Source organism: Neisseria macacae ATCC 33926 (assembly GCF_022749495.1).
GTDB lineage: Bacteria > Pseudomonadota > Gammaproteobacteria > Burkholderiales > Neisseriaceae > Neisseria > Neisseria macacae.
Genome location: NZ_CP094241.1, coordinates 748676 through 864018 on the forward strand (window position 1 = coordinate 748676; position 115343 = coordinate 864018).

General features: G+C 51.4%; 106 protein-coding genes, 1 tRNA gene and 5 pseudogenes (2 of these 112 running past the window's edge). 67 read left to right on the plus strand and 45 right to left on the minus strand.

Annotated features, from left to right (window positions below; all coding sequences use genetic code 11):
• The 3 genes and pseudogenes from recO to MON40_RS03585 all read right to left on the minus strand — a co-directional run.
• A protein-coding gene (recO, locus tag MON40_RS03580; RefSeq protein ID WP_039862848.1) for a DNA repair protein RecO crosses the window boundary here: on the minus strand, nt 1-301 show its beginning. 440 nt of this gene lie to the left of the window's left edge; only the first 301 of its 741 coding nucleotides appear in the window; it begins with the start codon at nt 299-301; its stop codon lies beyond the left edge, outside the window.
• A gap of 253 nt (nt 302-554) precedes the next feature.
• Nucleotides 555-620: pseudogene (locus MON40_RS13505) on the minus strand (transposase); the annotation flags it as partial.
• Between the two features lie 83 nt (nt 621-703).
• On the minus strand, nt 704-1561 hold the full coding sequence (locus MON40_RS03585; protein ID WP_003777169.1) for a c-type cytochrome: 858 nt from the start codon (nt 1559-1561) through the stop codon (nt 704-706).
• Nucleotides 1562-1847: 286 nt separating this feature from the next.
• On the opposite strand from MON40_RS03585, the gene MON40_RS03590 reads away from it, so the two are divergent.
• Nucleotides 1848-1923, plus strand: a tRNA-Arg gene (locus MON40_RS03590).
• Nucleotides 1924-2027: 104 nt separating this feature from the next.
• On the opposite strand, the gene MON40_RS03595 is transcribed toward MON40_RS03590, so the two are convergent.
• On the minus strand, nt 2028-3221 hold the full coding sequence (locus MON40_RS03595; protein WP_039862809.1) for an amino acid aminotransferase: 1194 nt from the start codon (nt 3219-3221) through the stop codon (nt 2028-2030).
• A gap of 146 nt (nt 3222-3367) precedes the next feature.
• On the opposite strand from MON40_RS03595, the gene folP reads away from it, so the two are divergent.
• From folP to MON40_RS03610, 4 genes and pseudogenes are all read left to right on the plus strand, one after another.
• On the plus strand, nt 3368-4225 hold the full coding sequence (gene folP / locus MON40_RS03600) for a dihydropteroate synthase (protein WP_003777173.1): 858 nt from the start codon (nt 3368-3370) through the stop codon (nt 4223-4225).
• A 31-nt stretch (nt 4226-4256) separates the two neighbouring features.
• A pseudogene (locus tag MON40_RS13510) lies at nt 4257-4322 on the plus strand (transposase); the annotation flags it as partial.
• Between the two features lie 342 nt (nt 4323-4664).
• Nucleotides 4665-6002 carry a phosphoglucosamine mutase gene (gene glmM, locus MON40_RS03605; protein WP_003743468.1) on the plus strand — a complete coding sequence of 446 codons (1338 nt, stop codon included), beginning with the start codon at nt 4665-4667 and terminating at the stop codon, nt 6000-6002.
• Nucleotides 6003-6307: 305 nt separating this feature from the next.
• Nucleotides 6308-6991: a DedA family protein gene (locus MON40_RS03610; RefSeq protein ID WP_003777175.1), complete on the plus strand. Its 684-nt coding sequence runs from the start codon at nt 6308-6310 to the stop codon at nt 6989-6991.
• Between the two features lie 33 nt (nt 6992-7024).
• On the opposite strand, the pseudogene MON40_RS03615 reads toward MON40_RS03610, so the two are convergent.
• Nucleotides 7025-7135, minus strand: a pseudogene (locus MON40_RS03615) (IS5/IS1182 family transposase); the annotation flags it as partial.
• Nucleotides 7136-7390: 255 nt separating this feature from the next.
• On the opposite strand from MON40_RS03615, the gene MON40_RS03620 reads away from it, so the two are divergent.
• Entirely contained in the window at nt 7391-8383 is a 993-nt protein-coding gene (locus MON40_RS03620; protein ID WP_039862849.1) for an asparaginase, read from the plus strand.
• Between the two features lie 5 nt (nt 8384-8388).
• A complete protein-coding gene (locus MON40_RS03625; protein ID WP_003777179.1) occupies nt 8389-9180 on the plus strand; it encodes a TatD family hydrolase in 792 nt (263 codons plus the stop codon).
• Between the two features lie 133 nt (nt 9181-9313).
• On the opposite strand, the gene MON40_RS03630 is transcribed toward MON40_RS03625, so the two are convergent.
• Together MON40_RS03630 and queC are read right to left on the minus strand one after the other, a co-directional pair.
• The gene (locus MON40_RS03630; protein WP_003777183.1) at nt 9314-10066 is read right to left on the minus strand and encodes a DUF4336 domain-containing protein; all 753 of its coding nucleotides are present in this window, start codon (nt 10064-10066) and stop codon (nt 9314-9316) included.
• 81 nt (nt 10067-10147) lie between these two features.
• Nucleotides 10148-10807, minus strand: coding sequence for a 7-cyano-7-deazaguanine synthase QueC (queC, locus tag MON40_RS03635; RefSeq protein ID WP_003763041.1), 660 nt, complete (start codon nt 10805-10807; stop codon nt 10148-10150).
• A gap of 119 nt (nt 10808-10926) precedes the next feature.
• On the opposite strand from queC, the gene MON40_RS03640 reads away from it, so the two are divergent.
• On the plus strand, nt 10927-11526 hold the full coding sequence (locus MON40_RS03640; RefSeq protein ID WP_003777184.1) for a CDP-alcohol phosphatidyltransferase family protein: 600 nt from the start codon (nt 10927-10929) through the stop codon (nt 11524-11526).
• A 44-nt stretch (nt 11527-11570) separates the two neighbouring features.
• On the plus strand, nt 11571-12194 hold the full coding sequence (locus tag MON40_RS03645; protein ID WP_003777186.1) for a DUF2238 domain-containing protein: 624 nt from the start codon (nt 11571-11573) through the stop codon (nt 12192-12194).
• A 228-nt stretch (nt 12195-12422) separates the two neighbouring features.
• On the opposite strand, the gene MON40_RS03650 is transcribed toward MON40_RS03645, so the two are convergent.
• Both MON40_RS03650 and MON40_RS03655 read right to left on the minus strand, forming a co-directional pair.
• Nucleotides 12423-14378, minus strand: coding sequence for a Pycsar system effector family protein (locus MON40_RS03650; RefSeq protein ID WP_003777190.1), 1956 nt, complete (start codon nt 14376-14378; stop codon nt 12423-12425).
• 220 nt (nt 14379-14598) lie between these two features.
• Entirely contained in the window at nt 14599-14883 is a 285-nt protein-coding gene (locus tag MON40_RS03655; protein WP_003777194.1) for a PepSY domain-containing protein, read from the minus strand.
• Between the two features lie 231 nt (nt 14884-15114).
• Here MON40_RS03655 and MON40_RS03660 point away from each other — a divergent pair, with 231 nt between their 5' ends.
• The gene (locus MON40_RS03660; protein WP_003777195.1) at nt 15115-16857 is read left to right on the plus strand and encodes a bifunctional alpha/beta hydrolase/class I SAM-dependent methyltransferase; all 1743 of its coding nucleotides are present in this window, start codon (nt 15115-15117) and stop codon (nt 16855-16857) included.
• Nucleotides 16858-17208: 351 nt separating this feature from the next.
• Here the strand turns inward: MON40_RS03660 and MON40_RS03665 are convergent, their stop codons facing one another.
• On the minus strand, nt 17209-17580 hold the full coding sequence (locus MON40_RS03665; protein ID WP_003755076.1) for an ACP-like domain-containing protein: 372 nt from the start codon (nt 17578-17580) through the stop codon (nt 17209-17211).
• Nucleotides 17581-17778: 198 nt separating this feature from the next.
• Between MON40_RS03665 and MON40_RS03670 the strand changes: the two genes are divergently transcribed.
• The 6 genes from MON40_RS03670 (at nt 17779) to MON40_RS03695 (ending at nt 22962) form a co-directional block, all read left to right on the plus strand.
• The gene (locus MON40_RS03670) at nt 17779-18366 is read left to right on the plus strand and encodes a hypothetical protein (RefSeq protein ID WP_003777196.1); all 588 of its coding nucleotides are present in this window, start codon (nt 17779-17781) and stop codon (nt 18364-18366) included.
• 3 nt (nt 18367-18369) lie between these two features.
• The gene (locus MON40_RS03675; protein WP_003777198.1) at nt 18370-19836 is read left to right on the plus strand and encodes a phosphatase PAP2/dual specificity phosphatase family protein; all 1467 of its coding nucleotides are present in this window, start codon (nt 18370-18372) and stop codon (nt 19834-19836) included.
• A gap of 137 nt (nt 19837-19973) precedes the next feature.
• The gene (locus MON40_RS03680; protein WP_003777200.1) at nt 19974-20795 is read left to right on the plus strand and encodes a CPBP family intramembrane glutamic endopeptidase; all 822 of its coding nucleotides are present in this window, start codon (nt 19974-19976) and stop codon (nt 20793-20795) included.
• 67 nt (nt 20796-20862) lie between these two features.
• Nucleotides 20863-21237 (plus strand): hypothetical protein, encoded by a 375-nt coding sequence (locus tag MON40_RS03685; protein ID WP_003777203.1) that lies wholly within the window; start codon nt 20863-20865, stop codon nt 21235-21237.
• Between the two features lie 4 nt (nt 21238-21241).
• Entirely contained in the window at nt 21242-21976 is a 735-nt protein-coding gene (locus MON40_RS03690; protein ID WP_003777205.1) for a lysophospholipid acyltransferase family protein, read from the plus strand.
• Complete coding sequence (locus tag MON40_RS03695) at nt 21973-22962, plus strand: phosphatidate cytidylyltransferase (RefSeq protein ID WP_003777209.1); 990 nt, start codon at nt 21973-21975, stop codon at nt 22960-22962. Before MON40_RS03690 ends, MON40_RS03695 begins: the two co-directional genes overlap by 4 nt.
• Nucleotides 22963-23055: 93 nt before the next feature.
• Here the strand turns inward: MON40_RS03695 and tsaD are convergent, their stop codons facing one another.
• The 5 genes from tsaD to rng all read right to left on the minus strand — a co-directional run bounded on the left by tsaD (nt 23056) and on the right by rng (nt 30694).
• Nucleotides 23056-24117, minus strand: a complete 1062-nt coding sequence (tsaD, locus tag MON40_RS03700) for a tRNA (adenosine(37)-N6)-threonylcarbamoyltransferase complex transferase subunit TsaD (protein WP_039862814.1) — start codon at nt 24115-24117, stop codon at nt 23056-23058.
• Between the two features lie 143 nt (nt 24118-24260).
• Nucleotides 24261-26357: a TonB-dependent receptor plug domain-containing protein gene (locus MON40_RS03705; protein ID WP_003777213.1), complete on the minus strand. Its 2097-nt coding sequence runs from the start codon at nt 26355-26357 to the stop codon at nt 24261-24263.
• A 355-nt stretch (nt 26358-26712) separates the two neighbouring features.
• Complete coding sequence (locus MON40_RS03710; RefSeq protein ID WP_003777215.1) at nt 26713-28041, minus strand: ATP-binding protein; 1329 nt, start codon at nt 28039-28041, stop codon at nt 26713-26715.
• Between the two features lie 231 nt (nt 28042-28272).
• A complete protein-coding gene (locus MON40_RS03715; RefSeq protein WP_003763089.1) occupies nt 28273-28944 on the minus strand; it encodes a response regulator in 672 nt (223 codons plus the stop codon).
• Between the two features lie 256 nt (nt 28945-29200).
• Nucleotides 29201-30694 carry a ribonuclease G gene (gene rng, locus MON40_RS03720; RefSeq protein WP_003777217.1) on the minus strand — a complete coding sequence of 498 codons (1494 nt, stop codon included), beginning with the start codon at nt 30692-30694 and terminating at the stop codon, nt 29201-29203.
• Nucleotides 30695-31180: 486 nt separating this feature from the next.
• Between rng and grxC the strand changes: the two genes are divergently transcribed.
• Nucleotides 31181-31438: a glutaredoxin 3 gene (gene grxC / locus MON40_RS03725; RefSeq protein WP_003741129.1), complete on the plus strand. Its 258-nt coding sequence runs from the start codon at nt 31181-31183 to the stop codon at nt 31436-31438.
• 25 nt (nt 31439-31463) lie between these two features.
• A complete protein-coding gene (gene secB, locus MON40_RS03730) occupies nt 31464-31898 on the plus strand; it encodes a protein-export chaperone SecB (protein ID WP_003755109.1) in 435 nt (144 codons plus the stop codon).
• A gap of 1043 nt (nt 31899-32941) precedes the next feature.
• Here the strand turns inward: secB and MON40_RS03735 are convergent.
• From MON40_RS03735 to MON40_RS03750, 4 genes are all read right to left on the minus strand, one after another.
• A complete protein-coding gene (locus MON40_RS03735) occupies nt 32942-33811 on the minus strand; it encodes a lipid A biosynthesis lauroyl acyltransferase (protein ID WP_070513329.1) in 870 nt (289 codons plus the stop codon).
• 179 nt (nt 33812-33990) lie between these two features.
• The gene (locus tag MON40_RS03740) at nt 33991-34461 is read right to left on the minus strand and encodes a YchJ family protein (RefSeq protein ID WP_003777224.1); all 471 of its coding nucleotides are present in this window, start codon (nt 34459-34461) and stop codon (nt 33991-33993) included.
• 54 nt (nt 34462-34515) lie between these two features.
• The gene (locus MON40_RS03745; protein ID WP_003777226.1) at nt 34516-35016 is read right to left on the minus strand and encodes a GNAT family N-acetyltransferase; all 501 of its coding nucleotides are present in this window, start codon (nt 35014-35016) and stop codon (nt 34516-34518) included.
• 18 nt (nt 35017-35034) lie between these two features.
• Entirely contained in the window at nt 35035-35571 is a 537-nt protein-coding gene (locus MON40_RS03750; RefSeq protein WP_003777228.1) for an isochorismatase family protein, read from the minus strand.
• Nucleotides 35572-35907: 336 nt separating this feature from the next.
• On the opposite strand from MON40_RS03750, the gene MON40_RS03755 reads away from it, so the two are divergent.
• On the plus strand, nt 35908-36222 hold the full coding sequence (locus MON40_RS03755; RefSeq protein WP_039862817.1) for a porin: 315 nt from the start codon (nt 35908-35910) through the stop codon (nt 36220-36222).
• 225 nt (nt 36223-36447) lie between these two features.
• Here the strand turns inward: MON40_RS03755 and MON40_RS03760 are convergent, their stop codons facing one another.
• Nucleotides 36448-36930 (minus strand): hypothetical protein, encoded by a 483-nt coding sequence (locus MON40_RS03760; RefSeq protein ID WP_003777232.1) that lies wholly within the window; start codon nt 36928-36930, stop codon nt 36448-36450.
• 315 nt (nt 36931-37245) lie between these two features.
• On the opposite strand from MON40_RS03760, the gene trmA reads away from it, so the two are divergent.
• Nucleotides 37246-38328 (plus strand): tRNA (uridine(54)-C5)-methyltransferase TrmA, encoded by a 1083-nt coding sequence (gene trmA, locus MON40_RS03765; protein WP_003777235.1) that lies wholly within the window; start codon nt 37246-37248, stop codon nt 38326-38328.
• Between the two features lie 156 nt (nt 38329-38484).
• Here the strand turns inward: trmA and MON40_RS03770 are convergent, their stop codons facing one another.
• Genes MON40_RS03770 through MON40_RS03780 form a run of 3 tightly spaced genes read right to left on the minus strand, consistent with a single transcriptional unit; the run spans nt 38485 to nt 41025 of the window.
• On the minus strand, nt 38485-39132 hold the full coding sequence (locus tag MON40_RS03770) for an HAD family hydrolase (RefSeq protein ID WP_003777237.1): 648 nt from the start codon (nt 39130-39132) through the stop codon (nt 38485-38487).
• A 60-nt stretch (nt 39133-39192) separates the two neighbouring features.
• A complete protein-coding gene (locus MON40_RS03775) occupies nt 39193-40152 on the minus strand; it encodes a cation diffusion facilitator family transporter (protein ID WP_003777239.1) in 960 nt (319 codons plus the stop codon).
• 45 nt (nt 40153-40197) lie between these two features.
• Nucleotides 40198-41025 (minus strand): ferritin-like domain-containing protein, encoded by an 828-nt coding sequence (locus MON40_RS03780; RefSeq protein ID WP_003777240.1) that lies wholly within the window; start codon nt 41023-41025, stop codon nt 40198-40200.
• A 304-nt stretch (nt 41026-41329) separates the two neighbouring features.
• On the opposite strand from MON40_RS03780, the gene lolA reads away from it, so the two are divergent.
• Nucleotides 41330-41953 carry an outer membrane lipoprotein periplasmic chaperone LolA gene (lolA, locus tag MON40_RS03785; protein ID WP_003768722.1) on the plus strand — a complete coding sequence of 208 codons (624 nt, stop codon included), beginning with the start codon at nt 41330-41332 and terminating at the stop codon, nt 41951-41953.
• 222 nt (nt 41954-42175) lie between these two features.
• Here lolA and tehB read toward each other — a convergent pair whose 3' ends face one another.
• Together tehB and MON40_RS03795 are read right to left on the minus strand one after the other, a co-directional pair.
• Nucleotides 42176-43033 (minus strand): SAM-dependent methyltransferase TehB, encoded by an 858-nt coding sequence (tehB, locus tag MON40_RS03790; protein WP_003777244.1) that lies wholly within the window; start codon nt 43031-43033, stop codon nt 42176-42178.
• A 254-nt stretch (nt 43034-43287) separates the two neighbouring features.
• On the minus strand, nt 43288-44295 hold the full coding sequence (locus tag MON40_RS03795) for an IS5 family transposase (RefSeq protein WP_242925836.1): 1008 nt from the start codon (nt 44293-44295) through the stop codon (nt 43288-43290).
• 317 nt (nt 44296-44612) lie between these two features.
• Between MON40_RS03795 and MON40_RS03800 the strand changes: the two genes are divergently transcribed.
• From MON40_RS03800 to MON40_RS03815, 4 genes are all read left to right on the plus strand, one after another.
• Nucleotides 44613-47441: an autotransporter outer membrane beta-barrel domain-containing protein gene (locus tag MON40_RS03800; RefSeq protein ID WP_003777246.1), complete on the plus strand. Its 2829-nt coding sequence runs from the start codon at nt 44613-44615 to the stop codon at nt 47439-47441.
• A 364-nt stretch (nt 47442-47805) separates the two neighbouring features.
• Entirely contained in the window at nt 47806-51288 is a 3483-nt protein-coding gene (gene smc / locus MON40_RS03805) for a chromosome segregation protein SMC (RefSeq protein WP_003777248.1), read from the plus strand.
• 376 nt (nt 51289-51664) lie between these two features.
• Entirely contained in the window at nt 51665-52333 is a 669-nt protein-coding gene (locus tag MON40_RS03810) for a PoNe immunity protein domain-containing protein (RefSeq protein ID WP_242925995.1), read from the plus strand.
• Nucleotides 52334-52423: 90 nt separating this feature from the next.
• Complete coding sequence (locus MON40_RS03815; protein WP_003777251.1) at nt 52424-53269, plus strand: PoNe immunity protein domain-containing protein; 846 nt, start codon at nt 52424-52426, stop codon at nt 53267-53269.
• 188 nt (nt 53270-53457) lie between these two features.
• Here the strand turns inward: MON40_RS03815 and MON40_RS03825 are convergent, their stop codons facing one another.
• Nucleotides 53458-54354, minus strand: a complete 897-nt coding sequence (locus tag MON40_RS03825) for an IS3 family transposase (protein ID WP_242925997.1) — start codon at nt 54352-54354, stop codon at nt 53458-53460.
• On the minus strand, nt 54258-54608 hold the full coding sequence (locus MON40_RS03830) for a helix-turn-helix domain-containing protein (protein ID WP_242925880.1): 351 nt from the start codon (nt 54606-54608) through the stop codon (nt 54258-54260). Before MON40_RS03830 ends, MON40_RS03825 begins: the two co-directional genes overlap by 97 nt.
• 329 nt (nt 54609-54937) lie before the next feature.
• Here MON40_RS03830 and MON40_RS03835 point away from each other — a divergent pair, with 329 nt between their 5' ends.
• The 3 genes from MON40_RS03835 to ruvX are packed head-to-tail and all read left to right on the plus strand — an operon-like array spanning nt 54938 to nt 56510.
• Nucleotides 54938-55489 carry a CreA family protein gene (locus MON40_RS03835; RefSeq protein ID WP_003763874.1) on the plus strand — a complete coding sequence of 184 codons (552 nt, stop codon included), beginning with the start codon at nt 54938-54940 and terminating at the stop codon, nt 55487-55489.
• A 12-nt stretch (nt 55490-55501) separates the two neighbouring features.
• Nucleotides 55502-56050, plus strand: coding sequence for a YqgE/AlgH family protein (locus MON40_RS03840; RefSeq protein WP_019271440.1), 549 nt, complete (start codon nt 55502-55504; stop codon nt 56048-56050).
• Nucleotides 56043-56510: a Holliday junction resolvase RuvX gene (gene ruvX, locus MON40_RS03845; RefSeq protein WP_003777257.1), complete on the plus strand. Its 468-nt coding sequence runs from the start codon at nt 56043-56045 to the stop codon at nt 56508-56510. The genes MON40_RS03840 and ruvX overlap by 8 nt, the downstream gene beginning before the upstream one ends.
• Before the next feature lie 90 nt (nt 56511-56600).
• On the opposite strand, the gene MON40_RS03850 is transcribed toward ruvX, so the two are convergent.
• Nucleotides 56601-57569, minus strand: a complete 969-nt coding sequence (locus MON40_RS03850) for a hypothetical protein (RefSeq protein WP_003777258.1) — start codon at nt 57567-57569, stop codon at nt 56601-56603.
• Nucleotides 57570-57735: 166 nt separating this feature from the next.
• On the opposite strand from MON40_RS03850, the gene MON40_RS03855 reads away from it, so the two are divergent.
• From MON40_RS03855 to MON40_RS03900, 10 genes are all read left to right on the plus strand, one after another.
• Nucleotides 57736-58719: a hypothetical protein gene (locus tag MON40_RS03855; protein ID WP_050797961.1), complete on the plus strand. Its 984-nt coding sequence runs from the start codon at nt 57736-57738 to the stop codon at nt 58717-58719.
• 130 nt (nt 58720-58849) lie between these two features.
• A complete protein-coding gene (locus MON40_RS03860) occupies nt 58850-60190 on the plus strand; it encodes a DUF2868 domain-containing protein (protein ID WP_039862819.1) in 1341 nt (446 codons plus the stop codon).
• Nucleotides 60191-60261: 71 nt separating this feature from the next.
• On the plus strand, nt 60262-61599 hold the full coding sequence (locus MON40_RS03865; protein ID WP_147611954.1) for a DUF3482 domain-containing protein: 1338 nt from the start codon (nt 60262-60264) through the stop codon (nt 61597-61599).
• A gap of 51 nt (nt 61600-61650) precedes the next feature.
• The gene (locus MON40_RS03870) at nt 61651-62166 is read left to right on the plus strand and encodes a DUF1543 domain-containing protein (protein ID WP_003777267.1); all 516 of its coding nucleotides are present in this window, start codon (nt 61651-61653) and stop codon (nt 62164-62166) included.
• A 10-nt stretch (nt 62167-62176) separates the two neighbouring features.
• On the plus strand, nt 62177-62599 hold the full coding sequence (gene queD, locus MON40_RS03875) for a 6-carboxytetrahydropterin synthase QueD (RefSeq protein ID WP_003777269.1): 423 nt from the start codon (nt 62177-62179) through the stop codon (nt 62597-62599).
• Between the two features lie 122 nt (nt 62600-62721).
• A complete protein-coding gene (locus MON40_RS03880; RefSeq protein ID WP_003777271.1) occupies nt 62722-63093 on the plus strand; it encodes a DUF1304 domain-containing protein in 372 nt (123 codons plus the stop codon).
• Entirely contained in the window at nt 63090-63728 is a 639-nt protein-coding gene (locus MON40_RS03885) for a 7-carboxy-7-deazaguanine synthase QueE (protein WP_003777273.1), read from the plus strand. The genes MON40_RS03880 and MON40_RS03885 overlap by 4 nt, the downstream gene beginning before the upstream one ends.
• Nucleotides 63729-63879: 151 nt before the next feature.
• Entirely contained in the window at nt 63880-65319 is a 1440-nt protein-coding gene (locus tag MON40_RS03890) for a hypothetical protein (RefSeq protein ID WP_003777275.1), read from the plus strand.
• Nucleotides 65320-65334: 15 nt separating this feature from the next.
• The gene (locus MON40_RS03895) at nt 65335-66735 is read left to right on the plus strand and encodes a hypothetical protein (RefSeq protein ID WP_003777277.1); all 1401 of its coding nucleotides are present in this window, start codon (nt 65335-65337) and stop codon (nt 66733-66735) included.
• Nucleotides 66736-67156: 421 nt separating this feature from the next.
• Nucleotides 67157-69331: a TonB-dependent siderophore receptor gene (locus tag MON40_RS03900; RefSeq protein ID WP_003777280.1), complete on the plus strand. Its 2175-nt coding sequence runs from the start codon at nt 67157-67159 to the stop codon at nt 69329-69331.
• Between the two features lie 119 nt (nt 69332-69450).
• Here MON40_RS03900 and MON40_RS03905 read toward each other — a convergent pair whose 3' ends face one another.
• Nucleotides 69451-69975 carry a hypothetical protein gene (locus MON40_RS03905; RefSeq protein ID WP_003777281.1) on the minus strand — a complete coding sequence of 175 codons (525 nt, stop codon included), beginning with the start codon at nt 69973-69975 and terminating at the stop codon, nt 69451-69453.
• A gap of 418 nt (nt 69976-70393) precedes the next feature.
• Between MON40_RS03905 and pepN the strand changes: the two genes are divergently transcribed.
• The 7 genes and pseudogenes from pepN (at nt 70394) to MON40_RS03935 (ending at nt 79578) form a co-directional block, all read left to right on the plus strand.
• Nucleotides 70394-72997 carry an aminopeptidase N gene (gene pepN / locus MON40_RS03910; protein WP_003777284.1) on the plus strand — a complete coding sequence of 868 codons (2604 nt, stop codon included), beginning with the start codon at nt 70394-70396 and terminating at the stop codon, nt 72995-72997.
• Between the two features lie 149 nt (nt 72998-73146).
• Nucleotides 73147-73575, plus strand: a complete 429-nt coding sequence (locus MON40_RS03915; RefSeq protein ID WP_003764307.1) for a hypothetical protein — start codon at nt 73147-73149, stop codon at nt 73573-73575.
• Nucleotides 73576-73653: 78 nt separating this feature from the next.
• Nucleotides 73654-73761: pseudogene (locus tag MON40_RS13515) on the plus strand (IS5/IS1182 family transposase); the annotation flags it as partial.
• Nucleotides 73762-73875: 114 nt separating this feature from the next.
• Nucleotides 73876-74979 (plus strand): tRNA 2-thiouridine(34) synthase MnmA, encoded by a 1104-nt coding sequence (gene mnmA, locus MON40_RS03920; RefSeq protein ID WP_003777286.1) that lies wholly within the window; start codon nt 73876-73878, stop codon nt 74977-74979.
• Between the two features lie 105 nt (nt 74980-75084).
• Nucleotides 75085-76758 carry an AMP-binding protein gene (locus tag MON40_RS03925; RefSeq protein WP_003777288.1) on the plus strand — a complete coding sequence of 558 codons (1674 nt, stop codon included), beginning with the start codon at nt 75085-75087 and terminating at the stop codon, nt 76756-76758.
• A gap of 69 nt (nt 76759-76827) precedes the next feature.
• Nucleotides 76828-77808, plus strand: coding sequence for a PhoH family protein (locus MON40_RS03930; protein ID WP_003777291.1), 981 nt, complete (start codon nt 76828-76830; stop codon nt 77806-77808).
• A gap of 504 nt (nt 77809-78312) precedes the next feature.
• On the plus strand, nt 78313-79578 hold the full coding sequence (locus MON40_RS03935; RefSeq protein WP_003757349.1) for a Glu/Leu/Phe/Val family dehydrogenase: 1266 nt from the start codon (nt 78313-78315) through the stop codon (nt 79576-79578).
• 516 nt (nt 79579-80094) lie between these two features.
• On the opposite strand, the gene ppsA is transcribed toward MON40_RS03935, so the two are convergent.
• Nucleotides 80095-82479: a phosphoenolpyruvate synthase gene (ppsA, locus tag MON40_RS03940; protein ID WP_003757353.1), complete on the minus strand. Its 2385-nt coding sequence runs from the start codon at nt 82477-82479 to the stop codon at nt 80095-80097.
• A gap of 418 nt (nt 82480-82897) precedes the next feature.
• Here ppsA and ppsR point away from each other — a divergent pair, with 418 nt between their 5' ends.
• Nucleotides 82898-83719 carry a posphoenolpyruvate synthetase regulatory kinase/phosphorylase PpsR gene (gene ppsR, locus MON40_RS03945; RefSeq protein WP_003757356.1) on the plus strand — a complete coding sequence of 274 codons (822 nt, stop codon included), beginning with the start codon at nt 82898-82900 and terminating at the stop codon, nt 83717-83719.
• 357 nt (nt 83720-84076) lie between these two features.
• Nucleotides 84077-86197: a polyribonucleotide nucleotidyltransferase gene (gene pnp, locus MON40_RS03950; protein ID WP_003777297.1), complete on the plus strand. Its 2121-nt coding sequence runs from the start codon at nt 84077-84079 to the stop codon at nt 86195-86197.
• A 374-nt stretch (nt 86198-86571) separates the two neighbouring features.
• Here pnp and MON40_RS03955 read toward each other — a convergent pair whose 3' ends face one another.
• The 3 genes from MON40_RS03955 to surE all read right to left on the minus strand — a co-directional run bounded on the left by MON40_RS03955 (nt 86572) and on the right by surE (nt 89182).
• Nucleotides 86572-86910: a cupin domain-containing protein gene (locus MON40_RS03955; protein WP_003777299.1), complete on the minus strand. Its 339-nt coding sequence runs from the start codon at nt 86908-86910 to the stop codon at nt 86572-86574.
• A gap of 220 nt (nt 86911-87130) precedes the next feature.
• Nucleotides 87131-88051: a peptidoglycan DD-metalloendopeptidase family protein gene (locus MON40_RS03960; RefSeq protein ID WP_003757365.1), complete on the minus strand. Its 921-nt coding sequence runs from the start codon at nt 88049-88051 to the stop codon at nt 87131-87133.
• Nucleotides 88052-88420: 369 nt separating this feature from the next.
• Nucleotides 88421-89182, minus strand: coding sequence for a 5'/3'-nucleotidase SurE (gene surE / locus MON40_RS03965; protein WP_003777302.1), 762 nt, complete (start codon nt 89180-89182; stop codon nt 88421-88423).
• A 266-nt stretch (nt 89183-89448) separates the two neighbouring features.
• On the opposite strand from surE, the gene MON40_RS03970 reads away from it, so the two are divergent.
• The 7 genes from MON40_RS03970 (at nt 89449) to mltB (ending at nt 93445) form a co-directional block, all read left to right on the plus strand.
• The gene (locus MON40_RS03970) at nt 89449-89976 is read left to right on the plus strand and encodes a hypothetical protein (protein ID WP_231286251.1); all 528 of its coding nucleotides are present in this window, start codon (nt 89449-89451) and stop codon (nt 89974-89976) included.
• Between the two features lie 150 nt (nt 89977-90126).
• Entirely contained in the window at nt 90127-90741 is a 615-nt protein-coding gene (locus MON40_RS03975; protein WP_003777303.1) for a 4'-phosphopantetheinyl transferase family protein, read from the plus strand.
• Between the two features lie 132 nt (nt 90742-90873).
• Nucleotides 90874-91245, plus strand: coding sequence for a 30S ribosomal protein S6 (rpsF, locus tag MON40_RS03980; protein ID WP_003757376.1), 372 nt, complete (start codon nt 90874-90876; stop codon nt 91243-91245).
• A 2-nt stretch (nt 91246-91247) separates the two neighbouring features.
• Nucleotides 91248-91544, plus strand: a complete 297-nt coding sequence (gene priB, locus MON40_RS03985; protein WP_003777307.1) for a primosomal replication protein N — start codon at nt 91248-91250, stop codon at nt 91542-91544.
• A 6-nt stretch (nt 91545-91550) separates the two neighbouring features.
• Nucleotides 91551-91781 carry a 30S ribosomal protein S18 gene (rpsR, locus tag MON40_RS03990; protein ID WP_003678863.1) on the plus strand — a complete coding sequence of 77 codons (231 nt, stop codon included), beginning with the start codon at nt 91551-91553 and terminating at the stop codon, nt 91779-91781.
• 16 nt (nt 91782-91797) lie between these two features.
• Nucleotides 91798-92250: a 50S ribosomal protein L9 gene (rplI, locus tag MON40_RS03995; protein ID WP_003743490.1), complete on the plus strand. Its 453-nt coding sequence runs from the start codon at nt 91798-91800 to the stop codon at nt 92248-92250.
• Between the two features lie 112 nt (nt 92251-92362).
• Nucleotides 92363-93445: a lytic murein transglycosylase B gene (gene mltB, locus MON40_RS04000; protein ID WP_003757382.1), complete on the plus strand. Its 1083-nt coding sequence runs from the start codon at nt 92363-92365 to the stop codon at nt 93443-93445.
• 66 nt (nt 93446-93511) lie between these two features.
• On the opposite strand, the gene MON40_RS04005 is transcribed toward mltB, so the two are convergent.
• Nucleotides 93512-94225 carry an aldose epimerase family protein gene (locus tag MON40_RS04005; RefSeq protein WP_039862822.1) on the minus strand — a complete coding sequence of 238 codons (714 nt, stop codon included), beginning with the start codon at nt 94223-94225 and terminating at the stop codon, nt 93512-93514.
• A 198-nt stretch (nt 94226-94423) separates the two neighbouring features.
• On the opposite strand from MON40_RS04005, the gene dnaX reads away from it, so the two are divergent.
• From dnaX to MON40_RS04020, 3 genes are all read left to right on the plus strand, one after another.
• Nucleotides 94424-96601: a DNA polymerase III subunit gamma/tau gene (dnaX, locus tag MON40_RS04010; protein WP_003777314.1), complete on the plus strand. Its 2178-nt coding sequence runs from the start codon at nt 94424-94426 to the stop codon at nt 96599-96601.
• 141 nt (nt 96602-96742) lie between these two features.
• Nucleotides 96743-97078 carry a YbaB/EbfC family nucleoid-associated protein gene (locus MON40_RS04015; protein ID WP_003744574.1) on the plus strand — a complete coding sequence of 112 codons (336 nt, stop codon included), beginning with the start codon at nt 96743-96745 and terminating at the stop codon, nt 97076-97078.
• A 190-nt stretch (nt 97079-97268) separates the two neighbouring features.
• Nucleotides 97269-97835 carry a hypothetical protein gene (locus MON40_RS04020; RefSeq protein ID WP_003757391.1) on the plus strand — a complete coding sequence of 189 codons (567 nt, stop codon included), beginning with the start codon at nt 97269-97271 and terminating at the stop codon, nt 97833-97835.
• A 161-nt stretch (nt 97836-97996) separates the two neighbouring features.
• Here MON40_RS04020 and MON40_RS04025 read toward each other — a convergent pair whose 3' ends face one another.
• The 3 genes from MON40_RS04025 to MON40_RS04035 form a co-directional block, all read right to left on the minus strand.
• Nucleotides 97997-99040, minus strand: a complete 1044-nt coding sequence (locus MON40_RS04025) for a sulfate ABC transporter substrate-binding protein (protein WP_003777317.1) — start codon at nt 99038-99040, stop codon at nt 97997-97999.
• Nucleotides 99041-99425: 385 nt separating this feature from the next.
• Nucleotides 99426-99635, minus strand: a complete 210-nt coding sequence (locus MON40_RS04030; RefSeq protein ID WP_003757400.1) for a heavy-metal-associated domain-containing protein — start codon at nt 99633-99635, stop codon at nt 99426-99428.
• An 816-nt stretch (nt 99636-100451) separates the two neighbouring features.
• Nucleotides 100452-101021 carry an RBBP9/YdeN family alpha/beta hydrolase gene (locus MON40_RS04035; RefSeq protein WP_003765204.1) on the minus strand — a complete coding sequence of 190 codons (570 nt, stop codon included), beginning with the start codon at nt 101019-101021 and terminating at the stop codon, nt 100452-100454.
• 103 nt (nt 101022-101124) lie between these two features.
• Here MON40_RS04035 and MON40_RS04040 point away from each other — a divergent pair, with 103 nt between their 5' ends.
• Nucleotides 101125-101442 carry a hypothetical protein gene (locus tag MON40_RS04040; RefSeq protein WP_003777322.1) on the plus strand — a complete coding sequence of 106 codons (318 nt, stop codon included), beginning with the start codon at nt 101125-101127 and terminating at the stop codon, nt 101440-101442.
• A gap of 38 nt (nt 101443-101480) precedes the next feature.
• Here MON40_RS04040 and cysD read toward each other — a convergent pair whose 3' ends face one another.
• A complete protein-coding gene (gene cysD, locus MON40_RS04045; RefSeq protein WP_003777324.1) occupies nt 101481-102395 on the minus strand; it encodes a sulfate adenylyltransferase subunit CysD in 915 nt (304 codons plus the stop codon).
• A gap of 85 nt (nt 102396-102480) precedes the next feature.
• Between cysD and MON40_RS04050 the strand changes: the two genes are divergently transcribed.
• The 3 genes from MON40_RS04050 to hflX all read left to right on the plus strand — a co-directional run bounded on the left by MON40_RS04050 (nt 102481) and on the right by hflX (nt 105625).
• Entirely contained in the window at nt 102481-102654 is a 174-nt protein-coding gene (locus MON40_RS04050; RefSeq protein ID WP_242925998.1) for a hypothetical protein, read from the plus strand.
• 117 nt (nt 102655-102771) lie between these two features.
• Nucleotides 102772-104187: a siroheme synthase CysG gene (cysG, locus tag MON40_RS04055; RefSeq protein WP_003777329.1), complete on the plus strand. Its 1416-nt coding sequence runs from the start codon at nt 102772-102774 to the stop codon at nt 104185-104187.
• 247 nt (nt 104188-104434) lie between these two features.
• Complete coding sequence (gene hflX, locus MON40_RS04060) at nt 104435-105625, plus strand: GTPase HflX (protein ID WP_003777332.1); 1191 nt, start codon at nt 104435-104437, stop codon at nt 105623-105625.
• 191 nt (nt 105626-105816) lie between these two features.
• Here the strand turns inward: hflX and MON40_RS13350 are convergent, their stop codons facing one another.
• Nucleotides 105817-105942, minus strand: a complete 126-nt coding sequence (locus MON40_RS13350; protein ID WP_003757417.1) for a hypothetical protein — start codon at nt 105940-105942, stop codon at nt 105817-105819.
• Between the two features lie 419 nt (nt 105943-106361).
• Between MON40_RS13350 and MON40_RS04065 the strand changes: the two genes are divergently transcribed.
• The 4 genes and pseudogenes from MON40_RS04065 to MON40_RS04075 all read left to right on the plus strand — a co-directional run bounded on the left by MON40_RS04065 (nt 106362) and on the right by MON40_RS04075 (nt 110067).
• Complete coding sequence (locus MON40_RS04065) at nt 106362-108833, plus strand: heavy metal translocating P-type ATPase (RefSeq protein WP_003777340.1); 2472 nt, start codon at nt 106362-106364, stop codon at nt 108831-108833.
• 61 nt (nt 108834-108894) lie between these two features.
• A pseudogene (locus MON40_RS13520) lies at nt 108895-109008 on the plus strand (IS5/IS1182 family transposase); the annotation flags it as partial.
• Between the two features lie 267 nt (nt 109009-109275).
• Nucleotides 109276-109674 carry an interleukin gene (locus tag MON40_RS04070; protein WP_242925999.1) on the plus strand — a complete coding sequence of 133 codons (399 nt, stop codon included), beginning with the start codon at nt 109276-109278 and terminating at the stop codon, nt 109672-109674.
• Between the two features lie 87 nt (nt 109675-109761).
• A complete protein-coding gene (locus MON40_RS04075; RefSeq protein WP_003780659.1) occupies nt 109762-110067 on the plus strand; it encodes a barstar family protein in 306 nt (101 codons plus the stop codon).
• Between the two features lie 52 nt (nt 110068-110119).
• Here the strand turns inward: MON40_RS04075 and MON40_RS04080 are convergent, their stop codons facing one another.
• Together MON40_RS04080 and MON40_RS04085 are read right to left on the minus strand one after the other, a co-directional pair.
• On the minus strand, nt 110120-110455 hold the full coding sequence (locus MON40_RS04080; RefSeq protein ID WP_242926000.1) for a hypothetical protein: 336 nt from the start codon (nt 110453-110455) through the stop codon (nt 110120-110122).
• A gap of 285 nt (nt 110456-110740) precedes the next feature.
• The gene (locus tag MON40_RS04085) at nt 110741-111748 is read right to left on the minus strand and encodes an IS5 family transposase (RefSeq protein ID WP_242926001.1); all 1008 of its coding nucleotides are present in this window, start codon (nt 111746-111748) and stop codon (nt 110741-110743) included.
• Between the two features lie 164 nt (nt 111749-111912).
• Here MON40_RS04085 and MON40_RS04090 point away from each other — a divergent pair, with 164 nt between their 5' ends.
• Nucleotides 111913-112131 (plus strand): hypothetical protein, encoded by a 219-nt coding sequence (locus tag MON40_RS04090; RefSeq protein WP_242926002.1) that lies wholly within the window; start codon nt 111913-111915, stop codon nt 112129-112131.
• Nucleotides 112128-112349, plus strand: coding sequence for a hypothetical protein (locus MON40_RS04095; RefSeq protein WP_242926003.1), 222 nt, complete (start codon nt 112128-112130; stop codon nt 112347-112349). Before MON40_RS04090 ends, MON40_RS04095 begins: the two co-directional genes overlap by 4 nt.
• A gap of 116 nt (nt 112350-112465) precedes the next feature.
• Here the strand turns inward: MON40_RS04095 and MON40_RS04100 are convergent, their stop codons facing one another.
• The 4 genes from MON40_RS04100 to MON40_RS04115 form a co-directional block, all read right to left on the minus strand.
• Entirely contained in the window at nt 112466-113416 is a 951-nt protein-coding gene (locus MON40_RS04100; RefSeq protein ID WP_039863345.1) for an IS110 family RNA-guided transposase, read from the minus strand.
• 375 nt (nt 113417-113791) lie between these two features.
• Entirely contained in the window at nt 113792-114967 is a 1176-nt protein-coding gene (locus MON40_RS04105) for a zonular occludens toxin domain-containing protein (protein ID WP_003780460.1), read from the minus strand.
• A 3-nt stretch (nt 114968-114970) separates the two neighbouring features.
• Nucleotides 114971-115264 carry a DUF2523 domain-containing protein gene (locus tag MON40_RS04110; RefSeq protein ID WP_003780462.1) on the minus strand — a complete coding sequence of 98 codons (294 nt, stop codon included), beginning with the start codon at nt 115262-115264 and terminating at the stop codon, nt 114971-114973.
• 1 nt (nt 115265) lies between these two features.
• Nucleotides 115266-115343: the 3' end of an IgG-binding virulence factor TspB family protein gene (locus MON40_RS04115; protein ID WP_242926004.1), read on the minus strand. 1524 nt of this gene lie beyond the right edge of the window; the window shows 78 of its 1602 coding nt (coding positions 1525-1602); the start codon falls outside the window, past its right edge — the gene reads right to left on this strand; its stop codon occupies nt 115266-115268.

Genomic DNA, 115343 nt, shown 5'->3' on the forward strand with positions numbered 1-115343 from the left:
GCATCAGTTCGTTGATATATAAGCCGCTGAACAAAGCCCTGCCTTGCGGCTGCGGCCAGCCGCCTATCCACTCTGCGCGGTGTAGCGTTTTCAATTCTTGCGAACCGTACCACGATGCGCTGACAGGTACAAACGGAACCAACACGCCGCGCAACTCGCTTTGCCGCTTGCGCGCACTTCTCGCCAGTAAAGCCACGCGCCCGTAACGGCGGCTGAACACTTCCACCCACAAACTGCTCTCGCGCCAAGGGGCGGAAGCAAGCAGGAAGACGGGTTCGTGGTTGATGCGCTGGTTGGCCATGGGCAGTTGGTCGGGAGTGTGGACGGGGTGGGTTATGGTGTGGTGCATTTTACCAAAGCGGGTAGGAGGTCGTCTGAAAATATTTTTGTTGTTTAGAATGCTTTGAGTATCAAGAGGGAAAGGAGAAGGCAAAATCAATCGATGGGTCTGGTCGATTTGTATAGTGGATTAACTTTAAACCGGTACGGCGTTGCCTAGCCTTAGCTCAAAGAGAACGATTCTCTAAGGTGCTGAAGCACCAAGTGAATCGGTTCTGTACTATCTGTACTGTCTGCGGCTTCGTAGCCTTGTCCTGATTTAAATTTAATCCACTATATCTTTTAGGATGGCGAACGGCTGCAAAAAAACGCACCTTGTTTGAAGGTGCGTTTTTGATGGGATATATGGTGTTTTTTGAACAAATCAGAATTTAGCGCCTGATTGGTTTGCCATGTAGTCGACCGCTGCTTTGACTTCATCGTCGCTCAGGCCGGCGTTGCCGCCTTTTGCAGGCATGGCGTTGAAGCCTTCGAGAGCGTGTTTGTGCAGGGTTTCTTTACCTTGTTTGATGCGTGAAGCCCATTCGTCTTTTTTACCTATGCCGGGAATGCCGGGAACTGCGCCGCCGTGACATGCCTGACAGGTTGCTTCGAAAACTTTTTTACCGTCTGCGCCGGAAGCTGCAGGAGCGGCTGCGCCTTTGTCTTCGGCTTTAGGTGCATTGGCTGCGGGGGCAGAGCCGGCAGCGGCCGGTGCTGAGGCGGCTGCATTGCCTGAAGCGGCTTGATCGGCAGGTGCTGCGGCATCCGGATCAGGGAAGGTACCGCCGCTCTTGTTCGCCATGTAAGTGATGACGCGTTTGAGTTCTTGATCGGTCAAATCGGCTGCGCCGCCTTTTGCAGGCATGGCGTTAAAGCCGTTCAGAGCGTGTTGGAAAAGGGTATCGAAGCCTTGTGCGATACGGGGAGCCCATTCGCCGTTGTTTTCGATTTTCGGCGCGTTGGGGACGGATTTGTCTGCGCCGTGACACTGGATACAGATTTTGTTGAAAATCTGATCGCCTTTGCGTTCGCCTACCGGAATGCCGTCTCCCAAGGTAAGCTGTCCTACGGGCTGGATGCGGGTTTGGGTAGCAGTTTCGGAAGATTGGGCAACGTCTGCATACGAGCCGCTGCCCGCCAATTTGATGAGGAAGTAAATGACTGCAATGGCAATAACGATACCGCTCACAAGGGTAAACAATGCAGAGCCTTGGGCTTTGGAGTCGCGGAGTTGTTTCATTTGGTAGGCCTCGCCGTTAGGTTAGGTTGTGCTTTGAGTTATAGTTTGGTGTGTTAAACGCAGTTAACAATATTTTGCTGGATTATACTGAATTCACAAGGGCTTTCCAATCGCTCTTGTGGAAAATATACGCAAAGGCGGCGGTTTTTTGCCGTCTGTTAAGGGGTGGGTTGTGTATGTTGTTGATTATTTTATGGGATTTTTCTTCAAATTTGTCTTGTTTGCGCCATCCTGCATAATAGGCTTTGCCAACAGGCGGGATTTGCGTTAATCTTACGCCTTCTTCGCACCCATAGCTCAGTTGGAAGAGTGTCAGTTTCCGAAGCTGGAGGTCACAGGTTCGATCCCTGTTGGGTGCGCCAATTATAGAGAGGCCGTCTGAAAGATGAAAATTTTTCGGGCGGCCTTTTGACTTACTTCAAATAAAACTACATCGGGTTTCAGACGACCTTTTACTTTTTGCGCTTTATTTCAGCACTTCGGCAAACGCATCGGCAACATAGGCGATATTCGATGCGTTCAGCCCGGCGACGCACATCCTGCCCGAATCCAGCAGGTAAACGGCAAATTCGTCGCGCAGCCTGCGGACTTGTTCCACGCTCAATCCTGTGTAGCTGAACATGCCGCGCTGTTTGATGAAATAAGTGAAATCGCGGTCAGGGATTTGGACGGTCAATACGTCGTAAAGTTTCTGCCGCATGGCGCGGATGCGGTCGCGCATGACATAGACTTCGTTTTGCCACAAGGCGTAAAGTTCGGTGCTGTTCATCACATCGGCGGCGATATAGGCGCCGTGTGCGGGCGGGCTGGAGTAGATGCGGCGGACGGTGAATTTGAGCTGTCCGAACACCAATTCCGCTTCTTCTTTATTCGGGCAAACCACGCTCAAACCGCCGACGCGCTCGCCGTAGAGCGACAGGTTTTTCGAGAATGAATTGCTGACGAACAGCGGCAATTCCATTTCCACCGCTTTGCGAATGGCGTAGGCATCGCTGTCCAAATCGCCGCCGAAGCCTTGGTAGGCGATGTCCATAAACGGAATCAGTTTGCGCGTTTTGATGATTTGCAACACTTCGTCCCATTGCTGTTCCGACATATCCACGCCGGTCGGATTGTGGCAGCAGGGGTGTAGGATTAGGACGCTGTGTTCGGGCAGGGTGTTGAAAAACGCGGTCATTTCGTCGAATTTGACGCCAACGGTGGCGGGGTCGTAATAAGGATAAGTGCCGACCTCGAAACCGGCGCCTTCAAAAATGCCGCGATGGTTGTCCCAAGTCGGGTCGCTGACGTAGGTGCGCGCTGCGGGGAACCAGCGGTGCAGGAAGTCCGCTCCGACTTTGAGCGCGCCCGAGCCGCCCAAAGTTTGTACGGTAACGATGCGTCCTTGCGCAAGCGCGGGGTTGTCTTTGCCGAACAATAAATGCTGCACCGCGCTGCGGTAAGTGTTCAAACCTTCCATCGGCAGGTAGGGCGACGGCGCAGGCGTGGCGGCGCGGGCGGTTTCGGCACGGTTCACGGATTCCAACACGGGCATTTTGCCTTCGTCGTCGAAATAAATGCCTATGCTCAAATTGACTTTTTCAGGACGCGGGTCGTTTTTGAAGGTTTCGACCAAACTCAAAATCGGGTCGCCAGGGTAGTATTCGATGTGGCGGTACATTGATGCTTCCTTTGTCAGACGGATGGTGGCGGAAAACCTGATTTTTGCATTAAACGGCAGGATTTGTAAAATGGGGTCGTCTGAAAGCTGCATGATGTTTTCAGACGACCTATAATTTCGTCTTCATTATTTTACGGAACACCATCATGACCACGCGCATCTGGCAGGCAGGCAGGTTTGAAATCGGTTTGGACAAGCCGAAAATCATGGGTATCGTCAACCTGACGCCCGATTCTTTTTCCGACGGCGGCGTGTATTCGCAAAACGCCCAAACAGCCTTGGCACACGCCGAACAGCTTCTAAAGGAGGGTGCGGATATTCTCGACATCGGTGGCGAATCGACGCGGCCGGGTGCGGATTATGTTTCGCCTGAAGAAGAATGGGCGCGGGTTGCGCCTGTATTGGCGGAAGTGGCAGGGTGGGGTGTCCCTGTCAGTTTGGACACGCGCCGCACGGTGATTATGGAAAAAGCGTTGGTGCTCGGCGGTGTCGACATTATTAATGATATAGCGGCGTTGACCGACGATGGAGCGGTCGAATTGCTGGCGCGTCAGGCGGACACGGGCATTTGCCTGATGCACATGCAGGGTTTGCCCGAAAACATGCAGATTAATCCGAAATATCAAGATGTGGTCGGCGAAGTGGCGCGGTATTTGAAAGAGAGGGCGGCGGAATGTATCGCGGCAGGCATCGCTCCGCAACGCATCACGCTCGATCCGGGGTTCGGTTTCGGTAAAAACCTGCAACACAATATCGCGCTGATGCGGCACTTGCCCGAATTGATGGCGGAAACGGGTTTTCCGCTGCTGATCGGCGTGTCGCGCAAACGCATGATAGGCGAGCTGACCGGCGAGGCGGACGCAGCGGCGCGCGTACACGGCAGCGTGGCGGCAGCGCTGGCTTCCGTGGCGCGCGGCGCACAAATCGTGCGCGTGCATGATGTGAAGGCGACGGCGGATGCGTTGAATGTGTGGGACGCCTTAGGGCCTGCCGGCGTCCGATAGTTTTCGTTTTGGAAGCAAAAAACCACTTGGAAAATATAGTGGATTAACTTTAAATCAGGACAAGGCGACGAAGCCGCAGACAGTACAGATAGTACGGAACCGATTCACTTGGTGCTTCAGCACCTTAGAGAATCGTTCTCTTTGAGCTAAGGCGAGGCAACGCCGTACTGGTTTAAGTTAATCCACTATAAAATGTCGGCAGCCCCTGAAGTGGTGATAAAGAGGTCGTCTGAAAACGAGTTGGACGGTTTCAGACGACCTGTTTGTTTAATCCGGTTAACTTGTTCCGTATTTTGATAAAATAAGAAACTATACCGCTCAGGCGCAATCTAATGACGCTAAACATAAATCCCAACAGTTTTGCATAAAACCCCCTATACTGCCCGTTATGACATTTACGGGTAACCCCATTCTAAAAACATCCTCACGGAGCAAACTCATGGCAAAAAAATATTTCGGCACGGACGGCGTGCGCGGCGAAGTCGGTCAGTTCCCGATTACTCCCGATTTCGTATTGAAACTCGGTTATGCGGCGGGGCAGGTGTTGGTGCAGCATGACGGCGGGCAGAAGCCGACCGTCCTTATCGGTAAAGACACGCGTATTTCCGGCTACATGCTTGAAGCCGCTCTGGTGGCGGGTTTTACCGCCGCGGGTGTCAACGTCATCCAAACCGGCCCGCTGCCTACGCCGGGCGTGGCTTATCTGACCCGTGCGCTGCGTTTGTCCGCCGGTGTGATGATTTCCGCGTCGCACAATGTGTATTCCGACAACGGCATCAAATTCTTTGCCGAAGGCGGCGTGAAACTGAGCGATGAAATCGAGTTGGAAATCGAAGCCAAAATTGATGAGGAAATGAAAACCCAGCCGTCCGCCCGTCTCGGACGCGCCCGCCGCATCAACGGCGCGGACGACCGCTACATCGAATTCTGCAAATCCACCTTCCCCAGCCATTTGGATTTGCGCGGCCTGAAATTGGTGGTCGATACCGCGCATGGCGCAGGCTATGACGTTGCGCCCAAAGTGTTCCACGAACTCGGCGCGCAAGTCGTCAGCATCGGCGACGAACCGAACGGCTACAACATCAACGAAAAATGCGGCGCGACCCATCCTAAAGCCTTGCAGGCCGCCGTATTGCAAAACGAAGCCGACTACGGCATCGCTTTGGACGGCGACGGCGACCGCCTGATGATGGTCGACCGCAACGGCAAAGTGTACGACGGCGACAGCCTGATTTACGTCATCGCCAAAGCCCGTGCGCGCGAAGGCATCAACATCGGCGGCGTGGTCGGTACGGTCATGACCAATATGGCGATGGAAATTGCCCTGAAAGAGCAGGGCGTCGATTTCTGCCGCGCCAAAGTCGGCGACCGCTATGTGTTGGAACAACTGAACCAACGCGGCTGGCTCATCGGCGGCGAAGCCAGCGGCCATATTTTGTGCATGGACAAACACAACACCGGCGACGGCATCATCTCCGCGCTGCAAGTTTTGGCGGCGCTGCAAATCCTGAACCAAGACCTCGCCACCGTTTGCGCCGATTGGCAGCCGTATCCGCAAACCATGATCAACGTGCGCATCCAAAAAGGTCAGAAATGGCAGGAAGCCTCGAAAGACGTATTGGCTGAAGTGGAAAAAGAACTCGAAGGCAAAGGCCGCGTTGTCTTGCGCGCATCGGGTACTGAGCCGGTCGTGCGCGTCATGGTCGAAGCGCGTCAGGCGGACTGGGCGAAAAAAGGTGCGGAACGCATCGCGGCAGCCATCACCGGCAAGCAGTAATGCCGTCAAAAAATCAATCAGGTTTTTAGCAAACCTTTGAACTGCCGTCGTTTCCACGCAAGCGGGAACGGCGGTGCAGTGGATTAATTTTGAATCAGGGCAAGGCGGGTGAACGCCATGCCGGTTTAAGGTTAATCCACTGTGTTTTTTAGGATTCAAGGTCGTCTGAAACACATCAACCAATATTGTTCACGCCTATTTTCATAACCTGCCTTGTTATTTCTTTCAGACGACCCTATCTTTGGTAAAATACAACATTCAGTTCAAATGAATTTCCCCTTCACATTACAACCGACGGATACGCCATGTTTGCCTTTTTAGAAGCCCTTTTTTCCCATTACGGCTATGCAGCTGTGTTTTTCGTTTTGGTCATTTGCGGCTTTGGCGTACCGATTCCCGAAGATTTGACGCTGGTGACAGGCGGCGTGATTTCCGGCTTGGGGTACACCAATTCGCACTGGATGGTTGTCGTCGGTATGCTCGGCGTGTTGGCGGGCGACGGATTTATGTTTGTCGCCGGACGCGTGTGGGGGCAGAAAATTCTCAAGTTCAAACCCATTGCCCGCGTGATGACGCCAAAGCGTTACGCGCAGGTGCAGGAGAAATTCGACAAATACGGCAACTGGGTATTGTTCGTCGCCCGCTTCCTGCCCGGTTTGCGTACCGCCGTTTTCGTGACCGCAGGCATCAGCCGCAAAGTTTCCTATACCCGCTTCATTCTGATGGACGGGCTTGCCGCGTTGATTTCCGTGCCGGTTTGGATTTATTTGGGCGAATACGGCGCGCACAACATCGATTGGCTGATGGCAAAAATGCACAGCCTGCAATCCGGCATCTTTACTGTTTTGGGTATATTGGCAGTGGTGTTGGCTTGGTTTTGGTGGAAAAAACGCCAACGCCTCCAGTTCTACCGTACCAAATTGAGCGAAAAGCGGGCGCAGCGCAAAGCCGCCAAGGCAGCCAAAAAAGCCGCGCAAAGCGAACAATAAAATCAAGCATCCTGACAAGGCTGCCGATATTCAATATAGTGGATTAACTTTAAACCAGTACGGCGTTGCCTCGCCTTGCCGTACTATCTGTACTGTCTGCGGCTTCGTCGCCTTGTCCTGATTTAGATTTAATCCACTATAGTTTCCGTGTTTTTTATCCCCAAAGCGGTATCTTCTGCCTTGGCAATCCTCACCAAGCGTCCAAACTTGTTGAGGCGTCCGCCTTGAATCTCCCGCTTCGTGAATAAAAATCCACTTGGAAAATCAAATATCGGCAGTCTCAGGGTGCTTTTTCATTTCAAGGTTGTCTGAAAACCGTCTGCGTCGCCAAATTGCCAGCCTGTCCGAAATATAGTTAAATAAGCCGCATCATTATTTTCAGACGACCCGATGATGTCCATGAAACAAAAAATCTTCGTCCTCTACACAGGCGGCACCATAGGCATGACCCAAAGCAGCGAAGGCCTGCGCCCCGATACCGCGCTTGTCAGCCAAGCCCTTTCCCCTTTTTCAGACGACCTCGACTTCGAGTGGCACGTCTGCAATCCTTTGATTGATTCCTCCTCCGTTACCCTGCAACACTGGCGCGACTGGCTGGACATCATCGCCGCCAAACTGCCTTTCTGCGACGGCATCCTGATACTGCACGGCACAGACAGCATGGCCTACACCGCCAACCTCCTCGCGCTCGCCCTGCAAGGCTTGGGCAAACCCATCGTCCTGACCGGCTCCCAATGGCCTTACGCCGCCGAAAACAGCGATGCCCCGCGCAACCTCTCCACCGCCGTCGCTGCCTTCAGCCTCAAGCTCAAACAAACCGTCATCGCCTTTGACGGCAAACTTTATCCCGCCGTCGGCAGCAGCAAAGTCAGTACCGAAACCGCCGCAGGCTTCGACAATCCGCATTTCGGCGCTATCGCCGAATGGGACGAAACCCAAGGCTGGCACAATATCTGTGTCCCGTCCCAAGACGCGGCGGATGTTTCAGACGACCTTGAAATCCGCTATCCCGATCCGCAGGCAAAAATCGCCGTCCGCACGCTTATTCCCGGCTTTGCCGTCCAAGAACTTGCGGACGGACTCGCACAGCTTCCCGCCCACGCCCTTATCCTTCAAAGCTACGGACACGGCAACACCCCCGCAGACGAAGGCTTCATCCGCGCCGTCCGAGACTTTACGCAGCAAGGCAAACTGCTGCTCAACATCAGCCAAGTCCGACAAGGCAGAACCGCCGCCGTTTACGCGCAAGGCAACGCGTTCCGCAATTCGGGCATTATTAACGGCGGCAAATGCAACCTCGAAACCGCCACCGCGCTCATGACCCTCGCCGTATCGCAAGGCTGGGGGGTGGAAGATGTTCACAAAGAATTGGTAAGACTAAAATTAGTGTGAAATCGATGAACCTTACCGACACCCATTGCCACCTCGCCGATCCCGCCCTGCGCGAAAACCTGACGCACATCCTGACTGCCGCGCAGGAGGCAGGGGTAGGGCGGTTTATCGTTCCCGCGACCCGGCCGCAGGATTGGCAGGACGTGGCGGATTTGGTGCAAAGGTCGTCTGAAAACCCGCTTTGGGACAACATCCATATCGCGCTCGGTATCCATCCTTGGTTTTCAGACGACGTTTCCGAACCGGATTTCCAGCGTTTGGAACAAGCATTGAAAGCGCGTCTGACGGCATGGGTCGGCGAAATCGGCTTGGATTTTTACGACAAAACCCAAACGCCACCGCAGCGAGAACGGCAAATCCAAGTCTTCAGACACCAGCTTGCCATCGCACAAACCCTGCGCCGCCGCGTGATTATCCATAATCTCAAAGCCACCGCCGACATTGCCGCCGCCGTCAGGAAGACAGGCTTTGCCCAAGGCGGGATTGTCCATGCGTTTTCAGGCAGCGCGGAAGAAGCGCGCGTGTTGACGAAACTGGGCTTCAAAATCGGCATCGGTTCGCTGTTGCTCAACCCGAACGCACGAAAAATACGCGAAACCCTCAAAACCTTGAATGACACCGATTTCGTCTTGGAAACCGACAGCCCGTTTATGCTGAAAAACGAAATCAACACGCCCGCCAACATCCGCCAAATCGCCGCCATCGCCGCTGAAATTCGCGACGTTACCATTGAAGAGATAGCCGAAGCGACCGAGCGGAATGTGGAAATGTTGCTGGCAGCAGAAAAGGTCGTCTGAAAACATTCCGTCTTATCGGAAGCATGTTTTCAGACGACCTTTGGTCGTATGGGAAGCCATAGTGGTTTTGCACGCTGCTGTGGCTTTTTAAAGCTAATCCACTATATTTTTCAACAAAACAGCCGCAGCTTGGTCAATCCAGCCATCTGAACGCGCGGCGCAGTTCGTCCGTGCCGCCGGTTTCGTAGCAGCGGCCGTGCGCCAGTATGATTTTTTCGGGCTGCCAGTCCAGCATCTGCTTCAGGCAGGCGCGGGCGGCGGTTTTGTCTTTGAAGGTGGCGCGCCAGTCGGCAGGGGCTTTGCCGTCGGGGTCGGCGATACCCGTCAGTTTCATCACGCCCGCCCAAAAGCGGCTGGGAAATTTGGCGGTTTCGAAGTTTTCAATCAAATCGGCCAGTATCAGGGTTCGACTCGCGCGGTGGAAAAACACGGTTTCCTCCATCGCTGCGCTGCCCGCAAACGGCATTTGCGCCAAATCGTCCGCCCATTGCGGCGGCGCGGCGGCACCGAGGTCGGCATCGAAACAAACGGCAATATGCTGCGACGCCGCCCGCTCGCGCACGCCCGAACTTGCCCACGCAAGCGCCTGCGGATAATGCCGTTTCCACGCGGCGATGTGGGCGTAGTGGATTTTGTTGGGCGAAACCAGATGGCGGACTTCGCCGAGCGCGTCGATTTGCCGCAGCAGTTCGGGCGCGGGTTCAACCGGCGAATGACACCACAACCCGCCGTCGTTCAGGCGCACGACGGTCATGCGGGTACTGAACGGTACTTTGACGCCCAGCGGAAAATTCACGTGTATGACTTTTCCGTCGGCAATCCAGATGCCGTCTGAAAAAGGTTTCAGGGTATGGAGCGGGTGGTAGAGATGGATTTTGTCGGTCATGACGGCACTTACAGTTGTTCTCGGCTTATTATTCGACCGCCCTCTTGCCGCAGACGTTCCCACTCCAAACGGAATACGTTTTCAGACGGCCTTTTTACTTTCCAAATATTCCGTCAGCCCGCGCTCGCGCAACACGCAGCTTGGGCATTCGTGGCAGCCGCCGACGATGCCGTTGTAGCAGGTATGGGTCTGCTCGCGGATGTAGTCCAGCGCGCCCATTTCGTCTGCCAACGCCCAAGTTTGCGCTTTGGTCAGGTACATCAGCGGGGTGTGGATTTGGAAGGCGTAGTCCATCGCCAGATTGAGGGTAACGTTCATGGATTTGACGAACACGTCGCGGCAGTCGGGGTAGCCGGAGAAGTCGGTTTCGCACACGCCCGCGATGATGTGCCTGATGCCTTGTCCTTTGGCGTAGATGGCGGCGTAGAGCAGGAACAGGGCGTTGCGTCCGTCCACGAAGGTATTGGGCAGGCCGTCTGAAGCGGTTTCGATGGCGGCGGTGTCATCCATCAGGGCATTGTGCGTAATCTGCTGCATCAGGCTCAAGTCGAGTACGGTTTGTTTGACGCCCAAATCCTGCGCGATCCAGCGGGCGCGCTCCAGCTCGACGGCGTGGCGTTGTCCGTATTGGAAGGTGATGGCTTGGACGTTTTCGCGCCCGTAGGTCTGAATCGCCTGAATCAGGCAGGTGGTGGAGTCCTGGCCGCCGGAAAAGATGACCAAGGCTTGTTGGTTTTGCATGGTGAATCCTAGTTTTGGTAACGCGGGAGGTTTGCGAACCGCGTGGTGGGAAAGTTGACGGATTATAACGGATTTCGTCTATAATCGCGGCACTTCGTTTATTTTCAGACGGCATAATCATGAGCATCTACGCCCTTAAACCCAAATTCCAAAACCTGCTGCGCCCGCTGGTGCGCCGGCTTTATCAGAAGGGGGTAACCGCCAATCAGGTTACGCTGGCAGCTTGCGCGGTGTCGGTCGCGGTCGGGCTGTTGCTGTCGCTCGGCGCGCAGGTTCCTGCCTTGTTTTGGCTGTTGCCCGTGTGGCTGTTTGTCCGCATGGCGTTGAACGCGGTGGACGGAATGCTGGCACGCGAGTTCGGTCAGCAGTCGGCATTGGGCGGTTATCTGAACGAAATCACCGATGTCGCCGCCGATGCTGCGCTGTATCTGCCTTTCGCCTTTATCGCCCCGTTTGACGGCGCACAAATCGGCCTGTTTGTATGGCTTGCGGCGATGACCGAATTTTGCGGCGTGTTGGGGCAGGTGCATGGCAACGGTCGGCGTTATGACGGGCCCTTCGGCAAGAGCGACCGCGCGTTCTTTATCGGCGTACTGGCGGTGTGGTATGCGGTGGCGGGCAGCTTCCATGCGGTTTTCTACGTCGTCATGTGGCTGGCTTGCGCGGCATTGGTTTACACCTGCTATAAGCGCGTCGTCAAAGGCTTAAAGGTCGTCTGAAACCTATTTCCCATCTTATACTCACTTTATAAAACGAAAATATCATGCAAAAAACTTCGCACACTATCCCCTTACTGCTCACGGTTTTTATTGCCGCACTTATCGTCTGGTCGGGCATCAACCCGTCCGACCGCGCCGTTTGGTACGCCGAAATCATCCCTGTTTCCATCGTATTTATCGCGCTTGTCGCCACTTACCGCCTGTTCCGCTTTAGCAATCTGGCTTATGTATTCATGAGCTTCTGGCTGATTATGCACACCATCGGCGCACACTATACCTTCGCCGATGTCCCCTTCGATTGGGCAAACCGCCTGCTTGCGCCGTTTTTAGGCGAAGGGCGCAACCATTTCGACCGCGTCGGACACTACATCATCGGTTTCTACGCCTATCCGATGGCGGAATGGCTGTTGCGCCGCAAACTCTGCCGACCCGTGCTTGCCCTGTTTTTCTCCTTGTTCTTCATCATGAGCGTGGCGGCGGCTTACGAAATCATCGAATGGCAGTATGCGGTGATTGACGGCGGCGAAGCGGGGTTGGAAGTGCTCGGTTCGCAAGGCGATATTTGGGACGCGCAAAAAGACATGCTCGCCGACACGCTGGGCGCGCTGACTTCGCTGGTGGTGTTTATGTTTACACGGCCGGACAAACGGTTGAACGCAAGCCGATAGCCCTTGGGCAATAGCAAAAAGGTCGTCTGAAATCATGATTCGGTTTCAGACGACCTTTCTTTTGCAGCTGCTTCCCAGTCCGCGGCTTTCGATTTGTCCTTTCGCGGAAGGATACCAATCAAAACGAGGCAATGCCGTATCGGTTTGGATGGAGCAGTCATTCGTCGGTAAAAAGGTCGTCTGAAACCTTAAACCTCCGTTTCAGACGACCTTTGATCAGCTTTAAAACTACTGTTTACCAAGCTGGCTGTAATCCACCAACATATATTTGGCAGTAATTTTCTGCGAGGCGTTGCCTTCGTCTCCCATCAGAATCATCTGCGGCTTGCCGTTGACCGTAATCGAATCGACGGCTTCGACGTTGGTGATGTGTTGCAGATTGGGCAGGGAGATTTTTTGCGGCTCGTCGGTCGGGTTGCCGCTCCAAGTCCACAGTTGCGAGAATTTCTGCCCGTTTTCATCCTTCACTTCGTTGGCGATGACGTAGTTTTTCAACACAGGGTCGTAGTTGATAGAACGGATACCGCCGCCGTCAATGTCGAGGATGGCGACTTCGTCAAACTCAGGTTTGGCGTTGCGCTCGAATACGTCTTTCGGGTTGCTGATGAATGCCACCAGCGCCATATTGTTGAATTCGGGATCGCGGAAGCCTAAGACGAGGCGTTTCTTCACAGGGTCGAACGCCATGCCTTCGATATTGATTTCTTCAAAGGAAACTTCGGCTTTGGTGCGTTCGCGGATGAGGTCGTGTAATTTGTGATCGGTTTCCAAAACCTGCGTCAGATTGTCGTAGCTGGTCAGCCCCAACACATTGCCGTCTTGGATTTTAAAGCGCATCAGGTGTTCGCGGTCGGGCGAGCGGTTGCCTTTGCGGGTGCGCGAGTGGGAAGTGAGCGCGTAGATAAAGCCTTCATCGTCGCGCGCCAATGCTTCCAAGTCGCTCAGGCGGCGTTTGAAGCCGGTAATCACGCGCGTATCCAAGGCCTCGTCTTCGATAAATCTGCCTGATGGATCGATGCTGACGATGCTGAACGCGTGGTTCGGTTCGTCTTCGGCAATCAGCAGTTTGCCGTCGGGAAGCTGTTGCACGGCAGATGGCTCGTACACGCCGTTGAACATATTAATACCCAAAGAGCGCAGCTCTGCCGCATTGTTGGCAGGTTGGGTCAGCAGCGAAGGCAGCGTCTTCACGCCGATAAACGCCGCCAGCGAAGCCAAAAGCCCCCAACGGAATACGGCATAAGACAAGTTGATGTATTTGAACTGTTTGTCCGCCAGCAGGCCCAGCCAGTAAAGATGATCACTCATCTTTTGATAGACTTGTTTGCGGTCGCCCATAATCTCCTGCATCATTTCCCAATATTGGTCTTTTTGCACCTTCACACGGTCTTCGTAAATCAGGATATTGGGCTGGCTGCCGCTGAAAAAGCGCGTTTGGGTGCTGCTGAGGCGGGTTCTCAAATCACGCAGTTTGGCGCGCCCGCGGAAGAAATCCTTGACCCAAGCGCGCGCCGCCTGCATTTTGCCGATACGTTCGGGCGAAGCGGACAGCAGCGCGAACACGATGGACGCGGCGGCGGTAATCATAAACGTACTCGCCGGAATCAGAAATTCGGGTGACGATGAAAAAATAAATGCGCCCGAAATCATCAGCGCAGACACGATAAAACCGTTGAGCGAAATCATAATGTTCGCCTTGGTCGCCGCCAGCGCGAGCAGCTCCATCTCCGAACGCACGGCGTTGCGGAACATGGTTTCCACGCCTTTGTTCGTACCCAAAAGATCGGAAGGCGGCACATCGGCGGCTTGTTTTTTCTTCTTCGCCTTGTCTTTTTTGTCTTTCTTTTTCTTTTTGGGCTTTTCAGACGACGTCTCAATGCCTTCAAGGATGATGTTATCCGTCACGGCCTCTTCGGCATTGCTGTCTTGTTGATGGTCTGCCGTTTCAGATTCCGCAGCTTCTTCAACTTTTAAAGTTTCTTCAGCTTTCACGGCTTCTTCAATGTTTACAGCTTCTTCAGTTTTTAAGGTTTCTTTAGCTTTATCAAACGCTTCTTCTGAGTCTTCCCAAACTTCGGAAACAGGCTGCGGCGCATCGGGATCGGGTCGTTCGAAAGGTTTCTCCCAGTCAGAAACCGTACTTTGCGGCTCTTGCCCTTTTTTATTTTTATCGTGGAAATCCATGTTTATCCTCCGTTTGAGTGAATCAATTTAAATGGAAAGGAAAAAGCGTTTTTTAGTTCCTCTGATTCGGGGAATTTACACAACGTCATACATTATCGATAAAAACATTACACTTCTTGGGATAATCATGTTTGTAATGATGAAGTCGGCAATCCAAGTTCCCCTTCAACAAAAACTGCCGCCAAACGGGCAGTTTGCGGCAGCTGTAACGCATCGTTTATCAGTAGTCGATACGCTCTTTGATGATTCTCAATTCGGGGTAAGACAATTTGATGTCGTATTCGCGTCCGCCTTTGTAGGCTTCTACGTCCAATACAGGTCTGCCGCGATAGTCGTCGGCGTCGATGTCGTGAACGCGGTAACCGCGTTGCTCAAGCATTCTGATGGCTTTGGTACGGTTTTGTTCAAAATTTTTGTCGCTGTAAATTTGGTGTTCGATGTAATCGTTGGCACCTGCGACAGCAGCGGACAAAGCGACGATGGCGGTCAATAATAATTTTTTCATGTTCGACTTCCTTTCGAAATGTGTCATTGGGGTTTTGATGGGTGTATTTAAACACGGCAAAATTAGCAGTCATTTAGCACTTCGTTAAACGTAGTAAAGGTCGTCTGAAACGTTTCAGACGACCTTTTGTTGCTTCTTTCCGTCATTTCCTTTATCCGTTTATCAGATAACGATTGCATAAATTCAGCGTGTCATGATACCGTTCAAAAATATGACTATCAGGAGTTTTTCATGTCCGAGCAACAAAAATACTTTTCTACCCAAGACGGCACTTCGCTTTTCTACCGCTACCGACCCGCTGCCGACGGTTCGGCCGATAAAGCCATCGTGCTGTTCCACCGCGGCCACGAACATTCCGGCCGGATGATGTTTGTTGCCGACGAACTCGGTTTCGACGATTTTGCCTATTTCGCATGGGACGCGCGCGGCCACGGCCACAGCCCCGGCGAACGCGGCGACAGCCCCAGTATCGGTACTTCCGTTGCCGACGTGGACGACTTCATCCGCCACATCCAAAGCGAATACGGCATCAAGCCTGAAAACATCTGCGTGATCGCGCAAAGCGTCGGCGCGGTATTGGTTTCCACTTGGCTGCACGACTACGCGCCGAAAATCCGCTGCGCCGTATTGGCATCGCCCGCATTCAAAGTCAAACTCTACGTTCCTTTTGCCCGCACCGGCTTGAAAATCATGCAGAAATGGCGCGGCAATTTCTTTGTCAACAGCTACGTCAAAGCCCACTACCTGACCCACAATAAAGAACGCCAAGACAGCTACGACAACGATCCGCTCATCGCCCGCGCCATTTCCGTGCGCATCCTGCTCGGTTTGTACGAAGCTGCCGAGCGCGTCGTCGCCGATGCGCAGGCGATTACCACGCCCGTGCAGCTTTTGATTTCCGGCAGCGACTGGGTTGTTCATCACAAACCGCAACACGATTTCTACAACCGTTTGGGCAGCCGCATCAAAGAACGCCATATCTTGCCCGGTTTCTATCACGACACATTGGGCGAACAAAATCGCGAAATCGCCTTTGTCGAAATGCGCCGCTTTATCCGCGAACGTTTCAATCAGCCTTTATATCAAGTCGATTTGACCCAAGCCCACTTGCACGGCGAAAGCCGTCGTGAAGCTGACGAGCTGGCTACGCCTTTGTCTATTTATTCGCCGCGCGGTGCATTTTGGGCGGTTTACCGCGCTTCCCTCGACCTTGGCGCGCGCTGGAGCGAAGGTTTGAAAATCGGCAAGGAAACCGGCTACGACTCTGGCAGCACGCTGGATTATGTGTACCGCAACCAGCCGCAGGGCAGCAACGCCTTTGGTGTGGCGGTGGACAAACACTATCTCAACGCCATCGGCTGGCGCGGCATCCGCCAACGCAAAATCAATATCGGCAAAGCGATTCAGACGGCCTCTGCCAAGCTGCGCGAAGCGGGCAAACCCGTACACGTTCTCGATATTGCCTCGGGGCACGGCCGCTATGTGCTTGACGCGCTGACTGCCGACACGCTGCCCGATTCCGTGTGCCTGCGCGATTACAGTCCGATTAATGTTGAAGCCGGCCGCAAGCTGATTGCCGAACGCGGCCTGCAAGACACGGTTACCTTCGACGAAGTCAATGCCTACGACCGCGCCAATTATCAGGATTTGCAGCCCCGTCCTACGCTGGGCATCGTTTCCGGACTACACGAATTGTTTGCCGACAATGATTTGATTTTAAAATCGCTCTACGGCTTCGGCGATGCGATTGAAACAGGCGGCTACCTGATTTACACCGGCCAGCCGTGGCATCCGCAGCTCGAAATGATTGCGCGCGCGCTGACCAGCCACAAAGCAGGCAGCCCGAACTGGGTGATGCGCCGCCGCAGCCAGCAGGAAATGGATCAACTTGTAGAAAAAGCCGGTTTTGAAAAAATCCATCAGTGGATAGACGAAGACGGCATCTTTACCGTAAGTCTGGCTGTGAAGAAATAAAAAGAGGAGTCGATGAATTACCGCCGTTTCTCGTGTAGCGAAACATTTTTAGGTTGATATAGTAGTGGATTAAATTTAAATCAGGACAAGGCGACGAAGCCGCAGACAGTACAGATAGTACGGAACCGATTCACTTGGTGCTTCAGCACCTTAGAGAATCGTTCTCTTTGAGCTAAGGCGAGGTGACGCCGTCCTGGTTTAAAGTTAATCCACTATACGTGCGAGGAACGGAAGTTGTGCAGATATGCAACAGTTTCAAAATTTGTCTGGAAACAGATAAAACGAAAGGTCGTCTGAAACCTTGTTTCGGTTTTCAGACGACCTCGAAGAAACTTAAATCGTTGCTTTAAATTAACGATCGATGTTGACAGGTTCGCAGTTTTTCACGATGAAGCGGTTTTGTGCATCGCTGACGCCCACGACTTCGGAAGTGGTGTGGGTGTTGCGGTCGATGTAACCGGCAGACATAGAGAAGCCGCGTTTGTTGGTGAAGGTAGTGCCGGTGCTGTCAGAGCGGCGTTTGTCAACGCGCAGGCTGATTTGTTTGCCGGCTGCATTTGCAGAAGCGCCTACTGCATTGCCTTTACGGTCGAATTCATAAACGACATTCAGTTTTTTACCGTTGTCGCATTTGTAAGGAACATAGCCTGCAGGAGCGGCGGCGGCAGTCATGGAAACACCGGCGGTCAGAACGGCTACAACAGCGGCAGATAAGAGTTTCATCTGGTATTACTCCATAAAGTAAAAAAGAGTGATGTGTGGCGTGGACTATCCGGCGCCATCCTTGCTTTGTTTTGAAAGCAGGACATATTTTATCCGTTCCGAAGAAATATACAATATGCCCATATGCAAAGCTATACAAAGAAATTTTCGGGAAAAGTTATTACGCTTGTACAAATTTTAATAAGGTGAAGTTTCATAATGAAAAAATTACTTACATTACTAATTCTTTCCGCATTTTCATCCGCCTGTTATGCCGCTGCGGCTGACTGGACGCCGTTGTTGCAGTCTATGAAGAAAGGCTGTGCTGTTGATTTCGATGCCTTGCCTTATGGAAAGTCCGATATCGGTAAACTGCCTGCCCAATACCGCGCCTCCGTTGCCCGCAGCCGGAGCAGGCAGACAGAGTCGGATGGTGAAGCATTAACTATTGAATTGAAAAATTCTGTTGCTTTTGGACAGCCCTTGTCCGCCTTAATCATCGAATCCGGTGAAGGATACGGCCATGTCAAAATGAAGTTTGCCCGAAATGCCGATGTGTCTAAACTTATTCCCTTATTTACCACACCAACCGATAAACGGCACGGTATGTTGGCAGCGGGTAGGGCGCAGAATTTTTGTGTCAAAGGTGCAAACGGGACGTTGAAGCAATACCAGTCTTCACAACATCACTGGCGCGCCGTTTCGTCCGATGGCCCGTGGCAGGAATTTCGCTACCATCCAAAAGAAAACGTTTTATCCTGCCTGAATTCCGACCATTATGGCGATGAAGTGGAATGCACTAGATAAAACATGAAACCTACGCTGAAAACTTCTCTACTCAAACTTGCTTTGGTCGGCATACTTTTTTATGCCAGCTACAGTTTGTCCAACCATTACGCGGCATCGCTGGCCTATGTGCCGGAAGTCGCTTTTGCGTGGGAGCGCAACATTCCGTTTTGGGAATGGACGATTTTGCCTTATTGGTCGCTGAATCTGATGTATGCAGCGGCGTTTTTCCTTTGCCGAAATGCGCGTGAACAAAACCGCTATGTCGCACGGCTGGTATCAGCGCAAATCGTCGCCACTACTTGCTTTATGTTGTTCCCGCTGCATTTCGGCTGGCCGAAGCCGCCTACCGACGGGCTGTGGGGCGTGATGTTTGATTCATTGGTCGCATTTGATTTGCCGTACAACCAATCGCCGTCGCTGCATATCGCGCTGTCTATCATTGTCGGCGCGTTTTATTGGACGCGGTTTCCCAAAATCCGTTTGCCGATTTTTCTGTGGCAAAGCCTGATTGCTTTGTCGGTACTGACGACTTACCAACACCATTTTATCGACGTGCCGACCGGCGCGCTGCTGGGCTGGCTGGTGTTGTGGGCAATACCCCAACACGGCGTATCGCCTTTCAGACGGCCTTTTGATACTCAAGGCCGCCTGAAAACGAGCGAAGCGAGTTTCTGCGAAGCTAAAACGAGCGAAGCAAGTTTCTGTGAAGCCAAAACTCCCCCCGAAACACGTTCCCGCGAAATCAAAATCGCCATGCTGTATCAGGCGGGCGCGGTATTGTCGGCACTGCTGTCCTTGTTCGGCGGCGCGTGGTTGTGGATGTTGTGGATCAGCGTGTCGTTATCGATAGTCGCTTTTGCCTATCTGACCGACAACGCGGCGGTATTCCAAAAACAGGCAGACGGCAGGCTGTCGGCGGCGGCAACGATTTTGCTGCTGCCTTATCTGGCGGGCGTGCGGCTGAACATGGCTTATTGGCTGCGCGGCAAGGCGAAGACGGCGCGGGTTCGTGATGATGTGTTGATTGGCAGCGTATCAGAGATTTCAGACGACCTCCCAGCCGTATTGGACGTATGCGCCGAATATTCCTGCCCTCGCTATCGCGGCGCATACCGCGTTCTGCCGTTATTGGACATGGTGGTGCCGTCTGAAAACGATTTGGTGCAGGCGGCTTTGTTGCTGGAAGCATTGCGCCGGCAACACGGAAAAGTTCTGACCTGTTGCGCGCTGGGCTACGGACGCAGCGCGGCGGTGGTGCTTACTTGGCTGCTGGTTTACGGCGGCTGTCGGGATTTGGCACAGGCAACAGCAGAATTGAAACAGGCTCGCTCACAGATGGTGCTGCCGCTGGAAACGGCAAAGGCGGTAGAAGCGGCGGCAGGTCGTCTGAAAATGAACGCAGTGAGTTTCGCCAAAACGAGCGAAGCGAGTTTCTGCGAAGCTAAAATGAACGAAGCAAGTTTTTGCGAAGCTAATCGAGATAGCTAAGATATAAGTAGATGAAAAACCCAAGCTGAGCAAATCATTCTCTATTGAGCTTGTGCAAGGCAATGCAGTCCTAGTTTAAAGTAAATTCAGGATACGACGACTCATATGTACCGCACCCAAAGTAAGGAGGGAATCTTATGACTAAAAGCTACCGCCCCGTTACGTTTTACACTTTATCCCTGCTGATTCCGTGGACATTATGGTTTGCTGCCGCCTACATCAGCCACCGTCCTGATGCTGTTGAGTACCAGTGGGCTCAGGCCACGTTAGGGCTGGCCGGGCTGTTCGCACCCATGCTCGTGGCGGCATTCATGTTGTACAAACAGCCCAAATTATGGACGGACGCGAAACACCGCCTGTTCCGCCTGACAGGTTTTCCCAAGCGATACCTGCTCGCTGCCGCACTGCTCGGTCCGGTTACCTTGGTGCTGGCGCAACTCATTTCCATCGCTTTCGGACACAGTTGGGCGCAGTTTCACATTTCGGGACATCCGTCATTTACGTCCGCCTTGCTGTCGCCATGGTTCATGCTCCTCATTTCGCCTGTTGCCGAAGAATTGGCGTGGCACAGCTATGGCACCGACGCGCTCACGGCACGCAGAAGCCTGTTTGTCGCATCCTTGCTATTTGCCGTGTATTGGGCGTTTTGGCACATGCCGCTTGCCTTCATCAAAGGCTATTATCACAGCCAAATCGTTTCCGAAGGCGCACTCTACACGGTTAATTTCGTGGTCAGCATGTTTGTCTTCGTCCTATTGATGAACTGGTTGTACGCCAAAAGCGGGCGCAGCATCGCCGTGGCGACGATATTCCACCTGTGCGCCAATCTGGGTAACGAGATTTTCGCCACCCACCCTGTCAGCAAGGTTATTCAGACGGCCATTTTGTCGGCAGTAGCCATTTATATTTTGATTGCAGAAAAGAATTTGTTTTTAGGTAAGCCTGTGCCATCCCGATAACAAATTCAGACGACCCTTGGACATGATATGCCCCGAAAGACGGTTTCCATACTAAAAAGGAATGTGAATGGACAATTCCACTGACAGCCTGATTACCGCCCGCCTACTTGCCACCGCCCGCTATACCGCCGTGTTCAATGCCTTGCTATTCGTTTTGTCCGCGCAACGTGGCAGTGCGTGGTCGGCGGTACAGCTTATCTTGGCGGCGGTGCTGTTGTATTACCACATCCGCATCGAATTCGACCGCCGCGTGTTCCAAGATTTTGCCGACGGCCGCTATACGCCTGAAGCCTTCGACCAAACCCTGCGGCAAACCGGCTTGCGCCGTGTTTCAGACGACCCCTCCATGCCGCAGCGTGTGGCGGGCGCGCTTGCCTTGTGGCGTAAAAGCCTTTACCTGACTGCTGCGCAAGCGGCAGTTTTCCTTATCCAAATCCTCTGATGTCATGAAAAATTTTCTTAAAAAACAACTCGCATGGCTGACCGACCAAGCATTGTGCCTGTCGGTATCCTTCCTCACCGGCGTCCGGCCCAAAAGCCCGCGCGAGCTGGCGTTCAATCCGCAGCAGAAAGTGTATTACGCCAATCACGGCAGCCACGGCGATTTTTTGCTGGTGTGGATTTCCCTGCCGCGCCGCTGGCGGCTTTCGACGCGTCCCGTTGCCGGCTCGGATTACTGGCTGACCAACAAACTCAAGCGTTTCATCATCCAAAACGTCTTCAACGCGCTCTTGATTCCGCGCCACAGCGACAATCCGCAGTCGATTACCGAACAGATGAACCACGCGCTCCAAGCGGGCGATTCGCTGATTATCTTCCCCGAAGGCACACGCAATACGGACGAAAACGAAATCCTACTCCCCTTCAAATCAGGTATTTACCATCTGGCGAAAAGCAAGCCGGATACTGAGTTTGTGCCGATATGGATAGACAACATCAACCGCGTCCTGCCCAAAGGCAAAGTGCTGCCCGTGCCGTTGTTGTGCGAAGTCCACATCGGCGAACCGCTGACCCTGCACGAAGATGAAGACAAAGACACTTTCCTGACACGCACCCGCGAAGCTTTGCTGGCGTTGAGGTCGTCTGAAAACGAGTGCAACGAGTTTCGCCAAAATGAACGAAGTGGGTTTCGCCAAAACGAGTGCAACGAGTCTCAACAAAACAAAGGAGCTGCATCGTGAGCTTTGTTAACACGTCCAGCCAAATCATTACCGAACAAACCGCCGCCCATCTGACCCCGCAGGCAGGCTATATCTTTACCGGCGTATTTGCCATATTGATTTTCGCCAGTGTCGTCGGGCAATGGCTGAAACGCAAAAACGGCGCAGACAATGCCACCATCTCCAATCTCAATGCCCGCATCTACGCTTGGTGGCTGATGACGCTGGTGCTGCTGGTCGCATTTTGGTTCGGCAAAACGGGGACGGTGGCGCTGTTTTTCCTGATTTCGTTTGCCGCCTTGCGCGAATTTATGACCCTCGTCTATCGCCGCCGCAGCGATTATTACAGCATGGTAGTGTGTTTCTACCTGCTGCTGCCGGTGCAATATTATTTCGTCTATGACGGTTGGTATGGCATGTTCAGCATTTTCATCCCCGTTTACGGCTTTCTGGTGTTGCCGATTATCGCCAGCCTGAGCGGTCAAACCGCCCATTTCCTCGAACGCGCCGCCAAAACGCAGTGGATGTCGATGATCTGCATCTTCTGCCTTTCACACGTTCCCGCCCTGATGTTCCTGAACTTGGATGACTTTGACAGCAGCGGCAATATCCTGCTGCTGATGTTTCTGATTTTCGTGGTGCAGGCTTCAGACGTGTTGCAATACGTTTGGGGCAAACTGGTCGGCGGTGCTAAAATCATGCCTTCGCTTTCTCCGTCCAAAACCATATCCGGCACGGTCGGCGGCATTTTGTCCGCCACCGTACTCGCCGCGCTGCTGTCGCCGATGACGCCGTTTAGCCACGGCCAGGCCGCCGCTATCGGTTTCGTCATCTGCCTGATGGGTTTCTTCGGCGGGCTGGTGATGTCTGCCATCAAACGCGACTACGGCGTCAAAGACTGGGGCAACATGATACGCGGCCACGGCGGTATGCTCGACCGCGTGGATTCCATCTGCTTCGCCGCTCCCGTGTTCTTCCACATTGTCCGGTATTATTGGAACGGTTGAATCTGCTGTTGATCGTTCTACTTAAAACCATGCAAAAAGGTCGTCTGAAAACCCAAATCCAAGTTTCAGACGACCTTTTGTCTTTGTTACACACTATTTCACAATATCCGACAGCGGCCAGCGCGGTTTGACGTTGAACGCGCCTACGGGCTGCCGCTCCTGCAACCTCATCGCGCCGGCGAAGGCAATCATCGCGCCGTTGTCGGTGCAGTATTCCATGGGCGGGAAGCAGACTTTGATTTTTTCTTCCTTAGGTTTGGGTTTGCCTTTTTCAGACGGCTTTTTGACGCTCAGGCGGGAAAATTCGTCGCGCAGCTTCCAGTTTGCACCGACGCCGCCCGCGACGACCAAAGTTCTGAAACCGGTATCCAACAAGGCTTTTTTAGCTTTGGCGGCGAGAACGTCAATCACCGCGTCTTGAAACGCGCGGCAGATGTCGTTGCGCGTTTGCTCGGGGATTTCGCCGTCGTTTTCGGCGCGGACTTTTTCGACGGCGGTCAGCACGGCGGTTTTCAAACCGGAGAAGCTCATCTGTAAATCGTGCGAATGGAGCATGGGGCGCGGGAACGAGAAGGCATCGGGGTTGCCCTGCTTTGCGAGTTCGGACAGCTTTGCGCCGCCGGGGTAGGGCAGCCCTAAGAGTTTGGCGGTTTTGTCGAACGCCTCGCCCGCCGCATCGTCGACGCTTTCGCCCATCAGCGTGTAATCGCCGATGCCGCGCACCGCCATAAACTGCGTATGTCCGCCCGAAACCAGCAGGGCGACGAACGGAAATTCGGGTTTGTCGTCTGCCAAAAGTGGGGAGAGCAAATGGCCTTCGAGATGGTGGACGGGAATGACGGGTTTGTTCAAGGCAAACGCCAAGGCATTGGCATAGCCCGAACCCGCCAGAAGCGCGCCGCCCAAACCCGGCCCTTGGGTGTAGGCGACGGCATCGATATCGTCATAGGAAACGCCCGCTTCCTGCAAACAGCCCTGCGTCAGCGGCACGACGCGGCGGATGTGGTCGCGGCTGGCAAGTTCGGGGACAACGCCGCCGTATTCGGCGTGCATCGCCATTTGGGTGTGAAGATGGTGCGCCAACAGGCCGCGTTCGGTGTCGTAAAGCGCAACGCCCGTTTCATCGCAGGATGATTCGATTCCGAGTACCAGCATGGTTTGAGGTCGTCTGAAAATAAGGATGCGGTATTTTAACGGATTTCGGGCCGTGTTCGCAGTCCATTGCTCGTTCTCCATAACGAAAAGGTCGTCTGAAACCCAAAAATCAGGTTTCAGACGACCTTTGGTCAACGTTTCTATCAGAAGCGGTAATTCACGCCCAAGGCGAACTCGCGACCGCGTTCGTAGAAGGGAGTGCGTCCGTTGCCGTCGGGGAAGCGTTGGCTGTGCGAACGGTATTGTTTGTTGCCGATGTTGTTGACGGCGAAGTTGACGTTCAGGTTGTCTTTTTTCAGCGGCTGCCAGTTGGCGTAGATGTCGTGTACGCCGTAGCCTGATTTCTTGCCGTGAATCGTGCCTTGTCCGCGGGCGACATCGGTATATTTCACGCTTTGGGCGTAGCGGCCGCGCCAGCCGATTTCGAGTTTGGGGTTTTCAAACTGATAAGACAGGCCGGTCAGCCATTGGCGGCCGGTGTTCCAGAAGGTGAACGAGCTTTCGTGGTCTTCCGCTTGAATCGGGCTTTCGCCGTAGTACATTTCGCCGTTCAGGCGGGGTTTGACGTAGGACACGCCGGCGCGCGCGGTCAGACCGCCCCAGCGGTAGGATGCGTCAAGTTCGTAGCCGTAGGTTTTGAGCGTGCCGCCGTTGTAAATCTTACCGCGTTCGGTAATGGAGGCGGTGTTGTTGTTGATTTTTGCCCAACGATAGACGATGAGGTCTTTGATGCGTTGGTGGAACACGCTGCCGCTGACGTTGAAGTTGTCGTTGCGCCATTTGAAGCCCAGTTCGGCGCGGCGGGCGGTTTCGGCTTTGAGGTTGCTGTCCAAATCGGCGGCGGCGCCTGCGCGTTCGTTAGCCAACAGGGCTTCGTTCAGGCGGGGCGCACGGCTTGCCTGATTGAGGTTTGCCAAGAGGGAGAAGTTGTCGTTGATGTCCCAAATCGCGCCGATGCTGGGGTTGAGCTGACCGTGCGACGCGCTTTGTTTGCTGGCGGCGTTGTATTTGAAATGGTCGTAACGCAGGCCGGTGGTCAGGGTAACGGGGTGCAGGTTCCAAATACCTTCCGCGTACACGCCGTATTCGGCTTTTTTCTCTTTGTCGCGGTCATACAGGCCGAGAATCTTCAGCCATGCGCCTTTGTCGGACGGCTCGGAGGTTTCGTGGCGGTAGTTGACGCCGTATTTCACCATGTGTCCGTCGCCGAAGGAGCTGGCGAGGTTCAGATTCGCGCCGGTCGCTTTGATTTTGCTCAACTCAAGCTGACCGATGGGAACGCCGCCTTGAGCCGTGCCGGAAGCTTGGGCTTTCGGGGAAGGCGCGCCTTTAGGCGGTTTGGTATCGTCGGTATTGATTTGGAAGACGTTGGCGTCGATTTTGTCGAGGAAGCCGACATTGCGGCCGCGGTATTCCAGATTGTAGGATTGCTCTTTTTGGTAAGTGCCGTCCACGCCGACGTAGCTGTCAACGTTTTGGAACTCGGCTTTGTCGGTGCGGTTGCCTTTTTGGTATTCCTGACGGTAGGTCAGGCGGATGCCGTGGTCGTCGTTGAAGTCGTAGCCGATTTTGGCGAGGTAGCTGTGCTGTTTCAGACGACTGCCGCGGTTGACGTTGCCGTTGCCGTCTTTGTAGTCGCGGTTGTTGAGGAAGTTGCCTGCAAACAGGGCATCGAAGCCGTTTTGATAGCCGTAAACCGCCGCGTTGCCGGTTGAGCCTTTATTGCTGCTCAAGCCTGCGCCGAGTTTGAAACCGAAAGGTTTGCCGTCGGTCAGCAGGTCTTTCGCGTCAACCGTCGTTACGCGGATGGTGCCGCCGACCGCGCCCAAACCCGCGCTCGCCGCGCCCGTGCCTTTTTCGACGTTGATGCTTTTCACCAAAGCAGGATCAAGCTGGAAGCGGCTTTGGTGGTGGAAGATTTTGGTGGATTGGCTGGTGCCGTCCACTTCCAAATTAATCTTGTCTTCGCCGACGCCGCGGATGCTGTAAAACTGCGCCACGCCGTTGCCGCCGCCGACATCCATACCGATTTGGTCTTTCATGACCTGTTTCAAATCGGTCGAAGTCTCGCGGTCAAGCTGGTTGCGGGTAACGCGGGTTGGTACGGCGGTGGCGGTAACGACGACTTCTTTCAGTTCGGCAGTCGCTTCGGGGCGGACGTTGTCTGCATGGGCAAAACCTGAAGACAGTGCCAGCACCATGATGCTGAAACGGAAGGCGGGGGAATGGGGGGATTTCATATTCTTCCTCTAGTTGGGTGATTAAGGGGAGTTGTGTTAAATCAAGAGTGTATATTCTAATATTTTTTGATAATGATTTGCAAACAATATACGTTACTCCGAGAATATTAATCATATTTTCAGAGGCCTACATTTATTGATGCTCTTTAACCGAATGTGGCGGAAACCGGATTTTCAGAAGGGCTAGCGATATTTTTGCTGTCGGCATCGTGTTGTTTGATGGCTGGGGCAAGGCCGGCGGGGATGGGAAACCTGTGTTTTAGGAAGAGGAGGGTGTGATGCGGATATTTGGATGGAGGGATGGAACATAGAAAAAGGTCGTCTGAAAACGGTTTTCAGACGACCTTTTGTGTGCTTAGTCTGCTTTGAGCAACCTTTTATCCAATTGCGCCTGTATCAGCAGGCCATGGGCGAAGTTGCGGCTGTCGGCGAGGATGAGTTTGCCGCCGTAGCGTTTGGCGATGGCGTCGGCGATGGAGAGTCCGAGTCCGGTGCCTTGTTGTTCCGTGCCGAGTATGCGGTAGAAGGCGTCGGTTACGCGGCTGCGTTCGGCGGCGGGGATGCCGGGGCCGTCGTCTTCCACCCAGATGGCGAGGGTGGTCGGGGTCTCGCTGAAACCTATGTCGATGCGGCCGCCTGCGGGGGTGTAGCGGATGGCGTTGTCGGTGAAGGTTTTGATGAGGGTGTAGATTTCGGTGTCGTCGGCTCGGATGCGCAGGTCGTTTTCGACGGCGACGCCGATGTCTTGCTGTTTGTCGAGGGCGAGGGGCATGAGTTCTTGCAGCACGCGGCGGAACTGGGCTTGCAGGCTGATATCGGTCAGGTTGCGTTGGGTTTCGGAGCCTTGGGCGCGGGCGTGGGTCAGGAGCTGCTCGAGCAGGTGGCGGTTGCGCTGTATGCTTTGGAGGATGAGTCCGGTCTGTTCGCGGGCTTCGTCCGATTGGGGCAGCTTGGTGAGCCGTTCTGCCTGAAGGGAGAGGGCGGTCAGTGGGCTGCGCAGTTCGTGGGCGGCATCGGCGATGAAGCGTTGCTGGCGGCGGATGTTTTCGCCTGTGCGTTGCAGCAGTTGGTTGATGGCGGTAACGAAGCCTTGTATTTCACTGGGCACGCCTTCTCCGTCCAGCGGCGAGAGGTCGTCTGAACGGCGTTTGCCGAGGGAGGCGGAAAGGGTTTTGACGGGGCGCATGGCGCGGTAGGTGATCCATACGGTCAGCAGGATCATGAGGGGCAGGGCGATGAGCAGCGGGAGGACGCTTTGGTAGGCGGCGGTGGCTGCGAGGTCGTCGCGGTATTCGGTTTCTTGGAGTACGGCGATTTTGCCTTGCGGGGTTTGGCGGATGTAGGCGCGGTATTCGTCGTCGTCATCGTCGTCGTCATCAACGCTGCCTTTGATGGTGTGGAATCCTTCGCCGAGTGTGTCGGACAAAGGGACGGTGTCTTCTTGTCCGAAGGTTTGGATGAGGATGTGGTTTTCGCTGCCTATTTGTGTGTAGTCGGTGGTTTTGGGGTTGATATAGGCGGCGGTTTGGCGCAACAGGTCGTCCTGAAGCTCTTCGGCTTCATGGTAGGTTTGGTAATAGGAGAATGCGCCTGCGATGATGGACAAAGGCAGGAACATCAGTATCAGGGCGATGCTGATACGGACTTGCAGGGATTGTTTGAGGGTCTGGATAAAGTGATGCATAGTGTGTTTGGTGAGGCTGTTTTAGGTTTTGTTATAGTGGATTAACTTTAAACCAGTACGGCGTTGCCTCGCCTTAGCTCAAAGAGAACGATTCTCTAAGGTGCTGAAGCACCAAGTGAATCGGTTCCGTACTATCTGTACTGTCTGCGGCTTCGTCGCCTTGTCCTGATTTAAAGTTAATCCACTATATTGATTATGGCATGGGCGGGCATGGATGCGCGGATTGGGGTTTCAGACGACCTCTTTGGCGACCAGCCAGCCTACGCCGCGTACGTTTTGGATGTGTTCTTTGCCGAGCTTTTTGCGTAGGGCGTGGATGAGGAAATCGACGGCGTTGCTCTCGACTTCTTCGCCCCAGCCGTAGATTTTGTCTTCAAGGTCGCTGCGGGAGAGGATGATGCCGGGACGCATCATCAGGGCTTGGAGGACGGCAAATTCTTTGTTGCTCAGGAGGACGGGTTTGTCTTGTCCTTTGACTTCGACTTGGTAGGTGGCGGGGTTGAGGGTAAGCGCGCCGTTGGTCAGCAGGGTTTGGCTGTGGCCGCTGTGGCGGCGCAGGACGGCGCGCATACGGGCTTGCAGCTCCGCCATGTCGAAGGGTTTGACGATGTAGTCGTCGGCGCCGCCGTCCAGTCCGTTGAGGCGGCTGTGGAGGTCGTCGCGGGCGGTTACGATGAGGACGGGGGTTTTGCTGCCTTCGTGTCGGATTTGGGTGAGGACGTCCAACCCGTCTTTGCCGGGCAGTCCGAGGTCGAGCAGCAGCAAGTCGTAGTTCTGCGCCTGAAGGGCGGTAGAAACTTGGCTGCCGTTTTTGACCCAATCGACGGCATAGCCGCTGTCTTTGAGGTTGGCGGCTACGGCTTGGGCAATCATGTGGTCGTCTTCTGCAAGCAATACACGCATGGTGTTCTCCTTAATCAGCGGGAAGGATAGCAGGGGAAAATTAGGAGGGGTTTAGCGGGAGGTCGTCTGAAAGGAGCGGCTGGTTTTCAGACGCCCTTTTGTTACTTTTCCGTACTTGATTGGGTTTCCTTCGGCGTGGGTTCTGCCGGGTATGGTGGACATTTTCTTCTAAAGGAATACTGCGTTTGAATGGTCTGCCAATCTTGCCAAAAGGTCGTCTGAAAACCCGATTCTGTTTTCAGACGACCTTTTGTCTTTACAGCAACACAATATCGTATTGTTCCTGCGTGTAAGCGGTTTCGACTGCCAGCGAAATCGGTTTGCCGATAAAGTCGATGAGCATCGCCAGCGATTGCGATTCTTCGTCGAGGAAGAGGTCGATGACGTTGGGCGCGGCGAGGATGCGGAAGGACTGCACATCGTAACGGCGGGCTTCGCGGACGATTTCGCGCTGGATTTCGTAGCAAATGGTCTGCGGCGTTTTCAGACGACCCCTGCCTTGACAGGACGGGCAGGGTTCGCAGAGGATTTGGCTGAGGTTTTCGCGCGAACGTTTGCGGGTCAGCTCGACCAAACCCAAGCTGGTGAAGCCGTTGAGGGTAACGCGGGTGCGGTCGAAGGCGAGGGCTTTGGCAAGCTCTTGCAACACGGCTTCGCGATGCGCTTCCTGCGCCATGTCGATGAAGTCGATGATGATGATGCCGCCGAGGTTGCGCAGCCTTAATTCGCGGGCGATGGTGTGGCAGGCTTCAAGGTTGGTGCGGAAGATGGTTTCGTCGAAGTTGCGCGCGCCGACGAAGCCGCCGGTGTTCACGTCTATCGTGGTCATGGCTTCGGTGGACTCGATAATCAGGTAGCTGCCGAAGTTGAGGTTGACGCGCGGTTGCAGGGCGCGGCTGATTTCCTGTTCGACGTTGTGGGTTTCAAACAGCGGGCGTTCGCCTTTGAACAGCTCTATCTTGCCCAATGCGCCGTGGACGTATTGCTCGGCGAAACGGGTCATACGGCGGTGGTTTTCGGTTGAGTCAACCAGGATTTTCTGCGTGTCGAGGCTGAACATATCGCGCAACACGCGCAGGCTCAAGGGCAAATCCTGATACAGCAGGGTTTCCGGCGGCTGGGTTTTCGCCTGTTCTTGAATGTGTTCCCACACTTTGGTCAGGTAGTGGATATCGGACAGAAGCTGCTCGTCGGTGGCGTTTTCGGCGTTGGTGCGGATGATGTAGCCGTGGCACGCGTCTTCGGGCAATAGATTAGTCAGGCGTTCGCGCAGGCTGTTGCGTTCGGCATCGTCTTCGATGCGCTGGGAAATGCCGATGTGGTCTTCCTGCGGAAGGTGGACGAGGAAACGCCCCGCTAACGAAATTTGAGTGGAAAGGCGCGCACCTTTGGTGTTAATCGGGTCTTTGATGACCTGCACCAAAACCGACTGCCCTTCAAACAACATATGCTCGATGCGCTGGGTTTCGTCGGGGTTGCGGCGTTGTTCGAGGACATCGACGATGTGCAGAAACGCCGCGCGTTCCAAACCGATGTCGATAAACGCGCTCTGCATCCCTGGCAACACGCGGCGCACCACGCCCAGATAAATATTGCCGACCAGACTGTGGCCGCTGTTGCGTTCGATGTGCAGCTCGCAGATATTGTTTTCTTCCAACACTGCCACGCGCGTTTCCTGCGGGGTGATGTTGACGAGCACGGTTTCGGGCGGACGGACGGCGTCCTTCGGGATGGGGATTCCTGAAAGCATGGTTTTAGTTCCTAATTTTTAATAAGAAAAATAGTAGATTAAATTTGAACCAGACTGATGCTGCCCAAACCTGAAAATAATCGGCTGATTGTGTTGCTGTTCTGACTCAAATTTAATCTACCATCCGCTTGCCATCGGTTTTGTGGAAAATATAGTGGATTAACTTTAAACCAGTACGGCGTTGCCTCGCCTTAGCTCAAAGAGAACGATTCTCTAAGGTGCTGAAGCACCAAGTGAATCGGTTCCGTACTATCTGTACTGTCTGCGGCTTCGTTGCCTTGTCCTGATTTTTGTTAATCCACTATAAATGGCAAAAGCGGTTCGGATTGCCGTTTATCATACTTTAAAAACGGCGTTTTGGCACATGGGCGGCAGGCAGCCCTCACGCCCTGAAAACAAAGATTCAGGCAAAATAGCCGATTTCAAGTATTGTAAAATAAACCATATGCCCATATAGTGAACCCCATTAGAACTCTGAAAACAATCATGCAAACCGTTACGATGTACACAGGCGCGTTCTGCCCCTACTGCACCATGGCTAAAAAGCTGCTGCATTCGCTGGGCGTCGCCGAAATCAACGAAATCCGCGTCGACCGCAGCCCCGAAGCCTTTGCCGAAATGCAGCAGCTTTCCGGGCAGCGCAGCATACCGCAAATTTTCATCGGCGATACCCACGTCGGCGGTTTTACCGATTTGTACGGCCTGCACCGCGAAGGCAGGCTGGATTCTTTATTAAACCCGTAACTTTAAACCCAACTAGGAAAACAAAATGAGCGAAGAATTGCAACCCGTATTCAGCATTGAGCGCCTGTTCGTCAAAGACCTGTCTTTGGAAGTGCCAAACGCCCCCCAAATCTTCTTGGAACAAGGCGAGCCTGAAGTCGATATGCGCGTTTCCACCAACAGCGAGAAGCTGGAAGACGGCTACTACAACGTTGACGTAACCGTTACCGTAACCGCCAAACTCAACGCCGAGCGTACCATGTTCCTCAACGAAGTGACCCAAAGCGGCATCTTCCGTTTGGAAAACATCCCTGAAGAAGACGTTCAACTGCTCTTAGGCGTAGCCTGCCCGAACATCCTCTTCCCTTACGCTCGCGAAGCCATTTCCACCAGCGTAACCCGCGCCGGCTTCCCGCCCGTACTGCTCGCTCCGATCAACTTCGAAGCCATGTACCAGCAACAACAAGAAGGCAACGCATAATCCGCGTTCCCTGTTTGTCAAAAGGTCGTCTGAAAAATGTTTCAGACGACCTTTTTGTATGGCGGATTTCAATAACACGATACTTTGTTTGCCCGTTATAGTGGCTTAACTTTAAACCGGCACGGCGTTGCCTCGCCTTAGCTCAAAGAGAACGATTCTCTAAGGTGCTGAAGCACCAAGTGAATCGGTTCCGTACTATCTGTACTGTCTGCGGCTTCGTCGCCTTGTCCTGATTTAAAGTTAATCCACTATATTTGCGTTTGAGGCGGTGTGGGGCGGTTGATGGGTATTTTCTGTTTTGTTCATCGTAAACCCTTGTGGGTGTGATGAAGCGGATGAACAAAAAAAGGAGGCAATCCCCCACAGGATTGCCCCAATACCTCAAATCAGAGATTTACGCTTCACAAACAATACAGGCTTTCGCCTGCGGCTTTACCTGCACGGCTCAACTCCGTGCGGGTAAACTTTTGTTCCGAGGGAGTGAGTCTCGAAACATCCACTTGCAAGCTGGAAGCTTGCAGTAGGAAACCAGAGTATCAAATCTTACCGGTACGGCTGTAATTTGATGTAACGAAATTTACGCGAAAAATTTGGGTTTGCCAAGTGGTTTACATTATTTTTTTATGTAAAATATATATTTATAATATTCCAATATTTATAAAAATCTAAAATATAATTCTATTAATTTTAAATTTTTATAAATATTAAAATTATATTTTTATAAATTTGGCATTATATTCTTTAATGGATGGCTGATGCAATTGATTTTTTAAAAATGTTATTTTATAACGCTTTGATTTTAAATTAAATTAAATTTAATATGTTAATTAAAATTTTGCATCATATTTATGTTTTACGGGAAATACGCCGGTTTTTTCCTCTGTTGCCCGTTTAATGGGGTTGAATATCCAGTTTATCCAAAGAGTTAATGTGAAAAATTCTCAATTGAAGATTTGTTACTATCGTTGTTAATTTTCGATTTAATAGAAATGATAAAAGCCCGAATATGACGGGCTTTGCTTTTTGTTGTAACTGTATGTAATTCAATAAAATCCCTGTTCGCCTTCGGGACGGGTTTTGAAGCGTTTGTGCAGCCAGAAATATTGCTCGGGATTTTCCCTTGCCCGCGCTTCGATAAAGTCGTTCATGCGTTGGGTGTCGGCTACAACGTCGTCTGAAGGGAAGTTTTCCCATGCCGGATAGAAACGCAGCGTAACGGTGTTGTCGGCATTGCGCGTAGGGATGGCAGGAATGACTTTGGCTTTCGTCATACCGGCGATGCGGCTTAAGCCTGTAATCGTGGCGGTGGGGATGCCGAAGAAGTTGACGAAGATGGAGTCGTTGCGGCCGAAATCCTGGTCGGGCAGGTAAAGGAAGGGGGCATCGCTTTTGCGCAGTTGCTTGATAATCGCGCGCAGGCCTTCGGTGCGGCCGATGAGGAAGACGTTGTTGTAGCGGTGGCGGCCTTTGAGGATTTGTTCGTCCAACGCTTTGTTTTTTTGGTGCGAATACATGCTGGTCAGCGGCACGTCCTGATTGAGGGTGTAAACCGCCATTTCAAATGCGGTGAAATGCGGATAAAGCAGGATGACTTTTTCGCCCGCCGCGAGCGCGTCGTCAAGATGGTGTTTGTCTTGATAATGCACGAGTTTGCGCAGCCTTTCGGCAGGCGCGTACCAATACAGGCCGTATTCGAGCATCAGCTTCGCCATGTGCTGAAAATGGCGTTTGAGCACGGCTTTGCGTTTGTCTTCGCTCCATTCGGGAAAGCATTTTCTAAGGTTGGTCTCGCCGACTTTGCGGCGCGGTTTGACGGCGTAATAGGCAAGGATGCCCACTGCGTCGGCGATTTTGTGTATGGCCTTGAAGGGCAGGAGCTGAATAAGGTAGAGGAGGAAAAAGGCGGCTTTCATGTCGTCTGTTGAGGAATGGGGCGGGAAAAAGGGAATTATAACGGAAAGGGCTGTTTTTCAGGCGGATTGAGGTGGGGAAAGCGGGAAGGATTGGCGGCATTTTTGAAACCGGTGTTTTCAGGAGACGCAGCCTGTCTGCGGGCATGGTTTCAAACTTGTCTGCGGATGGGCAGGGTTTGTTATTTGAAAAAACGGCCGCAGCAGGCTTTGAATTTTTTGTGCGAACCGCAAATGCAGTCTTGTTTCATGCCGGGTAAGGGCGTGGTCGGGTCGATGAAATACCAGCGGTTGTCGATTTTGACGAAGGCAGATAATTCATGATGGCACGCTGTTTCCTGACCGTCTTGAAAATAGGCTTTGAATTCGACTTGGGCGTGTTGTTTGCCGACATTGGCGTGTTGTATGACTTCCAAACCCAGCCAATGGGTCGTCTGACTCCATGTCAGCATATCGGCTTGATCGAGCAGGTGTTGCTGGGAAGGGACAGTCGTTTCAACGATATAGGCGATATCGTGCAAAACATAGGCGCTGTATCTGGAACGCATCAGCTGTTCGGCGGTTTGCGGCAGGCTTTCGTGGCGGTGGAATGGGGCGCAACAGTCGTTGTAGGTTTGTCCTGAAGAGCAGGGGCAGGTTTGGGGAGCGGTCATTTTGGTTTGGGGCGGGTAGTGTTTGGAAAGGTTTGCGGTTTGGCTGTCGGGGATTCAATCGACTAATTTTTTGCCTAAGATGACCACATCGGCTTGCTGCGTTCCTAAGTCGCATACGGCGGGCAATCGCCCCCATTCCGTAAAGCCGAACTGGTGAAACAGGTGCAGGCTGGGGTAGTTGTGTCCGAAGATGACTGCCAATATGTTTTTAATGCCCAAGGACGGCGCGCGTTCGAGCACATTTTGCAGCAGGATTTTGCCCACGCCGATACCGCGCGTGTCATGGCGGACATAGAGGCTGATTTCTGCACTGATGTGATAGGCATGACGCGGGTAGTAGTCGCTGAGGCTGCACCACGCCAAAACCGTACCTTCGTGATTTTTCAATACATACAGAGGCCGCTTGCCGCCGTGCGCGTCGAACCATGGTTCGCGTTCGGCAATGCTGACAGGCGTCAGGTCGGCAGTGGATTGGCGGGCGGCTATGGTGCTGTTGTAAATCTCGACAATGTCGGGCAAGTCGGTTTTGGCGGCTTCGGTGATGGTGTATTGCATTCAGACGACCTTAACAGGCTATTGAATCAGTTTGGAAACGGTTTTGAAGGTGGGGTGGCGCGCGTCGCCCAACAATTGGAACAAAATGCTTTCCACATTGGAAACGGTGGCGCGGGCTTCGCGCATTTGCGCCAGCCCGTTTTCTTTGTTTGCAGGGGAGCGGGATGTCGTGCATTCAAAGGGGACGTAAACATTGAAACCTTCCAAGCGCAAATCCAATACGGTTTGCAGCATGCAGATATGGGTTTCTGTGCCGATTAAGATGATGTTTTGGACGGCTGCCTGCGTCAAAATCGCGTGCGTTTCGGGGGAGAGGGCGGAGAAACGGGTTTTTTCGATAAAAGGCGTGGTTTCGGGCAGCAGCAGCGATACGGCGGGAACCGTTTTGCCCAAGCCTTTCGGATATTGCTCGGTCACGGCAAACGGGACGCCTAAGGCGTGAAGCCCCTGTATCAGGATACGGCTGTGGTGCAGCATATCGTCTTTGTCGTGCAGAGCGGGGAGGAGGCGTTCTTGGATGTCGATAATCAGACACAGGGTGTTTTCGGGATTCATAAATATTCCTTTCGCGCCAAGTGGAGGGTGTATTCATTATAGCGAAAGCCGGTGTGTCTGTAATAGCTGCGGTTTTGATGGGCGCGTTTTCATTTTGCGCAGGATGGTAAAGCTCCGGATGGCGAGGCGCGGCTTCGGTTTGAAGCGCATCTGCCGTTCAAAACGTATACGGTTGGCATGGGAAGTTTGAATCTGATTTGACATTTTTCAGACGACCCTTTGCATGAATTTTCTTTCTTAATTCAAACACAAACTTTTAGGACGGTAGAATTCGCCTTGCACTAACCCTTCCCGCCTGCTTGTGCAGAAGGGATGTCACATAAGGAGCATTTCATAATGAAGAAAATTCTGATTTTGTCTTTACTCGCACTGCCTGCGCTGGCTGCGGCGGAAGTTCATTTTTACGGCGATTTGAAAGCCGGAGTGGAGGCTTCCAGCACCCAATACGGCAGCCACAGAATTTCCAATAACGGCGTAAGCGACATGGGCAGCTATGTCGGTATGCGCGGTTCGCATCCTATCGGCGGCAGCAATGATGTATTGTGGCAGGTCGAACAAGATACGCCCTTGGGTTCGAAAACCGGTGCCAAAGACACTTGGCGCAGCCGCAACCAAGGCAGCGGAGAAACTTATATCGGCTTCGGGCGTTAAAAGAAATAAGGTTCTATCCCGGTTAAGATAAGCAACAGGTCGTCTGAAAACGTTTCGCATGGGTGCGGATGTTTTCAGACGACCTTTTTGTCTATATTTAGGAGCGCGTTTGTATTCGCACTGACTCATAATAGGAAGATTGGTACAGCGTGTGACCGATACCCCGCTATCACTGGTTTTGACGGCAGAAGCGGAGCTTGCAAACCAATCTTTTGATTAAACGCTTTATTTAGCCTGAGCGTTTTTCTGTTCTTGGATAATCCATTTGGCCAAATCCGTACCCAAAACTTTGGCAGTCCGGTTCAGGACGGAACAAGAACCTTTAAAACCGCCAAACATGCCGCCCATAGAATTGCGGGAGAATGTGGTTTTTTTGACTTGCTTGCCGTCAATATACAAAGTCACAGAAACAGCCATGCCCTTGGCGTGTCCCACAAAGGCATTGCCTGCGCTCATGGCGGAAGTGATGGCGATGTCTGCGTAAGTGTCTTGTTTCAGACCATCGCGCACGACGGTCACCCCGCTTTTTGCCGCGCTTTCCCGCAAGGATTCGGACATGATGCTGCCGACTTCTAAACACTCGGATACGATGCGGTTATCAATCTCTTCTTTATCGCGATAGGGGATGTTTTCATCAATATGAACATCGGCACCGGCGAATGCGGAAGCGGACAAGAAGGCGGCAATGAGGAAGCGTTTGGCGGACATGATGGGTACCCAAGATGAAATGTTAAAAAGAGTGAATATTCTATAATGTTATTTTTACTTAATCAATATAGATTGAATGGGTAAATCGATGGAATGCCGGGCCGGAAATTTTGCTGAAATTTAGGTATGCTTTTTTGCTTGTAGATCGGAAAAAATAACGGCTGCCCGAGTGGCTTCCAAAACTTTTTGAAACTGCTTGAGAAGGCATTTATGGGGTATTCGGGGCGGCGGGTTTGCTGTTTTTGGCGCAGTGCCGTAATCTGCTCTTTGAACTATATTATAATGCGCTGATTGTTTTTATTAGATTAATCTGACATGACCGCTTATACGCAACAGCTCGACCAAAAAATCCAATACTTGCAACAGCTTTTTCAAGGTTTGGATTTTCCTGAAATTCAAGTTTTCGAATCCCCCGAACAGCATTATCGGATGCGCGCCGAATTCCGCATTTGGCACGAAGGCGGCGAAATGTTTTACGCCATGTTCGAGCGCGGGCAGAAAGCAAGCGGCGCAAGCCTGATACGTTGCGACCAATTTCCCGCCGCCTCCGAGTCCATCAATGCCTTGATGCCCAAGCTCATCGAAGCCGCCGCGCAAAATCCCGAACTCAAAAACCGCTGGTACGCCGTTGAATTTTTGTCTGCACTGAGCGGCGAGATGCTCGTTACCATGATTTACCACAAAAAACTGGGCGAAGCGTGGCAGTGTGCCGCCGAAACCTTGGCGCGTGAATTGGGCATTCATGTCATCGGTCGGAGTAGGGGGCAGAAAATTGTTTTGACTCAAGACTATATAACCGAAGAGCTGAACGTAAACGGTAAAACCTTCCGCTACCGCCAAGTCGAAGGCAGCTTTACCCAGCCCAACGCCCGCGTGTGCGAAAAAATGCTCGGCTGGGCGTGCGATGTCGCGCAAAACCTGAGCGGCGACCTGCTCGAACTTTACTGCGGCAACGGCAATTTCACCCTGCCGCTTTCGCAGCATTTCCGTCAGGTATTAGCGACCGAAGTGTCCAAAACTTCCGTTTATGCCGCGCAGTGGAACATCGAAGTGAACCAAAGGGACAACATCAAAATCGCCCGCCTCTCCGCCGAAGAATTCACCGAAGCCTACACGCAAAGCCGCGAATTCCGCCGCCTGCAAGAGCAGGGTATCTCGCTGAAAGATTACGGTTTTTCCACCATTTTTGTCGATCCGCCCCGAGCCGGCGTCGATGATGAAACGTTGAAGCTGATTTCGCAGTTTGACAACATTATCTATATTTCCTGCAATCCCGAAACCCTGCGCGCGAACCTCGACACCCTCTGCCAAACCCATACTGTCGAACGCGCCGCCTTGTTTGACCAGTTCCCGTTTACGCACCATATCGAAAGCGGCGTTTATTTGAAGAAGAAATAAAGAAGCGGATTTGAAGAAGGTCGTCTGAAAATTTTCAGACGACCTTTCGTTTTATATAGTGGATTAAATTTAAATTAGGACAAGGCGACGAAGCCGCAGACAGTACAGATAGTACGGCAAGGCGAGGCAACGCCGTACTGGTTTAAAGTTAATCCACTATAGAATCTTGAGCAAATCCGAAGGCGCTGCGATGCGTTGGTCGAACGGCCAAGTTTCGGTTTGGTCTTCGGCGGCGATATAGCCCCAGTCGGCAAGTATGGTTTTCATGCCGGCGTTGCGTCCGGCCTGCATGTCGCGTTCGGCATCGCCGACGTAAACCGTGTGTTGCGGGTCGGCATGGATTTGTTCGCACGCATACAGCATGGGTTTGACGCTGGGTTTGGATTCGCCGCAGGTGTCGCCGCTGACGACGACGGCGGGCGGGATGGCGAAGCCGAGTTTGGGGACGAGTTTGTCGGTGAAGCGCATGGGTTTGTTGGTGATGATGCCCCATTTGATGCCGCGTTTGTCGAGTTCGGCAATCATTTCGTTCACGCCGTCGAACAGCGTGGTTTTGTCAGCATAGCAAAGGCTGTATGCTTCAAGGCATTCTTGCCGCCATGCTGCGAAATCAGGATGTTCGGCAGTCATGCCGACGCCGATTTTCAAAAGGCCGGCCACGCCGTGGCTGGCATACGGGCGGATTTCCGCGATGCTTTTTTCGGGCAGGTTATGGCGGCGCAATACGGTGTTGAGTGCGCCGCCGAGGTCTAGGGCGGTGTCGGCGAGCGTGCCGTCGAGGTCGAACAATACGGCTTGTATCATGTGTTTTCCTTTGGTTTTTCGATGGGGTCGTCTGAAAAGGGTTTCAGACGACCTTTGGGTTTAGTGGTGATGGTGTGCGCCGTCGGTTTCATTGGCACACAAGACGCTGTCGGGATGCGGGTGGTGTTCGCTTTCGATTTGGATGGTGCAGTGTCCGATGTTTTTGTGGGACAACTCGTGTTCAATGCGGTAGGCGATTTGCTCGGATTCGGCAACGGTCATGCTGCCGTCCACGACGATGTGGCAGGATAATACGTTGATATTGCTGGTAATCGTCCAGACGTGTAAGTCGTGGACGGATTTGACGCCGTCGGTGTTGCGGATAACGGCGAGCAGGTCGTCGGTGTGGATGTTTTCGGGCGCGCCTTCCATGAGGATGTGCAGCGTTTGCTTGAGCAGGCTCCAGCCGCTGCGTCCGACCAACGCGGCCACGAACACGCTGGCGAGCGGGTCCGCCCATTTCCAGCCGAACGCCATCATGAGTACGGCGGCGGCAATCGCGCCGATTGAGCCGAGAAGGTCGCTTAAAACGTGCAGATACGCGCCGCGCATGTTGACGTTGGCTTCAGTGTCGCTGTTTTTCAGCATGTAAACCGCCACGCCGATATTGACCAGCAGCCCGATAACGCTGATGACGAGCATCCCCAGCGTGGCGATTTCGGGCGGATAAAGCAGGCGTTTGACGGCTTCGTAGAAAATCAGCACGGCGATGACCACCAGCGACAAGCCGTTGAACATGGCGGTGAGGATTTCAAAACGTTTGTAGCCGAAGGTCTTTTGCAGCGTGGTTTCTTTTTCGCCGAGTTTGAACGCCCACAACGCCACGCCCAAGGAAAATGCGTCGCTGAACATATGCCCTGCGTCGGAAAGCAGCGCGAGCGAGTGAGTCAGCCAGCCGCCGAACGCCTCCAGCAGCATAAAGGCGGCGATGATGATGAACGACACGCGCAATACTTTTTTGTTGGCGGTATGCGTGTGGGCGTGTGCGTGATGATGGTGTTCGTGATGGTGAGTCGACATAACGTTCCTCAACAGAGGTCGTCTGAAAATCCGGATTCAGGGTTTTCAGACGACCTTTTTGCCTTGTTTCAAACCCTGTTCGAAATCTTCCAACATATCCAGCTCGAAGCGGCTGAAGCCCGCTTTTTCCCGCGCTTCGATGTTCACATAGCCGCGGAAGATAAACATATCGTAACGGGCAATCAGACTGCGGAACAGGGCGACAGGTTCCAAACCGCGTTCGCGGCAGAGGTGCTGATACCAATGGTTGCCGATAGCGACATGGCCCACTTCGTCGCGGTAAATGATGTCCAACACGCCGCAGGTTTCCGAATCGCCGCGCTGTTCCACCTTCGCGCGTATCCCAGGCGTAACGTCCAGCCCGCGCGCCTCCAATACGCGCGGCACCAACGCCATGCGTAATAGCGGGTCGTAGGCGGTTTTATACGCCATGTCCCACAAATGGTTGTGCGCCTCGAAATCGCCGTAATCGAAGCTGAAAGCGCGCAGCCTTTCGCGCATCAGGCGGAAGTGGTACACCTCTTCCTTCGCCACACGCACCCAGTCGCGCACAAACTGAAACGGCAGCGTGCGGAAACGGTATGCCGCGTCCAAAGCCAGATTGATGGCGTTGAACTCGATATGCGCAATCGCGTGCAGCATCGCCGCATAGCCTTCGGTCGTGTTTATCTTGCGCGGCGTCAGTTGCGACGGTGCGACCAAAACAGGCTTCGGCGGCCTTCCCGCGTGGCGGAAGTCCAGCGGCGCAGCGTTTGCTTCAGCACCGTCCATGTTCTGAACGGCGGCAAACGCCTCGTCCGTCAGCCGTCCTTTTTCATCGGGGTCGTCTGAAAGCAGGGCAAGTTCCAGCAAAGCATAGATATCAGGTTTCATTCCAAGTCCGCCGTTTTTCGGAAAACAAATATTATAGCGTTTAAAAAAAACAATATAAGGAATATAATCTTTACAATTTGGCGTTGCACGTCAAAAACCATTAAATACCACAGTTTGCGCAGTCGGCATACATTAAAGAATTGTGAAACCCGATTGTCTTTTCCGCAGGAAAAAATCCCGCAGCTTCAAAAAATTAGCCCTCGGGAAACACTGTTTGCAAAATGTAAACCGCCCATAAGCGGCTTGCATTGTTATTTTGTAACATCGATACTGGGCGCCACACCCCTTCCAACAAGGAAAAATAATGATGAAACAACACAACCTGTTCAAATTCCTCGCCGCTTCCGCACTGACCGCGACCATCGGTTTCGCACAGGCAGGCGCAGTGGATGCACTCAAGAAATTCAACAACGACGCCGACGGTATCAGCGGCAGCTTCACCCAAACCGTCCAAGGCAAAAAGAAAACCCAAACCGCACACGGTACTTTCAAAATCCTGCGTCCGGGCCTCTTCAAATGGGAGTACACCAAACCCTACAAACAAACCATCGTAGGCGACGGTCAAACCATTTGGCTCTACGACGTTGATTTGGCACAAGTGACCAAGTCCGCCCAAGACCAAACCATCGGCGACAGCCCCGCTGCCATCCTCTCCAACAAAAACGCCCTTGACAGCAGCTACTCCCTCAAAGAAGACGGCTCGTCCAACGGCATCGACTACGTTTTGGCAACGCCTAAGAAAAACAACGCCGGCTATCAATACATCCGCATCGGCTTCAAAGGCGACAACCTCGCCGCCATGCAGCTGAAAGACAGCTTCGGCAACCAAACCTCCATCAGCTTCGGCGGCTTGAACACCAAGCCCAACCTCTCACGCGGCGCATTCAAGTTCACCCCACCCAAAGGCGTGGACGTGTTGAGCAACTGATGGTTTGATCATAAAAAGGTCGTCTGAAACCCAATTTTCGGTTTCAGACGACCTTTTTGTTTTTGAAGTTGTCGGTGATGCGTGTTTGAGTGGAAAACGCCTCTAGCCGACACAATCCGGATTTGAGGTTGCCAATTGATGGCAGGTAGGAAAAGTTCAAAGCGCCGTAACAAAGCGGATACCAAAAGGTCGTCTGAAAATATTTCAGACGACCCCGTTCGTTTATACTTCAGGCTTTTTCGCCAACATGGTAACAAACTTAAACTGTATCGGATTGCCCGCCGCATCTTTCGCGTGCATGGCGCCGAGTTCCTCTTTGTATTCGGCAATCTCCCAGTCGCGGTAGTATTCGCGCAACTCGCCTTCTTTAAATTTAAACGGAAAAGGCATAGGGCAGGGGAAGTCTTCAGTGTCCATCGCCGAAACGATCAGGTTGTAGCCGCCCGGGTTGGTATGCACCTGCATATCGGCAATCACTTGCGGCACGAAACGCGGATACAAGAACATAAACACAACGGTCGCCACGATATAGTCGAAATGATCCTGAAGGTTGGCGGCATTCAAATCATATTCCACCGCCCGCACGTCAAGGTCTTCGATGCGCGCCAACTCGTTGACGTTTTGCACCGCCTGCGGATTGTTGTCCACGGCGGTTACGTCAAATCCTTTCAAACCTAAAAACAGCGCATTACGCCCCTGACCGCAGCCCATATCCAAAGCCTTGCCCGCAGGAACGATATTTTCAGCCGCCACTACCGCCGAATGGGTCGCGCTCATGCCGTATTTCTTATTGAAATAATCTTTTGCCGCGCAATAAAGCGAGAGCTTGATTTCCGTGTCGTCCGTCAAAGGCTCGACCGTAAACTGTTGCTGCGGCGCGATCATGTGGTCGCCGTCTTCGGCAGTCAGCTCGATAGAAGCATTATCAGCTTCCGTCAATTTCAGACGACCTTGCAATACGTTCAGGCAAGCCCATTCCCCTTCGTCAAACGCATGACCCGCCCGCAGCGCGTCGGGAATCTCGTCTGCCTGCCAAACCGGCAGTTCCTGATAGCAAAAAAGTGCCATTTGTCCGTCCATCGTCGGTTCCTTCCAATCTGTTTGCGATAAGGTGCATATTATATGTCTGTTTCGAGTAGGGCATTGAATTATCGGTTTGCCTGCTGACGCATTTGAAGAATCAGGTTGAGACCTTTGCAAAATTCCTTCCTCCCCCGGCAACCGAAACCCCAACACAGTTTTTCGGCTGTTTCCGCCCCAATCACTCCTGATTCTACCCAAATGCGCCCTTAATCCTCCCCGGATACCCGATAATCAGGCATCCGGGCCGCCTTTTAGGCGGCAACAGGCACACTTAGCCTGTTAGCCGCTTTCAACAGGTTCAAACACATCGCTTTCAGATGACTTTGCGCACTCACTTTGAGCAGACCAAAATAGGCTGCCCGGGCGTAGCGGAATTTACGGTGCAGCGTACCGAAGCTTTGTTCGACCACATAACGGGTCTTCGATAAATATCGGTTGCGTTTGGTTTGTGCTTCCGTCAGCGGACGGTTGCGTTGGGCTTTGCGCATAATGCCGTCTAACAACTGATGGTCTTCCAGATGTTGCCGGTTTTCCTTGCTGTCGTAGCCTTTGTCGGCATAAACGGTCGTACCTTCGGCAATACTCTCCAACAAAGGGGAAAGATGGTTGCACTCATGGGTATTGGCGGGGGTGATGTGCAGTTTCTCGATATAGCCTTCCTCATCGGTACGGGTATGTTGTTTGTAACCGAGTTTGTAGAGGCCGTTTTTCTTTGTCCAGCGGGCATCTTTATCCTTACTCGGTGTGGTTTGGCCGCTGACTTGTCCTTCCTCGTCGACTTCTATGGCCTGACGCTGTTTGCTGCCGCCAGTCTGAATAATGGTGGCATCAATGACGGCGGCAGATGCCTTCTCTACTTTTAGGTTTTTTTCGGCCAGTTGTCGGTTGATCAGTTTGAGCAATTCGGACAGGGTATCGTCTTGCGCCAGCCAGTTGCGGTAGCGGCATAAGGTGCTGTAATCGGGGATGCTCAGTTCGTCAAAACGGCAAAACAGGTTGAAATCGATGCGGGTGATGAGGCTGTGTTCGAGTTCGGGATCGGAGAGGCTGTGCCATTGTCCGAGCAGGACGGCTTTGAACATGGACAACAGGGGATAGGCGGGACGGCCGCGATGGTCTCGGAGGTAACGGGTTCTTTGACGATTCAGGTATTGCTCGATCGGTTGCCAATCAATCACCTGATCCAACTTCAACAGTGGAAAGCGGTCGATGTGTTTGGCAATCATGGCTTGTGCGGTTTGCTGGAAGAAGGTGCTCATGGAAAATCCCCTAAATGTCTTGGTGGGAATTTAGGGGATTTTGGGGAATTTTGCAAAGGTCTCAGGTTGCTGCAAATTGCTTATTTTCAGGTTTATATATTGTCATAAACTTATTATGATAAAATAATTTTTTTGAAATAAAATGATAATGCGATAAGCATTTTATAGTAAAATATGTCATTGTAAAATAAGTAATCAACTTACTGTAGATATTCAAAAATTATTCCCCTTAGGTTTAAGGTTGGGTAACGCCGTAATATTTAATTTAAGTCGTATTTTCTCATTTACTATCAATTTCTATTCTAAAGGAACTAAACATGCGTATTAAAAAATCTAGCTCAATTGTAAAAAAAAGCAATAATTGTCAATTGAGTACAGCATTAACTACTCTTACTTGTATGTTAGCAGGTATGTTTTCGACATACACCCAGGCGGCATCGATTTATGGATGTGATAGAAGCTTTTTTAGCAATGAAAATGCCAACGGTTGCTCTGCATCAGTAGGATTGGGGCAGAAATTAGATGGCTCCGTTACTGGTGGCAGTGCCCACAAAGGCTCTGCTAATAATAATCGTGTCAATGTTGCACACAGCGCACATATTTCAGGTGCTGTTCGTGGTGGAAGTTCGACTGAAAAAGAAGCTAATCATAATGAAGTGGTGATAGGAAACAATGTCCAAATTGGTACAGAAAAAGATAGTGCATTTGTTTCGGGTGGTTCATCGAGCGAATCAAGTGCTATTTTCAATGCTGTGCGTATTGGAGCTAATGCAATAATAAATGGTTTTGTTGAAGGTGGTTCTGCTAGTGCCGTAAAGACAGATGAGGCCAGCCGAAAAAATATTGAAATAGATTCCTCCAGCAACAGTGTTCATATTGGGGATAATTCGGTTGTAACAGGAAATGTCTATGGCGGTTCGGATGGGATGCTATCTTCCTTCAACGAAGTCTATATCGGTAACAATGTCAGGGTGGGTCCGAAACTTTCCGACGATCAGTTGGTCCTTGGTGGAATTGTTACAGGCGGCAGCGCAGGACATCAAACTGATTATGTTCATGTTGTCACTAACTCCAATATCGTTCATATCGGAGATGATTTTTATGCCGCACAAGTACTCGGTGGTAGTTCAGGTAAAGAATCCAGTGTCATCCCTGAGAATACGGAAAACGAAAACCGCGTGACTATCGGAGACCGTAGCAGAATATTTAATGTTGTCGCGGGTAATGGCACAGACAAAGCGACTGTAAACAAAAATGAACTCAGAATCGGCAAAGATGCAAATATAAATATGATACGTGGTGGTTCTGCTTGGAATGGCAGCAATGTTTCTGAAAATTTGGTAACGATAGGTGCAAACCTGACTGCTGATGAGGTTATAGGCGGTCAAGCTGGCTTGGAGAGCGAGGCAAACAACAATACTGTCATGCTCGGCCGTAATGCGACAGTGAGAGATAAGCTTGTCGGAGGGGTGGCAGTCACACGTGCAAATGGCAATAAAGTTATGCTTAATAGAGATTTCAAGATTGCCAACCTCTCAGGAGGGGGGGCAACAGAAGAAGCCAATAATAATATCGTTACGCTTTTGGGCAGAGGCGAAGTTTCCGGTGTGCTCTATGGTGGTGTCAGCGATAAAAGTGCCGGTAATACGTTGAATTTGGGTAACATCGAAGAGCCGATAGAAATGAACAGCATATCTGCTGGTAAAGTTGGATATTTCAATACCTACAATTTTTATCTACCCAACAATACCCGTAATCAAGATATCGCATTGAAACTGTTAGGTATTGAAGGGGATTTTGATTCAGTTATAGATTTGGGTAATGCTACGGTTAACAGCTATGTACCGGGAGATGCTGCTTTGAAAGCAGGAGATGTCGTACATTTGATACAGGTAGATTCCACTAGGGAAATTAAATGGACAGGACAAGGAAAAGTATTTCAAGGCGTTACTCTAACCCATGATTTGGCAGATATTGGCGTAGATGAGCAGTCAAAAAACCTAGATTTAGTATTTCGCAAGAATAATATTCAAAGCAGTACAAACGTTCCAGCTAACAACAATGGCTCTGTGAATAATACTGGTGCAGGGAATAAGAACAATGGCTCAAACAATAGTGACACAAAAATATCCTCTGCTAATGGCTCTGTGAATAATACTGGTACAGGGAATAAGAATAATGCTTCAAACAATACTGACACCACAATACCATCTGCTAACGTAAACCCAAAAACTAAATCTTTGTTGCAAGGTCGTTTGGTTGCGCCAGCGTTGATTAATGGTGGTTCAGCTTACCTTTTGGAAGGTGGTTTGGAATCATTCTATCAAAATACCAATGTAGATAAAAACAAAGCAAATATCGGTTCTAACGGCTTTGCTAATGTCCGTGCCGATAACCGTGAAGTAACGACAGGCAGTCATGTAAAACTGAAAGGTATGACATTTGATGCAGGTTATGCATGGAATAAACCTTTAGGCTTGGGTAATCTAACATATGGTATTGCTGCCGAATACGGTTATACTCGTTATACATCACATTTGGACGACGGCACCAGAGGTAAAGGTAAGGCTTGGTACTTAGGTGCAAATACATTTGGGAATTACTTGTGGAACAATGGCTTGTATATGCAAGGCAGCCTTCGTGCCGGTCGTGTTTCAGGAGACTACCACAGTAACGATTTCGTGCATGCTAATGGCAACCAGGTTAACTATGACAGTAATTCCAACTACATAGCGGGCCATATCGGTGCAGGTAAGATTTGGCAGCTAGGCAGTCTAAATTCATTAGATACTTATATTAAATACTTTGACTCCTATACATCTAGTGATAGAACCAAGTTGAATTCAGGTGAAACGTATAATTTTTCTTCAGTTCGTTCACAAAGAGGCCGTATTGGCGTGCAATACAACCATCAGTTAGCCAAAACGAAACTGCATTTTGGTTTAGCTCATGAACGAGAATGGAATGGTCATGTACGTGCGCAATATCAAGGTCTCTCCTTACCTAGTCCGACTATGAAAGGAGGAACCACTTTGGGTGAAGCAGGAATGAATTACCAATTGGGCAGTAAACAAGTGAATACAGCTCTGCAAGCTTATGGTGGTCGCCAACGAGGTGCAGGTCTTCATTTTGGTGTGAGATTCTGATTAATTTCTGAGATTAAGATTTATTTGAAACAATCTGCAACGGTCTTGTCAACGACGCTCTATGCGGATGTTATTCAAACTATATCTTTTCAGATGACATTAAAACCTGAATCCAGTGAAAACTGGACTCGGGTTTTTTCATTTTTGATTTTTAAATTTTCGTTTTCACATTTTTCATTTAAAAAATAAAAAATAATATTCATTTGGTTAATAGACTCAAGATATAAAACGTACTAAACATGTACTTCGTAAACAAGAGCGTAATTTCGTTTTACAGGTGTAATACTGCCACGATTGAATTGTCGGTTTCTTCTATTTTTTTAGTATAAAATCCCACTTTATTTTTTCTCCCCGTCCTTATCCCATGCGCCTGACCCACATCAAACTCTCCGGCTTCAAATCTTTTACCGACCCGACCACGATTCATGTGCCGGGGCAGCTTGTTGCGGTTATCGGGCCGAACGGCTGCGGCAAGTCGAATGTGATTGACGCGGTGCGCTGGGTGTTGGGCGAGGCTTCGGCGAAGCAGCTTCGCGGCGAGAGTATGCAGGACGTGATTTTTAATGGTGCGGCAACGCGCCGTCCTGCGCCGAGGGCTTCGGTGGAGCTGGTGTTTGACAACAGCGACCACAGTTTGCAGGGGGCGTGGGGGCAGTATGCCGAGGTGAGCATCAAGCGGCAGCTGACGCGTCAGGGCGAATCGACTTATTTCATCAACAATCAGACCGTGCGCCGCCGCGACATTACCGATTTGTTTCTGGGTACGGGCGTGGGGGCGCGTGGTTATGCCGTTATAGAGCAGGGGATGATTTCGCGCATCATCGAAGCGCGGCCGGAGGAGTTGCGCGCCTATATCGAGGAAGCGGCGGGCGTGTCCAAATATAAGGAACGCCGCAAGGAGACGGAAGGTCGTCTGAAAGACACGCGCGAGCATTTGCAGCGTTTGGGCGATTTGCAGAACGAGTTGGCGCGTCAGGTGGAAAAGCTGGAGAAACAGGCGGAAACCGCCGAACGCTACAAATCCCTGACCGCGCAGTTGAACCAACAACAGGATTTGCTCGATTACGCCCAATGGCAGCAATCGCTTGCCGCCGCCGATAAAGCGACCGCGCAGCATCAGTCTTTGCAGGCGCAGCAGGACGAAACCGCCGCGCAGGTTCAGGCGTTAAACGACGAAGTACACGCCTTGCAGACTGCCGAACAGTCGCAGCAGCAGGCGGTGCACGAATTGAGCAACAAACGCGGCGTGTTGCGCGAGCAGATTGCCCGTTTGGAAGAACAAATCCGCCATCAACAAAACCTGCACCAACGCATCGAACGCGACAAACAGGCGGCGCAGGCGCAGATGCAGCGCATCCATCAGGAGCAGCAGCAAATCCGCGTGCAGCTTGAAGAAAACGAGTTGCAGGCCGAGGAAAAGCAAACCGAGTTGGCAGAATGGGCGATGCAGGTTGCCGAACACGAAGAGCGTCTGCCCGAATTGGAAGAAGTCCAAGCCACGCTCAATGCCGCCTTCCAAACCCAGCAGGACGAGGCAAACCGCATCCGTCGCGAGTTGGCGTTGAAACAGCAGCAGCTTGCCCATGCCGAACAAACGATTGCCAAGCACGAAGAGCGCAAAGGTCGTCTGAAACTGGAAAACCAAGCCCTGAACCTGCCCGACGAAGCGGAAACCGCCGCCGCGCAGGAAGCCGCCGCCTTGTTGCAAAGCCAGCAAGAGCATTACGAAGAACAAATCATCGCCACCGAAGAAGCCTTACACGCCGCCCGCGAGGCGTTTCAGACGGCCTCAAGCCGTTTTCAAAGCCTGAAGCAGCAACACATCACTTTGCAGGCGCAACAGCAGGCGTTGTCGCAAATCCTGTCGCAACAGCAGGAAGCCGCCGACTTTTGGCAGGCAACCGACCACGCCGCCGCGCCGCAGCTGTGGCAACACATCACCGCGCCCGCCGAGTGGCAGCACGCCTTGTCCGTCATCCTTGCCGAACGCCTGCACGCCCGCGCTGTGCCGCAAGGCTTCGTTCCCCCCGCGCCTTTGCCGCAGGGGCAGGCAGCATGGCTTTCAGACGACCTCTCCGGCGGCATCAAAAAATCCCTGCCCGTACAGGCATTGCTGAACCAAATCCAAGCGCAGCCGCCGTTTCAGACGGCATTGCACCACTGGCTCGACGGCGTATTGTGCGCGCCCGATTTGAATTATGCCCTCGCGCATCAAAGCGATTTGGGCGCACACCAAATCTGGCTCACGCCCGAAGGCCATCAGGTTGATAAAGTCAGCGTCCTGCTCTATGCCAAACCCGCGCAGGAAAGCCTGATTGCCCAAAAAGCGCGCCTCGACGGCATCGCTTCCGAACTGGAAAACCTCGCCCCCGAACTCTCCGCCTCCGAAGCCGCGTTCAAACAGGCGGAAGCCGCCGTGCGCTCGTCCGAAGTGCAGCACAAAAATCTGATGCAGCAGCAACAGCAGCACACGCGCCAATACAGCCAGGCGCAGCAACGCGCCGCCGAACTTCTGGCGCGCACCAACCAAGGGCAAATCCGCCGCGAACACATCGAGCGCGAACTGGCGCAGTTGGCGGAAGAACAGACCGTGTTGCAACACACGTCCGACGGGCTTTCAGACGACATCATTACTTTGCAGGAAGCTGCCGCCGAACTCGAACACCAACAGCAAACCACCGCGCACAGCCGCCAAGAGCAGCAAGGCCGTCTGAAACAGGCGCAGCTTGCCCTGTTGGAAGCCAACCGCCAATACGGGCTTGCCGAAGTCGCCGTCCATAAGCTCAACCAGCAAAAACAAAACTACCAACAGCAAATCGCCCGACTCGAACAGCAAACCCTCGACTGGCAGGAACGCCAACAAGAGCTTGCCCTCGCCTATGAAACCGAGTTCCAAAACGACGAGCAGCACATCAAGCTCGACGAGCTGACCGAAGCCGTGCACACGCTGGACGAAGAATACATCGCCGTGCAGGAGAAACTTGCGCAGATTCAGGAGCAGGGCAGGGAGCAATACGCCCGCGTACAAACCCTGCAAACCAAGCTGCCGCAGCTTCAGGCCGCCACCCAAACCGCCCTGTTGCAGCAGCAGGAAGCCCTGATTAACGCCAAACGCTACCATCAAAACCTGACCGAACGCGCCGCCGATTTGGACGCGCTCGAAGCGTTGGCGAAAGAATCGCCGAAAGTATTGAACAGCAGCATCGGCAGCCTCACCCAGCAAATCGAAGCCCTCGGCGCCGTCAACCTCGCCGCCCTGCAAGAACTCGAAGAAGCGCGCGAACGCGACGGTTATTACCGCAGCCAGAGCGAAGACGTACAGGCCGCCATCTCCCTTTTGGAAGAAGCCATCGCCCAAATCGACGACAAAACCAAAGAGCGTTTCAAAGAAACCTTCGACGCCGTCAACGGCAAAGTCCAAACCTTCTTCCCCACCCTGTTCGGCGGCGGCGAAGCCACCCTCAAAATGATAGGCGACGACCTCCTGACCGCCGGCGTATCCATCATGGCGCGCCCGCCCGGCAAGAAAAACAGCACCATCCACCTTCTCTCCGGCGGCGAAAAAGCCCTCACCGCCATGAGCCTCGTGTTCGCCCTGTTCAGCCTCAACCCCGCCCCCTTCTGCCTTCTGGACGAAGTCGACGCCCCGCTGGACGACGCCAACACCTCGCGTTTCTGCAACCTGGTCAAAGAAATGTCGGCGCAAACCCAGTTCCTCTACATCTCCCACAACCGCCTGACCATGGAAATGGCAGAGCAGCTGGTCGGCGTAACCATGCAGGAAAAAGGCGTCTCGCGCGTCGTTGCCGTGGACATCAAACAGGCATTGGAAATGGCGGAACCGTGATGAGGTGGGGGAATCTTGATTGAGCTTGATACGGAAAGGTCGTCTGAAAAACGAAATTAGGTTTCAGACGACCTTTCCGTGAATTGAAACAGGGCGTTGGATTCAGATTTCAAACTGCTATTGTTTGAGGGATTAAATTCGTCTCAATACAAAGATTCAAAGAATTGCACCAACCGAGCCAGATTTTATAGGGGTAAACATGAACGAAACCGAACAAGTTTGTTTTAATGAAAAACGCAGGCAGCATTTTTTAAGTGAGGAAAGATGGAAATTCATTGTTGAGAAAACACCGGAAACAATGAAAATTTTTAAAAATAATTCCAATTCAAATAATTTAGAACTGAGAAACTCCTACGGTTTGGCAGCATTTACAAAAATGGATTATGTAAAGTCTAGTTATACCGCTGGAGAATCTATCGGCAAACTTCCTGGTATGCTGGATGAAATTATTGATATATTAGAAGTTTCCACCAAATTCTGGCAGCAAAACAAAGCCGAATTAAACGAAATCGGCTACTACACCAGCCCGATGCCGTGGTTTTATGTCGAATACTATCTTAACACTCTGTACCTCATCGCGCTGTGCTACCTCCTGCAACGCGAAGACCTGCTCCCGCGCCTGCTCGAAGTCATCCTTGCCAATGCAGAAGATGGGCTTGAGCCTGATTCGACCATTGAGGATTTCTTCTACTACCGCTTCAAAGACCGTCCCGACCCCGATTATGTCCAAATGAACGACCATGTCGTTTTGATTTCAGACGCCATCCGCGAAAAAGATAAGGCTGAAAAACTCGCCATTCTCAACGCCTACCTCAAAGACTGGTACCACGAAATGGTCGGCATGAGCGACCTTGAATACCAATCCCACCTCGATCCAGAACAGAACGGTTATTGCGGTTACTGGGCATTCGAAGCCGCCGCCATCGCTTATCTTGACGATTTGGACGATACCGAATTGCGCCAATCTCCTTATTACCCCAAAGATATGGTTGATTGGGCGAGGGAGCAGAAACGCAAGCGTGAAGGAAAAGGTCAAGCTGATTAGTTTGGAAAAGTTGAAAGATTAAAAGGTCGTCTGAAACTAAGTAGCAGAATTAAGAGAGTACCGACCAAGCTAAATTTTACGGGAGTAAACATGAACGAAACCGAGAAAATTCCTTTTCATGAAAAGCGTAGGCAGCATTTTTTGAGTGAGGAAAAATATCAGAAAGAGAAAAATGGATATTTATCTAATTTAAAATTTTGGGGTAATAATTGGCAGAAAAGTATTTTAGAATCAAAACATCTATTTCGCTATAAATTTTCCGAAGTATTTGATTATTTGAGAATATGCTATACAGCGGGCGAGTCGATTTCCCTTTTGTCTCCTATGCTGGACAAGATTGTCTCTACATTAGAAGTTTCCACCAAATTCTGGCAGCAAAACAAAGCCGAATTAAACGAAATCGGCTACTACACCAGCCCGATGCCGTGGTTTTATGTCGAATACTATCTTAACACTCTGCACCTCATTGCGCTGTGCCACCTTCTGCAACGCGAAGACCTGCTCCCGCGCCTACTCGAAGTCATCCTTGCCAATGCAGAAGATGGACTTGAGCCTGATTCAACCATTGAAGATTTCTTCTACTACCGCTTCAAAGACCGTCCCGACCCCGATTATGTCCAAATGAACGACCATGCCGTTTTGATTTCGGATGCCATCCGCGAAAAAGATAAGGCTGAAAAACTCGACATTCTCAACGCCTACCTCAAAGACTGGTATCGCAAAATGGTCGGTATGAACGACCTCGAATACCAGTCCCATCTTGACCCCGAGCAAAACGGTTATTGCGGTTACTGGGCTTTTGAAGTTGCCGCCATCGCTTATCTTGACGATTTGGACGATACCGAATTGCGCCAATCTCCTTATTACCCCAAAGATATGGTTGATTGGGCGAGGGAGCAGAAACGCAAGCGTGAAGGAAAAGGTCAAGCTGATTAGTTTGGAAAAGTTTGAAGATTATAGTGGATTAACTTTAAACCAGTACGGCGTTGCCTCGCCTTGTCGTACTATCTGTACTGTCTGCGGCTTCGTCGCCTTGTCCTGATTCAAATTTAATCCACTATAAAAAGGGTCGTCTGAAAACCTGTGAACTGGCCCCCAAATCTTGGACACTCATAAAAGCCTATTCAGGCGCTCTGTGCAAGCTGGGTTCTGTATGCGACAGGACTCAGCTTTTTCAATTTCAAACTGCAACGCTCCCGGTTGTAGTAATCCATATAGTCATCTATCTGCTTCATCAATTCATCTACCGTCAATTCACCTGCGTTATAGAAACACTCCGTCTTCAACACCGCAAAGAAGCTTTCCATCGGCGCATTGTCCCAACAGTTCGCCTTTCGCGACATGCTTTGAACCATGGAATACTCCGCAAGCAATTCCCTATATCCCGACGTACGGTACAGCACGCCTTGGTCCGAATGCAGCATCGTTCCTTTAGCAGTCAGACGGGGGGCGGCTTTTTCGAGCATTTCCTTCACCATTTCGCTGTCGGCTCTGCGGCTCATGGCGTAGGCGACGATCTCGCGGTTGAACAAGTCCAAGATTGGCGAGAGGTACAGTTTGCCGTCCTTCCCTTTGAGTTCGGTAACGTCGGTCAGCCATTTTTCGTTGGGCTTTCGGGCTTTGAACCGGCGTTTGAGGAGGTTTTCCGATATTTCGCCCATGGCGGGATGGCGGTAGGCTTTTTTCGCCCGTATGAGGGCTTTCAGTTCCAACTGCCTCATCAACCGCGCCGCTTTTTTGCGGTTCCAATCCAATGTTGCGGCAATGCGCCTTTGCCCGTAGCGTCCTTTATGCCGCCGGTAGGTTTCGACAAGGAGGGCTTTGTCGGCTTCGTCGGGATTGGGTCGGTCTTGGTGATGGTAGTAAAAGCTGCTTTTGGGCAGGTTTGCGATGTGCAGCAGGTATTTGAGCGGGTGTTGCGCCCTCAGTGTTTGGACGGTTTGGCTTTGTCCTTTGCGGTCCGCTTTTGGCTGAGGGCTTTTAACTCCTTTAGGTAGGCGACCTTTGCGCGCATATAGCACAACTCTTCGATAAGCTCTGCCTGTGTTTTTTCTTGGTCGGGTTTATCTGCGATGAAGGGGTTTTTGCGGTGTTGGGGCATGGTTTTGGATTGGGGATGTTCGAGTGCGCCGATGCCGCCTTCTTGATAGGCGCGTATCCATCGTCTCAGGTGGGTTCGGGAAATGCCGTAGTGGTCTGCGGTACGTTGTTGGCTGCGTATATGCAGGTAGTGGAGTACGGCTTGGTATTTGAAGTGTAATGTATATTTGCTCATAAAAAAACTGCACCTTGTGAGTTGGAGGGGATGTCCAACTTTTGGGGTGCAGTTCACCTGTTTTCAGACGACCCTTTTTGTTTGCAGCCAAAGTTCAGATGGTAAACTTGACGATCTTGGCGCTCAATCCAGAGTTCTTTTTTTGAACCTTGAATGGACTAAAGAATGAAAGGGATGGGGCTTGTAGTGGGAAGGCTTGCAGCCGGTGATGGGATTCAATTGGGTATTTGGGTCTTTCCGATGCTTGCAATCTGAACAAGCGGTCTTATATAGTAGGAGCTGCGGTGTCAGCTTCTTTATTTCCAACCTTCAAAGGTTTCTTAATTTACATGAATAAAATTATTCTGCCTGCGCTTTGCGCCCTGCTTCTTGCTTCCTGCGGTAACGATACCGACAAAATCGGACGTGCCAGCACGGTTTTTCATATGCTGGGGAAAAATGACCGTATTGAAGTCGAGGGGTTTGATGATCCTGATGTGCAAGGGGTTGCCTGTTATATTTCTTATGCGAAAAAAGGCGGTTTGAAAGAGACGGTGAATTTGGAGGAAGATGCGAGCGATGCTTCCGTGTCGTGCGTGCAGACGGCGGAGGTCATCCGTTACAACGAGCAAGCCGTCGTCAAGCCGAGGGAAGTGTTTAAGCGCAGCGCGAGTTTGGCGTTCAAGAGCCAGCAGATTATCCGTTATTACGATCCTAAACGTAAGGCGTTTGCGTATTTGGTTTACAGCGACAAAATCGTTCAGGGTTCGCCGAAGAACTCTTTGAGCGCGGTGTCGTGCTTTGGCGGTGCTAAAGCGGATGCGCAGCAAGTTGCCGGCGGTATGGAAGGCAAACAGATTTACGGTGCGTGCGTCGTGGATGCGCCTGTGCCGAACAAGTAAAAGATGAGCGATATGAACCTAACCGACCATTTCCTGATTGCTATGCCCGATATGGACGACCCGTTTTTCGAAAATTCGGTGATTTATGTGTGCGAACACAACGAAGAGGGCGCGTTGGGCATCATCATCAACAAACCGTCGCCGATTACGATGGACATGATTTTTGCGGCAACCGACCGCAATATTCCTTTGCGGATGCAGCACGAACACGTCATGATGGGCGGGCCGGTACAGATTGACCGCGGCTATGTCGTGCATACGCCGGTGGGCAACTGGCAAAACAGTATGATTGTTTCAGACGACATTGCGCTGACGTCTTCGCGCGATGTGATTGAAAACTTATCGCGTCAGGGTGCGGTGGACAAGATTTTAATCAGCATAGGCTATTCGAGCTGGAGCAAAGGGCAGCTTGAACGCGAGCTGGCGGACAATGTCTGGCTGACGGTGAAGGCGGACGAGCATATTTTGTTCGATATGCCTTACGAACACCGCTACGCCGCCGCGTTTGCCAAGCTGGGCATCCAGCCCGATGCGCTTGTCTGTGGAGCCGGTCATGCATAAAGCACCGGCAGGGACGGTTTTGGCGTTTGATTTCGGCGAGGCGCGTATCGGCGTGGCGCAGGGCGATGCGGAGCTTGGCTTGTCGCATCCTTTGGCGACTGTTACCGGCAACAGCAACGACGAGAAATTCAACGCCATCGCCAAGCTGATACGGGAATGGCAGCCCAAGCATCTGGTCGTCGGACTGCCGACCCACGCCGACGGTACGGAACACGAGTTGACCCGCCTTAGCCGAAAATTCGGCCGCCGCCTGCACGGGCGTTTCAACCTGCCCGTATATTGGGTGGATGAACGGATGTCCTCGCTATATGCGGAAAGCCTGCTTGCCGAAGCGCAGGTATTCGGGCGCAAACAGAAGGCGGTACTCGACCAAGTGGCGGCGCAAGCGATTTTGCAGGGCTTTTTCGACGGCGGCGCGGCAGAGTATTTCAACGGCAGGGAAGAAGGTTCGGAAGAATAATTTGTTTGAGATAGTTTGAAAAAAGGTCGTCTGAAAGCTGTATTGACGGGATTGGAATCCGGCAACAAGCTTTCAGACGACCTTTTTGCATCAGAACAAGGCTTCAATCCTTAACAGCGCGCCGACGCGGTGTTTTTGGTTTTCCTTGCGGTTGTTGTAGTAGTTGACTTCGGTTTGGGTAAACAGCCAGTTGCGCCAAATCGGTTGGCGGTAGGTGGTAAACGGACCGTAGGTATTGAGGGCGGCTTTGCGTTTTTCGATATTGCCGCCGGTGTACACGCCGTAGTTGACGTGGCGGTGTTTGCCGAGGTTGTGTTGGCGGAAGAGGCTGTTGCCCCATGTCCAGTCTTCGGTTTTATCGTGTTCGTATTGCAGGTGTGCCTGATTGGCGATAAAGCTTTTTTCGCTGGGGATGTAGCGCGTTTCCCAGTTGGTACGGACATGGTGTTTGCTCTTGATGCCGTAACGGTAGATTTGTTCGAGGCTGGTGTCGATGTTGTCGGTCAGTTGCCAATTGCTCGAGCTTTTGGCACGGGCGTACAGGTCGCTGCCGGAGCGGATACCGATATCGAAGTCGGTATCGGTGCGCTGTTTTGCAAATACTTCAGACCAGCGTACGGCAAGGGAGGCGTTGTTGTCGCGGCTTTGGGATGCGTCGAATATCCTGCCGTTGGTATTGGTACGGTTGCGGTAGGCATTGGCTTCGTGTTTCAACTCGTCGTCCAAAGAGTCGTCACCGAAAATCACATGGACTTTTTTCTCCAAGGTCGGCAGTTTCAGACGACCCCGTACGCGGGGCGTCACGGTAAACTTGTCGTCAGGGTTCCATTCGGTATCGAGCATGACGCGCAGGTTGGCGTCGGCAGGGTGGTCGGGGTCGGGTTCGCCAAACCAATCGTCGATGCGGTTGGACCATTTGTCCAAGCGTTTGGAAACGACTTCGTGGCGGTGGTCCACCCAAGTGTCGCCGTCGGCGGGCGGTTCGTCTTTTGCGGCGGCAATCGTCGGAAAGAGGGTGAGCAGGGTGAGTAGGGATAACGTTGTGGTTCGGATAGTCATTGTTTTTCCTTGCTTAATGCATAAAGCTATTATGGACGGTATCTTAGGGATAATGCAAGTCGTCTGAAAAAGGCTGTGATAAAATCTTGCGCGCCCGGTTTGCCGCCGTTCTGTTGTGCAGAAAAGCAGTCAGGCGGGCGCATACCAATACATTAAGGAAAACCGAATGAGTATTTTGTCGAAAATTTTTGGGAACAAGCCGTCCGGCGAAACGGCACAAGAGCCGCGCAGACTTTCCGCGCAGGAAAAAAGCGAGGGCGCGGCGCGGGCGATTTATGCGAAAGATAAAGTGTATGTGCCGCTGTCTGCCATGCAGGCGGATGTGTCGGAAGGGACGGGCATCCCTTATATAGGTCGTCTGAAAGACGGGCGGACGGTTTTATATGTGTTTGAAAGCTATGAAGCGGCGCGGGCTTTTTCAGACGGACAGGACGGCGCTTTAGACGGCATCGCTTTGGTCGGCGCGTTGGATAAGGCAGACCAGTTCAATAATTTGAGTAATGTCCTGCGTGTCGCGCACTCGTTGGGCATTCAACTGATGGAATACCGAGGACAGGACGGCGAGCATTTCGAATGCGCACTTTCTTGGCTGATGCGTGTGAACGGCGCGGACGGCATGGCGGCTTCCCGAGAAAAAATGGAAGCGTTGTCCATCGGTACCGATGCCAAGCTGCCACTGCAATTCCACCCGATAGCCATCGTCGGTTTTTCCAATCCCTATAAGGTTACACCCGCGCGGGCGGAGGAATTGTTCAAGCAGTTTACGGATGTCGAAGATGAGGAATTGCTGAACTTTTTTGCCGGTAACACGCCGCAGGAAAATGTGCTGTTGATCGGGTTGGTGGAAAAATATTCGGCGGATTTGGCAAAATCCGTGAAGTATATTGTTTGGAACCAATTGGCAGAGCAGCCGCTTTTTGTCGGGATCAACCGCAAAGATGGCGGGCTTTACGCGCGGGACGGTTATTTATACCTCTTTTACACCGACCGCTTCCAACACATGGGACCTGTCGGCTGCCATCCCGTTTCCGGCAAGGAAGCAGCGTTGGACTTGGTTCGCCGCCACGAACTGAAAGGCATCGCCCTGACCGACGGGCTGCACAATATGGCTCGGTTTGAAAACGACGTGATTTTCCAAGACGGGGAATAGCGGCAACCTCTCTTCCGCCACTTGAGCGAAACGGTTTGCCTGAGCCGCATATTTAAAATACAAAGGTCGTCTGAAAAGGGCTGTGATAAAATCTTTGCGTTTTCACCATCCCTTTCAGACGACCTTTTTTATGTTGAACCCATCCCGAAAACTCGCCGAACTTGTCCGTATTTTGGAAGAGGGCGGCTATATTTTTGCCGGCGATCCCGTGCAGGCGACGGAGGCGTTGCGGCATGTCGAGGGCGGCGTGGAAGGAAAAATCATCCGCCGCGCGGAGATGATAGACAGAGACCGCGGGCTTCGGCATACCTTGGAACAAGTGCGGACCGGGTCGTTTTGGCTGTGGGTCGTGGCGGCGACAATGATGTTTAGCGGCGGCTTTTCCGGCACTTACCTTCTGATGGACAGCCAAGGGCTGAATTTTTTCCTGATTTTGGCGGGCGTGTTGGGCATGAATACGCTGATGTTGGCGGTATGGTTGGCAACGCTGTTCCTGCGCGTGAAAGTGGGGCGGTTTTTCAGCAGTCCCGCGACGTGGTTTCGGGGTAAAGACCCCGTCAATCAGGCGGTGTTTCGGCTGTATGCGAACGAATGGCGGCAGCCTTCGGCGCGTTGGATTACTGGCGCGACTTCGCACAGTCTATGGCTCTGCACCTTGAGCGGGATGCTGGTATCGGTATTGCTGCTGCTTTTGGTGCGCCAATATACGTTCAACTGGGAAAGCACGCTGTTGACCAATGCCGCTTCGGTACGCGCGGTGGAGATGCTGGCGTGGCTGCCGTCGAAACTCGGCTTCCCCGCCCCTGATGCGCGGGCGGTGGTCGAAGGTCGTCTGAACGGCAACATTGCCGATGCGCGCGCGTGGTCGGGCTTGTTGGTCGGCAGCATTGCCTGCTACGGCATCCTGCCGCGCCTGCTGGCTTGGGCGGTGTGCAAAATCTTTTTAAAAACAAGCCAAAGCAAGCTGGATTTGGAGAAGCCTTATTATCAGGCGGTTATCCGCCGTTGGCAGAACAAAATCGTCGATGCGGACACGCGTCGGGAAACCGTATCCGCCGTTTCCCCGAAAATCACCTTAAACGACGCGCCCAAGTGGGCAGTCATGTTGGAAACCGAATGGCACGAAGGCACATGGTTTGCGGGCAGGCTGGCGCAGGAATGGCTGGATAAAGGCGTGGCGGCGAATCGTGAAGAAGTTGCCGATTTAGAGGCGGAATTGAAACAGAAACCCGCCCAGCTCCTCATCGGCGTGCGCGCGGAAACCGTCCCCGACCGCGGCGTGTTGCGGCAGATTGTCCGGCTTTCGGAAGCGGCGCAGGGCGGGGCGGTGGTACAGCTTTTGACGGAACGGGCGCTTTCAGACGACCTGTCCGAAACATTGGACCACTGGCGCAACGCGCTGGCAGAGTGCGACGTGGCATGGCTGGAACCTGACAAGGCGGCGCAGGAAGGTCGTCTGAAAAGCCAATAACGCACTTGAAATGTCCTGTTAAGCCGCCATCCTGAAAAAGGTCGTCTGAAAATCCATTCTCTCAAAATATGATGAACAACCAACCCCTTTCCCTCGCCGTCGTCGGGCACACCAATACCGGCAAAACCTCGCTCCTGCGCACCCTGTTGCGCGATAGCGGGTTCGGCGAAGTCAAAAACGCCCCGTCCACCACGCGCCATGTCGAAGAAGCCGCGATTACCGACGGCACCGACACGCTGCTGTACCTGTACGATACGCCCGGACTCGAAGACGCGGGCGGCGTTTTGGATTGGCTGGAAACCAACACGGACACACGCGCCGACGGCATCGAGCGGCTGCAAAAGTTCCTCGACAGCCACGGCGCGCATCACGATTTCAACCAAGAAGCCAAAGTGCTGCGGCAGCTTCTGCAAAGCGACATGGCGTTGTACGTCATCGACGCGCGCGAACCCGTCCTCGACAAATATCGGGACGAATTGACCATTCTTTCATGGTGCGCCAAACCGGTCATGCCCGTGTTCAACTTTACCGGCGGACAGCTTCCTGAAGCGTGGACAACCATGTTGGCGCGTCGCAATCTCCACGTTTTCGCAGGGTTCGACACTGTCGCTTTCGATTTTGAAGGCGAATTGAACCTTTGGAACAAGCTCGCCACCATGCTGCCGCAACACGACATCATCGACCGTCTGACCGCTTCCCGCCGCCGCGAATGGACGCGTCTGAACAAAGAAGCGCGGCACGAAATCGCAGGTTTCCTGCTCGATGTGGCAGCCTTCACGCAGGAAATCGACGAAAACGACGACCCCGCGCCCGTCCTGCAAACCATGCAGGCAGAAATACGTCAGCTCGAACGACAGATGCAGCAGCGGCTGTTTGCCCTCTACCGCTTCTACCACAGCGAAATCGACGGCGGCGACTGGGTGCCCAAAGCCTTCCATCAAGACCCGTTCGACAGTGAATTGCTCAAGCAATACGGCATCCGTACCGGCACCGGCGCGGCAACAGGCGCACTCATCGGCTTGGGGCTGGACATCGCCACGCTCGGCGGTTCGCTCGGCTTGGGGACGGCAATCGGCGGCTTTTTGGGCGGCATCCTGCCCAATACCCGCACCATTTCCGACAAGCTCACCGGCCGCCAAACCCTGCACACCGACCCCGAAACCCTGACCCTGCTTGCCGCCCGCGCCCTCGATTTGCTCCACATCCTGCAAACGCGCGGCCATGCGGCGCAATCGCAGGTCGAGTTGCACAGCCGCAAAGCGCCCTGGACGCCGGACAAACTCCCGTCCGAACTTAACAAAGCGCGCAGCAGGTGGAAATGGTCGTCGCTCAACACCCACCTCCCCGAAACCAGCCGCGCCGAACGCGAGGAATATACGGAAAGTTTGAGTAGGAAATTGGGCGGGTAGGCAGGCGGGGGACAGCCGGTTCCCAAATTTCCAAAATACGTCAGGACGAAGATGCCCAAACTTTATATGTTCTATCTCGGCGGTAACGCAGGCCGCTCCAATATCGAAGTGCACGACATCCAATTTGCCGTGTGCGACGACTACCGCGAAGCCATCCCTGCGCTCAAAGCCGCATGGTTCGGCGATGCGGACAAAATCCACATCGACGGCTGGCAGGTTGTCGAATGGGTGGACGGTTACGATGTCGATGTATCCGACCACGCCGAGCCGCAGGGGTCGTCTGAAAACGTCCCGCACCTGTATTTCGTCAATGTCGGCGGTTATCGCGCGGGACAGCTTGCCGAGGCGCACGCTTTCGGACTGTTCGTTGCTGCCACGCCCGCCGAAGCCAAACACAAAGCCCTGCAAACCCTGTTGACTGACCATATCCAGCAGCATAAAGACAACTTAAAAGACGTGGACAACCTGCTCCGGCTCGACCGCATCGGCAATCACACCATCCGCCTGACCCCGAATCCGCACGGTAAGCCTGCCGAAATCGGCTTTCAGGGCTATTTACCGATTTAAAGTACCCACCATGAAAATTACCAAGATATTCACCTTCGACTCCTCACATATGCTTGACGGGCATGACGGCAAATGCCAAAACCTGCACGGGCATACCTACAAACTCGAAATCACCGTTTCAGACGACCCCATACGGGGTGGCGCGAAAGACGGCATGGTGATGGATTTTACCGACCTCAAAGCCATTGTGAAAAAACATATTACCGACCCTTTCGACCACGCGTTTATCTACCACGGCGGCAACGGCCGCGAATGCCAAATCGCCGCGCTCTTGGAGGGCTGGAATATGAAAACCCTGTGCCTGCCCTGCCGCACCACTGCCGAAAATATGGCGGTCGAAATGTATGACCGTTTGAAAAACGCGGGGCTGAAAGTGTGCAGCGTGAAATTGTGGGAAACGCCGACATCGTGTGCGGAGTATGAAGGGGAGTAGGGGCGCGGTTTTGCCAGCGAACCAAAATCATCCGTTAAAAAGCAAAAAGGTCGTCTGAAAACCCGATTGCCTATGTTTCAGACGACCTTTCATATCAAACACACCCATTCAAAGGAATACCTATGAAACTCCTTTCCACCCTCTTAGTCCTCCTCGTCGCCGCCGAACATTTCTACATCGCCTGGCTTGAAATGACGCAGATTCCCAGCGAAAAGGCGGCGGAAATGTTCAAGCTGCCTTATGAATTTATGGAACAAAAGCGCGTGCAGACCCTGTTCAGCAACCAAGGGCTGTATAACGGCTTTCTCGGCATCGGGCTGGTGTGGTCGCGGTTTGCCGCGCCGAACAATGCCGTTTACGGCGCGACGATTCTGTTTCTCGGCTTCGTTTTGATTGCCGCCGCATGGGGCGCGTTCTCTTCCGGCAACAAAGGCATACTCGTCAAACAAGGCCTGCCCGCGATGCTGGCAGCGGCGGCGGTGTTGGCGGTATGAAAAAAATCAGTGTCGCCCCCGAAAATCCGCAATACCGCATCGTTGAAATTTTCGAGAGCCTGCAAGGCGAGGGCTGGAACACGGGTATGCCTGCCGTTTTCGTCCGCTTGGGCAAATGCAATCTGGCGTGCGGCTGGTGTGATACCGATTATTTGAAATTCGGCATGATGAGCCTGTCCGACATCTTAGGTCGTCTGAAAACCTACACTGCGCGCAATATCATCATCACCGGCGGCGAGCCGACCATCCAGCCGCATCTCGATACGCTGTTGGACGCGCTCAAGGCAGAAGGCTATTTCCTCTGTATCGAAACCAACGGACTCAAGCCCGCGCCGCCGCAAATCGACTACGTCGCCACCAGCCCCAAAGCCTGCTACGCCGCCAAATATGAAACCAACTGCATCGCCGAGGCCAACGAAGTACGCATCGTGGCGGACGGCGATGTCGTTGCGTTCTGCGAAAACATGGAACGCAAAATCCGTGCGCGCCATTACTACCTTTCGCCCTGCGAACAAAACGGCGTGATGAACATTTACGACACCATCCGCCAAATCGGTCTCTTAAACAGCCGCCCCGACGCGCCCGTGCATTGGCAGTTGAGCGTGCAGACGCACAAATGGGCGGGGATAGAGTAGGTTTCAGACGACATATTGATGTAAGGAAAGGTCGTCTGAAAAGATAAAAGGGCCGGGTATGGATATCTGGTCCTTTTGATATGGCAAATGCAAAAAATAAAGCCGATACACAGTATAATCGCCTTATTTTGCCTGACTCTATAAAAACATCATGAAACGTTTCTGGAAATACTTGCTTTGGACACTGGTCATCCTGTTGCTTGTCGTAGCGGTCGTCCTCTACATCGTTCCCTATTATCTGAAACAGCGCGAAATCCAAGCCGCGCAAGCGGATTTGGCGCTGCTTTCCATTCAGTCCACCCCGTCACCGTCTTTGAAAAACGGCATAGATGCCTTGTGGCTGCTGGAATTCCGCACGAAAAATGATGCCGATCGCGCCGACTTGATGAAGCGTTTCGGTAACGACATCCAAAGCAATAACAACCAAGATATCCTTAAGCAGAATCAGGAATTGCAAGGCAGGCGGCTTATTGTTCCTGAGTACGATGATAAATCATTGGACTGTGGCACAACGGCGCAAGAGTGCTTGGCTGAAGTGCGTGCCGACTTGCCGAAATCGAAAGCTGTGGTGGAAAAATACGCCGAACTGTTAGCCAATGTAGACAGGCTTGCCGACTACGATATTTTTGTTTCAAGAGATTGGCCTAATGATGATTATGGTATTGCTAATAAACCGCTTCCAAAGCTGCAATTCGTGACATACGGTAGAAAACCTGCCGCACTTGATTGGGCGGAAGGGCGGGAAGCCGAGGCATGGAAGCGCGTTTGCCGCAACATCAAGACAGGGCGCAGTATGCTGAATAATGATCCTGAGTTGATTTACGCCATGATAGGGAATGCCGTCATCCGAAGGAATACCGACCTTGCCGCGCAAATGCTGTACGAAAAACCCGAGTGGGCAAACCGCCTGCCTGCCGAATGTGATGGGATGTTTGATGTTCTGCCGGCAGAGGAACAAAATATTTGTTTGGCAGTTCAAGAAGAGTTTCGGTTAAGTGCCAATTCACTACGGCGATGGGAATTTGAACAGCAAAGATTATGGTTCTTACAGAAGTGGTACATGAATGTGAATGGATTTTATGAGTTGCTGACATTAATGAACGGAGAAATACAGTATACCGACATAATGTTTTCTCTTCTATTGCGTCCTAATGTGGATGCAGAACATACATTAGCCCACATCTCGCCTTACTTCGCCGCCTACTGCAAACCGGAAAAAATGGCTATTTTGAAAAATGACACTAAGGCGAAATGGATGCCTCCGGAAGATATGAACCAAACATTCGCTAAAAAATGGGCGTGTATGGGCAATAGTGTTGGCTGTATCACTTACGCTATTACTCTTCCTGCCTACGACTCCAACGTTCATCGCCTGCAAGATACCGCCATGCAGCAACGCGCATTCCAAGCCGCTTTAGAGTTATACCGACTGCCTGCCGGTAAACGCCGTGCTGCTTTAGAAAGCGTTTTGGCAAAACATTCCAGCCCGTCCCGTAGGTTGCGCTGGAACGAAGAACAGAAGGCTTTGGATTTTGAAATCTATCAGCAAAATGCCTCACCGCTGCCACTTAAGTTGAATTTGGAAAATTGATACGGGAAGAGCATCATGAAACGTTTCTGGAAATACTTGCTTTGGACGCTGGTCATCCTGCTGCTTGTCGTAGCGGTCGTTTTCTACATCGTTCCCTATTATCTGAAACAGCGCGAAATCCAAGCCGCGCAGGAGGATTTGGCGCTGCTCTCCATTCAGTCCACCCCGTCGCCGTCTTTGAAAAACGGCATAGATGCCTTGTGGTTGCTGGAATTCCGCACGAAAAATGATGCCGATCGCGCCGACTTGATGAAGCGTTTCGGTAACGACATTAGATATCATCAAGATGTTCTCAAGCAGAATCAGGAATTGCAGGGTAGGCGGATCGCTGAATTGAATCTCTATAACGAATCATTGGGGTGTAGCGAAAGGATGGCGGAGTGTCTGAATGCTATCCGCGCAGATTTGCCGAAATACAAAGCCGAAGTGGAAAAAAATGCTGCATTATTGGCGAATATGGATGGACTTGCCGACTACGATATCTTTGTTCCTAGAGAATGGTCGGGTGACGATGATTCACTTACGATCCCGTTTACAAAATTTCCATGGGTGGCGGCATATGGCAGCAAAGCCGCAGCCGTTGATTGGGCGGCGGGAAAGGAGAACGAAGCATGGCAGCGCGTCTGTCGTAACATTAAAATCGGTCGGAACATGCTCCATAATACTCCGGGTATGATTTACGTTGAGACGGGTATCGAAGCCATCCGCAGGAATACTGATCTTGCCGCGCAAATGCTGTACGAAAAACCCGAATGGGCAAACCACCTGCCCGCCGAATGCGATGGAATGTTTGAGCCCTTGACGGCGAAAGAACAAAGTATCTGTTCGGCTATAAGCAGTGAGTTCCGAGTGATCGGCAATGACATGCGTAAAAGGGAAAATGGGCCGTTTGATTTAATACAAGGCCAATTTCGCGAGTTGATAAATTCAGGTATGGGGACAGAGGATATCAGATCGATTATCCCCTTAATTCGACCTAATCTCGATTCGACACACACACAAGCGCTTTACGCTCCGCATTTTGCTACTTTCTGCAAACCAGAAACCACAGTTACCCTAGATGCTGACAGAAAAATGCAATCGGGGCTGTTGCCGAGACCGGATTCTTTTAAACATAAATGGGCATGTGTCGACAATAGTGTGGGTTGCTTACAGGCAGCAATTATGGTTCCGGATTACGTCGATTACGTCCATGACCTGCAAGATACCGCCATGCAGCAACGCGCATTCCAAGCCGCTTTAGAGTTATACCGACTGCCTGCCGGTAAACGCCGTGCTGCTTTAGAAAGCGTTTTGGCAAAACATTCCAGTCCTTCCCGTAGATTGCGCTGGAACGAAGAACAGAAGGCTTTGGATTTTGAAACCTATCAGCAAAATGCCTCACCGATGCCGCTTAAATTGAATTTGGAAAATTGATATAGTGGATTAAAATAAAAATGAGACAAGGCGGCAACGCCCGCCGTGTACGGGTAGTACATAAGGGCGTTGGCAACGCCGTATCATTGCAATTTTAATCCACTATACAACGGATTTATCTTTCACATAAATCAGCCAAAGGTCGTCTGAAACTTTTCAGACGACCTTTTTTGCAACTGTCGGATTTGTTTGATTGAGAATGAAAGATGGTCATGCAGATGAAAATGATGTATCGGGGACTATGTAAATTATTTGATTCATGCCCGTCAGTTCCCTATACTCCGACCGTTTTATTTCATCCTATTACAGAAATTTGATAAAAATTCTTATTTAATGCACAAAAAAGCCGTTTGCTGCCGAATGGTGCAAGGAGGTTTGGAACTCCACTGCCGTTCGGACGGCTAAATAATTAGGAGACACCATGCCATTATCTAAATTTCGTCCGGCGCGTTTGCCGGTTGCTGTTGCTGCGGCACTTTTATCTGCTTACTCCTTAGGTGCAGGGGATGGGGTTGAGCAGGTTGATTTGCCTACTGTCCAAGTACGGGGCGTCGGCAAACAGACAACCTCCAACTACACCATTCCGGCTTCCTCCGCTGCGACAGGCATCCGCCTGACCCAGCGCGAAACGCCGCAGTCTTTGTCCGTCGTTACCGAAAAACAAATGGACGATCAAGGTTTGGATACCTTGCAGGACGTGTTGAAACAAACACCGGGCGTGTTCCACAGCAAAATGGGCAACAACGTTTCCGGACACAGCGAGTTTATTTCGCGCAGTCAGGCGATTGACAGCATTTCTGTGGACGGCGCGCCCAAGTTCCTTTACGACGGTAAAGCCATCCGCCGCGGCACCAACAATCTGGACAGCGCATTGTACGAACAAGTCGTCGTCGTACGCGGCGCAAGCGGTTTGTCCAACGGCGGTATGGGCGAACCGGGCGGTACGGTTGCTTTGGAACGCAAAAAACCGACTGCCAAACCTGCTGTCAGCGTGGAAGCCGGTGTCGGTTCTTGGAAACACTACCGTTTCGTCCTTGATGCTAATCACCCTTTAAATGCCGATAATACCTTGCGCGGCCGCGTCATTTTGGTCAGCGACCACGGCGGCGATTACCTGCCGAACACATCGCGCCACAATCACACTTTCTACGGCATTCTGTCTTACGACCTCACGCCGCAAACCCACTGGCGCCTCGGTACGGAAATACACCGTTTCCGCAATACCGGCAGCTCGCCTTTCAGCTATCTGACCGTAGCGGGAAACCCTAGAAACAATCAACCTTTCAAACCGTTTGCAGCCTCACCGCGCAGTAATTCCTCGGCAAAATGGGCTTACGGTAAAGAAAACAGTGCGGAAATCTTCACCTCTATCAATCATGAGTTTGAAAACGGTTGGGCTCTGAACGGCAACTACAGCCATACTTATGGGAAAAGTGATGCAGTTTCCGGCATGGCTGGTCCTTTTACCATTTATCCGGACTATTCCGCTGTATTTGTTGCCGAGCGCGACCAAGCCAAGTACACCGACCAAGATTTTTCTCTGAATTTGGACGGCGATTACCCGCTTTTGGGACGCAAACATGAATTCAATGCCGGCATCAGCTATCAGTACAATAAGGAAACTCCTTCATATTACGAAGAAAATGAAGATGGGATTGTCCCTGATTTGCGCCTTTTTGACGGAAATTTCACAAAACCGGCCATACCCTACATTCGTGACGGCTTTGCCCATATGAAAAACCTCTCTGTTTACGGTTCGACCCGTTTCAAACTGACCGATAGGCTGGCATTGATAGGCGGCGGACGGTTTGTCGATTGGCAATACCGCTACAGTTCCGATCGCAACAATTTTGCCGACAGCAGGCATAAAAACAAGGTATTTATCCCCTATTTGGGCGCAAGTTATGATTTAAACGACAATCTGACAGCCTACACCTCCTATACCACCATATTCCGCCCGCAACCGCGCTATTTGGATCGAAACGGCAAACCGCTCGAACCGCAACGCGGCAAAACATATGAACTCGGCTTAAAAGCCTCGTGGTTTGAAGACCGTTTGAACGCTTCTGCGGCTGCATTTATCAATAAACGCGACCATTTGGGGAAAGAAATTCGCGATGATGAACATCAACGTATTTACTATGAATCTGTTAACAACACAACGACCAAAGGCGTGGAATTGTCCGTCGGCGGACGCTTGAGCGACAAATGGCTGATCAATGCTTCTTATGCGTACTCCAAACTCAAAAACGATTCGGGCAATTTGGTCAACCCTTCTTATCCTACCCACCTTTTCAAACTCTTTACTGCGTATGACGTTACCGATCGCCTAAACTTGGGTGCAAACGTCAACTGGCAAAGCGGTACAAACGCAGTATCTGATGAATACCAGCCCCTCACCGCTGCCGGTAAAGAAGCCTTGACCCAACGCCCATACGCCACGCTAGACTTGACCGCGCATTACAAAATCGGCAAATCCACCCGCATCGGTTTGGATTTTGAAAACGTGTTCAACAAACGCTACCGCCCCATGCCCGACATCCACGTTTACGGCACGCCGCGCAGCCTGACCGCTACGTTGAAACACACGTTCTAAAGCAGGCAGAAGAAAAGGTCGTCTGAAAATCTCGATTTGAGGTTTTTAGACGACCTTTTGGTTTGTATGGCGTGTATCGGGGAGGAAGCGGGTAGATGATTTTCTCTAAAACGGCAATGCTATTGGGACGGGGCGCATTCTTGCAGCAGCAGGTTGTCCGTCATGTTGTCAGGTGTTTCTTCCGAGGCTTCATGATGAACCAGAAAACCGCCGTCTTCCTTGTAGAAATCGGTTTCCGTAAAGTTGCCGATTGTCCAAGTGTATTGACCGTCGCTAAACGCGTTCAAATCCTCGTTGCTCATTTCGGGGCTGAAAGGTGCGACAAATTCGGCACCTTTAAAGCGCACTTGCGCCGCGGCTCCGTCCTCTGTTTTGAAATAGCGGACTGATACGCTGCCGTTGTCTTTGCAGTGGTAGGTTTGCCATTTTGCCTGATCCAAACCGGTCAGATTTTGTGTGGCGGAAGGCGCGGAGGCTGATGCTGCCTCGGAAGCGGAGGCTTGTGCCGGGGCTTGGGAGGCTGCGGCTGCCGACGCATTTGAAGCTCCGGATGCGCTGGCTTCTGCCGCTTCGTTGCCGGCGCTGCAGGCGCATAACAATGCAGTCAATGTGGAACACAAAAGGAGCAAAGGTTTGGAAGACATATTTATCACACCTCAAAGATAATCAAAACCTGACGGATTGGAACGGGAATGCCGGTAAAGGTTCATCCGCGCCTTGTCGGATCGGGCGGTTGGCTGCCCGAAATCCTAAAGCAATTTCGGTCATTTCGCTATTGCCGATATGGTAACGGATTATACCCGTGCGGGGGCGAAGGGGGCATTCTAACAGCGTAAACGAAAGACGGGGTCGTACCTGACTTTGTGGCATGAAATATTGGATAAAAGGTATTTTTGTGGGATGATGGGTGCGAAGTTTGTTATTTTGTTAAGATTGCATTTTCAGACGACCCAATAGGGGATGACAGCCGTCAGGACAAGGTACAGCGAAGCCGTCCGATGAAAGTTATCCACCCTATCTCTTTTCATTTCTTTAATTGATTCCTAACCCGAAAGCAAAACCATGAGCAAAACCGTCCGTTATCTGAAAGATTACCAAACACCTGCCTACCGCATTCTTGAAACTGACCTGCATTTTGACATTGCCGAACCGCAAACCGTCGTGAAATCCCGTTTGACGGTTGAGCCGCAGAGGGTAGGGGAGCCGCTGGTGTTGGACGGTTCGGCGAAACTCTTGTCCGTCAAAATCAACGGGGCGGCGGCGGATTATGTGTTGGAAGGCGAGACGCTGACGATTGCGGGCGTGCCGTCCGAACGCTTCACCGTTGAAGTGGAAACCGAAATCCTGCCGGCGGAAAACAAATCGCTGATGGGGCTGTATGCTTCCGGCGGTAATTTGTTTACCCAATGCGAGCCGGAAGGCTTCCGCAAAATCACGTTCTACATCGACCGTCCTGATGTGATGTCCAAGTTCACGACCACCATTGTCGCGGACAAAAAACGCTATCCCGTTTTGCTCTCCAACGGCAACAAAATCGACGGCGGCGAGTTTTCAGACGACCGCCATTGGGTGAAATGGGAAGACCCGTTTGCCAAACCGAGCTATCTGTTTGCTTTGGTCGCGGGCGATTTGGCGGTCACGGAAGACCGTTTCACCACCATGAGCGGCAGAAACGTCAAAATCGAGTTTTACACCACCGAAGCGGACAAGCCCAAGGTCGGCTTTGCCGTGGAATCGTTGAAAAACGCGATGAAATGGGACGAAACGCGCTTCGGTTTGGAATACGACTTGGATATTTTCATGGTCGTCGCCGTGGGCGATTTCAATATGGGCGCGATGGAAAACAAGGGTTTGAACATTTTTAACACCAAGTTTGTCCTTGCCGACAGCCGCACCGCCACCGATACCGATTTCGAAGGCATCGAATCCGTGGTCGGACACGAGTATTTCCACAACTGGACGGGCAACCGCGTCACCTGCCGCGACTGGTTCCAGCTTTCGCTGAAGGAAGGGCTGACCGTGTTCCGCGACCAAGAATTTTCCGGCGACCGCGCCAGCCGCGCCGTGCGCCGCATCGAAAACATCCGCCTGCTGCGCCAGCACCAGTTCCCCGAAGACGCAGGCCCGACCGCCCATCCGGTGCGCCCCGCCAGCTATGAGGAGATGAACAATTTCTACACCATGACCGTTTATGAAAAAGGCGCGGAAGTGGTGCGGATGTATCACACCCTGCTCGGCGAAGAGGGTTTCCAGAAAGGCATGAAGCTCTATTTCCAACGCCACGACGGGCAGGCCGTTACCTGCGACGATTTCCGCGCGGCGATGGCGGACGCGAACGGCATCAATCTCGACCAGTTCGCCTTGTGGTACAGCCAGGCGGGCACGCCCGTTTTGGAAGCGGAAGGTCGTCTGAAAAACAATATTTTCGAGTTGACCGTCAAACAAACCGTGCCGCCCACGCCCGATATGGCGGACAAACAGCCGATGATGATTCCGGTCAAAATCGGGCTGTTGAACCGCAACGGCGAAGCGGTGGCATTCGACTATCAGGGCAAACGCGCGACCGAAGCCGTGTTGCTGCTGACCGAAGCCGAACAGACCTTCCCGCTCGAAGGTGTAACCGAAGCCGTCGTTCCCTCGCTGCTGCGCGGGTTCAGCGCGCCGGTGCATCTGAACTATCCGTACAGCGACGACGACCTGCTGCTCCTGCTTGCCCATGACAGCGACGCCTTCACGCGCTGGGAAGCCGCCCAAACGCTCTACCGTCGCGCCGTCGCCGCCAACCTTGCCGCGCTTTCAGATGGCGTCGAGTTGCCGAAACACGAAAAACTGCTTGCCGCCGTCGAAAAAGTCATTTCAGACGACCTCTTGGATAACGCCTTCAAAGCCCTGCTTTTGGGCGTGCCGTCAGAAGCCGAACTGTGGGACGGCGCGGAAAACATTGACCCGCTGCGCTACCATCAGGCGCGCGAAGCCTTGTTGGATACGCTTGCCGTTCGCTTTTTGCCGAAATGGCACGAATTGAACCGTCAGGCGGCGAAGCAGGAAAACCAAAGCTATGAATACAGTCCCGAAGCCGCCGGCTGGCGCACGCTGCGCAACGTCTGCCGCGCCTTCGTCCTGCGCGCCGACCCCGCGCACATCGAAACCGTTGCCGAAAAATACGGCGAAATGGCACAAAACATGACCCACGAATGGGGCATCCTGTCCGCCGTCAACGGCAATGAAAGCGATACGCGCAACCGCCTGCTGGCGCAGTTTGCCGACAAGTTTTCAGACGACGCGCTGGTGATGGACAAATATTTTGCCCTCGTCGGTTTAAGCCGCCGCAGCGACACCCTGCAACAGGTTCAAACCGCCTTGCAGCATCCGAAATTCAGCCTCGAAAACCCCAACAAAGCCCGTTCGCTCATCGGCAGCTTCAGCCGCAACGTCCCGCATTTCCACGCGCAAGACGGCAGCGGCTACCGCTTCATCGCCGACAAAGTCATCGAAATCGACCGCTTCAACCCGCAGGTCGCCGCCCGTCTGGTGCAGGCGTTCAACCTCTGCAACAAGCTCGAGCCGCACCGCAAAAACTTGGTGAAACAAGAATTGCAGCGCATTCAGGCGCAGGAAGGATTGTCGAAAGACGTAGGCGAAATCGTCGGCAAGATTTTGGATTGAGGCCGTCTGAAATGGTGATGAAAGTTATTGTAATGTGATAAAAAAGGTCGTCTGAAACTGTCATTTCAGACGACCTTTTGTGATGGACACATATTCTGCTTCGTCATAAAATGCCATCTGTTTATTATTGATTAAACGATGAGGCTAAAATGAAGAAATATATTCTTGCAGCGTGTGCATTATGGTTTGCAGGTCAAGCATTAGCCGCTGATTTTTCTGGAAATTGGGGGTATGAGCAAGAACTGGAAGATGGTATCTACGGTAAATATTTTAATATTAAACAATCACCGAAATACATTATTTCCGGAGAGTGGAATGAAGGCCGTTCTAATGGTCCGGGCGGCAGCGGCAAGGTAAAAGGCTATGTCAAACGCGGCAAACTGTATCTGAGCTATTGCAGCGAAGGCGACGATTCTTGGTACACGCATTGTCCGAAATATGAAAAAGACCGTGGATATTTCGTGCGCAGAAACGGACAGCTTGTCGAGTATTACAGTTTGCACGGAAAGCGCAATGCTTACAGAAAGGGCGATGTGTTCACCCGACAAAAAGAAAAAGCGGCCGACGCATCTGAATAAGCAAAAGGTCGTCTGAAAACCGACGGTAGCGGTTTCAGGCGGCTTTTTTCTATCAAATATCATTTAATTTCTTGAATTTATAGTGGATTAAATTTAAATCAGAACAAGGCGACGAAGCCGCAGACAGTACAAATAGTACGGCAAGGCGAGGCAACGCCGTACTGGTTTAAATTTAATCCACTATACAATAAAACATCATTCAAGCCCCATCAGCCTTATGGGGTAGCCTTCCTTATCCCTTCATCAAAATGTGCTAAAATCCGCCTTTAAAAACTGCTGTTTCCTACCCATATCCCCTTTATGGACATTACTCAACAACCTTCAAACATCATCGTCGGGCTCTCCGGCGGTGTCGATTCCTCCGTAACCGCCGCCTTGCTCAAACAGCAGGGTTATCAAGTGCGCGGTGTGTTTATGCAAAACTGGGAGGACGACGACAATGACGAATATTGCAGCATCAAGCAGGACTCTTTCGATGCCATTGCCGTCGCCGACATCATCGGCATAGACATCGACATCGTCAATTTTGCCGCCCAATACAAAGACAACGTATTCGCCTATTTTCTCAAAGAGTACAGCGCGGGGCGCACGCCGAATCCGGATGTGTTGTGCAACGCGGAAATCAAATTCAAATGCTTTTTGGACTACGCCATAGAGCAAGGCGCGGATACCATTGCCACCGGACATTATGCGCGCAAAGAAGTCCGCAACGGCGTGCATTACCTGCTCAAAGGTTTGGATCAAAACAAAGACCAAAGCTATTTCCTCTACCGCCTCAAGCCTTTCCAACTCGAACGCGCGATTTTCCCGTTGGGCGATTTGGAAAAACCTGAAGTCCGCCGCCTTGCCGCCGAATTCAATTTGCCGACTGCCGCCAAAAAAGACAGTACCGGCATCTGCTTCATCGGCGAACGTCCGTTCCGCGAGTTCCTGCAAAAATACCTGCCGACCAACAACGGCAAAATGGTGACGCCCGAAGGCAAAACCGTCGGCGAACACGTCGGGCTGATGTTCTACACGCTCGGACAGCGCAAAGGATTGGGCATCGGCGGCGCAGGCGAGCCGTGGTTTGTCGCCGCGAAGGATTTGACGAAAAACGAACTCATCGTCGTACAAGGTCATGACCATCCGCTGCTCTATACCCGCAGCCTCGTCATGAACGATTTGAGTTTCACGCTGCCCGAACGCCCGAAAGAAGGGCGCTACACCTGCAAAACCCGCTACCGCATGGCGGACGCGCCCTGCGAATTGCGTTATCTTGATGATGAAATGGTCGAGCTGGTGTTCGACGAACCGCAATGGGCGGTAACGCCCGGTCAATCCGCCGTGCTGTACGACGGCGATGTCTGCTTGGGCGGCGGCATTATCATGTCCACCGACAAGCCCGTCATTATTACTGCTTGAATAAAAAAGATAAAAGGTCGTCTGAAAACCATTACAGCGGGTTTGTTCCCGCCTTTTCAGACGACCTCAAGACAACCATAAAACCAACGAAACAAGACTATTTATATGGAAAAACTCTGGCTCAACAGCTACGAACAAGGCGTCAATGCCGAAATCGACATCACGCAATACAGCTCTATCAGCGACGTATTCCGTCAAAGCGTTGAAAAATTCGCGCATCAACCCGCGTTTCAAAACATGGGCAAAACGCTCACTTACGCCGAAGTCGGCAAGCTGGCGGAAAATTTCGCTTCCTATCTGCAAAACGTTCTGAAGCTGCCGCGCGGCGAGCGCGTGGCGATTATGCTGCCCAACCTGTTGCAATACCCGATTGCGCTTTTCGGTATCCTGCAGGCGGGGCTGGTGGCGGTCAACACCAATCCGCTCTACACCCCGCGCGAGCTGGAGCATCAGTTGAAAGACAGCGGCGCGACCACAATCATCGTTCTGGAAAATTTTGCCAACACGCTGGAGCTGGTGCTGCCGCGCACGCAAATCAAACACGTCATCGTCGCCTCTGTCGGAGAAATGTTCGGTTTCTTCAAAGGCACGCTGATGAATTTCGTGCTGCGCAAAATCAAAAAAATGGTGCCCGAATACCGCATTTCCGGTGCTATTCCTTTTCAGACGACTCTGAAAGAAGGTGCGGCGCATACCTTCCGCCCCGTTACCCTGACCCGCGAAGATACCGCGCTGTTGCAATACACGGGCGGCACGACCGGCGTGGCAAAAGGCGCCGTCCTCAGCCACGGCAACATCTGCGCCAATATGCTGCAGGCGAAAGAATGGATTAAAAACCAACTGCGCGAAGGCAAAGAAACCGTCATCGCCGCGCTGCCGCTTTACCACATCTTCGCCCTGACGGTGAACCTGATGATTTTCACCAATGCCGGTTCCAAAATCATCCTGATTACCAACCCGCGCGATATGAAAGGCTTTATCGGCGAACTCAAAAAAGAGCGCATCAGCGTCTTCATCGGCGTGAACACCTTGTTTAACGGCATGGTCAACCAACCCGATTTCGCCGCCGTCGATTTCTCCAATCTGCGCCTGACTTTGGGCGGCGGCATGGCGACTCAAAAAGCCGTCGCCGAAAAATGGAAAAAAATTACCGGTACGCCCATCGTCGAAGCCTACGGCCTGACCGAAGCCAGTCCCGGCGTGTGCTGCAACCCGCTCAATATCGAAGCATACAGCGGCGGCATCGGATTGCCCGTTCCCTCCACCGAAGTCGAATTGCGCGATGCGGACGGCAAAGAAGTCCCCGTCGGACAGCCGGGCGAACTTTGGGTGCGCGGCCCGCAAGTGATGAAAGGCTACTGGAATCGTCCCGAAGAAACCGCCAAAACCATAGACGCGCGCGGCTTTTTGGAAACCGGCGACATCGCCGTCATGGACGAAAAAGGCTGGCTGAAACTGGTTGACCGCAAAAAAGACCTTATCGTCGTTTCCGGTTTCAACGTTTATCCGAACGAAATCGAAGAAGTCGTTTCGCACAACGATAAAGTCATGGAAGTCGCCTGTATCGGCGTGCCCAACGAAAAAACAGGCGAAGCACTCAAAGTCTTCGTCGTCAAAAAAGACCCGAGCCTGACCAAAGAAGAACTCATCGCATTCTGCCGCTCCGAGCTGACGGCTTATAAAGTGCCGAAAGACATCGAGTTCCGCGACGAGTTGCCCAAGTCCAACGTCGGCAAAATCCTGCGCCGCGAGCTTCGCGAACAAGCGCAAAACAAATAACACCGAAAGGTCGTCTGAAAAGCATCCCGCACCTTTCAGACGACCTTTAATCATCATGGAAACCAGCACATGACCCATACCGTCCATCTTCAATTTGAAGACATCGACAACACCGTCCTCCAACGCCTCTGCGGCGCGCTTGACGGCAACCTCGAAGCCTTGGGCAAAGCCCTCGACATCCAAATCAGCCGCCGCTTCGAACACTTCACCTTCATGGGCGAACTCGCCCACGCCGGCCGCCGCGCCTTGCTCGCGCTCGCCGAAGCCGCCGAACAAGGTGATCTGGACGACAACGCCATCCGTCTCGCCGCCGTCGAAGCCAAAACCGCCGACGAGAAACACGAAGAAAAACACCACGACCAACAATATTATTTCCGCACCAAGCGCGGCAGCATAGGCGGGCGTACCCCGCGCCAAAACGGCTACATCCGCGCTTTGTTAAACCACGACGTCGTCTTCGGGCTGGGGCCCGCCGGTACGGGTAAAACCTATCTCGCCGTTGCTGCCGCCGTCGATGCCATGGAAAAACACCAAATCGAACGCATCGTTCTCGTCCGCCCCGCCGTCGAAGCAGGCGAAAAACTCGGCTTCCTGCCCGGCGATTTGGCGCAAAAAGTTGACCCCTACCTGCGCCCGCTTTACGACGCGCTCTACGATCTGATGGGCTTCGACCGCGTGACCAAACTGATGGAAAAAGGCCTGATCGAAATCGCCCCGCTCGCCTACATGCGCGGCCGCACGCTCAACGGCGCGTATGTGATTTTGGACGAAGCGCAAAACACTACGCCCGAACAGATGAAAATGTTCCTGACCCGCATCGGTTTCGGCGCGAAAGCCGTCATCACCGGCGATATTAGCCAAATCGACCTCCCGCGCAACGTCAAATCCGGCTTGAAAGACGCACGTGAAAAACTGCGCGACGTGGAAGGGCTGTATTTCCACACCTTCACCAGCGAAGACGTCGTCCGTCATCCGCTGGTACAGAAAATTGTGGAAGCGTATGAAGCGGCAGAAGAGCAAGCCGAAAGAAGCAGCGCCGCTGAACGGTAAACAATGAGGTTTAAAAAGGTCGTCTGAAAACCTGAAATACGGGTTTTCAGACGACCTTTTTCATATTTTATAGTGGATTAACTTTAAATCAGGACAAGGCGAGGTAACGCCGTCCTGGTTTAAAGTTAATCCACTATATTAAAGTCAAAATGGATGAAGCAGCCCATCTTGTTATGCCTTATTTTGTGCTGCCGAAAATTGGATATTGTTAACAATATTATCGAGTCTGATATGCGGTCGTTGCTGTTTTTAAAGCATTAGCCTGATGATATAAAATTTCAGACGATTTTTTTAAAAACAAGGGCTTTAGTTTTAGTAGCCGATTTTGGCGACGATATCGGGTAACGGGGTGTCAGGTTTCAGAGGTCGTCTGAAAATAAATTCATATATAAATTAATCAATTTTGAAAATACTGACTACATGCTATTACATTTCATTTGGAAATTGGTTATAGTTACAACTGTGAAGCTCTTAAATTTCAACCAGACATAAGAAGGAAGAGAAATGTCCCAATCCGCCGCAAAAGAAACCCTTAACCCTTTCGAAATCGCCCGCAAACAGGTCAAAACTGCCTGCGACCGACTCAATGCCGATCCTGCGGTGTATGAAATCCTGAAAAGCCCGCAACGCGTTTTGGAAGTTACCTTCCCCGTCAAACTCGACAACGGCACGGTCAAGACCTTCACCGGCTACCGTTCGCAACACAACAACGCCGTCGGCCCGTACAAAGGCGGCGTGCGCTTCCATCCCAATGTGAATTTGGACGAAGTCAAAGCACTGTCGATTTGGATGACCATCAAATGCTGCGTTGCGGGCATTCCTTACGGCGGCGGCAAAGGCGGCATTACCTTGGATCCGCGCGATTATTCCGAAGCAGAGTTGGAACGCATTTCACGCGCTTATTCCGAAGCCATCTCCCCGCTCATCGGCGAGAAAATCGATATTCCCGCTCCCGATGTGAACACCAACGGCAAAATCATGTCGTGGATGGTTGATGCCTACGAAAACGTCGTTAAAAAATCCGCGCCGGGCGTGTTCACTGGTAAACCGGTCGAATTCGGCGGCTCTTTGGCGCGTACCGAAGCGACAGGTTACGGCGTAAACTTCGCTGCCGTTCAAGCTTTGGAAAAACTCGGCAAAGACGTCAAAGGCGCGACCTACGCCATTCAAGGCTTCGGCAATGTGGGCTACCACACTGGCTATTACGCGCATCAATCCGGCGCGAAAGTCGTCGCCGTTTCCACCGTCGATGTCGCCATCTACAATGAAAACGGCTTGGATATGGAAGCCCTCTTCAAAGAGTTCCAAGAAAAAGGCTTCATTACCAACGAAGCGGGTTACGGCAAAGAAATCAGCAACGCCGAACTCTTGGCATTGGATGTGGACGTACTCGCCCCTTGCGCGCTGGAAAACCAACTGACTTCCGAAAACGCCGGCAAAGTCCGCGCTAAAATCGTCGTCGAAGGCGCAAACGGTCCGACTACGCCCGAAGCCGATGCCATCCTGCGCCAAAACGGCGTGTTGGTCGTGCCTGATATTCTGGCGAACTGCGGCGGCGTGGTCGTTTCCTATTTCGAATGGGTGCAAAACCTGCAAGGCTATTACTGGGAATTTGACGAAGTTCAGGAAAAAGAAACCGTTGTCCTGCGCCGCGCGTTCCGCGATATTTGGAATCTGGCGCAAGAGTATGACGTGGACTTGCGTACAGCGTCTTATATGATGAGTATCCGCCGCGTTGAAAAAGCGATGAAGCTGCGCGGTTGGTACTGATCAAATTTTGAAGCGTTAGTTTGAGAAAAGGTCGTCTGAAAAATTTTCAGACGACCTTTGGGCTTTTTGGTTGTGACATTAAACAACAATAAAGGTTTTATAGTGGATTAACTTTAAACCAGTACGGCGTTGCCTCGCCTTAGCTCAAAGAGAACGATTCTCTAAGGTGCTGAAGCACCAAGTGAATCGGTTCCATACTATAGTGGATTAAAATAAAAATGAGACAAGGCGGCAACGCCCGCCGTGTACGGGTAGTACATAAGGGCGTTGGCAACGCCGTATCATTGCAATTTTAATCCACTATATTTGTACTGTCTGCGGCTTCGTCGCCTCGTCCTGATTTAAAGTTAATCCACTATATCTATGTAGGGTCGTCTGAAAAACTGAAATCATGTGTTTCAGACGACCCCGTATGGTTTGATGATCGATGCGGTAAGGTATGTTTGATGTAACACCTATTACATAAAATCCCCCGAATGTTTCCAATCGGGGGATTGTTCAATGTTGATAAAAAGCTTATTTATTCAACTCGTTAGCCAAATACAGCCAAGTTTCGATGACGGTATCCGGATTCAGGGAAACGCTTTCGATGCCTTCTTGAACCAGCCATTTGGCGAAATCCGGATGGTCTGACGGACCTTGACCGCAGATACCGACGTATTTGTTTTGCTTGCGGCAGGCAGAGATTGCCAAATGCAGCATCACTTTGACGGCAGGGTTGCGTTCGTCAAACGATTCGGACACCAAGCCGCTGTCGCGGTCGAGGCCGAGGGTCAGTTGGGTCATGTCGTTGGAACCGATAGAGAAGCCGTCGAAGTATTGCAGGAATTGTTCTGCCAATACCGCGTTGCTCGGCAGTTCGCACATCATGATCAGGCGCAGGCCGTTTTTACCGCGTTCCAAACCGTTTTCTTTCAAGGCTTTGACGACGGCTTCGGCTTCGCCCAACGTGCGGACGAACGGAATCATGATTTCGACGTTGGTCAGCCCCATTTCGTCACGGACGCGTTTGAGGGCTTTGCATTCGAGCGCGAAGCAGTCTTTGAAGCTTTCGGCGACATAACGCGCCGCGCCACGGAAGCCCAGCATCGGGTTTTCTTCGTGCGGTTCGTAAATGCTGCCGCCGACCAAGTTGGCGTATTCGTTGGATTTGAAGTCGGACATACGGACGATGGTTTTACGCGGATAAACCGATGCGGCCAATGTTGCCACGCCTTCGGCGATTTTATCGACGTAGAAGTCGACAGGGGAGGCGTAGCCGGCGATGCGGCGGGTAATTTCCGCTTTCAATTCATCGTCTTGTTTGTCAAATTCCAACAAGGCTTTCGGGTGGATGCCGATTTGGCGGTTGATGATGAATTCCATGCGTGCCAAGCCGATGCCTTCGCTCGGCAGGTTGGCGAAGCTGAATGCCAGTTCGGGGTTGCCGACGTTCATCATGACTTTAACCGGCGCTTTGGGCATATTGTCCAAGGCAACGTCGGTGATTTGTACGTCCAGCAGACCGGAATAGATAAAGCCTGTATCGCCTTCGGCACAGGAGACGGTAACTTCTTGACCGTTGCTCAGCAATTCGGTCGCATTGCCGCAGCCGACTACGGCAGGAATACCCAGTTCGCGCGCGATGATGGCGGCGTGGCAGGTGCGGCCGCCGCGGTTGGTGACGATGGCAGAAGCGCGTTTCATTACCGGCTCCCAATCCGGGTCGGTCATGTCGGTAACGAGTACGTCGCCTGCTTCAACGGAATCCATTTCGGAGGCGTCTTTCACCAAGCGGACTTTGCCTTGACCGACTTTTTGACCGATGGCGCGGCCTTCGCACAAGACGTTTTTGTCGCCGTTGATGTCGAAGCGGCGCAGGTTGCGGCTGCTTTCTTCTTGGGATTTCACGGTCTCGGGGCGGGCTTGCAGGATGTAGAGTTTGCCGTCCAAGCCGTCACGGCCCCATTCGATATCCATCGGGCGGCCGTAGTGTTTTTCGATTGTCAGCGCGTAGTGTGCCAACTCGGTGATTTCTTCGTCGGTAATGGAGAAACGGTTGCGGTCTTCTTCGGGAACATCGACGTTCATCACGGATTTACCGGCTTCTGCTTTGTCGGTAAAGATCATTTTGATTTGTTTCGAACCCATGGTTTTGCGCAGGATGGCAGGTTTGCCTGCTTTCAGCGTGGGTTTGAATACATAGAATTCATCGGGGTTGACCGCGCCTTGTACGACGTTTTCGCCCAGACCGTAAGATGAAGTCACGAAAACGACTTGGTCGAAGCCGGATTCGGTGTCGAGGGTGAACATGACGCCGGACGCGCCGCTGTCGGAACGCACCATGCGTTGCACGCCTGCGGAGAGGGCGACGATGTCGTGTTCGAAGCCTTTATGTACGCGGTAGGAGATGGCCCGGTCGTTGTACAAAGAAGCGAATACATGGCGCATGGCTTCTTTAACGTTTTCCAAGCCGTTGATATTCAAGAAGGTTTCTTGTTGACCTGCAAACGATGCGTCGGGCAGGTCTTCGGCGGTCGCAGAAGAACGGACGGCAACGGAAATGTCCGCGCCGCCTGCGTCTGCAACCATTTTGTTCCATGCCGTTTCGATTTCGGCATCCAGTTGTTCGGGGAAGGGCGTATCCAAAATCCATTGGCGGATTTCTTTACCGACGCGCGCCAGTTCGGCGACATCTTCCACATCCAGTTGTGCCAGTGCGGCGGAAATACGCTCGCTCAGTCCGTTGTGCGCCAAAAATGCGCGGTAGGCTTCGGCAGTAGTGGCAAAGCCGCCGGGGACGCGGACGCCTTTTTCAGTCAGCTGACTGATCATTTCACCTAGGGAGGCGTTTTTGCCGCCCACGCTTTCAACATCAGTCATACGCAGGTTTTCAAACCAAATTACGTAGTTGTCAGCCATTTGTGTGTCCAATCCAAGATATGTTAAAAAAGAAACGAATACGCTTTGTTATTTTAAGCGATTCAAACGACCGCTGTCATGCTTTTTCTGTCTCGATTTATTTGCGGGTCGTCTGAAAAATTGCGGGCTTCAGGCGTGTAGTCAAATGAAATCTGATGGGGGAGTCAGTATTCCCGTTGTCTATTTCTTTGTAAAACATAAGGTTTGAAATAGATTAATGACTGATTGGTAGAGTTTGGAAAGGTTTTAGATGGGTATAAAATTTTAAGATAATTCGATTATTGAAATAAAAATGCGTTTAAAGGTGGGTTTAATTGCATTGTAGTTGGGTGTAATTTAAGCGTATTCCCTTTATTTAGAAGGTTTCAGCTGCTATGATAACCGTCTGCAACTGTCTTAAATTTCAAAGGATGACTGAATGACCGCCCCGCGCCATGTGTTTTATATTTCCGACCGTACCGGCCTGACTGCTGAAAATATCGGTGAGGCACTGCTGAATCAGTTTGGCAGAATCGAATTCAAACGCCACACCTATCCCTTCATCGATACGCCTGAAAAAGCGCGTACCGTCGTCGAAATAGTCAACCGCAACGCTCAGGAAAACGGTTTGCGCCCGATTGCCTTCGTCAGCGTCGTCAATGACGAAATCCGTGAAATCATCAAAAAAGCGGGTGCTTTCCATATCAATTTTTTCGAAACCTTCCTCGGGCTTTTGGAAAAAGAACTCAACACCGAGGCGGTTGCCGCCGAACAGGGTCACCACAGTATCGGCAATACGCAACGCTACGATGCGCGTATGGAGGCGGTCAATTTCTCGCTCAACCACGATGACGGCGTCAGCGATAAAAACCTGAAAGAAGCCGATGTGATCCTGATGGGCGTATCGCGTTCGGGCAAAACGCCGACTTGTCTTTACCTTGCCTTGCAATACGGTATCCGCGCCGCCAATTACCCGCTGATTCCCGACGATTTGGAATCCACCGACCTGCCGCGCATGGTCAAACCTTACAAAGACAAACTGTTCGGCCTGACCATTCAACCCGAACGCCTGCAGGCCATCCGTCAAGAGCGCCGTCCGAATTCGACTTATGCCAAAATCGATACCTGCCGCAGTGAGATTGCCGATGCGCAAAATATGTTTAAACGTCACGGTATTCCGTTCACCAATACGACCGATAAATCGGTGGAAGAACTTGCCGTCCATATTCTTCAAGCCTGCAAATTGAAACGGCGTTTTTGAGGCGTAACATATTGACTATTAATAAAAGGTCGTCTGAAACACGGAAGCGCGTTTCAGACGACCTTTTGCTGTCATGAATGCTTGGATTTACTTACATTTGCTATTATAATGCGCGTTTGGATTGGCCGTTTGAGGTCGTCTGAAAATATATAGTGGATTAACTTTAAACCAGTACGGCGTTGCTTCGCCTTGCCGTACTATCTGTACTGTCTACGGCTTCGTCGCCTTGTCCTGATTTAAATTTAATCCACTATAGTTTTTACCAACCGCCGCACACCTGAAACCCTAACTATGCACATTCTCACTTTTAGTGTGCATTATTAGTGTTTTAGCGTGCGGCATTCTGAAAGGAACGAAATGTTCGATAAACACGTTAAAACCTTCCAATACGGCAATCACACCGTTACCTTGGAAACCGGCGAAATCGCGCGCCAAGCCGCAGCGGCTGTTAAAGTATCGATGGGCGATACCGTTGTTTTGGTTGCTGTGACCACCAATAAAGAAGTCAAAGAAGGTCAAGACTTCTTCCCTCTGACTGTTGATTACCTTGAGCGCACTTACGCCGCAGGTAAAATCCCCGGCGGTTTCTTTAAGCGCGAAGGCAAACAAAGCGAAAAAGAAATCCTGACCAGCCGTCTGATTGACCGTCCTATCCGCCCGCTGTTCCCCGAAGGTTTTTACCACGACATCCAAATCGTTGCGATGGTGGTTTCTGTTGATCCTGAAATCGATTCCGACATCCCTGCCATGCTCGGCGCGTCCGCTGCGCTGGTGTTGAGCGGCGTACCGTTTGCCGGTCCGATTGGTGCAGCACGCGTAGGTTATGTAAACGGCGTGTACGTATTGAACCCGACCAAAGCCGAATTGGCGAAATCCAAGCTGGACTTGGTGGTTGCAGGTACATCCAAAGCCGTTTTAATGGTGGAATCTGAAGCTAAAATCCTACCTGAAGACGTGATGCTGGGTGCCGTGGTTTACGGTCACGACCAAATGCAGGTAGCGATTAACGCCATCAATGAATTCGCCGACGAAGTAAACCCTGAAGTATGGGATTGGAAAGCGCCTGAAACCAATGAAGAATTGGTTGCCAAAGTGCGCGAAATCGCAGGCGAAGCCATTAAAGAAGCGTTCAAAATCCGTCAAAAACAAGCGCGTTCCGCTAAATTGGACGAGGCTTGGAACGCAGTGAAAGATGCGCTGATTACGGAAGAAACCGATACTTTGGCTGCCAACGAAATCAAAGGCATCTTCAAACATTTGGAAGCTGACGTTGTCCGCACCCAAATTTTGGATGGTCAACCGCGTATCGACGGTCGCGATACCCGCACCGTCCGTCCTTTGAACATCCAAACCGGCGTATTGCCGCGTACACACGGCTCCGCCCTGTTTACCCGTGGCGAAACCCAAGCCCTTGCCGTAGCGACTTTGGGTACTTCCCGCGACGAGCAAATTATTGACGCGCTTTCCGGTGAATACACCGACCGCTTCATGCTGCATTACAACTTCCCGCCGTATTCTACCGGCGAAGTGGGCCGCGTCGGAGCGCCGAAACGCCGTGAAATCGGACATGGCCGTTTGGCAAAACGCGCACTGGTTGCCGTATTGCCGTCCCCTGAAGAATTCAGCTACACCATGCGTGTTGTTTCCGAAATTACCGAGTCCAACGGTTCGTCTTCTATGGCTTCCGTCTGTGGCGGCTGTTTGAGCTTGTTGTCTGCCGGTGTGCCTTTGAAAGCGCACGTTGCCGGTATTGCAATGGGTCTGATTTTGGACAACAACAAATTCGCCGTATTGACCGACATCTTGGGTGATGAAGACCACTTGGGCGACATGGACTTCAAAGTTGCCGGTACGACCGAAGGCGTGACTGCGCTGCAAATGGACATCAAAATCCAAGGCATTACCAAAGAAATCATGCAGATTGCTTTGGCGCAAGCCAAAGACGCGCGTCTGCACATCTTGGAACAGATGAAAGCCGCCGTGGCAGGTCCGCAAGAGCTGTCCGCTCACGCTCCGCGCCTGTTTACCATGAAAATCAACCAAGACAAAATCCGTGAGGTCATTGGCAAAGGCGGTGAAACCATCCGTGCGATTACCGCTGAAACCGGTACTGAAATCAATATCGCGGAAGACGGTACCATCACTATTGCCGCAACCACTCAAGAAGCCGGCGACGCTGCGAAAAAACGCATCGAAGAAATCACTGCCGAAGTGGAAGTGGGCAAAGTGTACGAAGGTACTGTGGTTAAAATCCTCGACAACAACGTTGGTGCCATCGTCAGCGTGATGCCGGGCAAAGACGGTTTGGTACACATCAGCCAGATCGCCCACGAGCGCGTACGCAACGTCAGCGACTATCTGCAAGTCGGTCAGGTTGTGAATGTGAAAGCATTGGAAGTGGACGACCGCGGCCGCGTGCGTCTGTCTATCAAAGCATTGACCGAAGCTCCTGCGCGCGAAGAAAAAGCGCCTGAATAATCGTTGAGCCGATTTTGATTGATAAAAGGTCGTCTGAAAAATTTCAGACGACCTTTTTTACTGAATGCGGATAAACAAAGTAGGGGGGGCAGGAATGTGGAATTATGGTGGATTAACTTTAAACCAGTACGGCATTGCCTCGCCTTAGCTCAAAGAGAACGATTCTCTAAGGTGCTGAAGCACCAAGTGAATCGGTTCCGTACTATCTGTACTGTCTGCGGCTTCGTCGCCTTGTCCTGATTTAAATTTAATCCACTATAAGTTGTCTTGTGTTGAAACTTTGATTTATCGTTCTTTTTGAACAGTAATTAGGTTGAATGCTGAAGAGGTCGTCTGAAAACCATTTTCCTTGGTTTTTAGACGACCTCTTTCCTTTATAGGCAACATTTACCGAAACGCAGTTTTTTATTCAGGCCGGAAGCGTAAGTAAGCTGCTTGATGACCAGTATATTGGTGTGGTCTTGTAGGGCGCGTATGCTGTGGGTTTCGTTGGGTTCAAGGCGGACGACTTGGAGTCCTTGCGTGGAGAGGGTTTTGGTTTGGGTGATGATTTTGGCGCTGCCGTTGAGTACCAGCAGGAGAATAATGGCATCGGCTTGATAATCGGGGATTTCATTATCCTTTTGCAGGGAGAGTTGAACGATTTCTTGGTCGATATCGCTATGGATAACGCCGCCGAGCAGGGCTTTGGGATCTAGGGTGTATTGTTGCATGATGACTCCTTGAGAAGAAAAGCTTTGAGAAAGATTTCAAAAGACGGAAACGTCTTGAGGGTCGTCTGAAAAATACTGGAGACGGCAATAAGTTTAATTGTACGGGTGTATTGACGGGAGAAATTCAATATAAGTCAATATTGTTGTGAATTGGGGCGGTTGGCTTTTGTCTTTGAAAATAAAAACCGCCCAATTTGGGCGGTTTTGTATGGTATTGATTTTAAAATGCAACGTAGTTTGCAGGGTTGACCGGTTTGCCGTTTTGGCGCACTTCAAAATGCAGTTGTGTACGGCTGGCGTCTGTATTACCCATGTTTGCGATGGTTTGGCCGCGTTTGACTTGTTGTCCTTCATTGACCAGCAAGCGTTGGTTGTGGCCGTATGCGCTCAGATAAGATGAGTTGTGTTGGATGATGACCAGGTTGCCGTAACCGCGCAAACCTGAGCCGGCATAGACGACTTTGCCGTCAGCAGCGGCAACGACAGGTTGGCCGGCTGTACCGCCGATGTCTACACCTTTGTTGCTGCCGCCGAAGTTGCTGATGACGTTGCCGACGGTCGGACGTTGCCATGTGATGCCGCTGACTGTGCGGGTACCGCCTGTAGAAACGGTCGGGGTGTTAAGTGGTGCAGGAGTAGGTTTGGGGGAGGCGGTGTGTGTCGGAGGAGGTGTTGGAACGGACGCAGTAGCGGTTGGGGCGCTGTAGCCGTTCGGTTTGACGCGGAGGGTTTGTCCGACGCTGATGGTGTTGTCTGCCAAGCCGTTCCATGCGCGGAGGTTGTCTTGGGTAATTTGGTAACGTTTGGAAATGTTATAAACGGTATCGCCGCGCACTACGGTGTGTGTTGCAGCATTGATGTCCACCGGCGCGTAAGAAGGTGTGTAAGAGCCGGTAGGGCCGGAAGGGTAGCTGCTGTTGGCAGGAGGAGTGGAGGCGGGAGGGGTATAAGGGGCGTCGTTGTTGGCCGCATTAGTTTCGTAAGGCGCTGCACCATATGGATTGTTGGAGGCTGTGTTTGCAGAACCGGAATTGCTGCCGGAATTGCCTACGACGACGGGCGCAGGTTGTTGGCTGGCGCATGCGCTGAGTATGAGGGCGAGGGCTGCCGACCCTGCGTAAAATGCGGTTTTTTTCAACATGATTGGATGACCTTTATATCGGGTTGTTGTTTTATTGGGACATATCATAATAAAAATACGCCCTGTTCTCAAGTATTGCAGCCGTTAGTAACTGTTAAAGTGCCTGATTTTGACTGGTTCACCTGTTTGAAAATCTGACAGACAGCGGTTATGGGCTTAATGTAGGGTTTCATTTCAAAATAACTGTTTATAGTGGATTAACTTTAAACCAGGATGGCGTTACCTCGCCTTAGCTCAAAGAGAACGATTCTCTAAGGTGCTGAAGCACCAAGTGAATCGGTTCCGTACTATCTGTACTGTCTGCGGTTTCGTCGCCTTGTCCTGATTTAAAGTTAATCCACTATATCAGAAGTGGGTCGTCTGAAAAGGTTATGTGTTTGAGGTTTTTATGCCTTGCCAAAACTCGCTGACGCTTTGGAGTTGGTTGTAGGCTGTCAGGTCGATTTGCAGGGGGGTGATAGTGATGAATCCTGCTTCGCACTCTCCAAAGTCGGTGCCTTCCTCTTGGTCGGAAATGTTGCCGACCGGCCCTATCCAGTAAATCGGTTCTCCGCGCGGATTGTGCATGGGGACGATACTTTGCTCGTGGTGTCTTCTGCCCAATCGTGTAATTTTAATGCCCTGTATGTCTTCAGGCATGACTGCGGGGATATTGATATTCCACAGGATAGGCTCTTTAGGAGGATTTTTTAACAAATATTCTAGCAACATCCAAACGGATTTTTCAGCGGTTTTCCAATAGCGGCCGCGTGAATCATTCAATGAAAAAGCGATGGCGGGAATGCCCATCAGATAGGCTTCGGTTGCTGCGGCGACTGTACCTGAGTAGAGGGTGTCGTCCCCCATGTTGGCGCCATTGTTTATTCCGGATAAAACCAAATCGGGTTTGAAATCGGGCAGGGCGTGTTGTCCGACATGGATACAGTCGGTTGGCGTTCCGCTGACATAGTAAAAACCGTTTGAGGCTTCTTTTATTTGCAGCGGGCGGTCAAGTGTTAAAGAATTGCTGACGCCGCTGCGGTCGCGTTCGGGTGCAACTACGCGGACATTGGCAAATTCTGCTGCAACGCGTGCCAAAATAGCAATGCCGGGGGCTAGGTAGCCGTCGTCGTTGGAAATTAAGATATTCATAAGCGTATCCGTAACATAATCTGGGCAGTCTAACGGTTGATGATAAAGTTTGTCTATTTTTCAGATGATTTTATGTGTGTGGCGAATTGCAGGTCGTCTGAAAGAGAGAGTTCATACAATTTGCTTTATAACAATATTTGAAGTCGTGCGGTGAGAGGGGATTTTTGTAAAAGAAGAGATGATTTATTTCTTATCAGATAATCCGCAATGCATTACAATAACAAATCGTAATCCTTATTTACAAACTACTTTCGGGAGTTATTGAAATGCGCCGTTTTTCTTATCTAATCGCTTTGTCTTCAGTGTTAGCCATTTCTGCATGTGCTAGTAACCAATCAAAATCGGAATCTTCTGCCGGAAATTCAGGCTCGGCTTCATCTCATGAACAACATGCCGGGAAAGATTCAGGAGCATGCCGCAGTGTGGGTGAAGGGCATAAAGTGAATGGCAAAGGAAAAAATGACGTTTATATGTGTAAGGCAAGTGTTGCACTGAATTCCGATGAAGCGAAATCTGTTCTGAATCCTAATATCAAAGTTTCTTACGGCAGCACCGGTAATACCACTTTGGTCTCCCGTCAAATTGCCAACATGGTCGGTAAAAGTCCGGAGGAGTCCTGCCAGCGTGCTTTCTTGAGTACAGTGAAACGCTTCCAAAGCACTGCGGTACAAAGAAAAGCGAAATCCGTACGCTTAGTCAGCTATTTTGACAAAAAAACCGTTGGCGGCAATGAGTATGAATGCCATGTTGCTACTTGGAACAGCCGAGTGGTCTTAAAAGGAAGCTTGCATTAAAAGTGTAACGACCAAATTATGGTTTGGCGGTAATTTGGTCTAACTGTTATCTTTAAATGGTAGCTTGATGCTTGCAATGTGTTGAAATGAGCCGGTGGGTATATGCTGTCGGCTCATTTTGGTTTTAGAAAATTTTGTTTTGGATGTCCGATGAAGAAGCATTTGTATTGCCTGCTCGGAGATGAGCTACTTGCCGAAACTTATTGTGATGATTCTTTAAGTCAGCATGATAGGCAGAGGATAGCCCAATCACCGCAATTGTCGGAAAGAATAGATTGGAAAGTCAGTCGCGCCCTTAAACAAAAATCAAAACATCCAATCGTTTCGCTCAGCCATAGTCACGGCATTGCTGCGGTGTTGTGTACATCAAATAGTCTGTCCGCCGGTGTGGATGTTGAGAAAATCCGTTTTCGTGATTTTCAGGCGTTGGCGGAGTGGGTATGTACTGAGTGGGAAAAGGAATATTTGGCATCCAGAGATTGGGATAAGGAAGAATTTTATCGACTGTGGTGCATTAAAGAAGCACTGTTGAAGGCGGCGGATTTGGATTTTCCCGAGGATATGCGCAAGGTTGGCTATCGATTTACGGCAGATGGAAAAAAGGAAATACAGGTGTGCGGATGTTCGGATTGGCATGGAATGACAGCGATGTTGTCTGATGGATTTGCTGTTGCCTGTGTTTGGCAGGGGAATGATGTTGAAGTTTATCTGGAATGTCACGGTGGGATGGATAAGGATGATTTGATGAGGATAGAGGTCGTCTGAAAACGGAATATTTTCAGACTGCATTGTCTGCTTGTGACAGGCTTGAATTTCGGTTATAATCCGACGCTTTCAACCTTGCCTTTTGCTTTCGCATGGCAAAAGGCTGTATTTAATCATCCATAAGGAGATAACATGCGTCATTATGAGATCGTGTTTATCGTTCATCCTGATCAAAGCGAGCAAGTGCCTGCTATGGTTGAACGTTACAAAACCATGATTGCCGAAGCCGGCGGCAAAATCCACCGCTTGGAAGACTGGGGCCGCCGTCAACTGGCTTACCCGATTAACAAAATCCACAAAGCACACTATGTTTTGATGAACATCGAAACTACTCCTGAAGTAGTTGAAGAGCTGGAAACCGCTTTCCGCTTTAACGATGCCGTACTGCGCCATCTGACCATCAAAACAAAACATGCTGTAACCGAAGCCTCTCCTATGCTGGGCGGCGAAAAAGCAAAAAACTTGCTGAACGGTGCGGCTGAAGAAGTTGCAGCAGCCGAATAAGATTGGATAATCTTACAAAGCTTACCGCCCTGATTTACAAGGTTGAATCCTTGAGATATACGCCGGCAGGAATCCCTGTTTTGGATATTATGTTAAAGCATGAATCTTGGCAGGAAGAAAACGGGCAAAAATGCCTGGTCAGTTTTGAAATTCCCGCGCGTATTTTAGGTAAGCAGGCTGAAGAATGGCAGTATCGGCAAGATACGATGGTTGAAGCAGAAGGCTTTCTCGCACAGCGAAGCAAACGCTTCCCAAGGCCGGTACTCCGCATACAGAACATTAAAGAATATAAAGGTTAAACGACAATGGCTCGTCAATCATTCAAACGTAGAAAATTCTGCCGCTTTACGGCTGAAAAAATCCAAGAAGTCGATTACAAACAAGTTGATTTGCTGAAAGACTTCATTTCTGAAAACGGCAAGATCATCCCTGCCCGCATCACCGGCACCAAAGCGCATTACCAACGCCAATTGGCTACTGCAGTCAAACGCGCACGCTTCCTGGCTCTGCTGCCTTACACCGATCAACACAAATAATTTTGGAGTTTAAATCATGCAAATTATTCTGTTAGAGAAAATCGGCGGTTTGGGCAACTTGGGCGACATCGTTACCGTAAAAAACGGTTACGCCCGCAACTTCCTGATTCCTGCCGGCAAAGCCAAACGCGCTACTGAAGCCAATATGAAAGAATTCGAAGCACGCCGTGCCGAATTGGAAGCCAAACAAGCCGAAATCTTGGCCGATGCTAAAGCACGTCAAGAAAAACTGGATGGTCAAACCATCACTATCGCTCAAAAAGCCGGGGTGGACGGTCGTCTGTTCGGTTCCGTTACCAATGCCGACATCGCTGCTGCGATTGTTGCTTCAGGCGTTGAAGCTGCAAAATCCAACGTCCGCCTGCCTAACGGCCCTCTGAAAGCCGTAGGCGAGTACGAAGTTGAAGTGGCTCTGCACACTGACGCTGTTGCTGCGATTACCGTTGCTGTTGTTGCGGCTGCCGAGTAATAGACAGTCTTAAAAGGTCGTCTGAAAGGAAAGGGAATGTATATTCCTACCGTCTTTCAGACGACCTTTTTGCATAATTTAGACTGCTTCCTTAGTGACTATAAATCCAGATATGAAAAAACTTATTCCTTCTCTTGCGATATCAACTGCGTTGCTGCTTGTTGCTTGCAATACAACCAAAACAAACGTTGAGTCTGCTAAAACGGTTGAGCCGATCAATCAAAGCAAAAACCAGCGTCCTGCTTTTGATTCTGCTGCGGAATCGGTTGCCAGCAGCGGCTTTAATGCCAATACCAATGTCCGCCAGTTTATCCGTTATGAGGCAGCGAAAAAGCAGTTTACAGAAGCCGAGCTGCAAAACTTTTTCAATGGCGTGGTTTACAAGGGCAATATCATCAATATCATGTACCGCCCGTCAACTTCCCGCCCTTGGTATGAATTCCGCACGGGCAACTCCGGCGCGACGAAATTTAACGGCGGCAAACAGTTTTACGCTGCCAACCGTGCCGTTATCGATGATGTGGCACGCAAATACGGCGTACCTGCCGAGCTGATTGTGGCGATTATCGGCATTGAAACCAACTACGGTAAAAACACGGGCAGCTTCCGCGTTGCCGATGCTTTGAGTACCTTGGGTTTTGATTATCCGCGCCGCGCCGAATTTTTCCAAAACGAGCTGATTGAGCTTTTGCTGATGGCGAAAGAAGAAAAAGAGAACGTTTTTGATTTCAAAGGCAGCTATGCGGGCGCAATGGGTATGCCGCAATTCATGCCTTCGAGCTATCGCAAATGGGCGGTCGATTATGATGGAGACGGACACCGCGATATTTGGAACAATATCGGCGACGTTGCCGCTTCTGTTGCCAATTATATGAAGCAACACGGCTGGAAAACAGGCGGCAAAATGATTGTTCCCGTCAATCTGACAATTACGCCTGATTTAAAAGCCATCATTGATGAAAAAACCGCATTGAACCGTACCGTTGCGGATTTCAAAGCGATGGGCGTGGTTCCGCAAAAAGCGGTTGCCGACAATGAGAAAGCCGTTTTATTCAGCTTGGAAACTAGTCCGGGCGTATTTGAATATTATCTCGGTCTGAATAATTTCTATACGGTTTGGCAGTATAACAACAGCCGAATGTATGTTACCGCCGTGCGCGACATTGCGAATGCAATCAACAACAACGGTTTGTAATGTTTAAAAACCACCTTCTCCAAGGTGGTTTTTTATTTGAGGGCCTGAAACAAATCCACTCCAAATTCAAGCAATCAAACGGATTTTCATGCCGTAACGCTTTTTGCCATGCCCCGAGACAAACTGCCCACCGCGCGCAGGCGATAAAAAGGCGTTGCCTTCGGCGGTAGGCTCTGCGCAGGTGTATTGTCCGTTTCGGTCGCTCCAAAGCGCGTAAACGGGCAGGTTTTGCGTTCGGATGTCGAGTTTCAGTCCGTCAAACGCAACATGTGTATCCGACGGTGAAGCGACAAATTCCGTGTGTGCGATATAGTCGGCATCGTAGGGCACGCCGTTGAAATCGAATTGGGTGCCGACGGCGGGGAAATAGGGATGGAAACCGGGTGAAGTGCGCACGGGCGCGTCGCCGTAATTGCAGACGGTCAGCGTGGCGACCGCTTCGTTTTCGTTCGGCAGGCTGTAATCCAGCAGCCATTCGACGTTTTCATAGCCCTTTGCCGTGCTGATCAATCTCAAGCCGACATCCGATTCGTTTTGATAACGGATTTGCCAAGTAGAGGTTCTGCCGAAACCGTGTTGCGCCAAATGGTTTTTACTGTCCGGCCCGAACTGCGGCAGGCAGACGTGCATCCCGCCGCGTAATTTTGTATCAGTGCCGACTTGGACGCTGGTTTTCGGGAATAACACTTCTCGACCGTGTAAAACCAAATTGTCCACATATGCGCCCAGGGTGTTTATCTGCATGGATGCGGAATGATTGCGTAAGATGATTTCAGGCATAGTGATTTGTTCTTCAAGATATTTTAGATTTTGTAATATTCTAACGATTATACACGCGCCTTTCCCGATATGCAGACAGAAAATCCTTAATAAAAATCAAAAAAATGCTAAAATACCCGTCATCTTCCAAGGTCGTCTGAAAGGCGTTCAACCACTTTTCAGACGACCTTCCGATTTATTTCCAGCAGAGAAAACCTTATGGCTTATCAAGTTCTTGCCCGCAAATGGCGTCCGAAAACCTTTGCCGACTTAGTCGGTCAGGAACACGTCGTCAAAGCCTTGCGCAACGCGCTGGACGAAGGCCGCCTGCACCATGCCTACCTGCTGACCGGTACGCGCGGGGTCGGGAAAACCACCATTGCCCGTATTCTGGCGAAAAGCCTGAACTGTGAAAACGCGCAACACGGCGAGCCTTGCGGCGTGTGCCAAAGCTGTACGCAAATCGACACCGGACGCTACGTCGACCTGCTGGAAATCGACGCCGCCTCCAACACCGGCATCGACAACATCCGCGAAGTACTGGAAAACGCCCAATACGCGCCGACCGCCGGCAAATACAAAGTCTATATCATCGACGAAGTGCATATGCTCTCCAAAAGCGCGTTCAACGCCATGCTGAAAACGCTGGAAGAGCCGCCCGAACACGTCAAATTCATCCTTGCGACCACCGATCCGCACAAAGTCCCCATTACCGTTTTGAGCCGCTGCCTGCAATTTGTCTTGCGCAACATGACTTCGCAACAGGTTGCCGACCACCTTGCCCATGTTTTAAACAACGAAAACATCGCCTACGAACCTGCCGCCCTGCAACTCTTAGGCCGTGCCGCCGCAGGCTCGATGCGCGATGCCCTGAGCCTGCTCGACCAAGCCATCGCCATGGGTTCGGGCAGCGTTGCCGAACAAGACGTCCGCCAAATGATTGGCGCGGTGGACAAGCAATATCTGTACGAACTGCTGGCGGGTATCGTCAACCAGGACGGCGAAGCCCTGCTGGCGAAAGCGCAGGAAATGGCGGCGCGCGCCATCGGCTTTGACAGCGCGTTGAGCGAACTTGCCATGCTGTTGCAACGCCTCGCCTTGATACAGGCGGTTCCTTCCGCTTTGGCACACGACGACCCTGAGCGCGAAACCCTGTTGCAACTGAGTCAGGCACTCAGCGGCGAACAAATCCAGCTTTATTATCAATGTGCTATCCATGGCAAACAGGATTTGAGCCTTGCGCCCGACGAATACGCCGGCTTCGTCATGACCCTGCTGCGTATGCTTGCGTTTGCGCCGCTGGCAGCGGATGCGCACGACGTTGGCGGACATATTGAAAATACCGAGCTGCATTCTGCCGAAACGGGTGTTCATACCGCAAAAAAGCCTTTACAACTTCCCCAGTCTGAAGCCGCCGAACCACCCGTTCAGAAGACCCCCGCGCCTGCAACGTCGTCTGAAAACAAGGTTGCCGAACCGGTTTCGACTCAAGGAAACAACGACGTCCCACCTTGGGAAGACACGCCGAGCAAGGCAGAAACCGTAACAGAAACGCCTGCACAAACGGCGGATGCGAGCGTTCAGACGATCTCTGACGCAGCAGAGACAAACACACAGTCCGCAAACGAAGCAGAAACGCCGTTTCAGACGACCCCTCAAGACGAAACGTCGTCTGAAAATCAAGTTTCCGATAACGAGGCAGCAAACAACGAAACCGATATTTCCTTGCCTGAGACGTCGTCTGAAAACCCCATTCAGACGACCCCGATTGAAGAAGCCGTGGATGCAGAATCGTTTGCGCATGAAGCTTCCGCAGAGCCTTTCTACGATTACGGTTCGCCCGAGCATGACTACCCCGTAGCGGATAGCGCGGAAATGCCCCCGCCGCCGGATTGGGAACACGCCGTCCCTGCCGATACGGCAGAAGCAGAATCGGAAGCCGAAGAAGACGGTGATGAAGAAGACACGCAGTTCGCTCCGCTGCCCGAGTTCTCTACCGAAAACTGGGCGGCAATCGTCCGACATTTCGCCCGCAAGCTCGGCGCCGCGCAAATGCTGGCGCAACACGCCGCATGGACGCACTACGACGCAGGCAGCCATCTGATGATGCTGTCGATGACCGACGAAGCCCGCGCCACCGCCAACAAAGAGCGGCTCGACAAAATCAAAAACACGCTTGCCGAAGCCTACGGCCTTCCGTTGAAATTGCAAACCGAACCGTGGCGCGACGACGCAGGCTGGGAAACCCCGACCATGCGCCGCCAACGCCTCCAGCTCGAAGGCAGGCAGCAGGCACAGGATTTGCTCGAAGCCGACGAAACCGCGCGTCAGGTTTTAAAAGTTTTCGAAGCCCAATGGCAGCCCGATTCTTTGGAACTGGCGGAGCAGGCGGAATAATGGCAATCGGGAATTTCCGTTTCCCTTCGGATACATAAACATTCAAGTCGTCTGAAAACCGTCAACCCGCTTTCAGACGACCCTTCACACCAAACGGTATGACCCCATAACCTTAACGATTCAACCACAGGAGTTTTAAATATGTTCGGAAAAGCCGGATTAGGCGGCCTGATGAAACAGGCGCAGCAAATGCAGGAAAACATGAAAAAAGCGCAAGCGAAACTTGCCGAGACCGAAGTAGAAGGCGAAGCAGGCAACGGCTTGGTTAAAGTCGTGATGACCTGCGCCCACGTCGTGCGCAAACTCGAAATCAGCCCCGACCTGATTCAAGAAGCCGCAGACGACAAAGAAATGCTCGAAGATTTGGTGCTCGCCGCCATCAACGCCGCTTCTGAAAAAGCCGAAGAAACCACCAACAAAACCATGGGCGCATTTACCCAAGGCCTGCCCGCAGGCATGGGCGACTTCTTCCGCTAAACCCGCGCCGCAAAGCAAATAAAGGTCGTCTGAAACGCCAAAAAGCAGTTTCAGACGACCTTCGGATTATCTGTTTTGCGGATTGAAATCAACATATCGGCAGTCATTCCGCCGCAGGCATATTGAATGCGCCATTGCATTCAAACCCGCTCAATCAAGATTAAAAACCAACCGATACACCAAACAAAAAATGAAACCGTCCCTTCCCATCCGCTCACTTCTTTTAAGCTGTGTGTTCGCCGCAGCAAGCGCAAACAGCCTTGCCGCCGCAACCGTCATTACTTCTCCGGACAAACAGTTCAGCGTCAGAAAAGTCTGCAACCATAAAACTCAAGAATGCTCTTTCTTTGCAAGCAAAAAAGCCATTGCAAAAAATCTTCCCGAAGACAGGACGAGCTATGAATGGCTTGGCAATACCTTTGCATTAAGGATCAGCTTCGGATCGTATGATTCCTACACCACCTTCGCCGACCGTACCCACAAGCCTCATACGCTTTCTTCCGTCATCGCCACCGACAGCAAAACGCAATGCGCCGTGACCGCAGGTTATAAAGGCGTGTCTTTCTACTCGCTGTTCCATGAAAAACCGGTCAAATTCATTTCCGCAAAAGACAAAAAATTCGGCTTCATCCAAGATGTCGCCACGTTGGAATCCGTCGTCGAGGCAGAATTCAAAGGCAAGAAAGTCCGCATGACCTATATGAACAAAGCCGAACGCGATGTCTCGGTCGTTTTGGACAATCCGTGTGTGAAATGATGTGCCAAGTTTGATGGACAAGGTCGTCTGAAAAGATGCCGTTCATTCAAAAGCAAAACAGCCCGAAACCTGACTGAAAAAAGGTTTCGGGCTGTTTGCGCCTGTTTGGCAAACCGAAGCGGGTAGGGCACAAGGCGTGCCGGTTGGGCGGATTGTTTCTTTTAGCGTTTGGGCGAGAGCTGGTCCACCAAGCCGCCGTCGGCAAAATATTTCTTCATGATTTCTGGCCATGTGCCGAATTTTTCATTCGGATTGAACGTTTCGATATCCGGAAAATCAGCTTTGTGTGCGGCGAGGACTTCGCTGTCGCGCGGACGCAGATACAATTTGGCGGCAAGCTCTTGGGCGGGTTTGCTCCAAAGGTAGGACAGATATTCCTGCGCCGCCTGCTGCGTACCTTTTTTATCCGCCACGCTGTCCACGACGGCAACCGGCGTTTCCGACAAAATCGTGTAGCTCGGATAAACAATCTCAAATTGATCTTGAGTCAGTTTTTTGCTGACATGATTCGCCTCGTTTTCAAAAGTAATCAAAACATCGCCGATATTGCGCTGACTGAACGTCGTCGTTGCCGCCCTGCCGCCGCTTTCAAATACCGGCGTGTTTTTCAGTAAGGCAGCGACAAATTCTTTGGTTTTGCTTTCATCTCCGCCAAACGCCTTCAAACCGTAGCCGTATGCGCCCAAAAAGGCATAGCGGCCGTTGCCCGTGGTTTTCGGGTTGGCGAGTACGATTTTTACCCCGTCTTTGGTCAAATCGTTCCAATCCTTGATTTGCTTCGGATTGCCTTTGCGGACGAGGAAAACTGTCGTGCTGGTGTAAGGCACGGCATGGTCGGGCAGGCGTTTTGCCCAGTCGGATTTGACCAAGCCTTTTTGTTCGAGCAGCTCGATGTCGGAAGTCTGATTCATGGTCACCACGTCCGCCGCCAAACCGTTCGCCACAGATAAAGCCTGCTTGCTGGAGCCGCCGTGAGACTGCTGGATTTCAATAGACTCGCCATGATGCTTTGCCTGATATTCTTTAATAAATAACGGGTTATATTCTTTGTAAAAATCCCGTGCCACATCATAAGACACATTTAAAAGCGTAATGCCCTTGCCGTTTGCCACCGGCGCAGCCGCCTTGTCGGCAGCCTGTTCGGATTTGGGCGAGCAGGCGGAAAGAGCAATGACGGCAGCCAGCGACAGTATGCGGATATTCATTCGACACTCCTGAAAAATTCGGAAAACAATTCGCCCGATTCATTGCCGATAAGGACGTAACGCACCAAGCATGAACAGGCAGTGATTACAAAGCACTTTATCTCGAAAGAATAAAAAGCGGAAATAATGTTTGCTTCGGCGGATATCAATTTTGGTTATAAGGTCGTCTGAAAAGCAGGCTTCATTTTCAGACGACCACCGCCGAGACGGAATCTTGTTTTGATTATAGTGGATTAACTTTAAACCAGTACGGCGTTACCTCGCCTTGTTCTGATTTAGTTAATCCACTATATCCGGCGAAAACGTAAAAAAAGGTCGTCTGAAAACGGCTGATTCGGTTCTATATGAACCGGAATCCGTTTTCAGACGACCTTTTCGCAAGCAATCACAAAGCCGCGTCGTATCCGCCGTCTTCCACAGCGTCAATCAACGCCGCCGCATTGGTTTTCGCCGGATCGAATTCAATAACGGCATTTTTGTTTTCCAAACTGACTTCGGCTTTGGCTACGCCGTCGATACCGGTCAAAATGCGGGTAACACTTTTGACGCAACCGCCGCAAGTCATCCCGTCGATATGAAGCGTGAGGGTTTCCATAGGGTTTCCTTTCTGTGGGCAAATATCGTGAAATCCGACAAACTGCTGCAACACTTCAACGCAAACGATGCGCCCAAATGTCGAAACCTAAATGCTTGCAGGATTTCATCCTAGATTGTAGAAAATATCCAAGACAGTACTGTAAACCCTCAAGAGGCAAAGTCAAGCGGGTCGTCTGAAAAAAGCCGTACGCTACTGCTGCCGTGCCGCAGCGGCAGGCAAATATAGTGGATTAACTTTAAACCAGTACGGCGTTGCCTCGCCTTAGCTCAAAGAGAACGATTCTCTAAGGTGCTGAAGCACCAAGTGAATCGGTTCCGTACTATCTGTACTGTCTGCGGCTTCGTCGCCTTGTCCTGATTTAAATTTAATCCACTATAATATGCTGCCAAACAGTTTAAAAGGTTGGGTAAATGAGCGCAGCTAGAGCGAGCCGCAGGCGTAAAGCCCCAAAACACCGAAACTTCAAACCAAAGGTCGTCTGAAAACAAGCGTGAAGCATTTTCAGACGACCTTTCTTATGGGAAGCGGTGTGTTTTTAGGGTTTCGTTCGAGGATGGTTTCAGGGGTTGCCGAATTTTATAGTGGATTAAAATAAAAATGAGACAAGGCGGCAACGCCCGCCGTGTACGGGTAGTACATAAGGGCGTTGGCAACGCCGTATCATTGCAATTTTAATCCACTATATTGAAACTCAAAGGCTTCGTTTGAATAGGTTTGTCGGCTGTATCGGGTGTCCGTCTGGATGTTTCGGACCGGATTGTGTTTGGGAACGGGTATGCAGGTTTGTACGGATGGGTGTTTGATGCGTTCGGGTCAGATTTTGGCTTCCAGCATCGGTTTTAAGGCTTCCCAAGCCTGCGGCAGTTCTGTGAAGCCGTCGGATGCCATCAGGTGTCCGCCTTGGGCGATGTGGGTGACGGGGCTTTTGAGTTTGTCCGCCATGTCCAGGGTCAGTTCGGGCGGGACGTGGGTGTCGTCGTCGGAGACGATGCAGTGTTTGGGCATTTGGATTTTGCGCAGGATGTCGAATTCGGGCGCGGCGCCTTTGATGTAGGCGTCAAGGGCGGGCAGCGGGGGCAGGGGGGCGGCGAATCCCGCCGCCAGTACCAAGCCGCCGATTTTTTCGGGCTGCTGACGGCTGAGGAAGTGCAGAAGGGTGATGCAGCCTAGGCTGTGTCCGACTAAAAAGGTGTTTTCGTCGGGCTTGCCGATGACTTGGTCGAGGGCGAACTGCCACGAGGAAACCGTCGGCCGTTCGGGATTGGGCATCGCCAGCGAGTCGGCTTGGAAGCCTGCGGCGCGGACTTGTGCCGAGAGCCAGTCAAACCAGTTACCGTGCGGATTGCCTTCAAAACCGTGTACGATAAAGACGCGTCGGGGCATGTCGATTACTCCTTTTCAGACGACCTGTCGGGTGTGTCGGTTTACTTATTATAACACTCATTGTTTGTTTCAGTTTTATCGTTATCCTGCGTATGGCGGGTAAATGGGAATCGGGACGGGCGGTAAAACCGAAGGCAAAAAGGGGGATGGCGCGGATTTGGTGTTGGAATCAAGCGCTCGCTTTGGCGCTTGGGCGCGGGGCATTGTTTGGTTAAAGTTCATGTGTGATGCAAATAGTTTTTTTAGATTTGTATCAATAAAAGGTCGTCTGAAATCGGTTTCAGACGACCTTGGGCAGGGAAACATTCAGATATATAGTGGATTAAATTTAAATCAGGACAAGGCGACGAAGCCGCAGACAGTACAGATAGTACGGCAAGGCGAGGTAACGCCGTCCTGGTTTAAAGTTAATCCACTATAAATATTGTGAATGCCGCGGGTTTGGTCGGATTGCTCCGCTTAAAAATAACCCGCCTTTTTACGCTCTTCCATCGCTGCTTCGGACACGCGGTCGTCCATGCGCGTGGCGCTGCGCTCGGAGATGGTTGCCGCCGCGGTTTCGGCGATGATGTCTTCGGGCGTGGCGGCAGTGCTGGCTACGGGGCAGGTGCAGGAAATGTCGCCGACGGTGCGGAAGCGCACGTCGCGGATTTGTGAAACTTCGCCTTCGCGTTTCGGCGTCAACGGGGTAACGGGGACGAGCAGCCCGCTGCGTTCGACGACTTCGCGTTTGTGGCTGTAATAAATCGGCGGCAGCGCGAGGTTTTCGCGGGCGATGTATTGCCAGATGTCGAGTTCCGTCCAGTTTGAAATGGGGAACACGCGCATGTTTTCGCCGCTAAAGAGCCGCGTATTGTAGAGCGACCAGAGTTCGGGACGCTGGCTTTTCGGGTCCCATTGTCCGAATTCATCGCGGAACGAGAAAATCCGCTCTTTCGCCCGCGCTTTTTCCTCATCGCGCCGCGCGCCGCCCATCAGTGCGTCAAAGCCTTGTTCTTCAATGGTTTCCACCAGCGTTACCGCCTGCGCGGCGTTGCGCGAATCGGTTTCGCGGCGCAGGACGACCGTGCCTTTTTTGATGGAATCTTCGACGCTGCCGACTACCAGTTGCACGCCCGTGCGTGCGACGGTTTCATCGCGGAACTGAATCACTTCGGGGTAATTGTGCCCCGTATCGACGTGCAGCAGCTTGAACGGCAGCTTGAGCGGGCGGCCTTCGAGTTTGAACGCTTTGACCGCCAGCGCCAGCAAAACGACGGAATCTTTGCCGCCGGAAAACAGCAGCGCGGGATTTTTCGCCTCGGCGACGACTTCGCGGATGATGTAGATGGATTCGGCTTCGAGCCAGTCTAGGTGGTGGTTTTGAATAGACATATTGTTCTCTTTAGCAAAACTCGGATAGGCGGTACTCTAAAGAGGTCGTCTGAAAAACGGAAAGAATGGTTTGTTTGAAGCAAAGATGATTTCGTTATATTGGCGGGGTCGTCTGAAAAGGGATTGGCGTTTTCAGACGATCCCTTTGCCGCGCGGCAACGGAAACGGCACATATAGTGGATTAACTTTAAACCAGTACGGCGTTGCCTCGCCTTGCCGTACTATCTGCACTGTCTGCGGCTTCGTCGCCTTGTCCTGATTTAAATTTAATCCACCATATAACCAAATTCGATAAGATAAGCAAAAACCATTCTTTCCGCCGAAGCCTGCGGGATTTTAAGATGGGCGGCACGATAGCTTAATAAGAGAACACGCCATGAACCATTATCCCCTGTTTGCCGATTTGAACGGCCGCCCCGTCCTGCTGGCGGGTGCGGGCAAAGTTGCGGAACGCAAAGCCGAAAGCCTGTTGCAGGCAGGGGCTGCGGTCAGGGTTGTCGCCCGCGAACTCAATCCCGTTTTCCAAAAATGGGCGGACGAAGGCAAAATCGAATGGCTGGGCAGCGAATTTCACGAGGACGACTTGGACGGCGTGTTTTTCGCCGTCGCCGCCACCGACGATTACGCCTTCAACCGCCGCATTTTCCAAGCGGCGGAGCAGCGGGCGAAACTCTGCAACACCGTCGATACCGCGGATTTGTGTTCCTTCACTGTCCCCGCCGTCATCGACCGCAGCCCGATCAAAATCGCTGTCTCCAGCGGCGCGACCGCCCCCGTTTTGGCGCGCAAGTGGCGGCAGATCATCGAAACGCTCATCCCGCTGCACACCGGTCAAATGGCGGTGCTCGCAGGCAAATGGCGCAACGCGGTCAAAGCCAAAATCAAAGGCACGGCAAACCGCCGCCGTTTTTGGGAAAACCTGTTTGACAGCCGCTTTAACGCGCTTGCCGCCCAAGGCAACCTCGATGCCGCCGAAGCAGAGCTTGCTGCGCAGCTTGACGGCTTCGGCGCGGCAAAAGGCGAAGTCGTCCTTGTCGGCGCAGGTCCCGGCGACGCAGGGCTGCTCACCTTGCACGCTTTGCAGGCGATACAGGCGGCGGATGTCGTGTTCCACGATGCCTTGGTTTCAGACGACGTTTTAAGCATGGTGCGCAAAGACGCGGACAAAATCAGCGTCGGCAAACGCGCAGGCTCGCACCACGTCCAACAAGAAGAAACCAACCGCCTCCTGGTCGAATACGCCCGCCAAGGTTTGCGCGTCGTCCGGCTCAAAGGCGGCGACCCCTTCGTTTTCGGGCGCGGCGGCGAAGAAGCCCAAGTTTTGAGAGAGGCACACATCCCCTACCGCATCATCCCCGGCATCACCGCCGCACTGGGCGCGACCGCCTACGCAGGCATCCCCCTGACACACCGCGACTGCGCACAAAGCGCGCTCTTCGTTACCGGACACAGCAAACACGACGGCCACCAACCCGACTGGCGCACGCTCGCCCTGAGCAACCAAACACTGGTCGTCTATATGGGCACGCTCAAAGCCGCCGAAACCGCCGAAAAGCTGATGGCGCACGGACGCAGCGGCGACACACCCGTCGCCATCGTCTCCAACGGCACGCTTCCGCATCAGAGCGTCGTAACAGGTCGTCTGAAAAACCTGTCCGAGCTGGCAGAAAACGCCCCGCGCCCCGCGCTGATCGTTATCGGCGAAGTCGTTTCCCTGCGCGACGAATTGAAATGGTTTCAAGAAAACCCCGCGCAAAACCGCCTTCACACGCTGCACGAACAAGCCGCCTGAAGCGTTGTTCAAACCGTTTAAACAAACAAAAGGTCGTCTGAAAACCCCAATCCGGTTTTCAGACGACCTTTCTTGATTATGCTTTCACGGTCGGATGGTGTAAGATGCTGACGCAGCACGCAATCGCGTCAACAAACGCCTCCAACGGAGCGTGCGGCATGCCAAACAGAGATAGGGCAGATAGCGGCCGAGTCATCAAACGGATGGATGCCGCTTTCCGTTTTTTCAAAAAAAGAAAGGATTTTCCTTGTCCAAACGCAACATTTTCCCCGTCGACAAATCTTTGGAGCAACCCGAACGCGTGATGCTGGTCGGGGTGATGTTGAGCGCGGATTATTCGGGCGCGAACGAAGTGCGCGAGCGGACTTTTCAGACGACCTTGGACGAGGCGGCGGAATTGGTCGCGGCGGCGGGCGGCGAGCTGGTGTTGCGGGAAACCGCCAAGCGCGACAAGGCGCATACGGCTTATTTCGTCGGCACGGGTAAGGCGGAGGAGTTGGCGGCGGCGGTGAAGCTGCACGACATCGGGTTGGCGGTGTTCAACCATGAATTGACGCCGACGCAGGAGCGCAATTTGGAGAAAATCCTGCAATGCCGCGTCCTCGACCGCGTGGGTCTGATTTTGGCGATTTTTGCCAAACGCGCCCAATCGCAAGAGGGTAAATTGCAGGTGGAGCTGGCGCAGTTGAACCATTTGAGCGGGCGGCTGGTGCGCGGCTACGGGCATTTGCAGAGCCAGAAGGGCGGCATCGGCCTGAAAGGGCCGGGCGAGACGCAGTTGGAAACCGACCGCCGCTTAATCGGGCAGAAAATCACGGCGTTGAAAAAACAGTTGGTGCAAGTGAAAAAACAACGTGCCACGCGCCGCAAATCGCGGATGGAAGGTCGTCTGAAAACCTTTGCCATCGTCGGCTATACCAACGCGGGCAAATCCAGCCTGTTCAACCGTCTGACCAAGGCGGACGTGTTGGCGAAAGACCAGCTTTTTGCCACGCTGGATACGACGGCGCGGCGTTTGTTCCTGTCGCAAGAGGCGGGCGTGATTCTGACGGATACGGTCGGTTTCGTCCGCGATTTGCCGCATAAGCTGGTGTCGGCGTTTTCGGCGACGCTGGAGGAAACGGCTTTGGCGGACGTGTTGCTGCACGTCGTTGATGCGTCCAATCCCGATTTCGAGCGGCAGATGGACGATGTGAATGCGGTTTTGGAAGAAATCGGCGCGGATGAAGTGCCTCAGCTTGTCGTGTACAACAAAATCGACCTGCTGCCGGAAGGCGTGCGCGATGCGGGCGTGTTGCGGGACAATTCGGGACGCGCCGTCGGCGTGAATATTTCGGTGACGAAAAGTCTGGGCTTGGACGCTTTGCGCGAGGCGATGATTGAACGGGCGTTGGAAAACGGCGGCAAGGGGTCGTCTGAAAACTGCGAAGCCGAATAAAAACAGGATGTTTTGACTGCCGTTGTTTCTCAATGGGAAGGGAGGCGGGGCGGATTTCGATTTCAATCCGGTGTATTTGCCGCCGCGTGTTTAAAAAGGTCGTCTGAAAAAATAAAGGCCGTTTGGAAAACAAAGATAAATCAGGGAGGGTTTATCTTTATTTCCAAACGGCCGTTTAAAAGGTTTCCCGCTTAGAGGGGGAGGAGGCGGCGTTTTTTCAAAACGTTTTCGTAAATCATCCATGCCGCCAAGCTCAGGTAGGCGACGCTGGACAGGATGCCGATAACGGCAAAAATAGGTAGTAGGCGGTCAATCATGATGTTTTCCCAAGTAAGTGGTTAATGGAAATTTTTGTGTAAAAGCGTAATGTTTTGTATTTTTTATTGTACTGTTTGTACGGAATATGCGTGTAGTATGCAGCTTCAAATCGAGTCGGTCAACAAAAATGTATGGTGTTTTTTTAAAAAAGTTCCTTTTTTACATTAAAATAATCGGTAAATTCGACCGATATGCGGTATGGTATGGCAACCGTTCGTCTATTGATAAAAGGATATACTATTGAAAAATATAAATAAATAATATAAAAATATGCAAATTGTTTTAAAATAAACGTTTTGTAAAATATTTTAAAAAATCTGCTAAAAAGCGACACTTTAATAAAGTTTACATTTTTAAACATTTCAAATCCAAGTTTCAAGCGGCAAACCACCTGCCGGCACACCATCAGGCACATATTATGAATCAAACGGAAAGAACCTGTTTCCATTGCGGTTTGGAAGTCCCCGAACACCTCCATCTGACCGTCCGCTACGAAAATGAAGACCATGAAACCTGCTGCGCGGGTTGTCAGGCGGTGGCGCAGAGCATTATTGATGCAGGTTTGGGCAATTATTACAAACAGCGTACCGCCGACGCGGAAAAATCCGAATTGCCGCCGCCGGAAGTGTTGTCGCAACTGAAATTGTACGATTTGCCCGAAGTGCAGGCGGATTTTGTCGAAGTCGGGGAAGGAAATAAGCGCGAGGCAGTGTTGATGCTGGGCGGTATTACATGCGCGGCGTGCGTATGGCTGATTGAGCAACAGCTTTTGCGGACGGCGGGCGTGGTGCGCGTGGATTTGAATTACAGTACGCACCGCTGCCGCGTGGTGTGGGACGAGGGCAAAATCGCGCTGTCGGACATTCTTTTGAAAATCCGCAAAACGGGTTATACCGCCGCGCCTTACGATGCGCAAAAAGTCGAGGCGCAGGCGCAGAAAGAGCGCAAACAGTTTATCGTCAGGCTGGCGGTGGCGGGTTTGGGCATGATGCAGACGATGATGTTTGCCGTGCCGACCTATCTTTACGGCGGCGATATCGAGCCGCTGTTTTTGGAAATCCTGCACTGGGGCGGCTTTTTGATGGTGCTGCCCGTCGTGTTTTACAGCGCGTTGCCGTTTTACCGCGGCGCGTGGCGCGATTGGAAAAACCGCCGCGTCGGCATGGATACGCCGATTGCGATTGCCGTCGTGATGACCTTTGTCGCGGGCATTTACAGCCTTGCCGTCAATGCGGGGCAGGGGATGTATTTCGAGTCCATCGCCATGTTGCTGTTTTTCCTGCTGGGCGGGCGGTTTATGGAACAAATCGCAAGGCGCAGGGCGGGGGATGCGGCGGAGCGGCTGGTGAAACTTGTTCCCGCGTTCTGCCACCGCCTTCCGTCTTATCCCGACAGCGAGGAAATCGAAGAAGCGGCGGTTGTACAGCTTCAAGCCGGCGACGTGATCGTCGTCAAACCCGGCGAAGTCATTCCTGTGGACGGCACGGTGTTGTCCGGCGAGAGCGAAGTGGACGAAGCCATGTTGACGGGCGAGAGCCTGCCCGTGGTTAAAAGGTCGTCTGAAAACGTTACCGCAGGCACGCTCAATACAGGCAGCCCGCTTGTTGTCCGAACCGACCGCACCGGCAACAACACGCGTCTGTCGCACATCGTCAAACTGCTCGATCGCGCGCTCGCCCAAAAACCGCGCGCCGCTGAGCTTGCCGAGAAATACGCTTCCAGCTTCGTGTTTGGCGAGCTGCTGCTTGCCGTGCCCGTTTTCATCGGCTGGACGTGGTATGCCGACGCACAAACCGCCTTGTGGATTACCGTCGCGCTGCTGGTCATCACTTGCCCGTGCGCACTTTCACTTGCCACGCCGACCGCGCTTGCCGCCTCCACAGGCGCGCTTGCCGACGACGGCGTGTTAATCAGCGGCAAACAAAGCCTCGAAACGCTCGCCCAAATCGACGATGTCGTGTTCGACAAAACCGGCACGCTGACCAAAGGACAACTGTCCGTCAGCCGAATCATCCCCTTAGGTCGTCTGAAAACAGCAGAAGCGCTCGCCGCCGCACAAGCCCTGGAGCAACAATCCGAACACCCCATCGCCCGCGCCATCTTGAACCACACGCTTTCAGACGACCCCGCCCCTGCGCCCGAATACACAGTCTCCCAACGCGTCAACCGCATCGGGCAAGGCGTTAGCGCGCAAATGACCTACAAAGGAGAAACCCAAGTTTGGGCATTGGGACGCGCCGATTTTGTCGCCGGAATAGCCGGCGTGTTGCCTGACGAAGCCGCCGGTATCGAACACGCAGGCAGCATGGTGTTCCTCGGCAACCAAAGCGGTTTCCAAGCCGTCTTCCTGCTCGAAGACCAAATCAAAGACAGCGCCGCCGCCATGCTCGACATCCTCAAACAACAAGGCATCCGCACCCACCTGCTCAGCGGTGACCGCACAAATGCCGTCGCACAAGTTGCGCAGGCACTCGGTTTGGACACCTACCGCGCCGAAGCCACGCCTGAAGATAAACTCGCCTATGTTGAAGACTTGCAGAAACAGGGCAGAAAAGTCTTGATGGTCGGCGACGGTATCAACGATGCCCCCGTCCTCGCCCAAGCAGACGTGTCCGCCGCCGTTGCAGCAGGCGCCGATGTCGCACGCGACGGCGCCGATCTGGTCTTGCTCAACGACGATTTGAACATCCTGCCCGCCACCATCGCCCAAGCTCGCCGCACACGCGAAATCATCCGCCAAAACCTCGCCTGGGCAAGCGCATACAACATCATCGCCGTCCCACTCGCCGTCTTGGGCTACGTCAAACCCTGGATCGCCGCATTAGGCATGAGCCTCAGCTCGCTGTTTGTCGTGGGCAATGCGTTGAGGCTGTTGAAGAAAAGAAAATAGTTAATTTTGGAAGAAAGAGGTCGTCTGAAAAACCGGATTTGGAATTTTCAGACGACGTTTTTATAGTGGATTAAATTTAAATCAGGACAAGGCGACGAAGCCGCAGACAGTACAGATAGTACGGCAAGGCGAGGCAACGCCGTACTGGTTTAAATTTAATCCACTATATTTGGTTTTTTAAAGGCAGGTTGGACAGTGTTTTTTGTGGGCAAAGCCCACGCTACGGAGGACGTCGATTGAATTCAGGCTAAAAGGTCGTCTAAAACCTTTGATTTGATAGCAGATTGGGGTGAAAATTGGATATTGTAGAATGTTCAAGGTTCTTGTTGGTGCTTAACTCAGCCTACGCTTGCTAAAAGTGGAAATATTGATGGCAAGGGAAATTTGAGTGGAAAGATGTTTCGTATAGATGATAAATTTCTGAAATAAAGAGAGTATTTTTATGTATTTAAGATTTACGATTATGATTTTTGGTGATAATTTCAAGCCTAGTAAAATGGTTAATAACCTTGAGACTTCTCTTGAAGTTACTGACTATTTTGATGCTGGAGGAAAAGATGAATTTGGGGAAATAAATGATTATGGATGTCTGGAATTAAACCACAAAAATGAATTTTCAAAAGAATATTGGGATAGTGAATATGAACAGGAATTCGTAGATTTTTTTAGAAAAAATTATCAATTATTAAGATTAAATAATGCTGATGATCTTAGAATTTTTATTGAAGCTTACTATTCGGATCAATGCAATTTTGAAATTTTCAATAATGAATTATTATCAGATTTAGCAAAATACAAAGTTAGCCTACCAATAAGTGTTTATTATTGTGATAATGATTGATATCATAATTTGTAACATGTGTATTAAAAATTTGCATAACTCAACAGGGTATTATGAATATGAAGCATTTTTAGAGGTAATATTGCAATGAATGATACTCTTGTTGTAGATATTAATTTGGGAAGCTTAGGAACATCAAGCAGTTTTTTAAAAATTATGAGTGAGAAGTTATACTTTCCAGATTATTTTGGATTTAATTACGATGCGCTAGATGAATGTATGCAAGATTTGAGTTGGTTGCTCGAAGAAAAAATAATTATAAATTTCAGATTTATAGAAAGGATAAAAAGAAAAAATGAGTCTTTATACAAAATAATATATGACTGCCTTGTTATGTATCAAGAATATTGGCAAAAAACTCAGTATAAGAAAAAAGTTATATTAAATTTTTGAATAAAATTATATAAATTAATGATGAAAGTAATTTTTGAGTGGTAGGTAGAGTTTACGTTAGCTCAAGTTCTGTTGAAACAATCCCATAATTTTCTTTGAACAGTCTCAAGTAATCAAAGAAACAGTCAAACTCATCCCGATTTTCAAATTTGGCAATCTGTTCAATCAGACCACGCCATGTATGGGTGGTTTGAAGAAAATCAAACTGCTCAATTAGCCAGTAATAAAATTTTTCTCTAAAAATATCATCTTTTTGACTAGGTATATCATTGAGTCCTTCACATAGATAATATCCTGTTATAAAACTTTCTAAAATCTTTATATTTTTTTCGCTTAAATACATAAGCGGCCTTTTTTCGATATATGCCAATAAATCTAAACAATTCATTTAAAATATTCCCATTGTTGGTAGTAGGTTAGATTGAAAATTGAACATTACAGAAAGATTAGAGCCTTTGTTGGGTCTTGACCCAACCTACGCTTGCTGGGACAGGATTGAGTATTGAGCGGATTAAAGTTAACAGGCCGAGACCTTTGCAAAATTCCTTTTCCCCCAACAGCCAAAACCCAAACACAGGTTTTCGGCTGTTTCCGCCCCAATCACTCCCGATTCTACCCAAATGCCCCCTTAATCCTCCCCGGACGCCTCATAATCAGGCATCCAGGCCACCTTTTAGGCAGCAACAGGCACACTTAGCCTGTTGGCCGCTTTCAACAGGTTCAAACACATCGCTTTCAGATGACTTTGCGCACTCACTTTAATCAGTCCGAAATAGGCTGCCCGGGCGTAGCGGAATTTACGGTGCAGCGTCCCAAAGCTCTGTTCGACCACATAACGGGTCTTCGACAAATATCGGTTACGTTTAGTTTGCACTTCCGTCAGCGGACGGTTGCGGTGGGCTTTGCGCATAATGCCGTCCAGCAACTGATGCTCTTTCAGATGTTGCCGGTTTTCCTTACTGTCATAGCCTTTATCGGCATAGACGGTCGTACCTTTGGCTATACCTTCCAGCAAAGGCGACAGGTGGTTGCACTCATGGGTATTGGCGGGGGTAATGTGCAGTTTCTCGATATAGCCTTCCTCATCGGTACGGGTATGTTGTTTGTAACCGAGTTTGTAGAGGCCGTTTTTCTTTGTCCAGCGGGCATCTTTATCCTTACTCGGTGTGGTTTGGCCGCTGACTTGTCCTTCTTCATCGACTTCTATGGCCTGACGCTGTTTGCTGCCGGCGGTCTGAATAATGGTGGCATCAATGACGGCGGCGGATGCTTTCTCTACTTTTAGGTTTTTTTCGGTCAATTGTCGGTTAATCAATTCCAGCAGTTCGGACAGGGTGTCGTCTTGCGCCAGCCAGTTGCGGTAGCGGCATAAGATGCTGTAATCGGAGATGCTCAGTTCGTCAAAACGGCAAAACAGGTTGAAATCGATGCGGGTGATGAGGCTGTGTTCGAGTTCGGGATCGGAGAGGCTGTGCCATTGTCCGAGCAGGACGGCTTTGAACATGGACAACAGGGGATAGGCGGGACGGCCGCGGTGGTCTCGGAGGTAACGGGTTCTTTGACGGTTCAGATACTGTTCGATCGGTTGCCAATCAATCACCTGATCCAACTTCAATAATGGGAAGCGGTCGATGTGTTTGGCAATCATGGCTTGTGCGGTTTGCTGGAAGAAGGTGCTCATGGAAAATCCCCTAAATGTCTTGATGGGAATTTAGGGGATTTTGGGGAATTTTGCAAAGGTCTCAGGCCGTCTGAAAGAATTTTCAGACGGCCTTATATATTGCGCCCCATCACAGGGGCATTTTTAACAATCGTAAAGCCTCTTTAACAAAAGGGGCTTTTCTTATGTGCATCGTCTTCTACACCGTCAATCCCGAACCGCCTAAATTTCCAAAATCTTTCATCGTTCGTATTTTCAAAGACGATTCTGACGTTACTCGTTGCCTTAAAACCGTTAATTTTCCTATCTCTTCACCTGACCGTATTTCAAAGATTAGAAATGCCGCCAATGAATACGGTCGTTTGTCTGTCCGCGAAATCATCAGCAAAGAGGTGTCCCAATGAAAAACATCAGCACCAAAAAAGCGCATGAAGCCGCGTTTAGCGGCGGCAGCGTAAGCGACGCGCCAAAGGCGGCTTCATGCGCCGATATGGCGCCCCCCTTATCTAACAGGGGGGGAGCAGAAACCGAGGCGGCTTTGAGTACCGAACAAGAAACTTTTGAAAAATACACTACCTTCTTGACTGATTCAAAAGATGGTATATCGCATTGTCAAATATAAATTTCGATTTATTTTATATTTGATTGTTTTCATTTAATATTTATTTATTGCCTTTCCATCGAATGCAACAAGCCACGGCTGCTTTTACGGCAGCCGTTTTCTTTTGTTTGTTTTCGTTAAGCTGTTTGATAGCGCATTTTTTCGAACGGCTTTTGTGTTTTATGGATGTAGTAGGCGATTTTGGCAAGTTTACGCATCAAAGCAACTATGACAACCATTTTAGGCTTATGAGATAAGTTTTGAACTAACTTAGGAAAGGCTTTAATGCGATAGGCGACAAGCGCGGGCATAAACAAGGCGCGTTTAAGCCGGCGGTGACCATAGCGGCTTAATCTGCCTTTTTTATTGACGCTGGTTCCTGATTGTTCAATTAGCGGACTTAATCCGGCGAATGATACGAATTGGTTAGCCGTCTTAAATTGTTTGTCTGTGAGATGACGGAGCAAGATTGCGGCGGTATCTTTGCCTATACCGGGAATTGTTTGCAGATTTTTGTAATGCGTATTCAGGCTATCTTGTTGCTGAATCATCAGGTCTATTCGCTTGGCCGTTTGGTCTATCTGTTTGGCCAAGAGCAATATGATTTCTTCGTGTGTGGCACGAATAAAGGTATCTTTTGCGGCGTGCAGTCTGTTTTGACTTTCGTTTTGCTGTTGTTTGAGTTGCTGGAGCAGGCTTATCAGTTTATACAGGGTTGGGTTTTCAGACGGCTTGAACGGTGTAAGTTTATCTAAATGGCGTTTTGTGTATTCTGCTATGAGCCTTGAATCGGCTCTATCGGTTTTTGTGTGGCTAAACTGGCTTTTTGAGTAGTCTTTAATTTTCAGAGGATTTATAACGAAGACTTGATAAATTGCACTGAAATAGTCAGCAGCTTCTTCGTAATAAATGCCAGTTGCTTCCATGCTAATACTTATTTTGCGGATACGTTTTGATCGTATCCAGTCATTTAGTTTTTCGAAGCCTTCGCAAGCGTTAGCTATTTTAATATAGTCTGATTGGCCGCTAGTTCTAAGCAAAGTTACGTCTATGGTATCTTTGGAAATATCGAATCCTATTACATTCATTGCATTTTCCTTATGATTCAGCCTGTTTGCACGGCTATGATGGTATTCAATCTTTAGGATAAGTGGGCGATTCGGCATTTCTTTTGTCCAGCTTTTTACTTTGGCCGTTTTACTGCCTAAACCGCCCAGGCTTTTGTTTTGCGCTAAACAAAAACCCGCAAACCGTCTTTTTTAAAACGGTTTGCGGGTTTTGGCTTTGGCATTTTATTGCGTCCGGTTGAGCTGATTTTTGTCTGTTTTTGAATTTTTAGGTGTCTCCGGAAGACATAAAATTGCTTAAACTCAAAAAAGCGGGAGTTCCCGCACCCCGTGGCTGCTTTTTACCGTGTTGATTACGCCTTTTGTGCTTCATCAACACGGTAAAAAGCAGCTCAATTAATTAGTGCCAACAATACCGCCGCGCTGTTGGAATTGCGATCCTGCTTCGACATAGCCGTCATACATCAAATTCTGTGGCGATTTGCCGCCCATTGTCAGTATTTGGTTTGATTCTGTCGTCGTCGGCGGGATTTGCGGTGCAAGCGCTGCCTGTGCTGTCGTGCTTGGGTCTTTGTAAGGATTAAATGGCATTCCGTTTTTGACGTAGTCTTTACACATTGCCTTAGTCACTTCTTTCAGAGCCGTGCCTTGGTCGCTATAACAGGTACAACCACTTTTACCGCCATCTATACAGGCGGCCAAGCGTTCAAAGGTTTTAACTTGGCGCACGCTGTCGTAAAGCGGTTTGGATTCGGGTTTTTCTGCCAACTTGGGGATAAAGTCTGTCGGGTTTAGGCTGTTATCAATTTTGGCCGTTGGCTCGGTTGATTCCGTTGGTAATTCCATTTGCGGCTGACTGGCTGCTGCTTCCTGTGGTTCGACCTGTTCTTGTTGGCCAGTGCCTTGCTTATAAATTTGATAAACGTTGTAGCCTTTCCAAGCCATGAAAGCAAATATACCTATCAAAGCCCAAACAGCAAGCGGAATATTCTTTTTAAACTTCTGATGTTGGCTTGAGGATTTGTAATACTTGAAGGCATCTTTAGGCGGTTTCCAGCTCGCAGATTCAACACCTGTTACACCGGCGGGATTATCAAGGGTCGTTACACACTTATACCAAGAATACTGCTTCATACCCACGGCTTTGCGTTCAAGATGGGTATGTTTTGACACGAGATTGCGTACAAATACGTCAAGCTGGCTAGGGTGCTGGGTCATCAAGATAACCGTATGGCCGTGATGACGGAGTTCGGTTAATTCTTGGATATAGGGCGGAACGGGGCGACCTGATGCGCGCACAGGATAGGTATAGTGTGCTTCATCAACAATCAATACGGCGCCTTGCGGAATAATATCGCGCAACGGTGCAGACATGATTTCTTCTTCAGTAAGTTCATGCGCGTTAAATTTACGTTTATCCAAGCCGTCTATATGGCAGAAATAGAGCGGGCGGTCTACTTCAGTGCCATCTTCAAGCTTCATCTTAAACAAACCGTCTTCGTTGTTCAGAATCATGGACACGACGCGCGAAGTCTTGCCCGTACCCATGTTGCCGGTGAAAAGATAAATCATAAATTACCCCGCGGGAGAAACGAAAGTCAGTTTATTCAAGGCAGCCATGCCGATATAAAAAGAGAATGCGCCAAACAAATAACCCAAACCTTCACCAAAACCGCCAATTAACAGCAAATTGAGAATATCAGAAGGCATGGAGTTAAAAGCATTTAAGGTGTATTCCTTGAATTTACCCAATGCGATTACATAACCGGCGTAGGTAACAAAAGTTAAGCCGGTGGCAATAATCATGCGGACAATCAGCATTTTTAACAGGATTCCCAAAAGAGGAATCAATCCGGCGAGCAGCGGCATATTATCCCTTTCTTAAAGAGCCGAAAACGATAAAGGCGGACATGATAATGAATCCGAGTAAAACAGCAAAACGGATATT

Bases quoted from the DNA above. Each gene is read 5' to 3' on its own strand.
- MON40_RS03585 (WP_003777169.1), bottom strand. From the start codon at position 1,561: ATGAAACAACTCCGCGACTCCAAAGCCCAAGGCTCTGCATTGTTTACC.
- MON40_RS03595 (WP_039862809.1), bottom strand. From the start codon at position 3,221: ATGTACCGCCACATCGAATACTACCCTGGCGACCCGATTTTGAGTTTG.
- folP (WP_003777173.1), top strand. From the start codon at position 3,368: ATGACCACGCGCATCTGGCAGGCAGGCAGGTTTGAAATCGGTTTGGAC.
- glmM (WP_003743468.1), top strand. From the start codon at position 4,665: ATGGCAAAAAAATATTTCGGCACGGACGGCGTGCGCGGCGAAGTCGGT.
- MON40_RS03610 (WP_003777175.1), top strand. From the start codon at position 6,308: ATGTTTGCCTTTTTAGAAGCCCTTTTTTCCCATTACGGCTATGCAGCT.
- MON40_RS03620 (WP_039862849.1), top strand. From the start codon at position 7,391: ATGAAACAAAAAATCTTCGTCCTCTACACAGGCGGCACCATAGGCATG.
- MON40_RS03625 (WP_003777179.1), top strand. From the start codon at position 8,389: ATGAACCTTACCGACACCCATTGCCACCTCGCCGATCCCGCCCTGCGC.
- MON40_RS03630 (WP_003777183.1), bottom strand. From the start codon at position 10,066: ATGACCGACAAAATCCATCTCTACCACCCGCTCCATACCCTGAAACCT.
- queC (WP_003763041.1), bottom strand. From the start codon at position 10,807: ATGCAAAACCAACAAGCCTTGGTCATCTTTTCCGGCGGCCAGGACTCC.
- MON40_RS03640 (WP_003777184.1), top strand. From the start codon at position 10,927: ATGAGCATCTACGCCCTTAAACCCAAATTCCAAAACCTGCTGCGCCCG.
- MON40_RS03645 (WP_003777186.1), top strand. From the start codon at position 11,571: ATGCAAAAAACTTCGCACACTATCCCCTTACTGCTCACGGTTTTTATT.
- MON40_RS03650 (WP_003777190.1), bottom strand. From the start codon at position 14,378: ATGGATTTCCACGATAAAAATAAAAAAGGGCAAGAGCCGCAAAGTACG.
- MON40_RS03655 (WP_003777194.1), bottom strand. From the start codon at position 14,883: ATGAAAAAATTATTATTGACCGCCATCGTCGCTTTGTCCGCTGCTGTC.
- MON40_RS03660 (WP_003777195.1), top strand. From the start codon at position 15,115: ATGTCCGAGCAACAAAAATACTTTTCTACCCAAGACGGCACTTCGCTT.
- MON40_RS03665 (WP_003755076.1), bottom strand. From the start codon at position 17,580: ATGAAACTCTTATCTGCCGCTGTTGTAGCCGTTCTGACCGCCGGTGTT.
- MON40_RS03670 (WP_003777196.1), top strand. From the start codon at position 17,779: ATGAAAAAATTACTTACATTACTAATTCTTTCCGCATTTTCATCCGCC.
- MON40_RS03675 (WP_003777198.1), top strand. From the start codon at position 18,370: ATGAAACCTACGCTGAAAACTTCTCTACTCAAACTTGCTTTGGTCGGC.
- MON40_RS03680 (WP_003777200.1), top strand. From the start codon at position 19,974: ATGACTAAAAGCTACCGCCCCGTTACGTTTTACACTTTATCCCTGCTG.
- MON40_RS03685 (WP_003777203.1), top strand. From the start codon at position 20,863: ATGGACAATTCCACTGACAGCCTGATTACCGCCCGCCTACTTGCCACC.
- MON40_RS03690 (WP_003777205.1), top strand. From the start codon at position 21,242: ATGAAAAATTTTCTTAAAAAACAACTCGCATGGCTGACCGACCAAGCA.
- tsaD (WP_039862814.1), bottom strand. From the start codon at position 24,117: ATGCTGGTACTCGGAATCGAATCATCCTGCGATGAAACGGGCGTTGCG.
- MON40_RS03705 (WP_003777213.1), bottom strand. From the start codon at position 26,357: ATGAAATCCCCCCATTCCCCCGCCTTCCGTTTCAGCATCATGGTGCTG.
- MON40_RS03710 (WP_003777215.1), bottom strand. From the start codon at position 28,041: ATGCATCACTTTATCCAGACCCTCAAACAATCCCTGCAAGTCCGTATC.
- MON40_RS03715 (WP_003763089.1), bottom strand. From the start codon at position 28,944: ATGCGTGTATTGCTTGCAGAAGACGACCACATGATTGCCCAAGCCGTA.
- rng (WP_003777217.1), bottom strand. From the start codon at position 30,694: ATGCTTTCAGGAATCCCCATCCCGAAGGACGCCGTCCGTCCGCCCGAA.
- grxC (WP_003741129.1), top strand. From the start codon at position 31,181: ATGCAAACCGTTACGATGTACACAGGCGCGTTCTGCCCCTACTGCACC.
- secB (WP_003755109.1), top strand. From the start codon at position 31,464: ATGAGCGAAGAATTGCAACCCGTATTCAGCATTGAGCGCCTGTTCGTC.
- MON40_RS03735 (WP_070513329.1), bottom strand. From the start codon at position 33,811: ATGAAAGCCGCCTTTTTCCTCCTCTACCTTATTCAGCTCCTGCCCTTC.
- MON40_RS03740 (WP_003777224.1), bottom strand. From the start codon at position 34,461: ATGACCGCTCCCCAAACCTGCCCCTGCTCTTCAGGACAAACCTACAAC.
- MON40_RS03745 (WP_003777226.1), bottom strand. From the start codon at position 35,016: ATGCAATACACCATCACCGAAGCCGCCAAAACCGACTTGCCCGACATT.
- MON40_RS03750 (WP_003777228.1), bottom strand. From the start codon at position 35,571: ATGAATCCCGAAAACACCCTGTGTCTGATTATCGACATCCAAGAACGC.
- MON40_RS03755 (WP_039862817.1), top strand. From the start codon at position 35,908: ATGAAGAAAATTCTGATTTTGTCTTTACTCGCACTGCCTGCGCTGGCT.
- MON40_RS03760 (WP_003777232.1), bottom strand. From the start codon at position 36,930: ATGTCCGCCAAACGCTTCCTCATTGCCGCCTTCTTGTCCGCTTCCGCA.
- trmA (WP_003777235.1), top strand. From the start codon at position 37,246: ATGACCGCTTATACGCAACAGCTCGACCAAAAAATCCAATACTTGCAA.
- MON40_RS03770 (WP_003777237.1), bottom strand. From the start codon at position 39,132: ATGATACAAGCCGTATTGTTCGACCTCGACGGCACGCTCGCCGACACC.
- MON40_RS03775 (WP_003777239.1), bottom strand. From the start codon at position 40,152: ATGTCGACTCACCATCACGAACACCATCATCACGCACACGCCCACACG.
- MON40_RS03780 (WP_003777240.1), bottom strand. From the start codon at position 41,025: ATGAAACCTGATATCTATGCTTTGCTGGAACTTGCCCTGCTTTCAGAC.
- lolA (WP_003768722.1), top strand. From the start codon at position 41,330: ATGATGAAACAACACAACCTGTTCAAATTCCTCGCCGCTTCCGCACTG.
- tehB (WP_003777244.1), bottom strand. From the start codon at position 43,033: ATGGACGGACAAATGGCACTTTTTTGCTATCAGGAACTGCCGGTTTGG.
- MON40_RS03795 (WP_242925836.1), bottom strand. From the start codon at position 44,295: ATGAGCACCTTCTTCCAGCAAACCGCACAAGCCATGATTGCCAAACAC.
- MON40_RS03800 (WP_003777246.1), top strand. From the start codon at position 44,613: ATGCGTATTAAAAAATCTAGCTCAATTGTAAAAAAAAGCAATAATTGT.
- smc (WP_003777248.1), top strand. From the start codon at position 47,806: ATGCGCCTGACCCACATCAAACTCTCCGGCTTCAAATCTTTTACCGAC.
- MON40_RS03810 (WP_242925995.1), top strand. From the start codon at position 51,665: ATGGATTATGTAAAGTCTAGTTATACCGCTGGAGAATCTATCGGCAAA.
- MON40_RS03815 (WP_003777251.1), top strand. From the start codon at position 52,424: ATGAACGAAACCGAGAAAATTCCTTTTCATGAAAAGCGTAGGCAGCAT.
- MON40_RS03830 (WP_242925880.1), bottom strand. From the start codon at position 54,608: ATGAGCAAATATACATTACACTTCAAATACCAAGCCGTACTCCACTAC.
- MON40_RS03835 (WP_003763874.1), top strand. From the start codon at position 54,938: ATGAATAAAATTATTCTGCCTGCGCTTTGCGCCCTGCTTCTTGCTTCC.
- MON40_RS03840 (WP_019271440.1), top strand. From the start codon at position 55,502: ATGAACCTAACCGACCATTTCCTGATTGCTATGCCCGATATGGACGAC.
- ruvX (WP_003777257.1), top strand. From the start codon at position 56,043: ATGCATAAAGCACCGGCAGGGACGGTTTTGGCGTTTGATTTCGGCGAG.
- MON40_RS03850 (WP_003777258.1), bottom strand. From the start codon at position 57,569: ATGACTATCCGAACCACAACGTTATCCCTACTCACCCTGCTCACCCTC.
- MON40_RS03855 (WP_050797961.1), top strand. From the start codon at position 57,736: ATGAGTATTTTGTCGAAAATTTTTGGGAACAAGCCGTCCGGCGAAACG.
- MON40_RS03860 (WP_039862819.1), top strand. From the start codon at position 58,850: ATGTTGAACCCATCCCGAAAACTCGCCGAACTTGTCCGTATTTTGGAA.
- MON40_RS03865 (WP_147611954.1), top strand. From the start codon at position 60,262: ATGAACAACCAACCCCTTTCCCTCGCCGTCGTCGGGCACACCAATACC.
- MON40_RS03870 (WP_003777267.1), top strand. From the start codon at position 61,651: ATGCCCAAACTTTATATGTTCTATCTCGGCGGTAACGCAGGCCGCTCC.
- queD (WP_003777269.1), top strand. From the start codon at position 62,177: ATGAAAATTACCAAGATATTCACCTTCGACTCCTCACATATGCTTGAC.
- MON40_RS03880 (WP_003777271.1), top strand. From the start codon at position 62,722: ATGAAACTCCTTTCCACCCTCTTAGTCCTCCTCGTCGCCGCCGAACAT.
- MON40_RS03885 (WP_003777273.1), top strand. From the start codon at position 63,090: ATGAAAAAAATCAGTGTCGCCCCCGAAAATCCGCAATACCGCATCGTT.
- MON40_RS03890 (WP_003777275.1), top strand. From the start codon at position 63,880: ATGAAACGTTTCTGGAAATACTTGCTTTGGACACTGGTCATCCTGTTG.
- MON40_RS03895 (WP_003777277.1), top strand. From the start codon at position 65,335: ATGAAACGTTTCTGGAAATACTTGCTTTGGACGCTGGTCATCCTGCTG.
- MON40_RS03900 (WP_003777280.1), top strand. From the start codon at position 67,157: ATGCCATTATCTAAATTTCGTCCGGCGCGTTTGCCGGTTGCTGTTGCT.
- MON40_RS03905 (WP_003777281.1), bottom strand. From the start codon at position 69,975: ATGTCTTCCAAACCTTTGCTCCTTTTGTGTTCCACATTGACTGCATTG.
- pepN (WP_003777284.1), top strand. From the start codon at position 70,394: ATGAGCAAAACCGTCCGTTATCTGAAAGATTACCAAACACCTGCCTAC.
- MON40_RS03915 (WP_003764307.1), top strand. From the start codon at position 73,147: ATGAAGAAATATATTCTTGCAGCGTGTGCATTATGGTTTGCAGGTCAA.
- mnmA (WP_003777286.1), top strand. From the start codon at position 73,876: ATGGACATTACTCAACAACCTTCAAACATCATCGTCGGGCTCTCCGGC.
- MON40_RS03925 (WP_003777288.1), top strand. From the start codon at position 75,085: ATGGAAAAACTCTGGCTCAACAGCTACGAACAAGGCGTCAATGCCGAA.
- MON40_RS03930 (WP_003777291.1), top strand. From the start codon at position 76,828: ATGACCCATACCGTCCATCTTCAATTTGAAGACATCGACAACACCGTC.
- MON40_RS03935 (WP_003757349.1), top strand. From the start codon at position 78,313: ATGTCCCAATCCGCCGCAAAAGAAACCCTTAACCCTTTCGAAATCGCC.
- ppsA (WP_003757353.1), bottom strand. From the start codon at position 82,479: ATGGCTGACAACTACGTAATTTGGTTTGAAAACCTGCGTATGACTGAT.
- ppsR (WP_003757356.1), top strand. From the start codon at position 82,898: ATGACCGCCCCGCGCCATGTGTTTTATATTTCCGACCGTACCGGCCTG.
- pnp (WP_003777297.1), top strand. From the start codon at position 84,077: ATGTTCGATAAACACGTTAAAACCTTCCAATACGGCAATCACACCGTT.
- MON40_RS03955 (WP_003777299.1), bottom strand. From the start codon at position 86,910: ATGCAACAATACACCCTAGATCCCAAAGCCCTGCTCGGCGGCGTTATC.
- MON40_RS03960 (WP_003757365.1), bottom strand. From the start codon at position 88,051: ATGTTGAAAAAAACCGCATTTTACGCAGGGTCGGCAGCCCTCGCCCTC.
- surE (WP_003777302.1), bottom strand. From the start codon at position 89,182: ATGAATATCTTAATTTCCAACGACGACGGCTACCTAGCCCCCGGCATT.
- MON40_RS03970 (WP_231286251.1), top strand. From the start codon at position 89,449: ATGCGCCGTTTTTCTTATCTAATCGCTTTGTCTTCAGTGTTAGCCATT.
- MON40_RS03975 (WP_003777303.1), top strand. From the start codon at position 90,127: ATGAAGAAGCATTTGTATTGCCTGCTCGGAGATGAGCTACTTGCCGAA.
- rpsF (WP_003757376.1), top strand. From the start codon at position 90,874: ATGCGTCATTATGAGATCGTGTTTATCGTTCATCCTGATCAAAGCGAG.
- rpsR (WP_003678863.1), top strand. From the start codon at position 91,551: ATGGCTCGTCAATCATTCAAACGTAGAAAATTCTGCCGCTTTACGGCT.
- rplI (WP_003743490.1), top strand. From the start codon at position 91,798: ATGCAAATTATTCTGTTAGAGAAAATCGGCGGTTTGGGCAACTTGGGC.
- mltB (WP_003757382.1), top strand. From the start codon at position 92,363: ATGAAAAAACTTATTCCTTCTCTTGCGATATCAACTGCGTTGCTGCTT.
- MON40_RS04005 (WP_039862822.1), bottom strand. From the start codon at position 94,225: ATGCCTGAAATCATCTTACGCAATCATTCCGCATCCATGCAGATAAAC.
- dnaX (WP_003777314.1), top strand. From the start codon at position 94,424: ATGGCTTATCAAGTTCTTGCCCGCAAATGGCGTCCGAAAACCTTTGCC.
- MON40_RS04015 (WP_003744574.1), top strand. From the start codon at position 96,743: ATGTTCGGAAAAGCCGGATTAGGCGGCCTGATGAAACAGGCGCAGCAA.
- MON40_RS04020 (WP_003757391.1), top strand. From the start codon at position 97,269: ATGAAACCGTCCCTTCCCATCCGCTCACTTCTTTTAAGCTGTGTGTTC.
- MON40_RS04025 (WP_003777317.1), bottom strand. From the start codon at position 99,040: ATGAATATCCGCATACTGTCGCTGGCTGCCGTCATTGCTCTTTCCGCC.
- MON40_RS04030 (WP_003757400.1), bottom strand. From the start codon at position 99,635: ATGGAAACCCTCACGCTTCATATCGACGGGATGACTTGCGGCGGTTGC.
- MON40_RS04035 (WP_003765204.1), bottom strand. From the start codon at position 101,021: ATGCCCCGACGCGTCTTTATCGTACACGGTTTTGAAGGCAATCCGCAC.
- MON40_RS04040 (WP_003777322.1), top strand. From the start codon at position 101,125: ATGGGAATCGGGACGGGCGGTAAAACCGAAGGCAAAAAGGGGGATGGC.
- cysD (WP_003777324.1), bottom strand. From the start codon at position 102,395: ATGTCTATTCAAAACCACCACCTAGACTGGCTCGAAGCCGAATCCATC.
- MON40_RS04050 (WP_242925998.1), top strand. From the start codon at position 102,481: ATGATTTCGTTATATTGGCGGGGTCGTCTGAAAAGGGATTGGCGTTTT.
- cysG (WP_003777329.1), top strand. From the start codon at position 102,772: ATGAACCATTATCCCCTGTTTGCCGATTTGAACGGCCGCCCCGTCCTG.
- MON40_RS13350 (WP_003757417.1), bottom strand. From the start codon at position 105,942: ATGATTGACCGCCTACTACCTATTTTTGCCGTTATCGGCATCCTGTCC.
- MON40_RS04065 (WP_003777340.1), top strand. From the start codon at position 106,362: ATGAATCAAACGGAAAGAACCTGTTTCCATTGCGGTTTGGAAGTCCCC.
- MON40_RS04070 (WP_242925999.1), top strand. From the start codon at position 109,276: ATGTATTTAAGATTTACGATTATGATTTTTGGTGATAATTTCAAGCCT.
- MON40_RS04075 (WP_003780659.1), top strand. From the start codon at position 109,762: ATGAATGATACTCTTGTTGTAGATATTAATTTGGGAAGCTTAGGAACA.
- MON40_RS04080 (WP_242926000.1), bottom strand. From the start codon at position 110,455: ATGAATTGTTTAGATTTATTGGCATATATCGAAAAAAGGCCGCTTATG.
- MON40_RS04085 (WP_242926001.1), bottom strand. From the start codon at position 111,748: ATGAGCACCTTCTTCCAGCAAACCGCACAAGCCATGATTGCCAAACAC.
- MON40_RS04090 (WP_242926002.1), top strand. From the start codon at position 111,913: ATGTGCATCGTCTTCTACACCGTCAATCCCGAACCGCCTAAATTTCCA.
- MON40_RS04095 (WP_242926003.1), top strand. From the start codon at position 112,128: ATGAAAAACATCAGCACCAAAAAAGCGCATGAAGCCGCGTTTAGCGGC.
- MON40_RS04100 (WP_039863345.1), bottom strand. From the start codon at position 113,416: ATGAATGTAATAGGATTCGATATTTCCAAAGATACCATAGACGTAACT.
- MON40_RS04105 (WP_003780460.1), bottom strand. From the start codon at position 114,967: ATGATTTATCTTTTCACCGGCAACATGGGTACGGGCAAGACTTCGCGC.
- MON40_RS04110 (WP_003780462.1), bottom strand. From the start codon at position 115,264: ATGCCGCTGCTCGCCGGATTGATTCCTCTTTTGGGAATCCTGTTAAAA.